The organism is Wolbachia endosymbiont of Oedothorax gibbosus (assembly GCF_936270435.1).
In the GTDB taxonomy this organism is placed as follows: domain Bacteria; phylum Pseudomonadota; class Alphaproteobacteria; order Rickettsiales; family Anaplasmataceae; genus Wolbachia.
In genome coordinates this window covers 1,243,316-1,358,658 of record NZ_OW370567.1, presented here as the reverse complement: position 1 = coordinate 1,358,658, position 115,343 = coordinate 1,243,316, and the positions used below count along the sequence as shown (strand labels likewise).

Annotated in this window: 92 protein-coding genes, 3 tRNA genes and 20 pseudogenes (2 of these 115 running past the window's edge); 65 read left to right on the top strand and 50 right to left on the bottom strand. The window is 35.3% G+C overall.

Translation table 11 applies throughout. From position 1 onward, the window contains the following. From NBW39_RS06890 to rsmD, 3 genes are all read left to right on the top strand, one after another. Window positions 1-2,745, top strand: the 3' portion of a protein-coding gene (locus NBW39_RS06890) for a type IV secretion system protein (RefSeq protein WP_250295006.1). 942 nt of this gene lie to the left of the window's left edge; only the last 2,745 of its 3,687 coding nucleotides appear in the window; its start codon lies off the left edge, out of view; the stop codon is at window positions 2,743-2,745. Beyond that, window positions 2,735-3,364 (top strand): WD_0853 family protein, encoded by a 630-nt coding sequence (locus tag NBW39_RS06885; RefSeq protein ID WP_250295005.1) that lies wholly within the window; start codon window positions 2,735-2,737, stop codon window positions 3,362-3,364. Before NBW39_RS06890 ends, NBW39_RS06885 begins: the two co-directional genes overlap by 11 nt. Before the next feature lie 123 nt (window positions 3,365-3,487). Next, window positions 3,488-4,036, top strand: a complete 549-nt coding sequence (gene rsmD, locus NBW39_RS06880; RefSeq protein ID WP_250295004.1) for a 16S rRNA (guanine(966)-N(2))-methyltransferase RsmD — start codon at window positions 3,488-3,490, stop codon at window positions 4,034-4,036. Window positions 4,037-4,833: 797 nt separating this feature from the next. Here the strand turns inward: rsmD and NBW39_RS06875 are convergent. After that, a tRNA-Gly gene (locus tag NBW39_RS06875) sits at window positions 4,834-4,906 on the bottom strand. Window positions 4,907-5,086: 180 nt separating this feature from the next. On the opposite strand from NBW39_RS06875, the gene NBW39_RS06870 reads away from it, so the two are divergent. From NBW39_RS06870 to NBW39_RS06830, 9 genes are all read left to right on the top strand, one after another. Continuing rightward, window positions 5,087-5,707, top strand: coding sequence for a ribonuclease D (locus NBW39_RS06870; protein WP_250295003.1), 621 nt, complete (start codon window positions 5,087-5,089; stop codon window positions 5,705-5,707). A 125-nt stretch (window positions 5,708-5,832) separates the two neighbouring features. Beyond that, window positions 5,833-6,156, top strand: coding sequence for a thioredoxin (trxA, locus tag NBW39_RS06865; protein WP_064125104.1), 324 nt, complete (start codon window positions 5,833-5,835; stop codon window positions 6,154-6,156). Window positions 6,157-6,198: 42 nt separating this feature from the next. Next, window positions 6,199-6,275, top strand: a tRNA-Ile gene (locus NBW39_RS06860). A 70-nt stretch (window positions 6,276-6,345) separates the two neighbouring features. Next, window positions 6,346-7,002 (top strand): CADD family putative folate metabolism protein, encoded by a 657-nt coding sequence (locus tag NBW39_RS06855; protein ID WP_250295780.1) that lies wholly within the window; start codon window positions 6,346-6,348, stop codon window positions 7,000-7,002. 47 nt (window positions 7,003-7,049) lie between these two features. Next, window positions 7,050-7,439 (top strand): dihydroneopterin aldolase, encoded by a 390-nt coding sequence (locus NBW39_RS06850; RefSeq protein WP_250295002.1) that lies wholly within the window; start codon window positions 7,050-7,052, stop codon window positions 7,437-7,439. Further along, complete coding sequence (gene folP / locus NBW39_RS06845; RefSeq protein ID WP_250295001.1) at window positions 7,439-8,719, top strand: dihydropteroate synthase; 1,281 nt, start codon at window positions 7,439-7,441, stop codon at window positions 8,717-8,719. The genes NBW39_RS06850 and folP overlap by 1 nt, the downstream gene beginning before the upstream one ends. Beyond that, on the top strand, window positions 8,716-9,186 hold the full coding sequence (locus NBW39_RS06840) for a dihydrofolate reductase (protein ID WP_250295000.1): 471 nt from the start codon (window positions 8,716-8,718) through the stop codon (window positions 9,184-9,186). The genes folP and NBW39_RS06840 overlap by 4 nt, the downstream gene beginning before the upstream one ends. A 1-nt stretch (window position 9,187) precedes the next feature. Continuing rightward, the gene (locus NBW39_RS06835) at window positions 9,188-9,916 is read left to right on the top strand and encodes a putative folate metabolism gamma-glutamate ligase (RefSeq protein ID WP_250294999.1); all 729 of its coding nucleotides are present in this window, start codon (window positions 9,188-9,190) and stop codon (window positions 9,914-9,916) included. Window positions 9,917-10,906: 990 nt separating this feature from the next. Further along, window positions 10,907-11,779 (top strand): IS982 family transposase, encoded by an 873-nt coding sequence (locus tag NBW39_RS06830; RefSeq protein WP_250294632.1) that lies wholly within the window; start codon window positions 10,907-10,909, stop codon window positions 11,777-11,779. On the opposite strand, the gene NBW39_RS06825 is transcribed toward NBW39_RS06830, so the two are convergent. Next, window positions 11,776-12,577, bottom strand: a protein-coding gene (locus NBW39_RS06825; RefSeq protein WP_250294998.1) for an IS5 family transposase whose coding sequence is annotated in 2 segments (ribosomal slippage) — window positions 11,776-12,312 and window positions 12,314-12,577 — 801 coding nt in all. Because the reading frame shifts where the segments join, the coding sequence is not laid out codon by codon here. The two genes, NBW39_RS06830 and NBW39_RS06825, sit on opposite strands and share 4 nt — an antisense overlap. 159 nt (window positions 12,578-12,736) lie before the next feature. On the opposite strand from NBW39_RS06825, the gene dnaE reads away from it, so the two are divergent. The 6 genes from dnaE (at window position 12,737) to NBW39_RS06795 (ending at window position 19,317) form a co-directional block, all read left to right on the top strand. Continuing rightward, window positions 12,737-16,057, top strand: coding sequence for a DNA polymerase III subunit alpha (gene dnaE, locus NBW39_RS06820; protein WP_250294997.1), 3,321 nt, complete (start codon window positions 12,737-12,739; stop codon window positions 16,055-16,057). A 48-nt stretch (window positions 16,058-16,105) separates the two neighbouring features. Continuing rightward, the gene (gene rpsF / locus NBW39_RS06815) at window positions 16,106-16,879 is read left to right on the top strand and encodes a 30S ribosomal protein S6 (protein WP_250294996.1); all 774 of its coding nucleotides are present in this window, start codon (window positions 16,106-16,108) and stop codon (window positions 16,877-16,879) included. Then, window positions 16,879-17,154 carry a 30S ribosomal protein S18 gene (gene rpsR, locus NBW39_RS06810; RefSeq protein WP_250294995.1) on the top strand — a complete coding sequence of 92 codons (276 nt, stop codon included), beginning with the start codon at window positions 16,879-16,881 and terminating at the stop codon, window positions 17,152-17,154. The genes rpsF and rpsR overlap by 1 nt, the downstream gene beginning before the upstream one ends. 7 nt (window positions 17,155-17,161) lie before the next feature. After that, the gene (rplI, locus tag NBW39_RS06805; protein WP_250294994.1) at window positions 17,162-17,716 is read left to right on the top strand and encodes a 50S ribosomal protein L9; all 555 of its coding nucleotides are present in this window, start codon (window positions 17,162-17,164) and stop codon (window positions 17,714-17,716) included. Window positions 17,717-17,952: 236 nt separating this feature from the next. Continuing rightward, a complete protein-coding gene (purB, locus tag NBW39_RS06800) occupies window positions 17,953-19,245 on the top strand; it encodes an adenylosuccinate lyase (RefSeq protein WP_250294993.1) in 1,293 nt (430 codons plus the stop codon). Continuing rightward, window positions 19,245-19,317, top strand: a tRNA-Met gene (locus NBW39_RS06795). Before purB ends, NBW39_RS06795 begins: the two co-directional genes overlap by 1 nt. 111 nt (window positions 19,318-19,428) lie before the next feature. Here NBW39_RS06795 and NBW39_RS09035 read toward each other — a convergent pair. Beyond that, a pseudogene (locus NBW39_RS09035) lies at window positions 19,429-19,585 on the bottom strand (IS66 family transposase); the annotation flags it as partial. A gap of 334 nt (window positions 19,586-19,919) precedes the next feature. On the opposite strand from NBW39_RS09035, the pseudogene NBW39_RS06790 reads away from it, so the two are divergent. Together NBW39_RS06790 and NBW39_RS06785 are read left to right on the top strand one after the other, a co-directional pair. Then, window positions 19,920-20,685: pseudogene (locus NBW39_RS06790) on the top strand (IS630 family transposase); the annotation flags it as partial. A gap of 58 nt (window positions 20,686-20,743) precedes the next feature. Then, window positions 20,744-21,795, top strand: a pseudogene (locus NBW39_RS06785) (IS481 family transposase). Window positions 21,796-21,851: 56 nt separating this feature from the next. On the opposite strand, the gene NBW39_RS06780 reads toward NBW39_RS06785, so the two are convergent. Together NBW39_RS06780 and NBW39_RS06775 are read right to left on the bottom strand one after the other, a co-directional pair. Then, window positions 21,852-23,090 (bottom strand): IS256 family transposase, encoded by a 1,239-nt coding sequence (locus tag NBW39_RS06780; RefSeq protein WP_250295731.1) that lies wholly within the window; start codon window positions 23,088-23,090, stop codon window positions 21,852-21,854. 81 nt (window positions 23,091-23,171) lie between these two features. Continuing rightward, the gene (locus NBW39_RS06775) at window positions 23,172-24,188 is read right to left on the bottom strand and encodes an IS110 family RNA-guided transposase (RefSeq protein ID WP_250294992.1); all 1,017 of its coding nucleotides are present in this window, start codon (window positions 24,186-24,188) and stop codon (window positions 23,172-23,174) included. Between the two features lie 452 nt (window positions 24,189-24,640). Here NBW39_RS06775 and NBW39_RS06770 point away from each other — a divergent pair. The 3 genes and pseudogenes from NBW39_RS06770 to NBW39_RS06760 form a co-directional block, all read left to right on the top strand. Beyond that, window positions 24,641-25,227: pseudogene (locus NBW39_RS06770) on the top strand (IS110 family transposase); the annotation flags it as partial. 89 nt (window positions 25,228-25,316) lie between these two features. Continuing rightward, the gene (locus NBW39_RS06765) at window positions 25,317-26,189 is read left to right on the top strand and encodes an IS982 family transposase (RefSeq protein ID WP_250294632.1); all 873 of its coding nucleotides are present in this window, start codon (window positions 25,317-25,319) and stop codon (window positions 26,187-26,189) included. Between the two features lie 32 nt (window positions 26,190-26,221). Then, window positions 26,222-26,543: pseudogene (locus NBW39_RS06760) on the top strand (transposase); the annotation flags it as partial. A gap of 470 nt (window positions 26,544-27,013) precedes the next feature. Here NBW39_RS06760 and mlaD read toward each other — a convergent pair. Continuing rightward, complete coding sequence (mlaD, locus tag NBW39_RS06755) at window positions 27,014-27,469, bottom strand: outer membrane lipid asymmetry maintenance protein MlaD (RefSeq protein ID WP_250294991.1); 456 nt, start codon at window positions 27,467-27,469, stop codon at window positions 27,014-27,016. Between the two features lie 2 nt (window positions 27,470-27,471). After that, complete coding sequence (locus tag NBW39_RS06750) at window positions 27,472-27,783, bottom strand: NADH-ubiquinone oxidoreductase subunit NDUFA12 family protein (RefSeq protein ID WP_250294990.1); 312 nt, start codon at window positions 27,781-27,783, stop codon at window positions 27,472-27,474. Window positions 27,784-27,847: 64 nt separating this feature from the next. On the opposite strand from NBW39_RS06750, the gene NBW39_RS06745 reads away from it, so the two are divergent. From NBW39_RS06745 to purF, 3 genes are read left to right on the top strand one after another with little or no spacing between them, the layout of a single operon-like run. Then, entirely contained in the window at window positions 27,848-29,314 is a 1,467-nt protein-coding gene (locus NBW39_RS06745) for a proton-conducting transporter transmembrane domain-containing protein (protein WP_250294989.1), read from the top strand. 45 nt (window positions 29,315-29,359) lie between these two features. After that, on the top strand, window positions 29,360-30,463 hold the full coding sequence (gene rodA / locus NBW39_RS06740) for a rod shape-determining protein RodA (RefSeq protein WP_370273780.1): 1,104 nt from the start codon (window positions 29,360-29,362) through the stop codon (window positions 30,461-30,463). Between the two features lie 26 nt (window positions 30,464-30,489). Continuing rightward, window positions 30,490-31,875: an amidophosphoribosyltransferase gene (gene purF, locus NBW39_RS06735; RefSeq protein ID WP_250294987.1), complete on the top strand. Its 1,386-nt coding sequence runs from the start codon at window positions 30,490-30,492 to the stop codon at window positions 31,873-31,875. A 12-nt stretch (window positions 31,876-31,887) separates the two neighbouring features. Here purF and NBW39_RS06730 read toward each other — a convergent pair. The 8 genes and pseudogenes from NBW39_RS06730 to NBW39_RS06695 all read right to left on the bottom strand — a co-directional run. Further along, window positions 31,888-32,115 (bottom strand): annotated as a pseudogene (locus NBW39_RS06730) (DNA-3-methyladenine glycosylase); the annotation flags it as partial. A gap of 13 nt (window positions 32,116-32,128) precedes the next feature. Continuing rightward, a complete protein-coding gene (locus NBW39_RS06725; RefSeq protein WP_250294632.1) occupies window positions 32,129-33,001 on the bottom strand; it encodes an IS982 family transposase in 873 nt (290 codons plus the stop codon). 94 nt (window positions 33,002-33,095) lie between these two features. Then, window positions 33,096-33,383: pseudogene (locus NBW39_RS06720) on the bottom strand (DNA-3-methyladenine glycosylase); the annotation flags it as partial. Between the two features lie 56 nt (window positions 33,384-33,439). Beyond that, the gene (locus tag NBW39_RS06715) at window positions 33,440-34,240 is read right to left on the bottom strand and encodes a hypothetical protein (RefSeq protein ID WP_250294986.1); all 801 of its coding nucleotides are present in this window, start codon (window positions 34,238-34,240) and stop codon (window positions 33,440-33,442) included. A gap of 145 nt (window positions 34,241-34,385) precedes the next feature. Further along, a complete protein-coding gene (gene ruvB / locus NBW39_RS06710; protein ID WP_250294985.1) occupies window positions 34,386-35,360 on the bottom strand; it encodes a Holliday junction branch migration DNA helicase RuvB in 975 nt (324 codons plus the stop codon). Further along, entirely contained in the window at window positions 35,357-35,929 is a 573-nt protein-coding gene (gene ruvA / locus NBW39_RS06705; protein WP_250294984.1) for a Holliday junction branch migration protein RuvA, read from the bottom strand. Before ruvA ends, ruvB begins: the two co-directional genes overlap by 4 nt. Window positions 35,930-36,417: 488 nt before the next feature. Further along, window positions 36,418-37,244, bottom strand: a protein-coding gene (locus tag NBW39_RS06700) for an IS5 family transposase (protein WP_250294694.1) whose coding sequence is annotated in 2 segments (ribosomal slippage) — window positions 36,418-36,857 and window positions 36,857-37,244 — 828 coding nt in all. Because the reading frame shifts where the segments join, the coding sequence is not laid out codon by codon here. 252 nt (window positions 37,245-37,496) lie between these two features. Then, window positions 37,497-37,994: a Smr/MutS family protein gene (locus NBW39_RS06695; RefSeq protein WP_250294983.1), complete on the bottom strand. Its 498-nt coding sequence runs from the start codon at window positions 37,992-37,994 to the stop codon at window positions 37,497-37,499. A 92-nt stretch (window positions 37,995-38,086) separates the two neighbouring features. Here NBW39_RS06695 and rlmB point away from each other — a divergent pair, with 92 nt between their 5' ends. From rlmB to NBW39_RS06680, 3 genes are all read left to right on the top strand, one after another. Continuing rightward, window positions 38,087-38,851 carry a 23S rRNA (guanosine(2251)-2'-O)-methyltransferase RlmB gene (gene rlmB / locus NBW39_RS06690; RefSeq protein WP_250294982.1) on the top strand — a complete coding sequence of 255 codons (765 nt, stop codon included), beginning with the start codon at window positions 38,087-38,089 and terminating at the stop codon, window positions 38,849-38,851. A gap of 79 nt (window positions 38,852-38,930) precedes the next feature. Then, window positions 38,931-39,653: a Bax inhibitor-1/YccA family protein gene (locus tag NBW39_RS06685; protein ID WP_010962942.1), complete on the top strand. Its 723-nt coding sequence runs from the start codon at window positions 38,931-38,933 to the stop codon at window positions 39,651-39,653. After that, on the top strand, window positions 39,654-40,190 hold the full coding sequence (locus tag NBW39_RS06680; protein WP_250294981.1) for a cytochrome c oxidase assembly protein: 537 nt from the start codon (window positions 39,654-39,656) through the stop codon (window positions 40,188-40,190). It begins immediately after the preceding gene. A gap of 353 nt (window positions 40,191-40,543) precedes the next feature. Here the strand turns inward: NBW39_RS06680 and NBW39_RS06675 are convergent, their stop codons facing one another. From NBW39_RS06675 to truB, 5 genes are all read right to left on the bottom strand, one after another. Continuing rightward, window positions 40,544-40,693, bottom strand: a complete 150-nt coding sequence (locus tag NBW39_RS06675; protein WP_250294980.1) for a hypothetical protein — start codon at window positions 40,691-40,693, stop codon at window positions 40,544-40,546. A gap of 21 nt (window positions 40,694-40,714) precedes the next feature. Beyond that, on the bottom strand, window positions 40,715-40,783 hold the full coding sequence (locus NBW39_RS06670; protein WP_250295779.1) for an Rpn family recombination-promoting nuclease/putative transposase: 69 nt from the start codon (window positions 40,781-40,783) through the stop codon (window positions 40,715-40,717). A gap of 279 nt (window positions 40,784-41,062) precedes the next feature. Beyond that, the gene (pnp, locus tag NBW39_RS06665) at window positions 41,063-43,336 is read right to left on the bottom strand and encodes a polyribonucleotide nucleotidyltransferase (RefSeq protein ID WP_250294979.1); all 2,274 of its coding nucleotides are present in this window, start codon (window positions 43,334-43,336) and stop codon (window positions 41,063-41,065) included. 14 nt (window positions 43,337-43,350) lie between these two features. Then, on the bottom strand, window positions 43,351-43,623 hold the full coding sequence (gene rpsO, locus NBW39_RS06660) for a 30S ribosomal protein S15 (RefSeq protein WP_006279944.1): 273 nt from the start codon (window positions 43,621-43,623) through the stop codon (window positions 43,351-43,353). Between the two features lie 12 nt (window positions 43,624-43,635). Then, the gene (gene truB, locus NBW39_RS06655) at window positions 43,636-44,574 is read right to left on the bottom strand and encodes a tRNA pseudouridine(55) synthase TruB (protein ID WP_250294978.1); all 939 of its coding nucleotides are present in this window, start codon (window positions 44,572-44,574) and stop codon (window positions 43,636-43,638) included. Window positions 44,575-44,700: 126 nt separating this feature from the next. On the opposite strand from truB, the gene NBW39_RS06650 reads away from it, so the two are divergent. Continuing rightward, window positions 44,701-45,156, top strand: coding sequence for a collagen-like triple helix repeat-containing protein (locus NBW39_RS06650; protein WP_250295808.1), 456 nt, complete (start codon window positions 44,701-44,703; stop codon window positions 45,154-45,156). 62 nt (window positions 45,157-45,218) lie between these two features. Here the strand turns inward: NBW39_RS06650 and ribD are convergent, their stop codons facing one another. Both ribD and NBW39_RS06640 read right to left on the bottom strand, forming a co-directional pair. Beyond that, window positions 45,219-46,427 (bottom strand): bifunctional diaminohydroxyphosphoribosylaminopyrimidine deaminase/5-amino-6-(5-phosphoribosylamino)uracil reductase RibD, encoded by a 1,209-nt coding sequence (ribD, locus tag NBW39_RS06645; protein WP_250294977.1) that lies wholly within the window; start codon window positions 46,425-46,427, stop codon window positions 45,219-45,221. Beyond that, the gene (locus NBW39_RS06640) at window positions 46,427-47,608 is read right to left on the bottom strand and encodes a deoxyguanosinetriphosphate triphosphohydrolase (protein ID WP_250294976.1); all 1,182 of its coding nucleotides are present in this window, start codon (window positions 47,606-47,608) and stop codon (window positions 46,427-46,429) included. Before NBW39_RS06640 ends, ribD begins: the two co-directional genes overlap by 1 nt. Window positions 47,609-47,655: 47 nt before the next feature. On the opposite strand from NBW39_RS06640, the gene NBW39_RS06635 reads away from it, so the two are divergent. Beyond that, entirely contained in the window at window positions 47,656-48,117 is a 462-nt protein-coding gene (locus NBW39_RS06635) for a HesB/IscA family protein (RefSeq protein ID WP_250294975.1), read from the top strand. Window positions 48,118-48,396: 279 nt separating this feature from the next. Continuing rightward, window positions 48,397-49,071: an ABC transporter ATP-binding protein gene (locus tag NBW39_RS06630; RefSeq protein ID WP_250294974.1), complete on the top strand. Its 675-nt coding sequence runs from the start codon at window positions 48,397-48,399 to the stop codon at window positions 49,069-49,071. 238 nt (window positions 49,072-49,309) lie between these two features. Here the strand turns inward: NBW39_RS06630 and NBW39_RS06620 are convergent, their stop codons facing one another. Next, complete coding sequence (locus tag NBW39_RS06620; RefSeq protein WP_250294972.1) at window positions 49,310-50,008, bottom strand: alpha/beta hydrolase; 699 nt, start codon at window positions 50,006-50,008, stop codon at window positions 49,310-49,312. Between the two features lie 144 nt (window positions 50,009-50,152). On the opposite strand from NBW39_RS06620, the gene NBW39_RS06615 reads away from it, so the two are divergent. The 3 genes and pseudogenes from NBW39_RS06615 to NBW39_RS06605 all read left to right on the top strand — a co-directional run bounded on the left by NBW39_RS06615 (window position 50,153) and on the right by NBW39_RS06605 (window position 53,303). After that, the gene (locus NBW39_RS06615; protein ID WP_250294971.1) at window positions 50,153-51,289 is read left to right on the top strand and encodes a cysteine desulfurase family protein; all 1,137 of its coding nucleotides are present in this window, start codon (window positions 50,153-50,155) and stop codon (window positions 51,287-51,289) included. A gap of 497 nt (window positions 51,290-51,786) precedes the next feature. Further along, window positions 51,787-51,945: a hypothetical protein gene (locus tag NBW39_RS06610; RefSeq protein ID WP_250294970.1), complete on the top strand. Its 159-nt coding sequence runs from the start codon at window positions 51,787-51,789 to the stop codon at window positions 51,943-51,945. A 306-nt stretch (window positions 51,946-52,251) separates the two neighbouring features. After that, window positions 52,252-53,303 (top strand): annotated as a pseudogene (locus tag NBW39_RS06605) (IS481 family transposase). A 126-nt stretch (window positions 53,304-53,429) separates the two neighbouring features. Here the strand turns inward: NBW39_RS06605 and NBW39_RS06600 are convergent. The 3 genes from NBW39_RS06600 to mnmG form a co-directional block, all read right to left on the bottom strand. Further along, a complete protein-coding gene (locus NBW39_RS06600; protein WP_250294969.1) occupies window positions 53,430-53,795 on the bottom strand; it encodes a hypothetical protein in 366 nt (121 codons plus the stop codon). A 119-nt stretch (window positions 53,796-53,914) separates the two neighbouring features. Further along, a complete protein-coding gene (locus NBW39_RS06595) occupies window positions 53,915-55,582 on the bottom strand; it encodes an aminopeptidase P family protein (RefSeq protein WP_250294968.1) in 1,668 nt (555 codons plus the stop codon). A 124-nt stretch (window positions 55,583-55,706) separates the two neighbouring features. After that, a complete protein-coding gene (mnmG, locus tag NBW39_RS06590) occupies window positions 55,707-57,605 on the bottom strand; it encodes a tRNA uridine-5-carboxymethylaminomethyl(34) synthesis enzyme MnmG (RefSeq protein ID WP_250295778.1) in 1,899 nt (632 codons plus the stop codon). A 209-nt stretch (window positions 57,606-57,814) separates the two neighbouring features. Between mnmG and NBW39_RS06585 the strand changes: the two are divergent. Beyond that, a pseudogene (locus NBW39_RS06585) lies at window positions 57,815-58,186 on the top strand (transposase); the annotation flags it as partial. A 685-nt stretch (window positions 58,187-58,871) separates the two neighbouring features. On the opposite strand, the gene NBW39_RS06580 reads toward NBW39_RS06585, so the two are convergent. Further along, on the bottom strand, window positions 58,872-59,744 hold the full coding sequence (locus NBW39_RS06580; RefSeq protein ID WP_250294632.1) for an IS982 family transposase: 873 nt from the start codon (window positions 59,742-59,744) through the stop codon (window positions 58,872-58,874). Between the two features lie 93 nt (window positions 59,745-59,837). After that, entirely contained in the window at window positions 59,838-61,544 is a 1,707-nt protein-coding gene (locus NBW39_RS06575) for a recombinase family protein (protein ID WP_250294966.1), read from the bottom strand. Between the two features lie 299 nt (window positions 61,545-61,843). On the opposite strand from NBW39_RS06575, the gene NBW39_RS06570 reads away from it, so the two are divergent. The 3 genes and pseudogenes from NBW39_RS06570 to NBW39_RS06560 form a co-directional block, all read left to right on the top strand. Continuing rightward, window positions 61,844-62,539, top strand: coding sequence for a reverse transcriptase domain-containing protein (locus NBW39_RS06570; protein WP_370273777.1), 696 nt, complete (start codon window positions 61,844-61,846; stop codon window positions 62,537-62,539). Window positions 62,540-62,682: 143 nt separating this feature from the next. Then, window positions 62,683-64,125 (top strand): annotated as a pseudogene (locus tag NBW39_RS06565) (IS4 family transposase). Window positions 64,126-64,183: 58 nt separating this feature from the next. Beyond that, a pseudogene (locus NBW39_RS06560) lies at window positions 64,184-65,222 on the top strand (IS256 family transposase); the annotation flags it as partial. Here the strand turns inward: NBW39_RS06560 and NBW39_RS06555 are convergent. Beyond that, window positions 65,205-66,077 carry an IS982 family transposase gene (locus NBW39_RS06555; RefSeq protein ID WP_250294632.1) on the bottom strand — a complete coding sequence of 291 codons (873 nt, stop codon included), beginning with the start codon at window positions 66,075-66,077 and terminating at the stop codon, window positions 65,205-65,207. The pseudogene NBW39_RS06560 and the gene NBW39_RS06555 sit on opposite strands and share 18 nt — an antisense overlap. 86 nt (window positions 66,078-66,163) lie before the next feature. Between NBW39_RS06555 and NBW39_RS09085 the strand changes: the two are divergent. Further along, a pseudogene (locus tag NBW39_RS09085) lies at window positions 66,164-66,357 on the top strand (IS256 family transposase); the annotation flags it as partial. Window positions 66,358-66,445: 88 nt separating this feature from the next. Here the strand turns inward: NBW39_RS09085 and NBW39_RS06545 are convergent. The 6 genes from NBW39_RS06545 to NBW39_RS06520 all read right to left on the bottom strand — a co-directional run bounded on the left by NBW39_RS06545 (window position 66,446) and on the right by NBW39_RS06520 (window position 72,169). Then, the gene (locus NBW39_RS06545) at window positions 66,446-66,994 is read right to left on the bottom strand and encodes an outer membrane beta-barrel protein (protein ID WP_250294964.1); all 549 of its coding nucleotides are present in this window, start codon (window positions 66,992-66,994) and stop codon (window positions 66,446-66,448) included. A 127-nt stretch (window positions 66,995-67,121) separates the two neighbouring features. Continuing rightward, window positions 67,122-69,632, bottom strand: coding sequence for a leucine--tRNA ligase (leuS, locus tag NBW39_RS06540; RefSeq protein ID WP_250294963.1), 2,511 nt, complete (start codon window positions 69,630-69,632; stop codon window positions 67,122-67,124). A 12-nt stretch (window positions 69,633-69,644) separates the two neighbouring features. Continuing rightward, the gene (locus NBW39_RS06535) at window positions 69,645-70,259 is read right to left on the bottom strand and encodes a murein hydrolase activator EnvC family protein (protein WP_250295777.1); all 615 of its coding nucleotides are present in this window, start codon (window positions 70,257-70,259) and stop codon (window positions 69,645-69,647) included. A gap of 36 nt (window positions 70,260-70,295) precedes the next feature. Beyond that, window positions 70,296-70,631, bottom strand: coding sequence for a MerR family transcriptional regulator (locus NBW39_RS06530; protein ID WP_250294962.1), 336 nt, complete (start codon window positions 70,629-70,631; stop codon window positions 70,296-70,298). Beyond that, window positions 70,628-70,936, bottom strand: coding sequence for an integration host factor subunit alpha (locus NBW39_RS06525; protein ID WP_250294961.1), 309 nt, complete (start codon window positions 70,934-70,936; stop codon window positions 70,628-70,630). Before NBW39_RS06525 ends, NBW39_RS06530 begins: the two co-directional genes overlap by 4 nt. A 60-nt stretch (window positions 70,937-70,996) precedes the next feature. Then, the gene (locus NBW39_RS06520) at window positions 70,997-72,169 is read right to left on the bottom strand and encodes an MFS transporter (RefSeq protein ID WP_250294960.1); all 1,173 of its coding nucleotides are present in this window, start codon (window positions 72,167-72,169) and stop codon (window positions 70,997-70,999) included. Between the two features lie 140 nt (window positions 72,170-72,309). On the opposite strand from NBW39_RS06520, the gene NBW39_RS06515 reads away from it, so the two are divergent. The 3 genes and pseudogenes from NBW39_RS06515 to NBW39_RS06505 all read left to right on the top strand — a co-directional run. Further along, on the top strand, window positions 72,310-73,665 hold the full coding sequence (locus tag NBW39_RS06515; protein WP_250294959.1) for an ankyrin repeat domain-containing protein: 1,356 nt from the start codon (window positions 72,310-72,312) through the stop codon (window positions 73,663-73,665). Between the two features lie 190 nt (window positions 73,666-73,855). Then, window positions 73,856-75,199: a DNA repair protein RadA gene (gene radA, locus NBW39_RS06510; protein ID WP_250294958.1), complete on the top strand. Its 1,344-nt coding sequence runs from the start codon at window positions 73,856-73,858 to the stop codon at window positions 75,197-75,199. A 559-nt stretch (window positions 75,200-75,758) separates the two neighbouring features. Further along, window positions 75,759-76,650: pseudogene (locus NBW39_RS06505) on the top strand (IS66 family transposase); the annotation flags it as partial. A gap of 29 nt (window positions 76,651-76,679) precedes the next feature. Here the strand turns inward: NBW39_RS06505 and NBW39_RS06500 are convergent. Further along, window positions 76,680-77,918: an IS256 family transposase gene (locus NBW39_RS06500; protein WP_250295731.1), complete on the bottom strand. Its 1,239-nt coding sequence runs from the start codon at window positions 77,916-77,918 to the stop codon at window positions 76,680-76,682. Between the two features lie 133 nt (window positions 77,919-78,051). On the opposite strand from NBW39_RS06500, the pseudogene NBW39_RS06495 reads away from it, so the two are divergent. After that, window positions 78,052-78,446, top strand: a pseudogene (locus NBW39_RS06495) (IS66 family transposase); the annotation flags it as partial. Window positions 78,447-78,561: 115 nt separating this feature from the next. On the opposite strand, the gene NBW39_RS06490 reads toward NBW39_RS06495, so the two are convergent. Together NBW39_RS06490 and NBW39_RS06485 are read right to left on the bottom strand one after the other, a co-directional pair. After that, window positions 78,562-79,446, bottom strand: a complete 885-nt coding sequence (locus NBW39_RS06490) for a hypothetical protein (protein ID WP_250294957.1) — start codon at window positions 79,444-79,446, stop codon at window positions 78,562-78,564. Between the two features lie 54 nt (window positions 79,447-79,500). Next, window positions 79,501-80,293 (bottom strand): IS5 family transposase gene (locus NBW39_RS06485; RefSeq protein ID WP_250294670.1). Its coding sequence is split into 2 segments (ribosomal slippage): window positions 79,501-80,028 and window positions 80,030-80,293, totalling 792 coding nucleotides; the frame shifts between segments, so codons are not numbered across the junction. Window positions 80,294-80,453: 160 nt separating this feature from the next. Between NBW39_RS06485 and NBW39_RS06480 the strand changes: the two genes are divergently transcribed. Then, window positions 80,454-81,326: an IS982 family transposase gene (locus tag NBW39_RS06480; protein ID WP_250294632.1), complete on the top strand. Its 873-nt coding sequence runs from the start codon at window positions 80,454-80,456 to the stop codon at window positions 81,324-81,326. On the opposite strand, the gene NBW39_RS06475 is transcribed toward NBW39_RS06480, so the two are convergent. The 3 genes and pseudogenes from NBW39_RS06475 to NBW39_RS06465 all read right to left on the bottom strand — a co-directional run bounded on the left by NBW39_RS06475 (window position 81,276) and on the right by NBW39_RS06465 (window position 84,362). Beyond that, window positions 81,276-82,112, bottom strand: coding sequence for an ankyrin repeat domain-containing protein (locus NBW39_RS06475; RefSeq protein ID WP_250294956.1), 837 nt, complete (start codon window positions 82,110-82,112; stop codon window positions 81,276-81,278). The two genes, NBW39_RS06480 and NBW39_RS06475, sit on opposite strands and share 51 nt — an antisense overlap. 607 nt (window positions 82,113-82,719) lie before the next feature. Continuing rightward, window positions 82,720-83,376 (bottom strand): annotated as a pseudogene (locus tag NBW39_RS06470) (IS5 family transposase); the annotation flags it as partial. Window positions 83,377-83,585: 209 nt separating this feature from the next. Continuing rightward, window positions 83,586-84,362 (bottom strand): annotated as a pseudogene (locus NBW39_RS06465) (Rpn family recombination-promoting nuclease/putative transposase). Between NBW39_RS06465 and NBW39_RS06460 the strand changes: the two are divergent. Further along, window positions 84,268-84,462 (top strand): hypothetical protein, encoded by a 195-nt coding sequence (locus NBW39_RS06460; RefSeq protein ID WP_250294955.1) that lies wholly within the window; start codon window positions 84,268-84,270, stop codon window positions 84,460-84,462. The pseudogene NBW39_RS06465 and the gene NBW39_RS06460 overlap by 95 nt on opposite strands. Window positions 84,463-84,677: 215 nt before the next feature. Further along, window positions 84,678-85,013 (top strand): transposase, encoded by a 336-nt coding sequence (locus tag NBW39_RS06450; protein ID WP_370273776.1) that lies wholly within the window; start codon window positions 84,678-84,680, stop codon window positions 85,011-85,013. A 114-nt stretch (window positions 85,014-85,127) separates the two neighbouring features. Here NBW39_RS06450 and NBW39_RS06445 read toward each other — a convergent pair. From NBW39_RS06445 to NBW39_RS06430, 4 genes and pseudogenes are all read right to left on the bottom strand, one after another. Then, window positions 85,128-85,558: pseudogene (locus NBW39_RS06445) on the bottom strand (transposase); the annotation flags it as partial. Between the two features lie 227 nt (window positions 85,559-85,785). Further along, a pseudogene (locus tag NBW39_RS06440) lies at window positions 85,786-86,145 on the bottom strand (IS4 family transposase); the annotation flags it as partial. 114 nt (window positions 86,146-86,259) lie between these two features. Beyond that, window positions 86,260-87,663 (bottom strand): transcription termination factor Rho, encoded by a 1,404-nt coding sequence (gene rho, locus NBW39_RS06435; protein ID WP_250294953.1) that lies wholly within the window; start codon window positions 87,661-87,663, stop codon window positions 86,260-86,262. 190 nt (window positions 87,664-87,853) lie between these two features. Beyond that, window positions 87,854-88,462, bottom strand: a complete 609-nt coding sequence (locus tag NBW39_RS06430; protein ID WP_250294952.1) for a cell cycle transcriptional regulator TrcR — start codon at window positions 88,460-88,462, stop codon at window positions 87,854-87,856. Between the two features lie 314 nt (window positions 88,463-88,776). Here NBW39_RS06430 and NBW39_RS06425 point away from each other — a divergent pair. The 5 genes and pseudogenes from NBW39_RS06425 to trpS form a co-directional block, all read left to right on the top strand. Then, a pseudogene (locus NBW39_RS06425) lies at window positions 88,777-90,561 on the top strand (peptidylprolyl isomerase); the annotation flags it as partial. 443 nt (window positions 90,562-91,004) lie between these two features. After that, window positions 91,005-91,325, top strand: coding sequence for a 30S ribosomal protein S16 (rpsP, locus tag NBW39_RS06420; RefSeq protein WP_250294950.1), 321 nt, complete (start codon window positions 91,005-91,007; stop codon window positions 91,323-91,325). Between the two features lie 10 nt (window positions 91,326-91,335). Next, the gene (locus NBW39_RS06415) at window positions 91,336-92,322 is read left to right on the top strand and encodes a polyprenyl synthetase family protein (protein WP_250294949.1); all 987 of its coding nucleotides are present in this window, start codon (window positions 91,336-91,338) and stop codon (window positions 92,320-92,322) included. A 61-nt stretch (window positions 92,323-92,383) separates the two neighbouring features. Further along, window positions 92,384-92,953 carry a nucleotide exchange factor GrpE gene (locus NBW39_RS06410; RefSeq protein ID WP_250294948.1) on the top strand — a complete coding sequence of 190 codons (570 nt, stop codon included), beginning with the start codon at window positions 92,384-92,386 and terminating at the stop codon, window positions 92,951-92,953. Window positions 92,954-92,970: 17 nt separating this feature from the next. Then, window positions 92,971-93,963: a tryptophan--tRNA ligase gene (gene trpS / locus NBW39_RS06405; RefSeq protein WP_250294947.1), complete on the top strand. Its 993-nt coding sequence runs from the start codon at window positions 92,971-92,973 to the stop codon at window positions 93,961-93,963. A 125-nt stretch (window positions 93,964-94,088) separates the two neighbouring features. On the opposite strand, the gene NBW39_RS06400 is transcribed toward trpS, so the two are convergent. Both NBW39_RS06400 and NBW39_RS06395 read right to left on the bottom strand, forming a co-directional pair. Beyond that, window positions 94,089-94,565 (bottom strand): RDD family protein, encoded by a 477-nt coding sequence (locus tag NBW39_RS06400; RefSeq protein ID WP_250294946.1) that lies wholly within the window; start codon window positions 94,563-94,565, stop codon window positions 94,089-94,091. Window positions 94,566-94,586: 21 nt separating this feature from the next. Beyond that, on the bottom strand, window positions 94,587-95,084 hold the full coding sequence (locus tag NBW39_RS06395; protein ID WP_250294945.1) for an RDD family protein: 498 nt from the start codon (window positions 95,082-95,084) through the stop codon (window positions 94,587-94,589). Window positions 95,085-95,229: 145 nt separating this feature from the next. Here NBW39_RS06395 and icd point away from each other — a divergent pair, with 145 nt between their 5' ends. Together icd and NBW39_RS06385 are read left to right on the top strand one after the other, a co-directional pair. Further along, window positions 95,230-96,657 carry an isocitrate dehydrogenase gene (gene icd, locus NBW39_RS06390; RefSeq protein ID WP_250294944.1) on the top strand — a complete coding sequence of 476 codons (1,428 nt, stop codon included), beginning with the start codon at window positions 95,230-95,232 and terminating at the stop codon, window positions 96,655-96,657. 83 nt (window positions 96,658-96,740) lie between these two features. After that, a pseudogene (locus tag NBW39_RS06385) lies at window positions 96,741-96,980 on the top strand (DnaJ domain-containing protein); the annotation flags it as partial. Window positions 96,981-96,987: 7 nt separating this feature from the next. Here the strand turns inward: NBW39_RS06385 and NBW39_RS06380 are convergent. Next, a protein-coding gene (locus NBW39_RS06380) for an IS5 family transposase (RefSeq protein WP_250294694.1) occupies window positions 96,988-97,814 on the bottom strand; the annotation gives its coding sequence in 2 pieces (ribosomal slippage) (window positions 96,988-97,427 and window positions 97,427-97,814; 828 coding nt in all). A 171-nt stretch (window positions 97,815-97,985) separates the two neighbouring features. On the opposite strand from NBW39_RS06380, the gene NBW39_RS06375 reads away from it, so the two are divergent. The 5 genes from NBW39_RS06375 (at window position 97,986) to NBW39_RS06355 (ending at window position 108,428) form a co-directional block, all read left to right on the top strand. Beyond that, window positions 97,986-98,984, top strand: coding sequence for a molecular chaperone DnaJ (locus tag NBW39_RS06375; RefSeq protein ID WP_250294942.1), 999 nt, complete (start codon window positions 97,986-97,988; stop codon window positions 98,982-98,984). Window positions 98,985-99,021: 37 nt separating this feature from the next. Continuing rightward, entirely contained in the window at window positions 99,022-99,660 is a 639-nt protein-coding gene (nth, locus tag NBW39_RS06370) for an endonuclease III (protein WP_250294941.1), read from the top strand. 989 nt (window positions 99,661-100,649) lie between these two features. Continuing rightward, a complete protein-coding gene (miaB, locus tag NBW39_RS06365) occupies window positions 100,650-101,966 on the top strand; it encodes a tRNA (N6-isopentenyl adenosine(37)-C2)-methylthiotransferase MiaB (protein ID WP_250294940.1) in 1,317 nt (438 codons plus the stop codon). Window positions 101,967-102,305: 339 nt separating this feature from the next. Next, window positions 102,306-105,668: a class I tRNA ligase family protein gene (locus tag NBW39_RS06360; protein ID WP_250294939.1), complete on the top strand. Its 3,363-nt coding sequence runs from the start codon at window positions 102,306-102,308 to the stop codon at window positions 105,666-105,668. A gap of 54 nt (window positions 105,669-105,722) precedes the next feature. Further along, a complete protein-coding gene (locus tag NBW39_RS06355) occupies window positions 105,723-108,428 on the top strand; it encodes a hypothetical protein (protein WP_250294938.1) in 2,706 nt (901 codons plus the stop codon). Here the strand turns inward: NBW39_RS06355 and pheT are convergent. Then, the gene (gene pheT, locus NBW39_RS06350) at window positions 108,425-110,764 is read right to left on the bottom strand and encodes a phenylalanine--tRNA ligase subunit beta (protein WP_250294937.1); all 2,340 of its coding nucleotides are present in this window, start codon (window positions 110,762-110,764) and stop codon (window positions 108,425-108,427) included. The two genes, NBW39_RS06355 and pheT, sit on opposite strands and share 4 nt — an antisense overlap. 120 nt (window positions 110,765-110,884) lie before the next feature. Next, window positions 110,885-111,172 carry a hypothetical protein gene (locus NBW39_RS06345; protein ID WP_250294936.1) on the bottom strand — a complete coding sequence of 96 codons (288 nt, stop codon included), beginning with the start codon at window positions 111,170-111,172 and terminating at the stop codon, window positions 110,885-110,887. 234 nt (window positions 111,173-111,406) lie between these two features. Between NBW39_RS06345 and NBW39_RS06340 the strand changes: the two genes are divergently transcribed. The 6 genes in view from NBW39_RS06340 to NBW39_RS06315 are tightly spaced (at most 59 nt apart) and all read left to right on the top strand, a layout consistent with a single transcriptional unit that may run on beyond the window. Beyond that, window positions 111,407-112,132 (top strand): F0F1 ATP synthase subunit A, encoded by a 726-nt coding sequence (locus NBW39_RS06340; protein WP_250294935.1) that lies wholly within the window; start codon window positions 111,407-111,409, stop codon window positions 112,130-112,132. A 59-nt stretch (window positions 112,133-112,191) separates the two neighbouring features. After that, window positions 112,192-112,419, top strand: a complete 228-nt coding sequence (locus tag NBW39_RS06335; protein ID WP_250294934.1) for a F0F1 ATP synthase subunit C — start codon at window positions 112,192-112,194, stop codon at window positions 112,417-112,419. Between the two features lie 3 nt (window positions 112,420-112,422). Continuing rightward, window positions 112,423-112,902 (top strand): F0F1 ATP synthase subunit B family protein, encoded by a 480-nt coding sequence (locus NBW39_RS06330; RefSeq protein WP_250294933.1) that lies wholly within the window; start codon window positions 112,423-112,425, stop codon window positions 112,900-112,902. An 8-nt stretch (window positions 112,903-112,910) separates the two neighbouring features. Beyond that, entirely contained in the window at window positions 112,911-113,387 is a 477-nt protein-coding gene (locus NBW39_RS06325; RefSeq protein WP_250294932.1) for a F0F1 ATP synthase subunit B family protein, read from the top strand. A 5-nt stretch (window positions 113,388-113,392) separates the two neighbouring features. Next, complete coding sequence (locus tag NBW39_RS06320; protein ID WP_250294931.1) at window positions 113,393-114,982, top strand: glycosyltransferase family 2 protein; 1,590 nt, start codon at window positions 113,393-113,395, stop codon at window positions 114,980-114,982. After that, window positions 114,964-115,343, top strand: the 5' portion of a protein-coding gene (locus NBW39_RS06315; RefSeq protein ID WP_250294930.1) for a COX15/CtaA family protein. It continues 862 nt past the right edge of the window; 380 of the gene's 1,242 nt are visible here — the first part of the coding sequence; it begins with the start codon at window positions 114,964-114,966; its stop codon lies off the right edge, out of view. Before NBW39_RS06320 ends, NBW39_RS06315 begins: the two co-directional genes overlap by 19 nt.

Sequence of the window (115,343 nt, the reverse complement as noted above, 5' to 3'; positions counted from 1 at the left end):
AAAGATTGTAAAGGTAGTGAGTGTGCGGCTGCGCAAACTATGTTTGAGAATATAGTTAAAAAAGGTTCAAGTTTTCACAATTTTGTTCTTTCCTTGCTTGTTCTATTTGTAATGATTTCATCGCTTCTTTATCTTTTTGGCATGATACGAGAAACTAAGCATGATATGCTCATCAGAATGATGAAAATCACTCTAGTAATAGTGCTTATATCTCCTGGAAGCTTTAGATTTTTCTATGATCATTTTCTTGTTTTATTCGTTAAAGGTCTTGAACAATTGATAAGCATAATTATTAATTTTGCTCCCAACATGAACAACGGAAGTATTGCTCAAGGAGATGAAGCTAAGTTGTTTAGCTTCATGGAGGACATGTTCAACAAGTTTTTTGCTTATTCTGTTTGGAAGAAGTTTGCAGCGTTTTTACATTACCAAATGTGGGCAAGCTTACTTATGATACCGGCAATTTTTATAGGGATAGTTTTATATTTCTTGCTGTGCTTATATGCTTACATAATATTCCTCTCTGGCTTTATGGGCATAGCTTTTCTTATAGCTATCATGCCACTGTTCCTGATCTCTATTTTATTTTCACCGCTGAAAAGTCTATTTGAAGGTTGGATAAAATTCTGCATCAGCTTTTGTTTACAGTCGATTATGATATTTGCTCTCTTGTCATTGTTGGCTTCAATGATAATGAACACCTTTTATAGGCAGTTAGGTTTTACTGTATGCTACAATAAATGGTTTGAGGTAAGGTTGTGTGCTCCAAAATGGGTGTTTGGCGGTTTTTGCATCATTGATAAGCAGTACTTTGGTTGGACCCCAGGGCAAATTTTTGTACCTTACACTCTTGGAGAAGCTTCTTCACTTAACATAGACAAAAGCATAGAAGGTATAGAAAAGATAAGCAGAGAAGGTGGTACAATAAAATTTACTGGCGGTGCTGGATATATCCCTCTTCCACCTGATTACCCTAAAGATAAAAATGGTGAACATATAAAAGGTTTTCGTTATATAGATTATCCTTTCTTTAATCCAATTCCTGGAACTAAAGATAATCCAGCAGACCACTATATTGCGGAAAGTGATATGGTAGTTAGTAATGGCTGTAGTGCAAAAGATCTAGTACGCTTAACAAATAGTTTATCTCATGCATCAGAGAGGGCTGACATTATATTACTGATCAACAATATAGACAAAAAGATAGGTGGTATGAATAGTAAAATAACAGAGCTTTACTGTCAATCTCAGCAAGATGAAGAAAAATGTAAAAATTATAGGGAAATAGTGGATGACTACAGAAAAGGTACCATAAGACCAGATCTCAAAAGAGAGATAAAGTCTTTGGTGCAAAGAATAGTAGAACAACAAGGTTGTAGAATACTGAAACTTCATGATTTATATAAGGATCCCAATAGTGAATACTGTCAGAAATGTAAAGATTGTGAGGATTGCAAAAATTATCAAGAAAATAGTGATTACCAAAGGGTGCAAGACATACAGAGAGGTTATTTAATCAATGCAGGGGAAATCTTTGTATTATTCCTGCTTTCATTTTTAATGTTCTCTTTACGCGAGTTCGTACAACAAATGGGCTCAAGTATTGCCGGTGGTGGATTCAGCTTTTACAATATATCCAGGATGTACGAAGCATCTCCTTTAGTTGGCATGGCGGAAGGATTAAAACAGCAGTGGCAAAATTTTGCTGGTGGAAAACTAGAGTCTTTAGGCAATTGGGCTACTCATTTACCGGATAGATTAGCCGGAGGTGCAGCTAATTTACTGGGCAGGGTACCAAGAGTTGGAGGAGTGCTGAAATACGCTATTGATGTGCCACGTAAATTTGTAGGTGCTACTATTGAAGCAACGAAGTTTGCAACATCGCCTGAAAATGATGTTGATAAGCTCGAGGAAAAAATTTACAGGGCATTTGGAGTTGATAAGGAAGACATTACACACAGAAGAATTGGTAAATATTTAGAATATTACAAAGGATATGTAGGATCACATTTGGGCTATACAATAGAAGATGCTATGAAGTTTACTTGGGAGCATGGCCTTGATTCTATAGGAAAGCATGGCTATGATCATAATCTGCTCTATAGAGCAAAATCGCATAGGCGAGATTTCTTGGATAAGCTTCATGATTACACTATAGGACGCAAGAGAGAACCAGAAAAAGACAAGCTTGATCAACCACAAGGAGAAGATAAGTCTGATCAGGTAGTACGAAAACTAGGCACAGAACAAGAAGACAAGCCTAATCTACTACAAGGGGGAGGTAAGTTTAATCAGCCAAATAAAGTAGCACGAGAGTTAGGCACGGAACTAGTAAGAGATAACCATAATCAGCCACTAGAAGAAGACGACCCTCTTCGACTACGAGGGGGAGGTCAGCCAGATAAGGTAGTACGAGAACTAGGTACAGAAAGATACATTGGAAAACATGCTGAGGAAAAAGAAAAAAGAGATCTAGAAGGAGTTTATAATCTTAAGCCTTTATTTAAAGAACCAAAAGATCCAGAAGAATACGTTAAGGCACTTTTTGAAATGAATACCAAGGAAGCTGTAGAAAAAAGTGCTGAAAGAGCTAGAAGAAAAAAAGAAAGAAAAGATCGAGAAGGTGAAGTTTATAATCTTAAGCCTTTATTTAAAGAACCAAAAAATCCAGAAAGGAAATTACCGGAACCAATGAGGAAACCAGATGCAAAAGGAGATGAGAAGAGGATTGAAGATGAAGACTAATAAAAATTTCAAAGGCCTTGATTATTATAAATTGCAGCAAGACAATGATGGCAATATAAAGTTAAATGACTATGATGACATTTTAAATGCGCGTAGGGCAAGAGTGGATCTACTGTTAGATAACACACCAGAAGATAATGTCGACCTTGCTAAATTAAATAAAGCTTTGGGTAAAAAATTCACAGATAATCATGAATTATTATCCGAATTTGATAAGGAAGATCAAGAAATCACGCAAGAAAGGCTTAAGGTGTTTAGTATTTTAGAAAGCCTTGAAGACCTTAAAAGCGTGAAAAGTGAAGATCTGTTGGAAGTTAGTTTATTGCTATCAGATCTTAGCTTCGTAGAGAGAAATGTTGTACTAAATACCGATCAGAATTCTGATCTTGCAGAGTTTAAAAGTCTATTTATCGAAAAAAAGGCATCTGGTGAAGAGTATAGTGAAGAAGAATGTAGAGGCTTTCTTGATAATATAGATAAAATCAATACTATAATTAAGTTAGAATTAGAAAACAGAATTGAAGGGATCAATCACGATGAAAGAAATGATTATGGTGGGTTACAAGATGAGATTGGTCAAGCAATAAATGCAGCAGGCAAATCAAAGAAAAACAACTGATGGTCTTGTGTTTGTATTCTTCTTGTAAGTAACTCTGGTAGCTTCTTTCTATTAAACTGCTAAAAGCCATATTGACATTAATCTTATAGTATAAATAATTAATTATTTTGGAGCTTATTTAATATGCTACGCATTATTGCAGGCAAATATCGCGGAAGAAAAATAACTACAGGCAAGCACTTAGCTGCACGACCAACTATGAGTATTGTTCGAGAAGCAATATTTAGCATGCTTTCCTCAAGAAAACCTATTTATAATTTGAATGTACTTGATTTGTTCTGTGGTAGTGGCTCTTTTTCATTTGAAGCGCTTTCTCGCGGTGCTAAACATGCGTTCATGGTGGATTCAGATTATTACAATTTGCAACTGCCTAAAAAAACAGCAGAAGATTTTGGAATTACGGACAATGTTACGCTAATTTGTTGCAGTGCTAACGGATTACCAAAACCTATTTCAAAGTGCAACATAGTTTTTATAGACCCACCTTATAATAGTAATTTAGTTGAATCAACGTTGAATGGATTAGCTCACTCAGGCTGGTTAAGTGATGATGCATTGATAATTCTAGAGATTAGGAAAAACGAAGGTTTTGAGTGCAATAAAAACTTTAGTATAATCTTGGAACGTACCTACGGTATAGCAAAAATAATTTTTCTTTCTCTATCAACTTAAATGTGTCCGTTCAGAGGAGTGGCAAAATAGGTAAACGAGAAAAGACAACTATAGGAACAAATGGGTGTCATCAAAGTAGCTTGACTACTTGGATCCAGAAGAAAGAATGGTGTCATCAAAGTAGCTTGACTACTTGGATCCAGAAGACTTAATTTTAACCAAATAATAAAGACTAGATCCAAGTAGCCCTTTCTTGTCATCCCAGTCTGGGATCCAGGAATTTTATTAAGTATAAAAGTAGCCATTTTATGCTAAAATACAACGTTTTGATGATTATGAAAAGGCTGGATACCAGACTGGCCTCCTAGTAGAGATCGCTTTTGTAATTGCAACATTCATGCAGTCTTTAGCCACAAATATTAAGAAATTTACCAAACGAAAAAAAAGGCAAAAGAAACCCTGGTCATTGTTTATTTTCAGTATTTGGCGTTTTTTAAGTCTTAAACACTGCAATTTAGCTGCTTTTAAGTGCAACTAAGCTTAGCTAAAATATTTAAGAAATTTACTAAGCAGAAAAAAAGGCAAAAGAAATCCCGTGGTAATTAGTGTTCACTCTCTAATCCTGCAAATTGGCGTACTATACTGTCTTAAACAGCGCGTTTCAGCTTATATAGCTAGAAATACTGTGAAGACATAAGGTGCACATAGTGCAAAAAATTAAAAATAAGACGCCAACTACGTTGTTTTCTTGCTGTTTAATCTGCACAGATGAAGATAACTGAATACCTTCACTATCATGATAAGGGGCTGGCGGAGTTTGTCAAGGGATTTTTGACGAAATGATTTTGAAAGTAAAGAGCGGGAGAAGGGGTTCGAACCCTCGACCTCAACCTTGGCAAGGTTGCGCTCTACCAACTGAGCTACTCCCGCAAGTAAATTAACCTAAATTTACTTAATTATAGGCATACACAACGATTTGTAAACCCCGTGTACACGAAAAATGTGAGAGCCCATAAACTTGCTTGGTTCCTTCTATGATCTTTTCGTATACTTAAGGCTCATTTTTGATTATCATAGGTTTTCAATTGTGCCAAAAAATGTATTAATTTTATGGGAATATTTTTATATAAAGACGACTTGCCAGCTAGTTCAATACCAGATGATGTAAGGTCTATAGCTGTTGATACCGAGGCAATGGGGCTACTTCATAGCAGAGATAGATTATGCCTTGTGCAGCTCTCTTTCAATGATGGCAATGCTCACTTGGTTCAACTCAAGAACGATTATACAGCGCCAAATTTGAGAAAAATATTAGAGGATAAAAATATAACTAAAATATTTCACTTCGCGCGATTTGATCTGAGCATAATACGTTATTACTTGAAAACTTGGGCACTTCCGTGCTATTGCACAAAAATAGCTTCACGGTTGGTTCGCACCTACACAGATAATCATAGCTTAAAAGAGTTATGTTTAGAGCTACTTGATACCAAACTAAATAAGCAGCAGCAATCTTCTGATTGGGGAAACGAAAATTTAACAGACAAACAAAAAAGTTATGCTGCATCTGATGTTTTGTATCTCCATAGGATAAAGGAAAAGCTAGACTTAATGCTGGAACGTGAAAATAGAAAAGAATTGGCTCAAAAGTGCTTTGAATTTCTTCCGACTCGTATTGAGTTAGACTTAATGGGTTGGGAAAACGTGGATATCTTTAATCATCAGATGTAATCATTTGTGAGAAGTTTTTTGTTTGTGCAAAACACTTTAGGGCAATTTTTTAGAAAAATTTAGTTGATTAACTGCTAATTGATGTGCTATATTTTACAAACAATCGTTTTAAATTTAGGTATTTTATGAGTGATGACATTATATCAGTAAATGATCAAAATTTCAAATCTGAAGTCACTGACTATAAAGGGTTTGTTCTGATAGACTTTTGGGCAGAATGGTGTGGGCCATGTAAAAGTCTAATGCCACGTATAGAACAATTGGCTAAAGATAGAAAAGGCAAGATTAAGATCTGCAAGTTCGACATAGATGAAGGGACTGAAGTGCCAAGTAAGTATGGAGTGCAATCTATACCCACTTTAATCATATTTCAAGATGGTAAGGAAATTGCACGCAAAATTGGTGCAACAAATGATTTGCCAAGTTGGGTTGATAGTGAAATAAGCTAATAGACAAATTTGCTTTTGTGTGTATTATAAATCTTGATAAAAGGGATTGTAGCTCAGTCGGTTAGAGCAGTTCGCTCATAACGAATTGGTCGTAGGTTCGAGTCCTACCAATCCCACCATTGTTAGCATGATCGTAACAATGAGAAAACTATAGTATATGAACTATATATTAATGTAATGGGGGAAATGATGGAGTTTATTAAATCTCTAAACAATAAATTAGATGAGTTGCACTTACTAAATCATCCATTCTACCAATCATGGAATACAGGAAGCTTAAGCTTGCAAGCTTTACAAACCTACGCTAAAGAATATTATCATCATGTTGCAGCATTTCCTCGTTATATCAGCGGTATACATTCCTTGTGCCCAAACCTAAAGATGCGGCAAGTTTTGCTTGGCAATTTGATAGAAGAAGAACAAGGTGATGAAAATCATCCAGAATTATGGAAGCGTTTTGCTGAAGGACTTGGCATAACACGGTCTGATCTTCATAAAGATGCACAGATTAAAGAGACACAGGAGTTAGTTGATGGTTACTTTGATATTGTAAGATCAGGTTTTGCGGCAGGTCTTGGAGCCTTGTACGCTTACGAACGTCAAACTCCAGAGGTTTCTAAGTCTAAAATTGAAGGTTTAAAAAAGCACTATTCAATAAGTGATGAGCGTTCTCTTCAATTTTTTACGGTTCATATGCATGCTGATGAATGGCATTCTGAGGAGTGTGCAAATCTTATTGAAGATCTAGATGAAAAAGAGCAAGATAAAGTTATGCAGGGTGCTCAAAAGGGAGCAAAGCTCTTGTGGGATTTTCTTGATGGAATGATGAATGCTAGCGTGTGTTAGTAGTTATAAGTAGCTTAAGAATTAAAACTCAGTGATGTTGGGATGCAATGTCTGCATGTAATCTTCTTATATCTGACTTACGGCTTTGGGTTCATTTAGGCTATAGTGCAGAAGAGAAGTATCATTCCCAATTAGTTAGTATTAATGTTGATTTTATTTTTAAATCTCCTCCTTTAGGGCTTATGACTGACCGGCTTGAGGATACTGTCTGCTATCTAGAGATAGTACAAAATATTCAATCTCTTGTTCAGAGCAAGCAATTCAATTTAATTGAGCACTTAACCCATGATATATACAGAGCCATTAATAATCTTTTGGTGCAAAAAAAACATAGTATTTCTTCCATAAGAGTGACTACTCACAAAGTTGCACCACCCGTTCCTAATGTGCATGGAGGTGTTTTCTTTACTTACTGTAGTGCATTGCAAGAACAGTAATGATCTATATTTCTATTGGCTCAAACATAGGAAATCGCCTTTCCCATTTACAAAAGGCTGCTCAGTTACTAAAGGAACGCTATTTTAAAGATTTAAAGTCTTCGATCATTCTAGAAACTAAGGCCATTTTACCAAACGGTGCTCCACCTGAATGGGATAGGCCATTTTTCAACATGATTGTCTATGGAAGTTGTTCTTCTTCTCCCGAAGAGCTATTAAAAGGCCTAAAACAAATTGAGTGTGATATTGGCCGCCTGCAGGTCTATGAAAAATGGGCACCTCGCGTTATTGATTTGGATATTTTGTTATGGGATGATCTAACGCTCGATACACCCTACCTTAGAATTCCTCACCCAGAATTGATAAACAGACCATTTTTGCTTCACTTGATGGCAATGCTGAGTCCCATGGCAGTAGTTAACAAAACGTTTGGTACTATTAACCCTAACATTAAGGATTGCTTTTTAAGGAGTTTTACGCTTTCACCAGAGCTTGTAGGTATTGTTAATATTACTCCTGATTCATTTTCAGATGGCGGTCTTTATTATGATGCAGATCAAGCAACCAAGCAGGCACTGCGGCTGTTATCAGATGGTGCAAGCATAGTTGAACTTGGTGCTCAATCAACAAGACCTGGCTCCTCAATACAAACTCCAAAAGCAGAATATGCACGCTTAAAACCAGTGCTTGATGACCTTAATCAATATATGAAAGTTGGTGACATTAAAGTCAGCATTGATAGTTTCTGGCCAGATGTTATTTTGAATGTTTTGGAGCACTACAACATTGCCTGGGTAAACGATCAGAAGGGAGATCTAGATGATAATACCTTAAAAGCGATTGCTAGCAGTGGATGTAGTATCGTTATTATGCATTCACTCTCCATACCACCACATAGTGACAACATTATCCCAAGTGACATTGATCCAATTGATACCATAAATAATTGGGCAGAAAGGAACATTAATAGATTACTAGCTCTAGGTTTTGATCAAAGCTCGATCATTATTGATCCTGGTATTTGTTTTGGCAAATCTCTATATCAGAATATCTGGCTTTTACGCAATATAGAAGCATTACAAAGTTTTGGCTGCAAGGTTTTAGTTGGTCATTCTAGAAAGTCATTTATTTCTTCTTTTTCCACAGAACTTGCCTTTAATCGAGATTTAGAAACAATTGCTTTATCATCTGCATTGCACAACAAAGTTGATTTCCTTCGAGTGCATAATGTGCGTGATCATATGCGATTTTTTGTAGCTCAAGCTGCTTTACAGGGATGATAGTTATCGGAATTATGGCTGTTGATCCCAAGGGAGTAATTGGAATAAATAATAGATTGCCCTGGCATTATCCAAGTGAGTTAGATCATTTTCGTCAGGTGACTGACAAACAAGTTATTGTGATGGGAAGAAAAACATTTGAAACAATACCACAAAACATATTAAAGCCTATTGTTTTTTCTCGTAACAAATTAAATCCTTGTTTTAATAAAGGCATAGAATGCACTATTGTTTCTTCTATGCAAGAGTTTTTGTCAATCCAAAGTAGTTCTAAAGTCTTCATGATTGGTGGAGCACAAATAGCACACCTTTTTTTGGAGTATGATCTAATTTCAGAGTTTATCGTAACAGAAATTCACAGACCTTATGAAGGTGATGTATATTTCAACTTAACACTTCTTGATAGATGGAATAAAACTATTCTTACCAAAACAAAAGACTATACTATATGCAAGCTAACACGTTAATATGCATATTGAAGCAATTTATACCCACCGCATTGAATGTGGAGAAGCATTAGAGCAAGTTCTTGATTGCTATGTTTCAAAGTTGCTAAAAGAGGAAGTTGTTCTTGCTATCACATCGAAAATCATTTCCATTTGTCAAAAACAAGTGGTTTGCAAAACTGCTTGTTCTAAAGAAGAGCTAATCAAAAGAGAAGCTGATGCAATTGTTGATGTGGCTCACAGTATCTGTTTAACGATTAAAGATAATATCTTAATTCCATCTGCTGGTATTGATGAATCAAATGGTAATGAAATGTATATTTTATATCCAAAAGATGTTCAGAAAACAGCTCTGTCAATATGGAACTATCTCAAGACAAAACACTGCATAGAATATCTTGGTATCCTGATCACGGATAGTAACATCACACCTATGCGTCGTGGGGTTACAGGCATTGCTCTTGGTTGGTGTGGATTTGAGCCACTTTATTCTTATATAGGCAAACCAGATCTTTATAGCGAGCCACTTAAAGTAACACAAGTCAATCTTCTTGATGCACTGGCAACATCTGCTGTTTTAGTTATGGGAGAAGGGGCGGAGCAAACACCAATAGCAATAATTAGTGATGCACCAAAGGTTCACTTTCTTACTCGTCCGCCAACTGTAGAAGAAGAAAAAAGTGTTAAGATATCTATGAAAAAAGATCTTTACTCTCCTCTTCTCATGGGAGCCCGTTGGTTGAAGAATTAAAGAGAAACTTAAAAAATTTGCTATTAGACTTCTTGCATAACCATATAACAAATTTTTATTGGAAATAGAAACGAAAAAACTTCCTTGACACCCTCCGCCAGCCCACTTATCATGAAACTGAAGCTATTTATTTATCTTCGCAATCTCTGCAGTGGATTAATGACAAAAAAACTTAATGTATTTCGCGTAAATCATGCTTAATTTTTTGCACTATGTGCACCTCATGTCTTTATAAAACTTTTAGGTTTCTACCTATACAAGCCGAAACGCGCTGTTTAAGACAGTAAAAGACGTCAAATAGACAAGGGAGAATTTGAATACTAGCTACCCTAGGGTTTCTTTGCCTTTTTTCCACTTAGTAAATTTCTTAACGTTTATAATTTAGGTTAGTTGCGGCTTAAAAGCAACTGAATCGCGGTTATTAAACGTTTAGAATAAAAAAACGCCATACTTGAAAGTATAATGTAAGTAATTAGCCAACCACGCGGCTTCTTTTGCCTTTTTTTTATTTGGTAAATTTCTTAAATATTTATGGCTAAAAGAGCCCAAGAGAAGTGTCATGCCAGTGCTCCTTTTTTTGTCATCCGAGTAGCCCCTATGATGTCATTCCAGTCTGGAATCCAGTTTTCCATATAATCTCATTGAAAACGTTGTAACCACTTTCTGTGCTAGTTTGCTTGCTTACAAGCAACCTTTTCTGGATCCCAGTGTCTGGGCACTGGGATGACACCTTTGTGTTTGCATAGCTGTACGAACCATACGCGTCAAGTTAAGGAAAAGTAGTATAAGAAAAAAAGGGAAATGGTAAAAACTATTTTAGATAGTAAGCAATAAAGCTAATAATTTATAGATTTTTCTGAAAAATTTATTTCATTTTAAATCAAAACTTCCTTGAAACCTCAGTTATGGATTAGAAAATAGATAAAAGTATAACTAAGAAGAGGGAAACAGGGTAAACTCGAGTATTTTAGTAATAATAAGAGGTTACACATGAAGAAAGATATTACAGAACTGTACTGTTGCGTCGAGGATTTTTGTCGTGCGGTAGATGATAATTTTGCAAATAGGTTCTTATCAAACGGCAAAAAACCAACCAGAGTACCAGAAATAGCGCACTCAGAAATTCTAACCATAATCCTATTATACCATAAATCACCATGTAAAAACTTCAAGGCTTTTTATCTTTGTTATCTTCAGTTATTCTATAGATCAGAGTTTTCAAAGCTGCCTTCATATCACAGATTTATTGCCTTAAAGCCGCGAGTTTTGTGGTATTTAGCATTACTTTTGCAATGGTTTTGTGAACAAGCAAAAATGACCGGGATTTCCTACATAGATTCTACTTCAATAGCAGTATGCCATCGAAAAAGAATCTCAAGAAATAAGGTTTTCAAAGGATTAGCAGAGTTAGGAAAGAATACTTACGGCTGGTTTTTTGGTTTTAAATTACATGTAGTAATCAATGAAATAGGTGAAATTCAAGGTGTTACGCTAACCAGAGGTAACGTCGATGACAGAAAACCTGTACCAACTCTAACCAAAAAACTAACTGGACTTTTGTTTGGAGATAAGGGCTATATAAAGAAAGAGCTCTTTGAGAAACTATTCGATAGAGGTCTAAAACTCGTCACTAAAGTGAAAAAAGGTATGAAAAATGCACTGATTTCGCTGAAAGAGAAGATTTTACTAGGGAAAAGATCGATTGTTGAAACGGTTTTTGGCTGCCTAAAAAACAAATTTGAACTTGAGCACACTCGGCATAGATCCACAGTAAATTTCTTGGTACATATTTTTTCTACCCTCATTTCTTATTCAATGCAATCGAAAAAGCCCTGTATTTCTCAGCTTTACTTCGTTGGTTAATCCATAACTGGGGTTTTAAGGAGTAAAGAAGTGAAAGCAAGAACGACCATTTGTAAGCTAGTGTTGAGTTTCCGCTCGCAATTTTTCCACAAACGCCTACATTTTTCCAACCAAGCAAAAGAGCGCTCAACAACCCATCTCTTTGGCAGTACAACAAAGGTGTGTAATTCACTTCGCTTTATTACTTCGACCGTCGAACCAATAGTTGCTTTTATTTGTGTTGCAAAATTTTCTCCAGTGTAGCCTGCATCAACAAGTATATTTTTAACTTCAGAGAGTTTTTCTTTAGCATTTTCGACCATTTTCATGGCACTGCTGCGGTCGGTTGCTTCTGCCGTTGTTACATAAATCGCGTGTGGTAAACCTTGTGTATCTACTGCAATATGGAGCTTTATTCCTGAAATTTTTTTACCTGCATCGTAGCCCTTATTTTCAGCAGTATCTGCATTTTTTACGCTCTGAGCATCAATTATACAAAAACTAGTTCTTTCTTTCCGACCATTGCTGATACGTGTCTCTCCAACTAATTTTTTTTAATACACGCTCCAAAGTACTTTCTGTATCTTCGCTTGGTTTTTCACTCCATTTTTTAAAATATTCGTAACAACTTCGCCATTTTGGAAAATCTTTTGGCAGCATTCTCCACTGACAGGCACTTTTTAGGACGTACAGCACTGCACAAAATACATCATACAAATCAAGTTTTCTTGGTTTTGTTTTCTTCCTACTACTCTCCAGAATTGATCTGATTTTTTCAAATTGTTCTCGACTTATGTCACTTGGGTATAAATTTCTCATATATCCTTATTCATATACATCATCTCATAGTTTATCACTTTTTTGAGATTATGAACAGGTTCTTAGATTTGAGAAATCTTATAGGCTTTTGTTCTCATGAAAATTATGTTCTCATGAGTAAATTAATGTTATCCTTTTTTGTTGATCTAAAGTTTGTTTATGTTCATACACTTGCGTGTTCATAGTGTTTATTCGCTGCTTGAAAGCTCGGTTAAAATTGAGGAGCTGATAGGCCTTTGTTTGCGAAATAAAATGCCAGCGGTTGCAATTACTGATTCAGGCAACTTGTTTGGCTCGCTCGAATTTTCAGAATATGCAGCAAGTAGGGGAATACAGCTAATAATAGGATGCAATATTGTAGTTAAACATTCAGAACAAAATTTACCTATATTATTGCTTGCAAAAAATGAGCAAGGGTACACTAATTTAGTCACTTTGGTAAGTGAGTCTTTTAAAAAGCGCAAGAATAACAGCGATATTCCTTACGTTGATTTTGATGAGCTATTGAATTTAAGTACGGGTCTGATCGCTTTAACCGGTGGATGTTTGGCTCAACTATTGTTGGGGCAAGATAAAGAAACGGTTGAAAAACTGCTTTCAGCATTCAATGGTCATTTATATGTTGAATTGCAGCGTCATGGGCTGAGCAAGGAGCTAGAGCTTGAAGAAGCTTTGATAGACTTTGCTTATCAGCGCAATGTACCACTCGTTGCAACAAATGATGTATTCTTTACAAATAGGTCTGACTATGAGGCTTATGATATATTAACGTGTATATCAGAGGGGAGTTATGCACTGGAGAATAACAGGAAGAAGTTAACTACCGAGCATTATTTTAAATCTGTGGCAGAAATGGAGGAACTGTTCAGCGACATTCCCGAAGCAATTCATAACACTTTAGTGATAGCTAAGCGGTGCTCTTACATGCCAAGAAGCAGGCAGCCTATCTTGCCTAAATTTCCTTGTCGAGAAAATAAAACTGAGAATGAAGAACTGAGGGAGCAGGCAGTTGCAGGATTAGAACTGCGTATTGCAAACGGAACAGATATAGACCGTAAACAATACTACGATCGGCTAAATTACGAACTAAGCGTAATAACCTCGATGAATTATTCCGGTTATTTTCTAATAGTTTCCGACTTTATCCGCTGGAGCAAAGCAAATGGCATTCCAGTTGGTCCAGGAAGAGGCTCTGGTGCTGGATCAATTGTTGCTTGGAGCTTACAGATTACAGACCTTGATCCAATAAAGTTTGGCCTAATATTTGAAAGATTTTTGAACCCTGATCGTGTATCGATGCCTGACTTTGATATTGATTTTTGCCAGGAAAAAAGAGACCTGGTTATTGATTATGTTCAGAAAAAGTACGGTTATGTTGCTCAAATAATCACTTTTGGAAAATTGCAAGCAAGGGCAGTATTGCGTGATGTTGGTAGAGTATTGCAAATGCCTTACTCTCAAGTGGATAAAATATCTAAAATGGTTCCATTTAATCCAGTAAATCCTGTAACTTTATCACAAGCGATAGAGTTTGATCAAAACCTGCAGAAAGAACGGGATAGTGATGAGGTAATTGCAAAGCTTCTTGATATATCTCTTAAGCTTGAAGGAATATATCGTCACGTTTCAACTCATGCTGCTGGAATTGTAATATGCGATCAAAAATTAGAAAATTTTGTTCCCGTCTATTATGATCCAAATTCGGCTCTGCCAATCACTCAATACAGCATGAAATATGTGGAAAAAGCTGGGCTAATAAAATTTGATTTTCTTGGACTTGGTACGCTAACGCTAATAGATCATGTGTGTCGTTTAATTAATCGTGATGGAGAAAAGATTGATATTTCTTCAGTTCCTTTGAATGACCAAAAAACTTATGAGATACTCTCAAGCGGTGATTCAATTGGAGTGTTCCAGCTTGAAAGTTCGGGAATGAGAGAAGCTTTAATCAAGTTAAAACCAGACTGCATTGAAGATATTATCGCTTTAATTTCCCTTTATCGTCCAGGACCTATGGATAACATTCCAACTTATGTTGCAAGAAAGCATGGACTTGAAAAGCCAGATTATATTCATCTGTTACTTGAGGGAGTGTTAAAAGAGACATTTGGGGTAATAATCTACCAGGAGCAGGTGATGGAAATAGCACGTATTCTTTCTGGATATAGCCTCGCAGAAGCAGATTTGCTGAGGCGTGCTATGGGTAAGAAAATCAAGGAAGAGATGGATAAACAACGTGCGCTTTTCATCCAAGGGGCAACAAAAAATGGCGTTGATTATGACAGGGCAAGTTATATCTTTGACCTTGTTGCAAAATTTGCTGGTTATGGATTTAATAAATCTCACGCAGCTGCATATGCGGTTATATCTTATCAAACGGCTTACCTTAAAGCTAATTATCCATTAGAATTTTTTACAGCACTAATGAATCTAAATATTGATGATAGAGATAAACTGAATTTATTTTATCATGCAGCAAAGTTTAGTGGCGTTACCGTTCTTCCACCTGATATAAACAAGTCTCAAGCTGAATTCTCAATAGAGGATGAACGCATACGTTATGGTATTGCTGCCTTAAGGAATGTTGGTTTTTCTATAGCGGAGGGAATAGTGAACGTACGTTCAAGCGCTATATGGGAATTTATTCAAAATTCAGGTCATATAATAAATAAGAGAGCGCTAGAAAGCCTGATTAAATCCGGAGCATTCGATAGCATGCATAAGAACAGGAAGCAGCTATATGAGTCAATGGACACGCTGATTTACTTTGCAAATAAAAACAAACAGGATAGAGAATCAAGTCAAGCTGCTTTGTTTTGTAGTCTTGATGTCCTCAAACCGAAACTTGAGAATGTGGAAGATTTTGATGAAGAGGAAAAATTAGAGCATGAGTTATTTTCACTAGGATTTTATTTAACTAATCATCCACTTGAAAAATTTAGAACTCTTCTGGAAAAGTTAAATATTGGGTTTATCGGAAAAAATAGAACAGCAAAAACTGCTGGGGTAATATTAAATGCACGTATGAGAACTTCAGAGCGTGGAAGGTTTGTTATACTCACGCTTTCTGATCCCCATAACGTTTCTGAAATAGCATTCTATAATAATGAAATAATAGAAGAAAAAAGAGATTTATTTTCACCAGGAACATTTGTGATAATTGATCTTGAAGCTTCGGAAAATACGACAAGATTAGCAGGCAAGGATATATCTGAGTTTACAAAAAGAATCACTTCTACAATAAAGGAATTAGTTCTCACCACTGAGTGCACGGATTCGCAAAAAGCCGCTATGGAGTTAAACACAATATTGAAAGATGAAGGCAGAACCAAAATAATGCTAAAACTTCTTCTCGAGAAACATAAAGTGAGCATCCTATTACCAGGTGCATACTCAATTGCTCCTCAAGTTATTTATGAAATATCTAACTTAAGCTGGATTAAAGGCGTAGAAATTAATACAAATAACTTGCTTATATAAAAAAGCTTTATATAATGAAATATTTAATCGGTATTAAAGGAAGATATAGTGAATCTTTATGAATTTACTTTTATAGCACAACAAGGATTGTTACAGCAAGAAGTAGAGGAGATGGTCCAAGAGCTAGCTGTTTCATTGAAAAATATTAAAGCGGATGTTATTTTCCAGAAGATCAAGAGTCTTATGGAAAGGCAAAATAGTACGCTTACAAAACAAGAGTTAGAAACGCGTGCTGAAAACATTAAAGAAGGTCTAGTTGCTTACTCTGATTTCTTGGAAGATCTTACAAAAATTTTATGGGTTGAATTGGAAGAAGATCTTTCAAATTTGAAAGAAGTGAAGTCAAAAATCGATAAAGAGTTGAAAGATGACCTAAAAGATTTAGGAATAACGCAGGATTTTACAAAATTTCTAGGAGGCAGTACTAAAAGTGCGTTTATCTATAATGCAGTAAATGCTTTGAAGAGAAACATTTCAGAACATCTAATAAAGATTTTTCAAGATATTTTGAAAGATTTTAGAATAAACGGTCCAACTCAATCGAGCAAAGCATTGGAGATGCTTTTGGAAAACATTGAAGCATCGGGATTAATCAAGTATGAACATTGGGGTCTTTTGGATTTTGCATATCCAATAAATAAGATGAAGAGCGGTCATTATTGTATAATGTGTATAAGTTCTACTGCAAGCATTCTGGATGAATTTGTGCGTAGAATGAAACTTAATGAGAACGTTATTCGCCACTTGTCTGTGCAGGTTGATAAATTTTTTGAAGGTAAATCTTATATGATGAATAAACAAATTGAGGAGCAAAACGCATAATGATGAAAAGACGAAATAGTTTTAATAATTCTTACGTATCTGTAAATAATAGGACTGGCTTTAGGCGTTCTAAAGTTTGCCCTCTTGCTGCGTCTAAAGATGAAGACATAGATTATAAGAATACAGATTTATTATCCAAGTTTACCTCTGACTATGGTAGGATATTACCTAGAAGATTAACAGGTGTATGTGCAAAAAAACAAAGGAAGTTACGCTTAGCGGTCATAAGGGCACGTTTTTTAGCTCTTGTTCCTTACTGTACTAAAAAAGTTTAGGTAATTTATGTTGATAATTTTAAAGGAAAATATAAGGACTTTAGGTAGGCTTGGTGAAGTTGTCAAAGTTAAACCAGGTTATGCACGTAATTTTCTTTTTCCACAAAGAAAAGCGGTGAAAGCTACCAAGGAGAATTTAGCAAAACTAGAGGAGCAACGTTTATTACTGGAAGAAGAGAATATAAAAAGATTAAATGTAGCAAAAGAGCTTGCATTGTCACTACATGATAAGTTTGTGGTATTGATAAAGCAAGCTTCAGAGGATGGTAAAATTTTTGGTTCTGTAACAACACGTGAAATTGCGAAAGTTTTACTACAAGAAGGACATGTGATAGATCACCGTAGTTTATCTTTTGGTGGAATAAGCATCAAAAACTTGGGTGAATACCAAGTAAACGTAGAATTACATAGTGAAGTAGTAGTACCAATTACTATATACGTCGTGAAATCCGAAACAGATGCAAATGAGCTAAGGCAAGTAAAATTGCAAAATCAGAAGTCTGAGCAACAAGAGGCAGAGCAAGATGCGAATAAAGAAGCTACTGATGGTGATGATAGCTGATCAAAGATGATCCCTTGTTATAGTCGTAAAGAAATGTCTGCCATGGCTAAGCTGGTGTCATCCCAGTGCTCCCCTCCTGTCATCCCAGTGCGTGACACTGGAATCCAGTTTATTTCATCATGGACATTATTTTATGCTTCTAGAATCCGTTGTCCATTGAATAATTTGCAAATACTTTTATATCTGGATTCCAGTGTCACGCACTGGAATGACACCATTATTGGAATAAATCAAAAATGATTCCCCGCTATAGCAGAAAAGAAATGTCTTCCATTTGGGAGGAAAATAATAAATTTAATATATGGCTTAAAATAGAAAAATTAGCGTGTGAAGCTCAAGCAGAGTTAGGAGTGATTCCAAATAGTGTTGCTCAGAAGCTTTCTGGTGCTATTGAATTTGATGTTGAATGTATCAACGAAATTGAATCCATTGTAAAACATGATGTTATAGCTTTTTTGACATACATTGCTGAAAAAGCGGGAGTTGATGTTCGTTATCTTCATTATGGAATGACAAGTTCTGATGTTTTAGATACATGCCTTGCGGTGCAGTTGAAAGAGTCATGTGATATTTTACTCGAGAATCTAAAAAATATACTTGCAGTATTGAAAAAAAAAGCTGAGGATTATAAAGATGTTGCATGTATTGGGCGCAGTCATGGAATGCATGCAGAACCAACAACTCTTGGATTAAAATTTGCTAGATTTTATGCTGAATTTAAACGCAATTATCAAAGATTAATTAGCGCGCAAAAAGAAATCTCAATTTGTAAAATATCAGGTGCAGTAGGTAATTTTGCAAATGTTGATCCGTTTGTTGAAGAGTATGTAGCGAAAGAAATGGGACTCATACCTGAAACCATATCGTCTCAAGTCATTCCTCGTGATAGACATGCCATGTTCTTTTCAGTTTTGGGAGTGATTGCAAGCTCAATAGAAAATATTGCAATTGAAATTCGTCATTTGCAAAGAACTGAAATCGGCGAAATTTCTGAGCATTTTTCCACTGGACAGAAGGGAAGCTCTGCTATGCCACACAAATGTAATCCTATTTTAAGTGAAAATTTAACCGGACTCTCACGCTTAATACGCAGCTATGTGTTTCCTGCGTTAGAAAATGTTGCATTGTGGCACGAACGTGATATATCACACTCGTCTGTGGAAAGATGCATTGCTCCTGATGCTTGTATAACAATGGATTTTGCTTTAGTGCGATTAACAGATTTGATAGATAAATTGGTGATCAACAAGGAAAACATTGAAAAGAACTTAAATTCTTCGAAAGGTTTAGTTTTCTCACAGCGTGTATTGCTTGAGTTAGTAAATAGTGGTTTGGCGAGGGAAGAGGCGTATAAAATTGTTCAGAGCAATGCAATGAAAGTGAAACAAGACAATAGTGATTTTTTGGCCGAATTGAAACAAGATAAATCCTTACTTGAAGTTATTAACTCTAAAAAACTTGAATCTTTGTTTGATTTGAAATATTATATGAAACATATAGATCATGTGTATAATAAGGTTTTTAATTAGGCTGAGTAGCTCAGTTGGTAGAGCAGGAGGATCATAATCTCTTGGTCGGGGGTTCAAGTCCCTCCTCAGCCATTCGAACTAAACTATGTTTAGGTATCCGTTCAGGCAGTGGCGTCAACTTAAGAGCATACATTAGCAAACTCTCCTATGGATTCTCTGAAAGTACCCGTTCAGCAGAGTGGTTTAAGAAACAATAGATAGGAGATTTTGGAAAGCCCCTTTGTTTCCATGTTAAGTATAATGAAATTATCCGTTCGAGGAATGTGTTTCCTCGCTGTGATTGTGTAAAATATGAGTTTTTACGGTAAACGACATAGTGTCGTATCTGTTGTTCAGCATGTCAATGGAATGTTTTCTGGTATCCGTTCAGCAGAGTGGTTTAAGAAACAATAGATAGGAGATTTTGGAAAGGGTTTAGCCCCTTTTGTTTCCATGTTAAGTATAATGAAATTATCCGTTCGAGGAATGTGTTTCCTCGCTGTGATTGTGTAATACCAATTCTCAATAATAATGATACAAATGAAAAAGAGTGCTTTCCGCCTATAACTGGAGGTTTAAGTGAATTTATCGTATATTCTATTTGTCTTCTCATACCAATTCCTATTACATAACAAACAAATAGACAATAGAAGTGAGAAGGTTATACTAAGGCAGTATAATGATGGAGTTTTGGAATGGCATTGGTATCAAAATTATTAGACGAAAAAGTTGTGGATTTAGCAAAGGAAATGTTGAAAAAAGTAAGGAATAATGCATATGTTTCAAAGAAATTACAAGCCGTAATAGCAGCCAAAAAGCACAGTATATCGGAGGTAGCAAGAGTGTGTAAAATCTCGAGAACCGCATTGACTGAATGACCTAAAATTTGGAAGGATAGAAAAACTGTTTGCGCCGCCTGAGCGCCGTAGAAAAAGTATACTAAATCAGAGTCAACGCGGGCAAATTGAGATGTGGATAGAAGAAAATCCGAACATTACTATTAAAGAAGTAAAAGTGAAGATATTAGAAGAATTTGGCTTAAATATCAGCAAATCTACAGTTCACAGCGAGATGCAAAAGATCTACATAACACCACGACCAATGCACCATAAACAAGATCCAAAAAAACAGGAAGAATTCAAAAAAAAATCTCAATGAGAAAGTAAATTCATATCCTCAAAAAGAGGTATTTTTCTTCGATGAATCTCGATTTGGAACGCATTCAAAAGTTGGACATGGATGGTTTAAAAAAGGTATGAGAACGCAGGTAAAGGTGAAAATAGGTAGAGAAAATTTCTATCTTTATAGTGCTGTAAACCCAGAAGTGGAGAAGATTTCAGCCTATTTGCACCAAACGTAAACACTGATTGTATGAACATATTTTTGGAGCAAATGTCGAAAGATTTGGAGTCTCAAGAGGCCTTTTTAATTATGGATTGTGCTAGTTGGAAAAAGCTTAAAATGTAATAGTTTAGACTTGATCTGACAGGCAAACAAAGTAAGATAAAAATATGAACAAATTTTAAAGGAGTGTCAGGCAACACAAGAAAAAATACTAAAACCAAAGTTGGGATTGCTAGAACTTGCAAAGCAATTAGGAAATGTATCACAGGCGTGTAAGGTAATGGGATATTCAAGGGATACATTTTACCGCTTCAAAGAACTGTATGAAACAGGAGGAGAAGAGCGAAAAGCAAGCCATTATATGCAAATAGAGTATCGGAGGATATAGAAAAAGCAGTAATTGAAATAGCAATAGAATTTCCAGCATATGGACAAGAAAGAGCAGCAAACGAAGAGAGGAATTCTCATCTCTGCAAGTGGAATAAGATCAGTGTGGCAAAGAAACAATCTTGAAAATTTCAAAAAGAGGTTAAAGGCATTAGAAGCAAAAGTAGCTCAGCATTTTAACAGAAGAGCAGATAACAGCTCTAGAGAAGGCTAAGGAAGAAAAAGAGGCCCATGGAGAAATTGAAACAGAGCATCCAGGATACTTGGGTAGCCAAGACAGTTATTATGTGGGTAATATCAAAGGTATTGGAAGAATTTACCAGCAAACCTTTGTTGATACCTATTCTAGAGTTGCTTTTGCTAAGCTTTACACAGAAAGGACTGCTATCACAGGTGCAGATCTTCTTAATGATAGGGTAATACCGTTTTTTGATGAACAGAAAGTATCATTACTACGCGTTTTGACGGATCGTGGTACAGAGTATTGTGGCAGACCGGAAAATCACGCTTACCAGCTGTATTTGGGGGTAGAAAATATTGATCATTCTCGAACCAAAGCTCGTTCTCCACAGACTAATGGCATATGTGAAAGGTTCCACAGAACTATGCAAGATCAATATTATCTTTAGAAAGAAAATTTACACCTCTTTGGCAGAACTTCAGTTAGATGTAGACCATTGGGTGCATTCTTACAATAGATCTAGACCGCATTCAGGTAAATATTGCTATCCTATGCAAACCTTTTTTGATAGTATGCATATTGCTTATCAGAAAAATATTGATAGCATTAAACAGGATGCTGATTTTGGTTTTGACTTTGTCAATTCTTCTGTCAGTTAATTCACGCCTGTCAGATCAAGTCGGGAATGTTCAAAAAAGTGTGTCAAACCGCATTTTTAATTCAACTCAATTTTCAATCTACCAGGAAAGAAAATATCAAGTTGAGATATAGTTAAAGCCCAATTAGGTATAGCCATAATCCAATTTTGCTCTGCCTTTTTTATAGCACAATATACCTGTTTGTACAAGGCATTTGTACTAGTAAATGAGCCCTTAGTTTTAGTGAATTTTCTAATCTGTCTATGCAACCCCTCAATAGGATTGGTGGTATAAATCAGCTTTCTAACTGGCCCAGAATACTTAAAATAACCAGATAAATTTTCCCAATTATTTTGCCACGATTTTATAACCAAAGGATATTTTTCACCCCATTTTTCTTCCAGCTCAAGCAAATAATTCTCAGCGATTTCTTTACTTGAAGCACGATATATTTTCTTCAAATCGTTCATGAAAACTTTCACATCTTTGCTGGATACATATTTCAATGAATTCCTTATCTGATGCACTATACATAGCTGTACTTCTGCTTTAGGAAACACACTATTTATTGCTGCAGGAAAACTTTTTAGACCATCGACGCAGGCAATCAGAATATCCTCTACTCCTCTCTCTTTTAGGTCATTTAATACCCCTAACCAGAAGTTGGCTCCCTCACTTTCGGCTAAATAAAAGCCTAGTACCTCTTTTCTGCCATTTTGATCTACGCCTAATATATTATACATGCATTTACTTACGCAATGCCCGTCCTCCTTAACTTTGAAAAACATGCCATCCATGAACACTATTGGGTACACAGACTGCAATGGGCGACTACGCCATTCGTTGATTACCGGTAGCAATTTGTCGGTAATACTTGATATCTCTGCCGCCGATATTTTGTGATCATAAATTTCCTCAACGTGTGACGCTATATCTCTATAACTCATACCACTGGCAAATGTGCTCAAGATCTTCGTTTCAAGCTCTGGATGTAAGTTTGTTTGCCTTTTTTTGACTATTTGCGGCTCAAAACTTCCTTCTCTATCCCTTGGCGTCAAAAGTTCAAATGAACCGGCACTTGTCCTTAAAGTCTTTCCATTTCTCCCATTTCTTCGATTATTTTCTTCGCTTTCAGCCAACAAGTGATTTTCTATTTCACCTTCCAAACTTGCCTCCAGCAGCTTTTTTATCAATGGTGTTAATACTCCGTCCCTTCCCGTCAGCGGCCTTCCTTCTCGTATAGACGACAGGATATTTGTTTCTAATTCTTTATAATCTACCAATCCAGTAGTTTTATTTGCTATTCTTTGATTCATATGTGAAACCTCCATTTTTTTTATATCAATTTATTACTTTTTTTTCGGTTTGACACACTTTTTTGAACATTCCCATCAAGTCTAAACTATTACATAACAAAACTCTGTTTTGCTAACCAACATCCGATGCATAATTACAGCTAATTTTCTTGCTACTGCTACAATTGCTTTTTTCATCCCTTTTTTCTTCGCAACCCAGCTTCTCAACTTAAAATTTTTCCGACTGATTGTAAGTAAGACTTGTGCTGCTTCGTACAACACATTCCTACATTCTACTGGTCCCATTTTTGATATACTTCCATGCCGATCAATCTCTCCAGAAGCATACTGTCTTGGGCTCAATCCCATATAGGCTCCAACTGCATAAGATGTTTCAAACCTATATGCATCATCTATTGCAGCTTTGTATGTCATTGCTACTATAATACCAACTCCTGGAACAGTAGTTAACAATTTGCAATCTTCATCTTTTTTGCCTTGTTCTGAAAGTATTTTGTCAAGCTTCCTTATTGACTCTTCTATTGCTTCCAAACTGCAAACTAATGCTTCTATTGAACTCCTACTGATTTCATCCAAATTATTTATTGCCTCTTGTATTCTTAAAGCAAAAGTTTCAAATTTTGATCCTTTACCAAGCTTTATTCCATGTATCTTCAATAACCCTCTTATTGTTCCGACAATTTGCTGTTTGCTGCATATTAACTGCCTTCTACTTCCAAGTACTACTTTTATTTGACAAGATTCATCTGATTTTACTAACACTTCTTTGTATAGCCCAACTCTCATCATTTGAGCTATACCTCTTGCGTCATTTTTATCATTCTTATTGATTCTTGCAGACAACGCTGCTGCCATATGCCTTGCATCCACACAAATTACTGGCAATCCAAAACTCCTTAGTTCTTTGCACATTGATATTGACAACTGTCCACTTTCTATTCCTATGGCTTCATATTTTTTGTCTTGGCCAAGTAGACATTTAGCTATTGCGCCACTTTCGCTTGCAACAACTTCTTCTTTAACAACTTTTCCTTTCTCATCAACGATACTAATAAAAGTTTCTTTGAGTGAGACATCTAATCCGCTATAATATTTCATGACCTACTGTAAAAGTTTAAATTATTTTTGAAGAACTTATTCTACTGAATTCGTTACTTCGTGCCAAAATAATGGAGTATGTCTCTCCATCATTCAACAGCAATTACAGTATGTCTTTCTACGATACCGTCCAGCCTTTACTTTTGAGAAGGGAACTCTTACCTATTGAACAAATTTTATATCTAAGGGATTTTTCAGAGTTCTTCCCTTCTCCATCTAATGCTCAAGCTTAAAACATTGTAAGTTAAAAATATGTTATAAAAGAAACAAGAGGGAAGATAACCCTACTCACTATAGGAATAGCGGGCGTGTGCGACCGATAAAACATTGGTATTACAACCGTTCTAATCAAGGTACACTAGCCCCATCTCTCGATACGTTTGAATAGTTGTTTGGGACATATGTATGCACCCGTTTACAATCTTAAATTAATTGAAACTATCGAGGTTATTATGGTTACATCTTACCAAAATTTTATTGGCATTGACATCGGAAAATTTAAAAATGTTGTTGCGGTTCACGAACAGAAGAACTCTGTGGAATTTGACAACAATATTTACGGTTGGCAACAACTGTTTCAAAAATTTTCAGATGTTCTACCTAATTCTTTAGTGACTTTAGAAAACACAGGGAAATATGAGCTTGGCTTATCACATTTTCTTATTAACAAAAATATTGCAGTGCATCGAGCTAATAATCGTAAAGTAAAAAGCTTCATCTTGTCTCACGGAACTTTAGCAAAGTCTAGACGCAAGGGCTCTTGCTCAATATGCGCCATAGAACTCTCTCTCTATTTGTACCTACCTCTAAAAAACAAACAACTTTGATCGCACTTTGTCAACGTCGTGATGATATGACGCAAATGAGAGCTCAAGAAAAATGCAGACTAGAAGCACCGGAAAATGATCATATAAAGGAAAGTTGTCAAAAAACTATAGAATTCTTTAATAGTCAAATAGATGAACTCAATAATACTATACAAAAAATTATTGATGAAAGCCGTGAGTTACAACAACGTCAAAAAATCCTTAAAAACCTCAGTTATGGATTAGAAAATAGATAAAAGTATAACTAAGAAGAGGGAAACAGGGTAAACTCGAGTATTTTAGTAATAATAAGAGGTTACCCATGAAGAAAGATATTACAGAACTGTACTGTTGCGTCGAGGATTTTTGTCGTGCGGTAGATGATAATTTTGCAAATAGGTTCTTATCAAACGGCAAAAAACCAACCAGAGTACCAGAAATAGCGCACTCAGAAATTCTAACCATAATCCTATTATACCATAAATCACCATGTAAAAACTTCAAGGCTTTTTATCTTTGTTATCTTCAGTTATTCTATAGATCAGAGTTTTCAAAGCTGCCTTCATATCACAGATTTATTGCCTTAAAGCCGCGAGTTTTGTGGTATTTAGCATTACTTTTGCAATGGTTTTGTGAACAAGCAAAAATGACCGGGATTTCCTACATAGATTCTACTTCAATAGCAGTATGCCATCGAAAAAGAATCTCAAGAAATAAGGTTTTCAAAGGATTAGCAGAGTTAGGAAAGAATACTTACGGCTGGTTTTTTGGTTTTAAATTACATGTAGTAATCAATGAAATAGGTGAAATTCAAGGTGTTACGCTAACCAGAGGTAACGTCGATGACAGAAAACCTGTACCAACTCTAACCAAAAAACTAACTGGACTTTTGTTTGGAGATAAGGGCTATATAAAGAAAGAGCTCTTTGAGAAACTATTCGATAGAGGTCTAAAACTCGTCACTAAAGTGAAAAAAGGTATGAAAAATGCACTGATTTCGCTGAAAGAGAAGATTTTACTAGGGAAAAGATCGATTGTTGAAACGGTTTTTGGCTGCCTAAAAAACAAATTTGAACTTGAGCACACTCGGCATAGATCCACAGTAAATTTCTTGGTACATATTTTTTCTACCCTCATTTCTTATTCAATGCAATCGAAAAAGCCCTGTATTTCTCAGCTTTACTTCGTTGGTTAATCCATAACTGGGGTTTAAAACAGTTCCTGGCAAAGTTATCTCAAGATTTTCTGTGTTTAATGCCAGAGCTTGGTTATTTAGGCAGAAGAGAAGTAGCAAGTCTTGCCGGCTCATCCTAAGGAAAGTGGTAAAGCTGTTGGTTACCGAAGGATTATAGGCGGTAGAAGTAATATTCGTTCAAAGCTCTTTACAGCCGCCATGTCTGCTGCAAGGTCCAAATCTGTACTTGGTGCCTTTTATTCCAAGCTTGTTGAAAGTGGTAAGAAGAAAATGGTAGCTATAACAGCTCTAATGCGAAAAATTATAGTGATTGCTAATGCAAGACTTAAAGAAGCAGTCAATGTGAATATTTAAAAATTTACATAGTAGTAACTGAAATGAGTTAATGAATATTGTGAATAAGTACGTCCACACAGACTTAAAGTACTTATTCACATATTCATTGGCTTAAGCAGGAATTGTTGTAGTAGCTGTTTGATATAAATTCTATTTCTATGACAAACGGGTTTTTATTGCCTATATGAAGTTGCAAAATTGTACAATAAAAAATTTTTAAAAAACATAGTTGATTAGATGCTTTTTTCAAGATACAAGGTCAATATTTCATTAGATGGTATTTATCTACCAAATGGGAAAAATATTCATTTTGAAGGAATTGTAGTATAAAGATGCAGCAGCCTAACATTATTGAGCCACTGAACTTCGAAAAGATTTTTTCTCGGATGAAAGAAGTCTATTCTCACAATTCGTGAACGGTTACTGGTCAGACTCATTAATTACGGTAATGCACATAGGCTGCGTGCCTATGTGCAAAGCTGCCATTTTCACTTCGTAAACATACCAAGAATTCTGTCCATTATTCCACCCATATTTGCTTCAGCTTGAGTATACTCTATTTTACCACCATGCAAGATTAGTTTAATATCTGATCCAGGTGATATATTAATAAATTTACTGCCAACAACTCCACTGCTAGTGATCAGAGCTGAACTATCAATTGGCAATTTTATGTCTTTGCTTATACACATATCGATTCGTGCTACGTAGGTAGCTTTGTCAAGTGATACACCAGTTATGCTTCCAACATCTACACCAGAGATCTTGACACTATCACCAACTCCTATACCGTTAGCGTTAGCAAAAAGACCATATATTTTATAGCAATCCTTATAGTTTTTCTTTATGTAAGATAGCTTATCAATAGCAAAGAAAATCAGAAAAATAGTAAAAATTAATACAAATAATCCAGCGGTTATTTCAAGTATATTTGACCTTCGCATCTTTAGTTATCAGGACTCCAGCTTTTATAGTAATTTTTCACTTTTTGGTTTGGATAGTATGCATCTTTTGTACCCGTTAAATTAGGAGTATGTTTTACTTTTCTTTTATTATTAACTGGTACTACATTATCAGTATAGTGAAGCCATATATGCCATTCCGGAGGCACTGTTGTAGGCTCAGAAACACTGCTATACATAACCCACCTTTTTCCTTTACTTGATTCATAGTAAGAATTTCCATTTTCATCTCTTCCTACAAATTTATCTTCTCTTCGTAATAGGCGTTTTATTGCATTACAAATTTTAGATAACATAAGGGTATTAAAACAAAAAGTATTATATATACTAATACTTTAACGATATATTAACAACAATTTAATGCAATTACCAATTTTACAAGTTATTATCCCAATAATTGCATCAATGTTTTGCTTTCTTGCCAAGAAACACAAGGTATCTTGGTTTATTTCTTTTATTGCAACAACAATCACTCTTATCATTTCATCAATACTACTCATTAAAACATATAAAGGCGAAATTATAACTTATCACCTTGGGGATTGGGCTCCCCCGTACGGCATAGAGTTAAGAATCGACGTGTTGAACTCCTTGATTCTAACTTTGGTGAATTTTATAGCGCTGATTAGCGTGCTTTATAGCTTTTATATTAACGAAAAAGAAATTAGCAAAAACAAAATCACTGGTTTTTACTCTCTATTTCTACTGTGCTTAAGCGGACTGTTCGGGATTCTAGTAACAAACGACATATTTAACCTTTACGTTTTCTTGGAAATTTCATCTCTTTCTTCTTATGTATTAGTTTCAATGGGAAGGGATAAAAAAGCCTTGGTTGCAGCATTTGAATATCTAATTAGTGGCACTATAGGGGCAACGTTTTACTTGTTTGGCATCGGGCTCTTGTATTCAATGACTGGAACACTCAATATGTCTGACATGGCTGAAAGAATAGTTCCATTATACGATAACAACATCATAAAACTTGGCACATTGTTCATTTTTGTTGGTCTCTCAATTAAAATGGCACTGTTTCCATTAAGCAGGTGGCTGGTTAATGCATATAGTGAGGCGCCAAGTTTCATTAGCATATTCTTTTCAGGCACAGTAACTAAAGTGATGATATATGTTTTCATCAGAATCTTTTATACTGTTTTTCATCAAAATTTTTTCTTATTTAAGCCGCTACTGGACAATGTGATAATTATCCTCGCACTTTGCGCTATTGTATTTGGGTCGATATTTGCAATAACTGCAAAAGACATAAAAAGACTGTTTGCTCACTCTAGTATTAGCCAAATTGGTTATATAATTTTAGCACTGAGTTTTAACTCAAAAACAGGTGTATTTGCAGCAATTCTTCACATAGTAAACCACAGCATAATAAAAACATCTTTATTCATGGCTGCAGGATGTATTTCTTACAAATTTGATACAACAAAAATAGAGAATTTATCGGGACTCAAGAAATCAATGCCTTATACAGCACTTGCGTTCACTCTACTAAGTTGTGCATTAATCGGTGTGCCTTTAACAAATGGCTTTGTAAGCAAGTGGTATATAATGAAAGCAATTATCGAATCTCATGCGTGGATTTCCCTTGTAACATTTGCTGCTGGCTCTTTCCTTGCATTGATATATATGTGGAAGATGGTAGAAAAAATGTATTTTGAAAATAGTGCAGCATCAAGCGCTGGAATGACACTAGGCAAAATTAACGATGTGCCATTTCCTATGCTTTTCTGTCTATTGTTTATGGCAGCTTTAACAGTAGTAACTGGAATATATAGCACTCCAATTCGGTTAGTAGTTGAGAAGTTGGTTTTTTGATTTTTATCTTTGTTTCATATTTTACTATACTTTAAGGTTATAAGTGTGGATAGGCTGAAGAAGATTCATTGGTTATTAATCATTAACGTGATAGCGCTGTTTTGCGTTGGCATTGCTGTTCAATACTCTTCTGCTGGAGGAAAGTGGGTGCCATTTGCGATTCACCAACTGGTCATATTCTCCTTCTTTTTCCTACTCGCTATAGCTATGCCATTCATAGAGCTAGATTTTTATTTGAAGCACGCCTACTTTTTTTATATAGCAGCAGTGATTTCGCTGTTAGTGGTGAATTTTTTTGGCTCACACATAATGGGTGCAACAAGGTGGATAAGAATTGGATCAATTAGTTTGCAACCATCAGAATTTGCGAAAGTGGGTTTAATACTTGCGCTTGCTCGCTATTTTGATAAGCAGAGTGTGTATAAAATGATGGAATTTAAAAGATTGCTTATGGCACTTATAATTATTTTCTTACCCGTGTTCTTGGTGTTAAAGCAACCTAATTTAGGCACAGCTATGATAATGTTATTTATAGGGATGTCAATTATATTCACAGCAATAATAAAAAGATCTCATTCGATAATATGTGGAACGCTTGGCATTTTTGCAGTACCAGCTATTTGGCCTTTTTTACGTCCTTATCACAAGCAAAGGATATTGTCGTTTTTGGATTCATCAGTGGATCCACTTGGGATAGGTTATAATGCACAGCAATCTCAAATAGCTATTGGTTCAGGAGGTTTGCTTGGTAAGGGCTTTGTTAACGGAAGTCAAACTCAACTTGGATTTTTGCCGGAAAAGCGTACAGATTTTGCTTTTGCAGTGCTGAGTGAGGAATGGGGATTTTTAGGTAGCATGGCTTTAATTTTACTCTATACTACATTGCTTGCTATAATGCTCTCTATTGCTTATAGGTCAAAAAATTATTTTTCTAAGTCGTTATCTATCGGCATTTTCGCCTTTTTTAGTGCTCATTTCTTTATAAACATCGGAATGACAATGGGCCTCTTACCTGTGATAGGTGACCCATTGCCATTTCTGTCCTATGGAGGAAGTACAACTGCTGCAAGCTTAATATGTATAGGGCTATTGCTGGCAATAAAAGCAGATGAACAACAAAATGCTTGTATTTCACCTATGCTAAAGTAAAATTAAACTTTAACTTAATAGTTGTTATGCTAGGTGGAATGCACGAAGAATGTGGAGTATTTGGTATAAGCTGCAATAACGATGCTGCATTTAACTCTATACTTGCTCTCCACGCTTTGCAGCATAGAGGTCAAGAGTCTTTTGGCGTAGTAACCAGTAACAACGATAAGCTGCACTCTTATCACTTTCAAGGTCAAGTGAGCAGCGTATTTGATGATATAGATGAAATAAAGAAATCCTTACCTGGAGATTGTGCAATAGGTCACGTTCGATACTCAACAAGTGGTAATAAGTTTGGAGTGCAGCCCATGCTTGGCAAAAGTGGCAAATTTGGGGATTTTGCCATAGCACATAATGGTAATTTAATTAATATTTCTCCGATACGCGAACAATTAATTAAACAAGAGTGCGTTTTTCAGTCAGATATTGATACAGAAGTAGTAGTGCATCTGACAGCAAGCGGTGAAAAAGATAGCTTCTTAGAGAGTTTTATATATGCATTAAAGCAAATACAAGGTGCTTATTCTTTTGTGGCAATCAATCAAGAAGTAGTTATTGGAGTACGTGATCCATCTGGAATCAGGCCTCTTGTTTTAGGAAAGTTAAACGGTTCTTACGTTCTTGCATCTGAAACTTGTGCTCTTGATATAATAAATGCAGAGTTTGTTAAAGAAATAGAACCAGGCGAATTAGTTACCATCAGTTCGGGTAGTAAGCTAGTCTCAATGTTTCCTTTCCCACAGCAAAAATCAAGTTTTTGTATTTTTGAATACGTTTATTTTTCAAGACCAGACAGCATAATGGAGAATAGGTCTATATACGATACAAGAAAAGAAATAGGAAGAATACTTGCGAAGGAAAGTCCACCAAAAAACAATGTAGATATGGTTGTACCAATACCTGATTCTGGAATACCTGCAGCTATTGGATATGCAAAGCATTCAGGATTACCTATGGAACTGGGAATAATTCGTAATCATTACATAGGAAGAACTTTTATACAACCAACCGCTGAAGTACGTAAAGTTAGAATAAAATTAAAATTCAATGCTAATAAGCACACTTTGAAAGGTAAAAACATAATTTTAATAGATGATAGTATAGTGCGTGGTAGTACGTTAACAAATATAATAGTTATGTTAAAGGATGCAGGAGTAAAAGAAATTCACCTCAAAATTTCAAGCCCACCAATTAAGCATTCTTGTTTTTATGGAATAGATACGCCAGAGTGCAAAGATTTAATTGCTGCAAATAAATCTGTAGAGGAAATTAAGGAAGTTATAGGAGTAGATAGCCTAGCCTTCTTGAGCATTGATGGACTATATCAGGCTGTTAAAGGAGAGGTGCGTAACAATGCTACACCACAATATTGTGATGCTTGTTTCACTGGTGATTATCCAATTGGCAAATAGTCTACGCAAGGTTTAGAAAATCTTAAACCGCCAAAATTTCTCTTGGCCTTTACTAATTCCGATTCTCGGAGTGCAAATATAATCTGGTTTAAGGTGAGATTCATAAACACAAAATTCGTGGCTTATAGTAAGGTCTTGCTTATTATGTTCTTTTGTAATGTTTAATCTTTTGCACAATATTCCTGGTCCGCCTAAGTTTGCCTCAAGCGGTTCAATGAGCTTTAATCCCCGTATTAACAACCCCAGTTATGGATTAACCAACGAAGTAAAGCTGAGAAATACAGGGCTTTTTCGATTGCATTGAATAAGAAATGAGGGTAGAAAAAATATGTACCAAGAAATTTACTGTGGATCTATGCCGAGTGTGCTCAAGTTCAAATTTGTTTTTTAGGCAGCCAAAAACCGTTTCAACAATCGATCTTTTCCCTAGTAAAATCTTCTCTTTCAGCGAAATCAGTGCATTTTTCATACCTTTTTTCACTTTAGTGACGAGTTTTAGACCTCTATCGAATAGTTTCTCAAAGAGCTCTTTCTTTATATAGCCCTTATCTCCAAACAAAAGTCCAGTTAGTTTTTTGGTTAGAGTTGGTACAGGTTTTCTGTCATCGACGTTACCTCTGGTTAGCGTAACACCTTGAATTTCACCTATTTCATTGATTACTACATGTAATTTAAAACCAAAAAACCAGCCGTAAGTATTCTTTCCTAACTCTGCTAATCCTTTGAAAACCTTATTTCTTGAGATTCTTTTTCGATGGCATACTGCTATTGAAGTAGAATCTATGTAGGAAATCCCGGTCATTTTTGCTTGTTCACAAAACCATTGCAAAAGTAATGCTAAATACCACAAAACTCGCGGCTTTAAGGCAATAAATCTGTGATATGAAGGCAGCTTTGAAAACTCTGATCTATAGAATAACTGAAGATAACAAAGATAAAAAGCCTTGAAGTTTTTACATGGTGATTTATGGTATAATAGGATTATGGTTAGAATTTCTGAGTGCGCTATTTCTGGTACTCTGGTTGGTTTTTTGCCGTTTGATAAGAACCTATTTGCAAAATTATCATCTACCGCACGACAAAAATCCTCGACGCAACAGTACAGTTCTGTAATATCTTTCTTCATGGGTAACCTCTTATTATTACTAAAATACTCGAGTTTACCCTGTTTCCCTCTTCTTAGTTATACTTTTATCTATTTTCTAATCCATAACTGAGGTTAACACTGCTGCTGGGAACCCTTCTGCTTCTGTTACAATATTTAAACAGTAATACATCCCATATATAAAGTACACATATGAAAACCCCGGCATACCAAACATTACTGAGGTTCGATTAGTATAGCCTCTTGCTGCATGACAAGCTGGGTCACTCATTCCTATATAGGCTTCAACTTCGGTTATTATTCCACTAAAGTTAGAAAATTTGAGGACTTTTCCCAATAACTCTCCAGCTACAGTTAAGGTCGGCCGCTCGTAGAAATTTCTTGGTAGTATTATGTTGCTCATTATAAGAGTATAAGTTGCTTGCATTTGCAAGCAACTTATACTGAATTTTCACTACTTTACCTATTTTGAGCAGCAGAAGCTTGATGCTTTTGTGGTGCGCCGCTCAAGTCTTCTACATTTGTTGAAGGCTGCTCCAAAAATTTTACTTCTTCAGAGCTTTGTTGTAATTGTGTTTGTGGCAATTGTGATGCTAATGCTTCATGTAAAGACTTTGGTTCACGTCTCTTGCCTACTTTTACTTCTTTGTTTGCACGTAACTGTTCTTCAGTAACACCATTGCTTTCAAGGAGCTTTACACCATTCTTATCGTCAATATTAATTTTAATTTTACATTCTTTTCCATCAACATACCACTTTAAAGTCATTTCATATAATCCACTAATTATTTCATAAACTCTTTCCCCTTTATCATTAATATAGCAACATGCCCCTCTCTTTTTTTCCTGATTAGAATGACAAAATGTCATTGTTTTTACATTGTACTTTTTACATATATTACCACTCAAAAGTTTAGCTATATCTACTCCTTCTTTACTAACATTCAACACAACTCTCACGGAAGGGTAAACAACATTCCCTTCCCTTTTGCCTTCTTTTATCATTATGGCCCCTATGGTATTATTTTTCATACCTTCAGATATCTCTGATTTAATTTGGTCAGCAATTTTGCCTACAATCTCTTTGCCGTGATACTGAGATTCTCCTTTCTTTGGAGAAAAAGGTTTTTGGTTTGTGGTATTGGTAGAAGGGTTGTTCTGTAATGCAAAGAACTTATTCCATTCTTCATCGCTTTCTAACTCGACATATTTACGCTTATTCTTGTCTGGTGTTGATTTAGGTATATCCTGAGTGCTCAAATCGCTAGGAAGTCCTTTTGTTTTATCAGAATTACCACTCTCCTTTGCTTTACATATATCCCTCCATTATCGTTAACACATAATGCTAGCATACGAGCATTATATCAATTGGTCAATTATAATTACAGCAACAAAATTTTTTATATTAAAGGCTCAAATACTCCTTTGCCTGATCAGTTAGAACGCGTCCTCTTGGTGTGCGCTTTACAAAACTAATTTTGATTAAATAAGGTTCTACTGTTTCTTCAATATTGCCAACATCCTCAGATAGTGCAATAGATATAGTGTCAATTCCAACAGGTCCTGAGGTGTTGAATAAAAATCTTAGATAATTCATATCAAGTTTATTAAGTCCCATTTTGTCTACACCCAATTTTAGCAATACAGAATCAGCAACTTCATAAGTGATTTTTTTATCATCTTTCACTTCAACAAAATCCCTTATTCTCCTCAGTAATCTCAAAGCAATTCTTGGAGTGCCGCGCGCACGGCAGGCAATTTCCCGTGCTGCATTTTCTTCAATTTCAGTAGAAAGAACTCTTGCGCCTCTTTTTATAATATTAACCAGTTCTTCAAAAGAATAAAACTCAAGGTGCAAAGGAATGCCAAAACGATCTCTGAGTGGCGCAGAAAGTAATCCAAGTCGCGTTGTTGCACCAATCAACGTAAATGGCGGCAAATCTATCCTTAAAGTGCGAGTAGATGGACCTTCACCTACTAATATGTCCAGGCAAAAATCTTCCATAGCGGTATATAAAACTTCTTCAATGCTGCGATTTAATCTATGGATTTCGTCGATAAATAGAACATCTTTTGCACTTAAAGTGGTAAGCACTGCGGCCAAGTCCCCAGCTTTGCTAAGTAAAGGACCAGAAGTTGCGCGAAAGCTGACCCTTAATTCTTTAGAAACAATTTGTGCTAAAGTTGTTTTACCAAGTCCTGGAGGACCATACAATAAGACGTGATCTAAGGCTTCAGTTCTCGTCTGTGCAGCGTTTATGAACACTTTTAAATTTTGTATTAAGTCTTTTTGCCCGACAAAATCGTCAAGTTGTTCAGGTCTGATGTTGATATTGCGCACATCTTCAGTATATTCTTTATCGCACGATATTGATTTCATAATGTTTTAAGCGCCATGCGAATAATATCCTTAGTGTCCAAATTTGGCGATTCGTCTTGTATTTTTTTTATCGTATCATAAGCTTTCATTTTTTCATACCCAAGATTGATCAATGCTGAAAGGGCATCTTCATTGATTGGATGAAAATTATTGTTATTTATTTCTAATTTACTCACTTTGCCACTTAATTCAGTGATGATTCGATTTATGAGTTTCAGGCCAAGTCCACTCATCTTGAGTGCTACTTTATCCTCATTCATAATTGCCAAAAACATCTGTTCTGGAGTTAATTTACTCAAAATTGACATTGCAGTTTTATAGCTAACGCCGCTTACTTTAACAAGCAATCTCAAGCACTGCTGTTCTTCTTTGCTTATGAAACCATATAGCTGAGCAGTGTTTTCTCTGTTATTTGCATAGGTTTCGATAAGTAATTTGATTCTGCTTCCGGTGGAACATGCATTTAAAGTTTTGGCTGAAAGATACACTATATAGCCAATATCATTCACATTCAGGATTATGTGATCACTGCGCACTTCATCAACTATCCCGCTTAGATTTCCTATCATTTTCAGCACTGTATAGGATTCAGTTTAAATACTCTCAGATCTTAGGTCAAGCAAACGAACATTATAATAGGGAAACGTGGCTAAAAACTTCCTTGACAAACCTCGCCAGCCCCCTTATCATAAAACTGAAGCTATATTATTTAACTTCCCAATCTGTGCAGATTAAAATGACAAGAAGACTTGTATTTGGCGTACTATTGTTTAATTTTTGCACTATGTGCATCCTATGTCTTTATAAAAATTTTGGGTTTTTACCCACATAAGCTGAAACGCGCTTATAAAGCGTTCAAGACATCACCCAACGTCAAATTTTAAAATAAAGAGTGGAATAACTAGCTACTCCGGGGATTCTTTGTCTTTTTTTTCTGCTGGTAAATTTCTTAAACATTTATAGCTTAAGTTAGTTGCGTTTAAAAGCAGCTAAATTGCAGTGTTTAAGACTTAAAGAACGCCGATACTGAAAATAGACAATAGACCTCTTTCAAAATTCACATCATCAACTCTAGATTGTAAATTCCAGCTATCAAATTGAATCTCAATCCAAAACGTTTTCGCCGATTGCGATATTTATCTGCAATAATTTTAAATCTTTTAAGCAAACCGATTACATTCTCAACCACAACTCTTTTGCTTGCAAGCTCTTGATTTTCTTGCTTTTGTTTCTTAGTCAATGGGTGCTTTTTCGTTTTTCTATGTGGCAATTCAACATTTGCGTGAATTTTTTGTAGACCTCTGTAACCGCTATCTGCTAGGACTTTGATACTTGGTAGTATGTGCACTTTTGACTCCTTAAAAAGCCGAAAATCATGTTTCCTACCATTTGAAAAAGACGTGCAAATGATCTTTTTGCTTTCTTTTTCCGAAATAATCTGTGTTTTTATACTGTGCTTTTTCTTTTTTCCTGAATAAAATCTTTTTTGCTTTTTTTGGGTCTTTCCACAGGAGTTTCTGTTGCATCTATCACTAAAACCTCATATTCTATATCACTTTTTAGAACCTCTTTTCGCCCTGGCAATGCAAAATCCGGATGTTTTACCAATGTATTTTCAATCCACTTTATGATTTTATAGGTCGTACTTTCGCTCATACCATAACTTCGACCAATGTGGAAATATGTCCGATATTCACGAAGATATTCCAATGCCATAAGTAGCCTGTCTTCTATACAGAGCTTGCTTTTACGCCCACTTTTTGCTTTTTTCCTTCTATCTTCTTCATCTAAAATTTCTACCATCCTGTTGAAAGTTGCCTTCTTTACTCCTGTCAGACGACGAAACTTCTCTTCATCTAACTCCTTAGTTTCTTCATATCTCATACTTTTAAATGTATGATTTTATACTAATTTTTTGCTCTTTTCCAATTTTGAAAGAAGTCTAATGACCAGGGCTTCTTTTGCCTTTTTTTTATTTGGTGAGTTTCTTAATATTTATGGCTAAAAGAGCCCAAGAGAGGTGTCATTCCAGCGCGTGACGCTGGAATCCAAAAAAAAGGATGATGTCATCCCAGTGTCAGCTACTTGGATGACACCGTCATAAAGGAACCAGTGTCAGCTACTTTCATGACACCATCATATAAGGTCTTTATTCCTTCTTAATAAAACATAAAAAGCCCCTTTACCACCATGTTTTTTCGTAGCTTGCTGGTAGTATAGAACCATATGCCGGATTTTAGTGTCATTTAACCATTTATTTAAGTTACTCTTTATAGTGTCTGTTTTATTTGTTGCACTGCCGTATCCCGTAATTACCAATAAACATCTATTTCCTGCTCGATAATTTTTGATAATAAAATCTGTCAATTTACAGTAAGCATCCTCTATATTATAGCCATGCAAATCGAGCTTATCACTTATAAAATATTTACCCCTATCAATCTTTGATTTTGTGTTGTAGTCAAGACAAAATGATGAGTTACCATTATTGGTATTAAGAAAATTCCCTTGTAAGTCGGAGGTACCTTTATCAACCATAGATTTTATATTTACTTTATGATCAACTTTCAAAGTAACTTTTCCACATTCTATTGGCTTAACATTTTTTTGCCAATCCAACTCATCGTCCGACATAAACGCATTAATCGAATTGTATAATTTTACAACAATATCCAAACATAGTAAAATGTTGCTTATTCTATAAAAACCCGATTTTCAATAATACGATGAAATCGTCAAAAACTAATGAGAATTTTTGGCTGTATGGAAAGCACACCTGCATGTCAGCACTGAAGAATAAAAATAGGCGGTGTATAGAACTGTTAGCAACAGAAAATTTCTATAGAGAACACGAAAAAGAAATTAGGCAATGTGTAGACAGTAAGGGCATTAAAGTTCGATTAGTAGAAAACAAAATACTTAATGACGTTTTACCCAAAGGTGCTAACCATCAGGGAATTGCTTTAAATGTTGCCCCTATTCTTTATAACTCAAGCATTGAAGAAATAGCTGAAAGCTCGAACGATAGCTCTACTATAGTCATTTTAGATCAAGTCACTGACACGCACAATATTGGGTCGATTTTAAGAACTTCAGCTTGTTTTAATGTCAACGCATTGGTTTTACCACATAACCATTCACCGAGTGAAAATGCATCTATTGCAAAAGCAGCAAGTGGGGCTTTAGATATTGTTCCGCTAATATACGTTACAAATATAGTAAAAACTATGCAGTATTTAAAAAAGGTCGGCTACTGGTGTTACGGGTTTGATTGCAATGCTAAAGAAAATATAGATGAAATAAAGAGTTTTGGAGAAAAAAGAGTGATCATTTTTGGTTCTGAAGAGAAAGGAATGCGGAGGTTAGTTAAAGAAAATTGTGATTATCTTTTAAAAATCCCAATGTCAAACGTAATTGACAGCTTAAATGTTTCAAATGCAGCAGCAATAGGCCTATATTCTATTTATATTAAAACAAATGCCAGCGCATAGCTGTTTATAATAAAAACACTTGATAAAAATGTGGTTTTATATTATAATGTGTTAAATAATGGACAAAAGGAGTTATATTATGTCTTATATGAGAAATGAACAGGATATTCGCTCTCAAGGCGTTTACTATAGCGCTGGGCTTAGAAGTTACCTAACTAAAGTATACAATTACATGGCTTTAGCTTTGGGCGTCACAGGGCTTGTTGCATTTTTAACAGTATTTTCTGGTCTTTTTCAAGTAATTTATTCTAATCCCGTTCTATCGCTTGTGGTAATGTTATCTCCGGTTGCATTGGTGTTCTACATGTCTTATAGAATTCAACACCTAAGTGCTCAGTCTGCCGTTACTATATTTTTCTCGTTCTCAGTGTTAATGGGGCTTTCCTTATCTTATGTTTTTATAGTTTATACTGCAGAAAATATAGCAAGGGCGTTTTTCATTACATCAATCATGTTTGGCTCTATGGCTTTATATGGCAATACTACAAAAAGAGATCTTACAAGTATGGGCTCTTTCTTGATTATGGGAGTTTGGGGGTTAATCATTGCGTCTATAGTAAATTTATTTCTTGGAAGTAGTCCTCTCCACTTTGCAATATCGTTCATATCAGTAATAGTCTTTACCTTAATGACTGCGTATGATGCTCAAAGAATCAAAGACGTTTATTATAAACATAATGACGGATCAGAAGTTGCTACTACTAAATTGGCAATACTCGGTGCAACTAATCTTTATTTTGACTTTATTAATATATTTCTCAATCTACTCAGGTTACTTAACTTGTTCAACAATAGGGATTAGATGTTTTCCTTTTTAAGGAAAGGCAGTAACAATTCTATAGTTTTCTTTTTAGTATCTTTAGTTGTGTTGATGTTATGTCTTGCATATGCATCGGTACCGTTATATAGCATTTTTTGTAAAGCTACTGGATATGGTGGCACAACAAGAAAAGTAACTAATGCAACAATAAGTGCAATTGACCAAAAAATCAGGGTCCACTTCAATGCTGATATAATGTCCGATCTACCTTGGGAATTTAAATCAGAAACTAACTACGTTGATGTAAACATAGGAGAACAAAGTTTAGCGTTTTATTACGCAAAAAATCTATCTGATCAGCCTTCATTTGGAATGGCGGTGTATAACGTTACGCCTTTCAAAGCAGGTAAGTATTTCAATAAAGTTGCATGCTTTTGTTTTGAAGAGCAAATGTTGCTACCAAAACAAAAAGCAGCTATGCCCGTATCCTTCTACATAGATCCTGAGATAATGCTTGATAACAACACAAAAGATTTAAGTGAAATAACATTATCATACACGTTTTTTAAGCTTAAGTAATAAACTTTTTCCTATTGTCCACCCAAGCAGCGTGAGCTTACTATTACCCACAAATATGAATTAATGTAACATAATAAGTTTATAATGCAGCTGCTTTTGAAAAAATATTTTTAGCAAAAACATCATGCCCATTAGCACCACAAAAATTTTAATTATTTACTCCTTCCAAAACCGAAAAAGTACGTACCTTTGTGAGAACAATTTAAATAAAAGCGGCGTTGTAAAAATAAAAACGTAAAATTGTTGCAACGAAGTTAGGTAAATTAGTTCATATCTAAATGTGGCCAAAGTAGGCTAATATAGCTGATTTTACGATATAGTAGAATTATTATAAATGGTGTCATTTCTTCCTGTCAACGATCTTCCTTCTCGTATAGACGACAGGTTTCTAATTCTTTATAATCTACCAAAGTTCTGTTTACTACTTTCTGACTCATGTCAAACCTCCATTTTTTTATATCAATTATTACTTTTTTTTCGGTTTGACACACTTTTTTGAACATTCTCGATTTTTCTGGGTAAGGTCAATTGTTTAAAAAATGGATAAGAATATTCTTATTTTTTTCCGTTCCAAAGATTTTTTTGAAACACAAATCATTGCGAGAAATTTTGAAAGAGCCATAATGCTTGGAAAATATGAATAATTATACACACAATTATTCAACCATATTTTTGAAGATAGCTAGTTTCTGTATTTATTTTAAATTGAAGAAAGCTCAAATGAAAGATCGTGTTTTTCACAGAATGCAGCCTAACAATACGCAGATACGGTGGAAAGCTCACTGGAATCTAATTTTCGTTATACAATCAAGTTTTATAGACCCCAGTGTCTAGATAATGGGATGACGAGAGGCAACGCAAGAAGTTTACTCTTAATAAAAACCTGATGATGAATCATTATTACCAAATTTCGGCCTGTTTCTGTTGCTGAAACCAGAACGAGGACGAGGAGGCCTCTTATGGTGACTTCCTCCAGGTTTTCTATTAAATGAATTATTGTAATAATTATCCCTGTCATTTGGACCATCTTTCCTTTCCTCGTTGTAAAGCTCACCTTCAAAAAACTCTCCCGTCTCTTGATCAACCCGACGTCTTGACAACTTTGGACATCCACCTTTTTCAAAGTCAATTACTAGTGCTTTGAAAGTATCATCTTGTTTAAGTATGCTCTCTATAGAATCTATGTGTTCATTAGCTATTTCACTTATGTGCATTTTTCCTTTTCTGCCATTAAGAAATTCAAGCTCTACAATAGACTTCTCTATTCTTACAACCTTGACATCAACTATAGAACCTTGTTCTAGTTCTGTTATTGAATCAATCATCATACTCTTTGCAATTTCAGCTTCAGTGCCACTTGTGGCAAAAACAGAAACTTTACCATCATCTCCTATTTCAATTTTTGCATTACTTCTTTCACACACACTGCGTATATTTTTTCCTTTAGCACCAATAGCTGCAGAAATTTTATCTTTATCTATGTAAAATGATAACATTCTTGGTGCATGGTCTTTGACATCATCACTGTGTTCTGAAATCACTGCATTCATTTTTTCTAAAATATGTAATCTTCCAGCTTTTGCCTGTTCTAAAGATTTTTCAACAATTGCAAAGCTTATACCAGGAATTTTCATGTCCATTTGTAGCGCCGTAACCCCTTCACTAGTTCCTGCTACTTTAAAATCCATGTCACCAAGATAATCTTCATCACCCAATATATCGGAAAGTATTATATATTCGTCTTTATCTTTAATGAGGCCCATAGCAATTCCAGCAACAGGGGCCTTTATTGGTACACCTGTATCCATTAAAGCAAGAGAAGTCCCACAAACTGTTGCCATAGAAGAAGAACCATCAGACTCCAAAATTTCGGACACTACTCTTATTGTATAAGGAAATTCAGACTTATCGGGTAAAACAGGATGAATTGCTTTCCAAGCAAGTTTGCCATGACCGATTTCTCTTCTTCCTGGTGCACGTGCAGCAGAAGTTTCTCCAACAGCAAATGAGGGAAAGTTATAATGCAACATGAAATGCTCACGTCTATCACCTTCAATATCATCCACAATTTGCTCATCTTGAGTAGTGCCAAGAGCAGTAACAACCAGTGCCTGAGTATTGCCTCTTGTAAATAGTGCAGAACCGTGAGTTCTGGACAGAATATCAACTTCAACTTCTATCTGACGTATCTCATCATGCTTACGACCATCTATCCTTACACCTTTCTTCCTAATTATTTCACGTACTAAAGATCTTTCAAAGTTTTTTACTGCATACGCAATTAACTTTTCGTCTTTTCCAGCCTCTTTAAGAGTATTCAATATATTCTCTCTGACCGCTTCTAGAGCTTGAACTCGCTCTTGTTTTACTGTTTGCGAATATGCTTTTTCAAAATCTTTACTGTGCTTTTCGAGATCTTGCATTATATCTGATATGTCGATAGGAGGAAAGTTCTCAGGTTTATTGCCAATTGTATCAGCAAACTCTTTTATGAGCTTAATGACAGGTTTAAGGTGTTCATGGCCAAATTTTATTGCATTAAAAACATTTTCTTCAGAGAGCTCTTTCACTTCTGATTCAACCATTAAAATTGAATTTTCATCACCAGACAAAAACAGATCCAAGCTGCTTGCTTTCATCTCCTGAACAGAAGGGTTGAGTATATAGTTATTATTTTCATCACAACCAACCATCACTCCAGCTATAGTAAAGTGAAAAGGAACACCAGAAATTGCAAGAGCTGCAACAGTACCAATCAATGCTGGCACTTCAGGAGGATTGACTGTATCATAAGTTAATAGATTGCACACCACACTAACTTCATCATTAAATCCTTCTGGAAAGAGTGGTCTTACACTTCTATCTATTACTCTTGAGATTAAAGTTTCTCTATCAGATGGCTTGCCTTCTCTTTTAAAAAAGCCGCCAGGGATCTTACCCATGGCATAGCTTTTTGCAATAAACTGCACATTTAAAGGTAGGAAATCAACATTTTCTTCCTTCTTCTTACTTACAACGGTTACTAAAACAGAAGTATCACCGTAATTTACAACTACTGAACCATGAGCTTGGCGTGCTATTTTTCCTGTTTCTAAAGATAAGGTACGACCACCCCACTCTATAGATTTTTTTATAATTTTAAACATACTAAATTCCTCGATTATTTTCTAATGCCTAACTTCTCTATTAATTCCTGATAGGCTTCATTACCAAATTTACGCTTTATATAATTTAAGTGCTTGCGTCTTCTACCTATCAATATAAGTAAACCACGCTTAGAGTGATGGTCATGCTTGTGCACTTTAAAATGCTCAGTTAAATTACTGATCCTCTCGGTCAAAATTGCACATTGTACAAAAGATGAACCTGTATCATCTTCTTTAATTGCATATATATTTATCAAACTCTTTTTCTTTTCGGATGTTATCGACATCTAAACCTCATTTTAAATATTAAAAACACGAATAGGTTTCACACAACCATAAATAAAACTGCACATTGCAATAGGTATACTACCCACTATCACACAACAAGTATCATAATTCTTTAAATTACGCAAGTTATTTAATACAATTTCCTGACCTTTTCTGATTTTCCCCGCTTCTTCTAGGGAAATTTCAATTTTGAACATCGATTTTAAAGCCGATTCAATGGGAATGATGAAACTTTTTGCATTACTCCCTGTACCTTCTATTACTCCAGTATCACCTTTTGTCATCGGAGAGTAAGTTATTGTGTTTCTTTCAGCGAGCTGTTCAATTGTCACTGATTCGTTTTCTCTAAAGTCACCTACCATAGTTCTTCTTAATTTTGTAATATGTCCAAAACAATTTAATGCAATGCCAAGATCCCGAGCAATTGACCTTACATATACACCACTACCGCACATCATAGAAAAATTTGCACTATTATTTATGGTGTTCACAGATATCAATTTTAGTTCATGTATTTTAATTTGTCGGGGTTTTATATTCACCTTTTGCCCACTTCTTGCCAATTTATACGCCCTTGCTCCTTTGATTTTTATTGCTGAAAATTGAGGAGGAGTCTGCTTGATCTCACCAATAAAATTTTCAATTGCACAATTTATTTGATTATATTGAGGTTCTATAGTGCTAGTTCTAATAATATCACCACCCAAATCATCCGTGGTTTTTTGTTCGCCCCATTTTATTGTAAAATCGTATGCCTTTAAGTCACAAGATAAATACGGTATAGTTTTTGTTGCCTCGCCAAGAGCAATTGGCAACACACCTGAAGCCAAAGGATCAAGTGTTCCCAGATGACCAGCTTTCTTAATTCCAAAAATCTTTTTAACTTGGGTTACAGCTTGTGCAGAACTAATTCCTATTGATTTATCAAGATTCAGCCAACCATGTTTCATAGTTAATTATATACAACTGATAACAGTTTAGCTTGAAATATATACTTTATGTGAAAAACAGCTTGACTAACATGCATTATTAACATATACTTAATCTTTTTATTAGCCTTGTTTAAGGAGACTATTATGACTATAAAAAACATATTGAAGTGGGAAAACACTGCACATATAACAAAAATGGGTATTGAAGGTACAGTTGCACTTGCATCTTTAGCGGGAGCAATAACAACAATATTAATTGCTACTAAAGTAATTGCTGGACCTGCATCTTTAGCACTTGTTGCTAGCCCTGCTGGAATTGCAGTTCTATTTATTGCCGCTGTATATTTTGCTGCACAAGCTTATTCTTCATATCAGCAAATGAATGCAATAGAAAATGTTAAGGGTGAAAAAGGCGATAAGGGCGAACAAGGACTTCAGGGTGAGAAAGGTGAACAAGGACCTCAAGGTGAGAAAGGCCCACAAGGTGAGAAAGGTGAACAAGGACCTCAAGGTGAAATTGATGAAGGAGTGCTTAAAACTATGTTGCAAAATACTGAAGTTATGAAAATATTTGAAGATAAGTTTCAACAAAAAGCATAATAACAAATTGTATAGGAGGTAGATTTTCTACCTCTTTTTTTTCCATTATTTAGGTACGTAAGTTATGGTAATCTATCCCACACCTCAACTACATCCTCACTAAACTCTATTATCTCTGCTTTTTTGAACCGATAACATTCATTGATGGATTGAATCCCTAAATCTCCTACAAAAGGAGTGGCATCATTGCCTAAAATTTTACCACTGCGGCAGATTATTAACCTGTCGATTAAGTTATGTTTTAATAATTCTGTGATTAACACTCCTCCACCTTCAACTAATAACCTTGTTATACCGATTTCTGAAACAAGTTTTGATGCCATGTCTTTGAGGCAGACTTTGCCAGCATTGTTTGAATTAACTATCAAATAATTAATGTTTTTTATTTTTTTCTCTATTTCTCTGTTTGTAATCACCCAAGTTGAACCTCTTGTCATCCCAGTGCGTGACACTGGGATCCATTCTTCTTCTTTTTTTCTAGATTCCAGCGTCACGCGCTGGAATGACATCGAGGGGTGTGCTGTTGGCTCTTTGCTTAAATCATGGTTATATAAGGTACCTGCAGTCTTTGCAATGTTATGCTCTTCCTTTAATTTCCCTTGGCTATCTATAATTAGCCTTATTGGCGATCTATTTTCAAGCCCTGGTAATCTGCAAGTTAAGAGTGGATCGTCATTAATAAGAGTATTGCTGCCAATCATAATTGCATCATATTTTGTTCTAAGCTCGTGTACCCAATTTCTTGTGCTTTCACTTGTTATCCATTTGCTATCGCCTGTAAATGTTGCGATTTTCCCGTCAAGAGTTGTTGCGATTTTGCAAGCTATAAATGGTCTATGAAATTCTTTAGTGGTGAAAAAACCGACATTCAGTTCTTCTGCATCTTTTTGCATAATACCTTGCTCAACCTCAATTCCTGCTTCTTTCAGAGCTTTAATGCCTCCACCTGAAACTCTACTATCTGGGTCAATAGTTGCAATTACTACCCTTTTTATTCCGGCTCTTATGATCTCTGCAGTGCAAGGTTCTGTAACTCCAAAGTGGCAACATGGCTCGAGCGTGATATACATAGTTGCATCTTGAATTGAACCTTTCGCGTTTTGCAAAGCGACCATCTCCGCATGCGGACGCCCACCGATCCCTGTATATCCCTCACTAATAATTGTATCATCCTTTACAATAACACACCCGACAGCAGGGTTTGGTGCAACATTTCCAAGATTTTTTTCTGCAAGCCTTAATGCAATTGACATGAAGTGATCATCTGTCATTAGAAAGAAGTCATTTCGTATGAGGTATCAAAAATTCTTCTGTGCTCATGTATAGCAAATCTATCTGTCATACCCGAGATATAGTCACATATTATTACTGAACGCTGAGATTCACAAGCGAGTTTGCTCCACTCTGTGGGAAGTAATCCTGGGTTTTCATAAAAACATTGAAAAAGTTCCTGTATTATGCGTTTTGCTTTGTTCATCGTTCTACTCAGTTTATAGCTTCTGTATATTTTCTCCATGTTGAATCTTTTCATTTCTTTTGTAGCATTTGCAACTTCTGGTGAAAATGTGACTAGCATTTTACTTAGACTTCTTACGTCTTCTACGCTTTTTATTTTGTGATCTTCAATATTTCTTTCAGTCTGAGAAACAACATCACTTATCATAATTCCTATAGTTCCACTCAGTGATTCATGTATGAGTTTGCTCTGAGGCAATTCTGAATATCCGCTCCTTACGTCTTTAAACATTTTTCCAATTAAAGGGACATTCAGCAAATCTTCGATGGTTACTAAATTTGCTCTGAGTGCATCATCAAGATCGTGAACACTGTAAGCAATATCATCGGCAATTGAAGCAACTTGCGCTTCAATGCTTGAAAATTCCTCAAGTTTTAGATCATATTTTTCATTATATTCTAATAACAGCTGATTATTTGTAGAAGACTCCGCGTTTTGACCAAGCAAGGGACCATTATGTTTTGCAACCCCTTCAATCACCTCCCAACTTAGATTCATACCATCAAAATCAGCATGTTTTTGCTCAAGATAAGTTAAAATCCTTATAGCTTGAACATTATGATCAAACTCATACTTCTCATTATTAACTTGAACTAGAGCATTCTCACCTGTGTGACCAAATGGGGGATGACCAAGGTCATGTGCAAGCGCTATGCATTCAGTGATATCCTCATTTAAGCCAAGTCTACGCGCAATGGACCTTGCAATTTGTGCAACTTCAAGGCTATGAGTCAGCCGAGTGCGATAGTAATCGTGCTCGTAATTGATAAAAACTTGCGTTTTGTACCCCAATTTCCTAAACGCATTAGAGTGAACAATGCGATCCCTATCACGCTGAAAGCAACTGCGATTCTCATCTTCTGGCTCTTTGAAGTATCTCCCTTTTGTTTTGCTTGGAAAGCATGCATAATTTAATAGAAAATTATTGTTTGACATGTAAAATTTTTACTATAATAAGTTATCAATAATAAAGGGTGGTTACTATGTCAACAAATTACAACATCAACTTAACTGATAATGCACTAAAAAAAATCTACTCTCTTGCAGAGCAGGAAGGGGATAAGAGTTCCGTTTTGCGAGTTGCAGTTTCAGGTGGTGGATGTTCTGGCTTCAAATACAATTTTCTTATGGATCAAATGAATAAAAATCTATCTTTGGATGATGAAGATGATGATTACGATGATGAGTTTGATGACGAAGACGAAGATGATGATTATGAAGAAAGCGAGGACTATAGAAGCCATTCCAGTTTTAGCGAAAAAGGTAAAGATATAGTAATTAATGATGAAAATGGCAATCCTGTATTAATGGTTGATAATTGTTCAGCAAAATTTTTAAATAACTCAGTTATAGATTATACTGAGGATCTCAGTGGTTCTGGTTTTCAAATAAAGAATGCCTTTGCTAAGTCTCAATGTGGTTGTGGTAACAGTTTCTCGGTTTAGTCAAAAATTTGATGTCATTTCAGTGCTTGACATATAACTGTTCGGATGTTGTAATGTGACACGATGTTACATAGTAAATGATAGTGCGTGACACTGGAATCCAGCCTTTTACGCAATTCCATCACAAACGTTATGTTTTAACATAGGATTAGCTACTTTTATGCTCACCAACTTAGTGTCCAATCGAAATTCCTGGATCCCAGTGTCAAGCACTGGGATGACAAAAATAATGAAAGGTTTTGAAAGCACGATGTTTGTACGGTTGTAGGCTTTTTAAACATGGGTGGTAATGTAGCACTAGAACTAACTTCTGTAGATAAAAGCTTCAAGGACAATTCTGCTGTTGTAAAAGATATTAACCTAAGTGTTACAAGAGGGCAAGTAGTAGCGCTGATTGGCAATTCAGGTGCAGGAAAAACAACTATATTGCAAATCGCAGGTTTGTTGGACAAGCCAACTTCAGGTATAGTTACGATAGATGGAATAAATTGCACACAAGCCAGTAATAAGCATAAAACCCACGTAAGAAGAAATTTTCTTAGTTTTGTTTATCAATTTCACTATTTGTTACAAGAGTTATCGGTGTTGGAAAATATTATGCTTCCTCAACTCATTGCAGGAAAAAGCAAAGCTGAAGCAAAAAAAAGTTCGCAAGCAACATTGGAAAAATTTGGTCTAGAAAACAAAGCAAGTAGTATGATATCTGAAGTTTCGGGTGGGGAAAGGCAGAGAGTTGCAATTGCAAGAAGCATTGTAAATTCTCCAAAGCTTTTGCTTGCAGACGAGCCAACAGGAAATTTAGATCCAACAAATTCTTTGAATGTATTTTTACTGTTACATTCGTACGTAAAGGAAAATAACAGCTCTATGCTTATAGTAACGCATAATCATCTCCTTGCAGAAAAGGCAGACTGCATTTTCCAATTGAGAGATCGATCATTAGTGAAGTTGTAAATAGGAAAAATAGCACAATTTCTATGCCTTATACTTATCTAACCAATGATCATTAACAGAGTACAACTCGCATGAAATGCTTTCATTGCTTTTTATACACGGACTTCTTAACTTACGCTGTTTACTTAGGGAACACCCCGATAACATAAACACAGCTAAAACAAAAAATAATAGCTTTTTAAACATAACAAAACCTTTTTATTTATATTACTACACTCATTTCTCTTATTTGTAAAGATTAGGCATATTCTTTTACCCTTACCTCTTTTTTGACCTTTTGAGAAGAAATAGCTGCACTATTCAAGCGCAGTTTTATATAATCGTCTACGATTTGAGCCACTTTCTCTTCTTTATCCCTTAGAAAGTGATTAGTATCATCTATTATATGATATTTCATGTGATCACTTTTTACTGAATTTATCAACCTTTTTGCTAATTCTGTTACATCGCTTTCTTCTGAAATGGTATCATCACTGCTTTGTATTATAAGCCCAGAAGCTGGACAGGGAGAAAGAAAAGAAAAATCGTACTTAGTTACCGGAAGAGAAAGAGCAATAAAACCCACTATCTCAGGGCGGCGCATTGTTAGCTGCATAGCCACCCATGCTCCAAAAGAAAAACCAGCGATCCAAATTGGAACGTTGCTAGGATTATGTTCCTGAAGCCAATCAATGGCTACCGCAGCGTCAGTCAATTCTCCTATACCCTTATCAAAAGTTCCGGTAGATTTTCCCACACCACGAAAATTAATTTTCAATGCAGAAAAATTGTTATCGATAAAAGACGTATATACACTATGTACAATTTTACTATCCATATTACCACCATATTGAGGGTGATGATGTAAAATCAGCACAACCGGCGCGTTGACATCTTTGCTTTGGTGGTATTCACCTTCTATCTTTCTTGTTGCATTATTCAAAAAAACTTCTACCATGGTAACTCCTAATAAGAACCCGCTTGACAGGTATTTATGACGTGAATTATTAATTATGTATTAATTTCGCTGTTTTTGCAATAAATTTTTTATCGTGTTAAACATAGTTGATTATAGTTAATGGTAAACTTATTTAAGTGACAGATGAGTCCATTCTCTTTAGAAAATAGTGGTTGCGTATATGCTGATTACAATGCAACTGCTCCAATTAGTGAAAATGTAAAAAAAAGTATATTTGAGGTCTTGTTAAAACAAACGCTTAATCCATCATCGCTACATAAAAGAGGACAAGAAGCGAGGAAGATTCTTCAGGATGCAAGAGATAACGTACGTGGTGCTATTGGCGTCTCAAGTGATAAAGAAATAGTTTTTACGTCTGGTGCAACTGAAGCGAATAACCTTGTTATGAGAGGAATAGCAGGCTACCTGCATGTAATTTCAGCTATAGAGCATCCTTCAATTCTTAATTCTGCATGTAATCCATACATAATACCCGTTAATCAGGAGGGCATTGTTGACTTTTTAGAGCTAGAGAAAATTCTAAGCGAACTTAAAGGAAACAAAGCAATAGTTTCAGTTATGATGGCAAATAACGAAACCGGAGTTATTCAACCTATTGAGGAGATAGCTGAAATAGCACACAAATTTGGAGCAATGTGCCACACTGACACTGCTCAAAGTGTTGGGAAAATTAAAGTTAATATGGAAGATTTAGGAGTGGATTTACTTACTTTGTCTGCCCATAAATTTGGCGGTGTAGCAGGCAGTGGAGTTTTAATATTCAATAAAGAACTTGTGATAGAACCTATTATAATAGGTGGTGGACAAGAGAAGGGATTTCGTGGTGGTACGGAAAATATTGTTGCAATTGCAGGCCTTTCTGCTGCACTGCAAAATATTCCAGATCTTCTATCCAAAATGGATGAAGTAAAGGAGCTACGTGATCAATTAGAGTGTGAATTATTAAATCTTGCCAGTGATATAAGAATCTTCGGTAAAAACTCTAAGAGGCTGCCAAACACAAGTTTTATTTATATGCCAGGAGTAAAGAGTGATGTGCAGCTCATGCATTTTGACTTGAATCATATTGCAGTTAGTAATGGCTCTGCATGTTCTTCTGGAAAAGTTGAGCCTTCCCATGTTTTGCTTGCAATGGGAACAACAAAAGAGCAAGCAGAGTGTTCAATTAGAATCAGTATAGGTCCAGAAACTAAACCACAAGACATAAAAAAAATAGTGGATTGTTGGTATAATATCTACAAGAAAAACACCTTGATATAGATAATATGTGGTATCATGCAGGGAGCTATAAATTAATGTAAAAAATTACTTCCGCCAGCCCCCTTATCATGAAACTGAAGCTAATTATTTATCTTCGCAATCTCTGCAGTGGATTAATGACAAAAAAACTTAATGTATTTGGCGTAAGTCATGATGTGCACCTTATGTCTTTATCAAATTTCTAGGTTTTCAAGCTGAAATACGCTTATAAAGCATTTAAAACATCAAAAAACGCCAACTTAAAAAATGGATAGTGAATAACTAGCTACCCTAGGGTTTCTTTTGCTTTTTTTTTCTATTTAGTAAATTTCTTAATGTTTATGGCTAAAAGAGCCCAAGAGAGGTGTAATTCCAGTGCTCCTTTTTTTGTCATCCCAGTGCTTGACACTGGGATCCAGTTTTCCATATAATCTCATCGAAAATGTTGTAACCACTTTCTGTGCTAGTTTGCTTGCTTACAAGCAAACTTTCCTGGATCCCAGTGTCTGGGCACTGGGATGACAGAAGAAGGAGGCACTGGGATGACAGAAGAAGGAAGCACTGGGATGACAGGAGAAGGAAGCACTGGGATAACAGAAGAAGGAAGCACTGGGATGACAGGAGAGGGCACTGCCGTCATAAAGGAACCAGTGTCAGCTACTTGGATGACACCTTGACGATTCGTCATCCCGCTGCTTGTTAGCGGGATCTGAGATACCGCGGCGGTATGACGGTCCGTAGTGGTATGACGGTTAAGTAGGGTGTCATCCCAGTGCCCCCTATGGTGTCATCCCAGTGCTTGACACTGGGATCTAGTCTTTATTATGCAGCCACTTATTTAAAGTTAAGTTTTCTGGATCCCAGTGTCACGCACTGGGATGACAGAAGAGGGGCTACTTGGATGACAGGAGAAGGAAGCACTGGGATGTAATAGTTTAGACTTGATCTGACAGGCAAACAAAGTAAGATAAAAATATGAACAAATTTTAAAGGAGTGTCAGGCAACACAAGAAAAAATACTAAAACCAAAGTTGGGATTGCTAGAACTTGCAAAGCAATTAGGAAATGTATCACAGGCGTGTAAGGTAATGGGATATTCAAGGGATACATTTTACCGCTTCAAAGAACTGTATGAAACAGGAGGAGAAGAGCGAAAAGCAAGCCATTATATGCAAATAGAGTATCGGAGGATATAGAAAAAGCAGTAATTGAAATAGCAATAGAATTTCCAGCATATGGACAAGAAAGAGCAGCAAACGAAGAGAGGAATTCTCATCTCTGCAAGTGGAATAAGATCAGTGTGGCAAAGAAACAATCTTGAAAATTTCAAAAAGAGGTTAAAGGCATTAGAAGCAAAAGTAGCTCAGCATTTTAACAGAAGAGCAGATAACAGCTCTAGAGAAGGCTAAGGAAGAAAAAGAGGCCCATGGAGAAATTGAAACAGAGCATCCAGGATACTTGGGTAGCCAAGACAGTTATTATGTGGGTAATATCAAAGGTATTGGAAGAATTTACCAGCAAACCTTTGTTGATACCTATTCTAGAGTTGCTTTTGCTAAGCTTTACACAGAAAGGACTGCTATCACAGGTGCAGATCTTCTTAATGATAGGGTAATACCGTTTTTTGATGAACAGAAAGTATCATTACTACGCGTTTTGACGGATCGTGGTACAGAGTATTGTGGCAGACCGGAAAATCACGCTTACCAGCTGTATTTGGGGGTAGAAAATATTGATCATTCTCGAACCAAAGCTCGTTCTCCACAGACTAATGGCATATGTGAAAGGTTCCACAGAACTATGCAAGATCAATATTATCTTTAGAAAGAAAATTTACACCTCTTTGGCAGAACTTCAGTTAGATGTAGACCATTGGGTGCATTCTTACAATAGATCTAGACCGCATTCAGGTAAATATTGCTATCCTATGCAAACCTTTTTTGATAGTATGCATATTGCTTATCAGAAAAATATTGATAGCATTAAACAGGATGCTGATTTTGGTTTTGACTTTGTCAATTCTTCTGTCAGTTAATTCACGCCTGTCAGATCAAGTCTAAACTATTACAAATAATGTCATGCAAGCAGCCACACTACTTGCATGACATCAGTTCGACTTACCGTCCAACTAGAAAGCTGTACATAGAATGCCAGATGTTGTTTATTTACTTTCGATCTTTTCTATCAATTTTTTAACTAAACCTCTTAGCTTTTTACTGGATTCATCGAGCTCTTGAATCTGCGAGCTGCGCTCTTTCATTAGTTGCTTATAGTTACCTTTTATGTAGTCAATCATTTCCTTCATCTGAGCAATCATCTTGTTGATATCCATACTACCCAAATCAGGTATCATGTTAGGCATAGCACCTTCTAACATACCGCCAGCCATAAGCTGCTGAGACATTTGCATAAATGGTTTTAAAGTCTGATTAAGCAATTCAGGATCCTTGGCTAATTTTTCTATTTGCTCTTTGCAAGTATCCATATACTGCTTCATAAATTCATCTTCTTGCCCTTTGTCTATCATAATTATAACCTACCTAAAAATACGTGTTCTCTATTATATATCGTTTTAAAATTAAAAACAATACACAAAATACCTATTGGTAACCCTATTAATACTTTATTAAACAACAAACAATTTGTTTATAGAGGGTCACATACCTTCTTTAACCATTCCTTATCTTTTACGCTATTTTCTAAGTTTTTATAGACAAATTGATGGTAGCCATTTATCCATTCAATTTCATCTTTAGTAAGCATTTGCACATCTATTAGCCTTCTATCATATGGAATGGAGGTCAGTTGTTTGAAATGTAAAAAGCTGTTTTCTTGTCTGTCGACATACATCAGATTTTCAATTCTTATTCCATACTTTTCTGGAATGTAATAGCCAGGTTCGTTAGAAAGTATCATTCCTGGCGTGAGTTTCACTTTATTTCCCTTTGATATTGCTTGTGGCCCTTCGTGTACTGATAGGTAACTTCCTACTCCATGCCCTGTACCATGCATATAGTCCATTCCAAATTTCCATAAATGCGTACGTGCCAATATATCCAATTCTCCACCAGTAGTGCCAGGAGGAAAGATGACGCTTGCTACAGCAATGTGAGCTTTGAGTACTATTGTATAGTGGGTTATTTGCTCATTGGTCGGATTACCAACTACTACAGTTCTTGTCACATCAGTTGTGCCATTAAGGTATTGGCCACCAGAATCAATCAAATATAGTCCATCTTTCTGAATTACTTTATTCGTCTTACTGCTTGCACGATAGTGAATTATTGCACCATTTTCATTAAATGCGGAAATTGTTGGAAAGCTCAATTGTTTAAACAAATCCTGCTCTTTTCTGTATTCTAAAATTTTTTCTTCGGCTTCAAGTTCTGTACCAACATTACTTTCAAGCCAATGTAGAAAGTTTGTAACTGCCACTCCATCTCTGATGTGCGCATTTATAGCCCCAGCTATTTCAGTTTGATTTTTCACTGCTTTATAAATTAAACAAGGATCTTCTCTTTTAACTACCTGTTTATCTTTTATTACAGCCATGATGCTCATAGGAGTTGTGTTTGGATCTATAATTATTGAATTTAGCTTGTGCAGCGAATTTTCTAGCTCACTAATATCAAAAATATTTATATGATTGCCTAAATTTGCTTCTATAGTTGAATGTTCTTTATCTTGAATAAACAAATCAACATTACCGCTTTTATACAATATAGCACGGCCAAATATACATGGAGTATATTTGGCATTTTCATTTCTTAAATTTAATAGCCATGAAATTGAATTTGGATCAGTTAAAAGCACTGCTTCAGCTTCTTTATCTATGCTTTTAGCGACTTTTTCACATTTATTCTTGCTAATTTCACCGGAATACTCAGTTGCATGTGGAACTATCGTTTGTTTTCTACAATTATTTTCTTTTCTAATTGAGTAGGGTGCTAATTTACAAATATCTTCATACTTTCTTATATCTTCTATGGTAAAATATTGCAAATAATAACCTAGTGAGGCAGTCGATGTTAAGTTTGCTTTTATCCATTCGTGTGGATCCTCTTCTTGTATATTATATACTTGAAAATTGCCCTGATCGAGCTGATTGTGAGCTTGTGTGATGTAGCGTCCATCAGTAAAAAATGGGCATTTGTTGTTTTTCGTGACAATGAGTAGCCCATTTGTTCCTGTAAAGCCACATAATTCTGTTAACTCTTTTGAATATTCATTTAAATACTCATCTTTAGTATGCAACATAAATGCGTCAACATTTGTTTCACACATAAAAGAACGAAATTCTTCGATTTTTGACATGATATTACCTCTAGACTTGAAAAATATTTGAAATTTTTTATGAATCTCTGTTTAGGAAAACTGTGGTAACACAGCTACTATAAGTTATGGTAATTAACAAAGCTACTTTTGTCAAGCAAAATTTTCAATTAGCAATTTTTCTATTTCTCAAATACACCAGTATGCTAACTATTGCTGCAGGAGTGATGCCTTGTATTTGCTTTGCAATGCCAATTGTTGCTGGTTTTATCGTCTGCAACTTTTCTATTACTTCACTTGACAGGCCTTTAATCTGTGAGTAGTTGAAATTAGTTGGAATTTGAGTGCTAACTTCCTCTTGTAGAAACTTCATATCCGCTTCTTGTCTTATTAGATAAGGTTTGTATTTTGCTTCAATTTCAACAGCTTCGTATATTTCATTCTTAGTTATGCTACCCATTGCGGCGTCATTCCAGCGCGTTAACTCCAGCCATATTTCTTGTAATTTATTCCAGTCGATATTTGGGTAGCTAAGTAAATCTAGTGCCGTTTTTCTTATCCCATCATAAGATATTTTAATGCCATAAGACCTAAGCTGCTCAGGAGTAATCGTCAGACTCCCTAACTTCTCTTCAAGCTGCTTAATGGATTCAAGTTTATTCTGTAAAACAGAGTATCTCTCATGCGACACAAGGGAAATATCATAACCTTTTTGTGTTAATCTTCTATCTGCATTATCTGACCTGATAGCTAGTCTATATTCTGCACGTGAAGTAAATAATCTATAAGGCTCGATCACCCCTTTGGTGACTAGATCATCTATCATTACGCCGATATACGAATCTGTGCGGTGAAGAACAAAACTTTCTTTTTTTTCAGATGCAGAAAGTGCTGCGTTAATTCCAGCGATAATTCCTTGCCCTGCTGCTTCTTCATATCCAGTAGTGCCATTAATTTGGCCAGCAAAATATAGGCCTTTAATTTTCTTAGTTTCAAGAGTATGGCTTAGTTCTCGTGGATCAATATAGTCATACTCAACTGCATATCCAGGTCTTAGTATTTCTGCATTTTCAAGTCCCTTGATACTCTTTATCATTTCACACTGCACTTCAATAGGCAATGAATTTGAAATTCCGTTCGGGTATATAGTATCATCATTCAAGCCCTCTGGTTCTAAAAATATTTGATGACTACTTTTTTCTGCGAATTTTTTAACCTTAGTTTCAATGGATGGGCAGTATCTTGGTGCAACAATGTCATCTAAATATGAAGAAGCTGACCTATGAAGATTTTCTCTAATTATTTTATGCGTGTTTTCATTAGTATGGGTAATAAAGCATGATACCTGAGGTTGGTTAATTTTTTCTGTGAGATAAGAAAACGGCACAGGTGGATTATCACCCACTTGTTCTTGCAATATTGACCAGTTTATAGTGCCACGATCAAGCCTTGGCGGAGTTCCGGTACGCAATCTACCTAATTTAAAATTATATTTCTTCAACGTATTTGCAAGTTCTACGGCAGGCTTATCTCCCATTCTCCCTGAAGGAGTTACCTGCTCTCCTATATGAATCACACCCCGCAGAAAAGTCCCTGTAGTTAGAACGACTTTACTTGTCAGTATATGCTCCCCTGAGCTTGTTATTACAGCTTTAATGCACAATTCTCCATTGTTATTACTCTCTATAAGAAAATCGTCAACCGACTCTTCTTTTACCGTCAAATTATTATAATTTAGAATAATTTCCTGTATTGCTTGCTTGTATAATTTTCGGTCTGCCTGTGCACGCGGGCCCCATACTGCTGCACCTCTGCTGCTATTTAAAATGACTGAGTGTATACTTGCTTGATCGATTGCTCTTCCCATTATTCCATCAAGAGCGTCAACTTCCCTGACTACAACGCCCTTTGCAACTCCTCCGATTGCTGGATTGCAGGACATTTCCCCTATAGTTGAAATTTTATGAGTTATAAGCAGCGTGTTTGCACCAAGGCGAACTGCAGCAGCAGCAGCTTCGCACCCTGCATGACCACCACCTACTACTACTACGTCATATTTATGCATGCCTTCTTGAGTAACTCTTACTCTACTAATATTCCGACTATTAGCGGTTAATGTCAAATTTTACAGTAAATTCATTACTTTTTCTGTCATCCCAGTACCTTCTCCTATCATCCCAGTCTGGGATGGCTTTGTTGCATAGCAACCGAAAAAATCTGGTAGCTACTGACAAAATTCATTATAAATAACCATTTAACTGTTGAAGAAAAAATATGCCACAGAAAATGAAAGTCAGTAACCAAAACGAATATAACAAATTCCTTGAAAAAAGAGGAAATATTTTTCGTTACATAGATGAAGCTATCGAAAATTGGTATGAAAATAGTCCAAAAATGCAAGGCGGCAACTATATTTATAGTGATAAAGTTGTAATTTTGGTGCATATAATCGTCAATCTCTTTAGAATTGGTTTAAGACAAACGGTAGGGTTTATAAAAGGATATTTGCAACAAATAGGAAAAAATTTGGCAGTTATCAGCTATTCACAAGTATCAAGAAGGTTTAAAAAACTTAATATTAAGATAAATGATTGCAGGGTTGATAAAAGCAACATGGAAAATATAGATAGCACAAGTATCAGCATTGACTCCTGCAACAATGTTGCAATAAACTTTGGTCCGCTTTTCCACTGTGTGTGAAAGAGTCTGGCAGCTCTTTTACTCGAAACACGATATGCACGTCTTCATGGTTAATCTCAATTCGCTTAACTAATGTTCTAATGATATCACAGCCAATCTGCGTTATCAAGACTTGAGTTAACGCTAGAAGGGGAGTGTTAAATAAACCATACGCGTCAAGTTAAGGAAAAGTAGTATAAGAAAAAAAGGGAAATGGTAAAAACTATTTTAGATAGTAAGCAATAAAGCTAATAGTTTATAGATTTTTCTGAAAAATTTATTTCATTTTAAATCAAAACTTCCTTGAAAAGTAAACGTAACAAACAAGATACCCCTTTTAAATGTTGCTATATTGGGCAATATTTCCTTAACTTGACGCGTATGGTTAAATAAACTGTGTCAAACCGAAAAAAAAGTAATAAATTGATATAAAAAAAAATGGAGGTTTGACATGAGTGCGTCAAGGGAAGCGTTTAGAAAACAGTTGGTGAAAATCCAACCTAGGCAAAGTCTAGCCAACAGCCTAGAACAGACCATTATGCTGTGTAAGGTAACGAGCGTAGTAAAGCTAATGGAATGGACAATACAGGGTGCAACGAAAGTAAAGGTATTGAGTTCCGAAATTGCCAACATTATAGACCCCAGTTATGGATTAACCAACGAAGTAAAGCTGAGAAATACAGGGCTTTTTCGATTGCATTGAATAAGAAATGAGGGTAGAAAAAATATGTACCAAGAAATTTACTGTGGATCTATGCCGAGTGTGCTCAAGTTCAAATTTGTTTTTTAGGCAGCCAAAAACCGTTTCAACAATCGATCTTTTCCCTAGTAAAATCTTCTCTTTCAGCGAAATCAGTGCATTTTTCATACCTTTTTTCACTTTAGTGACGAGTTTTAGACCTCTATCGAATAGTTTCTCAAAGAGCTCTTTCTTTATATAGCCCTTATCTCCAAACAAAAGTCCAGTTAGTTTTTTGGTTAGAGTTGGTACAGGTTTTCTGTCATCGACGTTACCTCTGGTTAGCGTAACACCTTGAATTTCACCTATTTCATTGATTACTACATGTAATTTAAAACCAAAAAACCAGCCGTAAGTATTCTTTCCTAACTCTGCTAATCCTTTGAAAACCTTATTTCTTGAGATTCTTTTTCGATGGCATACTGCTATTGAAGTAGAATCTATGTAGGAAATCCCGGTCATTTTTGCTTGTTCACAAAACCATTGCAAAAGTAATGCTAAATACCACAAAACTCGCGGCTTTAAGGCAATAAATCTGTGATATGAAGGCAGCTTTGAAAACTCTGATCTATAGAATAACTGAAGATAACAAAGATAAAAAGCCTTGAAGTTTTTACATGGTGATTTATGGTATAATAGGATTATGGTTAGAATTTCTGAGTGCGCTATTTCTGGTACTCTGGTTGGTTTTTTGCCGTTTGATAAGAACCTATTTGCAAAATTATCATCTACCGCACGACAAAAATCCTCGACGCAACAGTACAGTTCTGTAATATCTTTCTTCATGGGTAACCTCTTATTATTACTAAAATACTCGAGTTTACCCTGTTTCCCTCTTCTTAGTTATACTTTTATCTATTTTCTAATCCATAACTGAGGTTATAGAGGTCGACACTGTTCATGTGGTGGAAGACAGCATGAGGGGTAACGATAAGGCAAGTTATTACTCCGCCAACAATGTTGCAAATTTTTCTTTTCTTCTCCATTATGTCCAGGAAAGTTTGATAGTTCTTTTACACGAAACACCACGTTTACGTCTTCAAGGTCAACTTCAATTCTCTTAACCAATGTTCTAATAATACCGCGTTTAGTTAGCCAGTCTGCGCTATCAAGGTTTGATGTAATATTGGAAGAAAAGTCTTCTAAATTGGTCACGACCAGAGTTACTTCCTGTTCTAATTTCTTTTGATCAAATATCCTCTTCTTCTCCTCTTCAATTGTTTTTAAGCTTTGTTTCATCGCTTTGATTCGTGGTTCAAATTCTTCTTGATTAATATATTCTTGGGCATAACTATCAATAAGTCTAGCAATGCCTCGTTTTAATTTATTTTCTTGCTTTTCAAGCAAATCGCTTTTTTTATCCCACGATGATTTTTTAAGCTCTAAAAGTCTACGTTTGTATTCTTCTAAAATTCTATTTGGATTTTTCAATAAATGCTTAACTTCTTCCCACACAGCTGTTTCTAATGCATCTGTACGAATGTGTTTATTATCACAAATTTTGTTACCACCAAAACGGTAAGAATCTCTACCAATACAACGATAATATGCATAATGCTCAACTTTTTCTCCTCGTTTATTTCTTACAGGACTTCCATAATATGCATAACGACAACGCTTACATACGACTAAACCTTGTAATAAATACTTTGCTCCTCTTTCTCTTGTCCTGGCTATTTTTCTGTTCTCAGCTAACTGTTCTTGAACCATATCAAATATATCTTCATCCACTATATTTGGCACTTTAACATAAACCCAATTCGCTTTTTCGACAGGATAAATGGAGTAATTATCTTTTGGCTGTTCACAAGAATGTTTTTGTGGTCTTATCTGTTGTAACCTTACACCTACCTTTGTTTTACCAAAAGCTGCTTGTCCTTTGTAAGCGGGGTTTTTTAACATACCCCAAATTACACTTCTATCCCAGCACTTTTTTCCTGTTCGTGTCATAATGGACATAGTATTTAGCCGACGACATACTTCCCCAATACTTGCCCTTTCTCTGCCTATCCACAAAAATACTTTGCGAACAACATCAGCTTCTTCTTCGTTAATTTCAAATAAAGCTTGTCCTCCTCCCATATACTTATCTATATAACGATAACCGTATGGAGCTCCTCCCATTACACTTACACAACCTTTATTAGCCGCATAAATCTTTCCACGACGACTTCGTTCCATAATTTTTGCACGTTCATATTCTGCTATCATACCTTGCATTTGTAACAGCAATTGGGATTCTGGGTTATCGTTAATCTCATAATTTAAAAAAACCGCTTCTGCTCCTGCTTTCTGAAATTCTTCAAGCAATATCATTTGATATGCATATTTTCTAGATAAACGATCAGGAGAATGAATGTAAATTTTATCAATTTCACCTTCTATTACTTTATCACGTAATTTTTCTAGACCAGGACAGACTAAATTAGATCCACTGTAGCCATTATCAATAAATTCATGCTCTCTCAATAATCTGTACCCATCCATGCTAATCTGCTTCTCTATAGCTGCAACTTGGCTTGCTATTGTATTTTCTTGTGCTTGTTTCCCCGAAGAAACTCTTGCATATAAACTCACTGTTACCATTTGATCCCCCTTGAATCGCACTTTTATGTTTTAAGCTTTTTTGACTTACTTGCTTTGATGCTGCTCTTTCATAAGCATCTAACAAATACTTTTCTGACAACCGATTAGGCTCATAGCTACAGCTAATCCGTACAGCCGATCTCTTATTCCCCATGAACTTTCCTTGAAATAATATGTTCATATCATTCATTGAAGCTGATGGTTAATTGATTATTGGTGCTATAAATAAATAGCTCTCTTGGTTTTGGACACAGAAGTTTTCGAGAAATGCTTTTCTCTAATTTTACGTTTTTTGCAACATTGTTGGCGGAGTAATAAGCCCTGTATTGGCAAATATATATTTACACTATGTACTAGATCTATGGTTTGAAAAGAAAGTAAAACAAGAATCTAAGGGGTATATGGAGCTAGTCAGGTACGCAGATGACCTTCTGGTGTGCTGTGAAAGTGAGGAAGACGCTAAAGAATTTCTAGAATCATTGAAACAAAGATTAGCCAAGTTTGGTTTGGAAATATCTGAAAATAAAACAAAAATAGTAAAGTTTGGTAAGAAAGAATGGTATCAAGCAGAAAGAGAGAAACGAAAGACGGAAAGCTTTAATTTTCTGGGATTTACACATTATTGTGGGAAAAGTCGAAATGGCAGACTTATGATGAAGCAGAAAACTTCAAAAATAAGCCTAGCCAGAAAGATTAAAGAAATCAAAGAGTGGTTGAAAGCGGTTCGGAATCTTATTCGTCTCAAAGACTGGTGGCAAATACTCAAAGCCAAACTAAGAGGACACTATAACTACTTCGGGATTAGCGGAAATTATCGATGGCTCAATAAGTTTAATTGGGCAGTAAAGAAGCTAACGTTTAAGTGGATAAACCGACGTAGCCAGAAAAAGAGCATGAATTGGGAACAATTTATGCATTATACACAAGTCAATCCACCACCAAAACCAAAAATATGTTTTTCCTTATATACACAGGAGGTATGTCGTGAACGCTAATATTGTGGAGCCGTGTGCGGGAAAGCTGCATGCACGGTTCTTGTGCTTACTATTACCCATAAATCTATAAATGGTGAAAAAGCTGCTATTTTACTAATGCAACTTTCTATTATAAATAGATCTATGGTCTAAAAATGGAATATATGATGGAAAGAAATATAAATACCTCAACTGGCGAATGGGCAGAAAGTGAATTTGGAATTGTTAATTTTGGTGATATAAGATTAAGTAAGAGGCTTTTAAAAATAGTTAATAGTTTTGCTGAATCACCTGAGCGTTCAATAAATCAAGCTTGTGAAGATTGGCATCAAAGTAAAGCAGCTTATAGATTTTTCCAAAACGATGCCATTTCTGAAAGAAAGATATTAGACAGTCATATAATTAAAACTGTTGAAAGAGCTAAGGAACACTCAACCATCTTAGCTATCCAAGACACGAGTTATATTTCATATAAAAATCATAAAAAGACCGAAGGATTAGGGATTATAGCAGCAAGATTAACATCTAAAACAACTAATTTTAAAACCCATGGATTAGTGATGCATACAACGTTTGCAGTTACAACAGAAGGGCTACCTATAGGATTATTAGATCAAAAAATTAGTACTAGACCTTCCTTAGCTGAAGACCTAAAGGAGTTGAAAAGAAGAAGCCATAATACTGCTCTTCCCATAGAAGAGGAAGAAAGCATACGGTGCACTTAAAGATTCTACTCACCATCCTGGATTAAAGAACGTTAAGGTAGTTACCGTTTGCGATAGAGAAGCAGATATTTATGATTTATTTGAAGTCGCTTCCACTAATCAATCTCTTTTTGTAGTAAGAGGAAATCAAAACAGAACAGTAAATAAGAAGTCGACTTATTCTGAAAAAGGTGGTGAAAGGTTGTGGGATTTGCATGTCTTGTCAAGGAGAAATACAAGTCTGCTCGCAATGATAAACCTCAAAGAACAACAGTTTTAGAAGTAAAGTTTAGTAACTTTGTGATGAATGCATCAAAAAATAATGCTAGACGTAAAACCCAAAAACTTCCTAATTTAAGTTTAAATGCTGTCTATGTTATAGAAAAACACCCCCCATTTGGCGAAGAGCCTATGAACTGGGTTTTGTTGACAAATATAAATATTAATAATTTTGAAGAAGCAGTAGAAAAAATACAATGGTATTGCTTAAGATGGAGAATAGAGGTTTTTCATAAAATTTTGAAATCCGGTCTTAAAGTTGAAGAATGTAGGCTCCAAACAGCAGATAGATTAATCCGCTTTCTTACAATTATGAGTATAATTGCATGGAGAATATTTTTTATCACATTGGTAGCTAGAACAAATCCGAATCTTTCTTGCACTGTCATACTGACTGATGACGAATGGAAGGTTTTATATACCAAAATGCTTAAGACAAAAAACTATCCTGAGACTCCACCACCTATAAGAGAAATTGTGAGGTGGGTGGGCAAGTTAGGAGGGTTTTTAGCTCGCAAAAATGACTTAGAACCAGGCCCTATAGCTTTGTGGAAGGGATGGAAACGTCTCTTTGATTTAGCAGAAGGATGGAGACTTGCTCATGAATTCTATACTTGTGGGTAATAGTAAGGTTCTTGTGGGGGAGTTATAGAAGCAAAACTCAATCAAGGGGGATAGGACTATGACTTCTACCGAACGTCAAAAAATAGTAAACAGAACTTTGGTAGATTATAAAGAATTAGAAACAAATATCTTGTCATCTATACGAGAAGGAAGACCGTTGACAGGTAGGGATGGTGCGCTAACACCATTGATAAAAAAGCTGTTGGAGGCGAGTTTGGAAGGTGAAATAGAAAATCACTTATTAGCTAAAAGTGAAGAGAATAATCGAAGAAATGGGAGAAATGGAAAGACTTTGCGGACAAGTGCTGGTTCATTTGAGCTGTTAACACCAAGAGATAGGGAGGGAACCACAAATAGTCAAAAAAAGGCAAACAAACTTACATCCAGAGCTTGAAACGAAGATTTTGAGCACATTTGCCAGTGGTATGGGCTATAGAGATATAGCGTCACATATTGAGGAAATTTATGATCACAAAATATCGGCAGCAGAGATATCAAGTATTACTGACAAATTGCTACCGGTAATCAACGAATGGCGTAGTCGTCCGCTGCAATCTGTATATCCGATAGTGTTTATGGTTTTTTAAGGTCAAAGAGGATGGACATTGTGTAAGTAAATGTATGTACAATATATTAACAAAATGGCAGAAAAGAAGTATTAGTTGGCTGAAAGTGAAGTTCTGGTTGGGAGTACTAAATGATCTCAAAGAAAGAGGAGTAGAAGATATCCTGATTGCCTGTGTGGATGGGCTAAAAAGCTTTCCTGCAGCGATAAATAGTGCGTTTCCTAAAGCAGAAGTACAGCTATGTATAGTACATCAGATAAGAAATTCTCTAAAATATGTATCCAGCAAAGATGTGAAAGTTTTCATGAATGATCTGAAAAAAATATATCGTGCTGCAAGCAGAGAAATTGCCGAGAATTACTTACTTGAGCTAGAAGAAAATGGGGCGAAAAGTATCCGTTAGTTGTGAAATCTTGGCAAAATAATTGGGAAAATTTGTCCGGTTATTTCAAGTATTCTGGCCCAGTCAGGAGGATAATTTATACTACCAATCCTATTGACCCCAGTTATGGATTAACCAACGAAGTAAAGCTGAGAAATACAGGGCTTTTTCGATTGCATTGAATAAGAAATGAGGGTAGAAAAAATATGTACCAAGAAATTTACTGTGGATCTATGCCGAGTGTGCTCAAGTTCAAATTTGTTTTTTAGGCAGCCAAAAACCGTTTCAACAATCGATCTTTTCCCTAGTAAAATCTTCTCTTTCAGCGAAATCAGTGCATTTTTCATACCTTTTTTCACTTTAGTGACGAGTTTTAGACCTCTATCGAATAGTTTCTCAAAGAGCTCTTTCTTTATATAGCCCTTATCTCCAAACAAAAGTCCAGTTAGTTTTTTGGTTAGAGTTGGTACAGGTTTTCTGTCATCGACGTTACCTCTGGTTAGCGTAACACCTTGAATTTCACCTATTTCATTGATTACTACATGTAATTTAAAACCAAAAAACCAGCCGTAAGTATTCTTTCCTAACTCTGCTAATCCTTTGAAAACCTTATTTCTTGAGATTCTTTTTCGATGGCATACTGCTATTGAAGTAGAATCTATGTAGGAAATCCCGGTCATTTTTGCTTGTTCACAAAACCATTGCAAAAGTAATGCTAAATACCACAAAACTCGCGGCTTTAAGGCAATAAATCTGTGATATGAAGGCAGCTTTGAAAACTCTGATCTATAGAATAACTGAAGATAACAAAGATAAAAAGCCTTGAAGTTTTTACATGGTGATTTATGGTATAATAGGATTATGGTTAGAATTTCTGAGTGCGCTATTTCTGGTACTCTGGTTGGTTTTTTGCCGTTTGATAAGAACCTATTTGCAAAATTATCATCTACCGCACGACAAAAATCCTCGACGCAACAGTACAGTTCTGTAATATCTTTCTTCATGTGTAACCTCTTATTATTACTAAAATACTCGAGTTTACCCTGTTTCCCTCTTCTTAGTTATACTTTTATCTATTTTCTAATCCATAACTGAGGTTATTGAGGGGCTGCATAGACAGATCAGAAAATTTACTAAAACTAAGGGCTCATTTACTAGCTTGTACAAGCAAGTATATTGTGCTATAAAAAAGGTAGAGCAAAATTGGACTATCCTAATTGGGCTTTAACTATATCTCAACTTGATATTTTCTTTCCTGGTAGATTGAAAATTGAGTTAAACTAAAAATGCGGTTTGACACAGTTTATTTAACACTCCCGCTGTTTATTTCATCATCAACATTGTCTCTACCTTTATGAACTAAGTAGCAGCATTAAAAATTATAACGTACTCCTACCTCCAGAGTTGCATCTGGTATTTGTTTTGTTTTTATACCACTTAGTTGCCCGCCTGCAGCAATACCAGCTGTACCAACTATCTGTGGAGCAATTTCATAATCAACACCAACCTTTAGTTTATAGGAAATAGCACCCAGTACTTTATCTAGTACTTCATTGCCAGCAATAAGAAAAGGATATACTTGTAGATGTCCTCCTAAACCTCCGCTAACATATAGCTTAACGGGATCAATATCAAGGTCAGGGTAATAACGATAATTGGCTAATAAGCTAGCCCCCATTGTCTTTGTTGTACCAAACATATCACTTATGTCAGTGAGAACCTCAAGTTCAAACTTAGAGCTTTTGTCATAATGATAGCCAAAAACAACGCTAGGTTTTATTTTTAAGCCACTACCCCATCCAGCACCAAAGTTTAAACCTGCATAGTACTGATCTTCTGACTTACTTGCACTATTGCTAGCTGCACCTGCTAGAGATGAAGTAAGTAACACAGCTAAAGCACACAATCTCTTTATTTTCATATAACTCCTCATACAAAAAAATATATAATGCACAAGTATATATGCTTTGTATTAAAAAAGATATAACTATATGTCAGAAAAGTATGGCCATAAAATCAGATTATATAAAACGTACTACTCAAATTTTTTATATAACTATGTTTACTACCTTATTTGGTACAGCATATACAGTGCGAACTTTGTTTTGATCGATCTTACTGGACACAGAGTTTATTGCTATTTTCTTCAATTCTTCTTGAGGTAAGTTAATTGCCAGCTTTATTGTTGTACGTAATTTTCCATTGATTTGCACTGCTATAGTTACCGTATCGTCAACTAATAATGATTCATCAGCTTTTGGCCAAGGTTGACCTCCTATTTCTTGCCATAGGCTTTCAGCCAGATGTGGCATGAATGGCTCGATTACTCTGATTAATATACATATGCCTTCATCAATGAGAGATTTTCCAACTTTTACGTCTATTTCAGCTATTAAATTCGTCATCTCACGAAATTTTGCCACTACACAGTTTAATCTGCAGTTTTCCAAGTCATCTGTAAGTCCATGTAAGAGTTTATGAATTTTTTTTCTGTACTCTAGAAGTCCACCCGTAACACTCTCATTATCATAGTGTATATTTACAGGTCTAAGCTGCATGACCATACGCCACAATTTGTTTACATAACGAGAACAACCTTCCACGCCATCATCGGACCATTCCATATCTTTTTCTGGAGGAGTGTCGGACAACACGAACAAGCGGGCAGTATCAGCACCGTACTTTTCTATGATAAAATTTGGATCAACTGTGTTCTTTTTCGATTTGCTCATCTTCTCGACTTTCCCAACTTGAACCTTAACACCCTGTGCCATCAATTCTTTTGCTTCTTCAGGAAACAACCATTTGCCATTTTCGTCTTTATAAGTTGCATGGCAGACCATTCCTTGAGTGATTAAAGTAGAGAAAGGCTCTTTAATAGCAAAATAGCCACATTTGGTTAAAGCACGGCAGAAAAATCTTGAATAAAGCAAATGCAGAATTGCATGTTCTATCCCACCTATGTAATAATCAACAGGCATAAAACGATTACAAGCATCTTTATCTATTGATTTATCTTCACTACAGAATGCAGCAAAATACCAAGAGGATTCAAAAAAGGTGTCAAACGTATCAGTTTCACGCTCTGCTTGCTTTCCACACTTTGGACAATCAACAAATTTCCAAATTGGGTGCTTATCCAGTGGATTACCACCACTTGTAAATTCTACATCTATTGGTAGAACCACAGGAAGGTTTTTTTCTGGCACTGGAACGGTTCCACAGTCTTTGCAATATATGATAGGTATAGGGCATCCCCAATAACGTTGCCTTGAAATCCCCCAATCGTGCAAACGATAGTTTATTGTTTTCTTACCTATCCCTTTTTCTTTGAGCTTTTTAATGGTTACTTCCTTTGCTTTGCTGACCGTTAATCCGTTTAAAAACTCTGAGTTAAACATCACTCCGTTGTCAGTATGCACCTCTTTCATCATCGGACGCTGGATCTCAGTGCCCTGGATTCCAGCTTCACACGTTGGAATGGCACCCAAGTCGGCTAAAGAAATAACGGGAATTATCGGCAAATTATATTTCTGCGCAAATTCAAAATCACGCTGATCATGTGCAGGGCAACCAAAAATCGCGCCTTCCCCATATTCCATCAACACAAAATTCGCTATGTAAAGTGGCAATTCCTTATCAAGAAATGGATGTTTGACGTTTAATCCGGTGTAAATTCCAAATTTTTCGTCACTCTCTCTTTTCGATTTTATTTCCTGGATCCCAGTGTCAAGCACTGGGATGACAACAGAAGAACCATCTTTTAAATCCTGCACAATAGGGTGCTCTGCTGCCACTGCACAAAAAGAAGCTCCAAACAAAGTGTGAGGAGAAGTTGTAAAAACCTTCAATTTCTTATTTAAGCCAACGATTTCAAACTCTATAGTTGCCCCTTCAGATTTCCCAATCCAGCGCTCTTGCATTGTTTTGACTTTTTCCGGCCAATTTTTTAAACTTTGCAAGCACTTGAGTAAATCTTCAGCAAAATCAGTAATCTTTAAAAACCATTGGGATAACTTACGTTTCTCAACAACTGCACCTGACCGCCACCCTTTTCCATCGACTACCTGCTCATTTGCAAGCACTGTTTGGTCCACTGGATCCCAGTTAACCCACGATTCTTTTCGATAGGCAAGTCCATGCTTTAAAAAATCCAGGAAAAATTTTTGTTCGTGTTTGTAATAATCAGGCTCACATGTGGAGAGTTCACGCTCCCAATTATAAGAAAGACCTATAGATTTCAACTGTGTACGCATATTATCTATATTCTCTTTTGTCCATGTTTCGGGGCTAATATTGTTGTCCCTTGCTGCATTCTCGGCTGGTAATCCAAACGCATCCCAGCCAATTGGGTGCAAAACCTCAAATCCACGAGCTCTCTTGTAACGCGCTATCACATCCCCTATTGCATAGTTACGTAAGTGTCCCATATGAATTTTACCAGATGGATATGGAAACATCTCCAATACGTAACATTTCTCTTGTTTACTATCTTTGTTTACAGAAAAATCCCATTTATCTTGACAAAACCTTTCGACGTTTTTAAAATCATATTTCATATAAATCCAAATTCAATCACAGTTCATATGCATCAAAGGATCAACCGCTTGGCCATTATGCCGTATTGTGAAGCACATCTGCGGATCTTTATCTTGTGTGCTTGATTTACCTGCAGATCCAATTACTTGACCTTGTTTTACTTTATCACCAATTTCAACGTGTATATTTTTTAAATAGGAGTACACAGTCATGTAATTATCTTTGTGTTCCACTATAATTAAATTTCCATACCATCTCAACCCTTTGCCTACATATATCACTTTGCCGGACGCAGAGGCAACTACATTCGTTCCATTTTGAGCAGAAATTTTTATGCCATCCTTACACGTTTCATCAGAAGAGGTAGCTGTACCTTTAACTGGCATTACAAATTTACAATTTATTCCATTAATTTCCACGTTTTGTGCATTATTGTTATCTTTGTATATCCTATTTATGATGGCTTTTCTATTTTCTTTTTTTATTGAAAGATCAACGTCTTCCCTAATTAAATGGTACTCTCTTGTATATTCCAGGTCTCTTTTTCCGTAAAATTCTTCGCCTTTAAGCAGCACAGGTGCAGGTTTTTGCAGGCCACAGCCTATTAATATTGCTAATAACATAAGAAATGAGGCTATACGCCACATTTTAGATATATCAATTTTCACAAAACCTGTAGTGTTTCATGTCTGCTTGTTGCTTTCCTCATTATTTATTTTACTAGTTAAATAGTCTCTTAAATCGGTAAGTTCTTGCAACAAATTCTGTGGATCATGATTGACTTTTATATCATTACCAAATTCTTTTTGCACTCCTTTTATTGTATATCCTTTATCATATAACATGTATTTCACTTTCTTTATGGCCTCTATACACTTACGATCATATAGCCTTCTTCCTTTACGCTTTGTAGGCTTAATTTGATGAAATTGACCTTCCCAAAATCTTAAAACATGCTGTTCCAAACGTAGCTCTTCAGCTACTTCCCCAATTGTGTAAAATAATTTTACCTTATTCATCGATTATTTATTGATTTTTTTATAGTTTTTGAAGGCCTGAAAGAAACTGAGTTTCTTGCTTGAATCACCACTTTCTCTGATGTATTTGGTATATTTCCTGGCCTTTCCTTCTTTTTTTTGACCAAGAATGTTCCAAATGATGATATTTTCACCATTCCATCCTTTGCCAAGCTTGTCTTTATTTCGTCCAATATATCATCTATTATCGAAGTAGAGTCTTCCTTTGATAACCCTATTTCTTGGTTTATATTTTCAGCTATTGTTGCCTTAGTTACTGTTGTATCTTTTGTTGTAACGTGATCCATTATTGATAAATATTACAATACGTAAATATAATATAGCAATCGACTCAAGATTCAGCTACTTTATTTTTTAGGGTATGTCTCTTTTATGGCATAATTTAAAATACTAGCAGTTACCAACATTGCAAATATTGCAAAAAGCGCCATTTTATGATCTGTAAAAAGGGCTAACATTGACACTATAACTCCACTGCCAATAAACATAAACCCATTAATAATGGATGATGATGTGCTAATGTATTTTCGTTTCACAATCTCGCTACCGACAGTAAAATTAAGCATATGTCCTCCCGCAAAAAACCCGAACATTAACATACAAAAGTGGACTGTTAAATGGCTGCATAGTAAAATAATAATTGAGGCGCCTTGCAATAGAGCAAAAGCAGAGATTACATGCCTTCTATTTTTAAATAGGGTTGAGATTCGATCTGCAACTGGAGCACCAATTGCAAGACCAAGCCATAGTATTGCAGTTGCTATACCCGATTGCGTTGCATCGAGTTCTGAGTTGCTCAGTAACCTTGGAGCCCACAAGGTATTCAGTGCTAAAAATGTTCCAAAAGTAATAGCACCCACTATTGAAGTTATCCAGATATCTCTTAATTTCAGCACTGTGAGTACAGAGCACATTACTGTTCTTATAGAGTTTTGTATTGTGCGCTTTTCTGAGCTGCTTTCCGAAAGCGTGTTTGGACAAAAAAGCGTAAGTACAAATATCAACACACCAAATAGTATTATGCATACAATCAGATTCTTCCAATCTGCACCTTCGGCAAGCAAGCTAGAGAACAATATTTGAATTACCAATGCAGAAAGACTTGAAATTGTCTGCACTAGTGAAAACATAAGTCCAAATTGGGCAACGGGAAAACAGATGCTACTTATATGAGCAGCACCAATAAAACCAAATGATGCTCCAGTTGCAATCAATAATTGTGATAAAATCAAATGAGCAAAATTGTCGCTATTAATAAGGACAAAGAACCCAAAAATCATAGTTAATAATGAGAAAAAATAAATTTTTTTACTGGAAAAAACATTAAACGTTGCCCCACTAAAAAATTGTAAGATGGCGAAAGTCCAAGTATATGCTGAATTAGCCAGTGCAACTTGCGCGATTGTAAGTCCAAGTTCCCTTTCAAGATTCACACTTATAAAGGCATAAATTATCTGCATATTGCTGAATATAACAACCAAGTTACTAATCAGCCAAATGAACCAAGCTCTGTTTTTCATAAGATTTATTTTTATAAGTAATCTATTAGAAATTTAACACTAAGTCTCTTTTTAAGCTATTGTTTCCTGAATAAGTGCTGGACTTGACTTCCTTTAGCTTTGTTGTACAATTAAATAATTTTATTCTAGAGGTTGGTAATATGGCACCACAAGATAAATCTCAATTCAAAAAGTTTGACAATATATTAGCAAGAATAAGTGACACCATTGATTCTGTTAAGGGTGATTCTATTGAGATTTATGATGAAATAAAAAATCAGCTGAGAGAAGAACTTAATAATGTATATGAAGAATGGAAAAGTAGTGAATTTAATCCAAATTTCAGGTTTAAGTTAGATGATGATGGTGAAGCTATAGAAACAACACTACTGCACATTGCCATTCAATGCAGGAAAAGTGCTGCATGTGTACCACTAATCCAATGCTTGTTAGATCAGGGAGCTGATCCCAACGTACAAGATAGTCCTTATAGTAGCACTCCGCTACATAAGGCTGCTTGTACTAAAGAAGATGAAAATAAGGAAGTGGTAAAGCTTTTGCTAGCAAGAAAAGCAAATCCAAACATAGTAGATTTTCGTGAAAGAACCCCATTATATATAGCTTGTATGTTTTATGGCATTGAGGGTTTTAACGTAGAGATAATAGAACTTCTACTCACAAGAGTAGAAGTTAATCAAGGAGATAATGAAGGGAATACTCCTTTGCATCAACTTATTAAGACATCTCTTGGATTACACAAATCACCAATCCTCGAAAAACAAAGCTTAGAATTAGTCAGGACTTTTGTAGAATACCATGCATCTGTTAGAGCTGAGAACAAAAATCACAAAACTCCCAAAGGCCTCATTGAAGAGAGTATCAGCTCTTCTTCATCGATTAATTACAAGTTAGCAAATTCTATAAAAAAACTCCTGGAAATGAAGGAAAAAATTATAGCTCATCTTGTAGAACGATTAAATGAACATTCACGTAAGTTAAAAGAACAAAATCCTAACCCACGCATTTTTCAGGGCGAAGACTCAAAAAAATCATCAGAAGATAAAGGTTCATTATTACAGCAAGCAGATTCAGAACAGTCAAAAGATCTCGGGATTAGAGATGAAGATAATCAGATAGAATATAACACTAGTAGTACATCTAAAGATCCTTCAAGGATACAGGATTATGTTGAAGTGCTAGGCCCAGAAAAACCTCAAATTAATAATACGCTTAAAGATCCAATAGATCCAAAGTGGGATTACGCTATAGTGCTAGACCCAAAAGAACCTCTAGGAGGGGGGAAAGTTCCACCTCCTAACGGACAAAAACCTGCGGTTGCAATTGCTATTGGTGTTGTTGCTGCACTAGCAACAGCTTTGGTCTGTTATTCAGTCGAACTACCTGTCTTAGCAATAGCTATATCCGCGTTAATAGCCGGGGTTGGTGCCTACATGATATCAAGCAAGCTCTACGAAGTTGTTGTCTGTAACGGTACTAGCCAACAGCCTGGACTTTAGAGTCAACCATTTGCTTTTACAACAAATGGTGTCATCTAAGTCTTACACTTTCCCTGGAGGGAGATTTCTCAAATCATAGCGTTTATTGTGCATACTTATATCTTAGCACCAAAACGTTTGTGAGACTCAGCATTTTCTCGCCTATTTTGCTAATTTTTGTTACGATTACAACAAAATAATTTTAGCTTTGATGAAAACTGTATATGTATGTCAATCCTGTGGTCATAGCACTGGTAGGTGGGTAGGAAAGTGCATTGCATGTGACAATTGGGATACAGTTGTTGAAGAAATAGCAGTAAAAACGAGCAAAAGAAGTATATCTGCGCCAATTTTAATGAAGACGTTATCGGGTGGCGAAATTATCACTCCAAGTCGTTTTCTAACAGGAATAGAAGAATTAGATAGAGTTTTTGGTGGGGGTATCGTTCAAGGTGCTAGCATTTTGATTGGTGGTGAACCTGGAATTGGAAAATCTACCCTTTTGCTTAGAATTGCAGCTAATGTTGTGCAACTTTCCTCTTTTGAATGTCTTTATGTATCCGGCGAGGAATCTTTAGAGCAGGTGAGTTTAAGAGCAAAGCGTCTTAAGATAAATGAACCTAAAATTAAGCTTTTATCTACAGTGTCTTTAACTGATGTAGTAGCAACAATAAAGGAAAATAAAAGTATTAAATTCTTAGTAATTGACTCTATACAAACAATGTATGATAGCAGAATTACATCAGCACCAGGAACTGTAACTCAGGTTCGTACTTGTGCCCATGAATTAACCATTCTTGCGAAACAATATGGTGTTTCTCTTTTAATAGTTGGTCATATAACTAAGGATGGACAAATAGCTGGACCTAAAACTTTGGAGCATATGGTGGATACGGTATTATATTTTGAAGGTGAAAATAGCAATCAATACCGCATTTTACGCACTATTAAAAATAGATTTGGCCCTGCAAATGAAATTGGTGTTTTTGAGATGTCTGAAGCAGGACTTGTGCCTGTTGATAATCCATCATCATTGTTTCTGATGGCTCATGACAGAGAAGTAGTTGGCAGCGCCGTATTTGCAGGAATTGAAGGTTCAAGACCAATTTTAATGGAAGTTCAAGCGTTAATAGCAGGGACTAATATGGCAACCCCAAGAAGGGCAGTAGTTGGATGGGATATTAATCGATTGGCTATGATCATCGCGGTGCTAAATGCTCGCTGTAAAATGTTTTTGCATGATAAAGAAGTATACCTAAACATTGCAGGGGGACTCAAAATACAGGAACCATCGGCTGATCTTGCTGTTGCTGCTTCTCTTATTTCAAGTGTAGTAAATTTACCGCTGCCAACTTCTTCGATAATCTGCGGTGAAGTTGCACTTTCAGGAGAAATTAGGAATGTCTCGCATGCTGATCTCAGACTAAAAGAAGCACAAAAGTTAGGATTTAAAAAAGCGATTATGCCTAAAAATGGTAACTACTCTTCTCATGATATTGAGATAATTAAGCTTGGTCACGTAAGGGAATTAAAGGAGATCTTTAATCACAGCTAAAGTACCTGTTTAGGAGCATGGCTAATGTGTAAATATTGAAACAAAAATCCCAGTGCTTCCTTTCTTGTCATCCAAACCGGTTCACCTTATGACGCAACCTCCCCTGTCATCCAAGTAGCCACCTTTCTTATCATCCAAGTAGCCACCTTTCTTGTCATCCAAGTAGCCCTCTTCTTGTCATCCCAGTGCGTGACACTGGGATCTCATTTTACTTTATGACGGTGTCATCCTAATACCTTCCCCTGTCATCCGAGTAGCTGACACTTGGATCCAGAAGAAAGAATGGTGTCATCCCAGTACTGGGATCCAGAAAAGTTTGCTTGTAAACTAGCATAGAAAAACGTTTTCGATGAGATTATATGGAAAACTGGATTCCAGCGTCACGCGCTGACCTTTTATGGGCTCTTAAATTGCAACTATAAATACTTAAAAAATTTACCAAACGCAAAAAAAGGCAAAAGAAGCCCTGGTCATTTTCTATTTTCAGGTATCCGTTCAGCGGAGCGGTAAAATAAAAAGTAGACAAGGAGTGCTAAAAACATAATATCGCAAGTAGTATGTGTGGTCTGATCTACTAGCTAGTCTTCTCAAGCACTGTGAAAGCTTTCAAATAGAGATAGAGCAACTAAAAGCAGAGATAAAGAGGTTAGAGATAGAAAACGAAAATTTTAGATCTGAGAACAAGGCTTTAAAGATAGAGAACGCTGAATTAAAGCAGAGGCTTGGTTTAAACTCGAAAAATTCATCTCTACCAAGCTCTAGAGAGTTGTACAAAATAAAAAAGGACAAGCCAAAGAGCGACAGAAACGTCGGTGGTCAGGTTGGTCATAAAGGAAGTTTTCGCGCCAAAATGGATGCAGATGAGGTGATAAAAGTAAAGTTGTCATCTACTTGTGAATGCGGAGGAGAGATTGCAATATGCAAGGGACCGTACATTCATCAAAAAGTTGATCTTCCGGAAATTAGGCTTATGTAGTGGAATATCAATGGTCGTTGCCGGAGATGCGGGAAAAGAAGAAGCAGTAAGTTACCAGAAGGTGTTACATCAGATACATTTGGACCAAGGGTTAAGTCAATAATTGCAGCGTTCAGCGGGTTTTACAAAAATTCAAAACGCGAAATAGCGAGTGTCGTAAATGATATCTTCAATTTGAACATAAGCGTCGGTAGCATATCAAATAGTGAACATAGAGTTGCTTCAAAATGCAAAAAAATGTATGAGCAGATCGAACAAGAGATAAGTAGGAGTAAGGTTCTACATATTGACGAAACCAGTCACTATAATAAAGGTAAACTCGGTTGGTGTTGGATGTTTGCTAGCAATGAAGCTAGTTTTATAAAATTCAAGAGGAATGAAAGTTTTAAAAAATAGTGCGTTTTGCAATCGTAATAGTTTGATAGTAACTGACAGGTATGCAGCATACAATTACTTTGCTGATAAAAACAGGGAATGTTCAAAAAAGTGTGTCAAACCGCATTTTTAATTCAACTCAATTTTCAATCTACCAGGAAAGAAAATATCAAGTTGAGATATAGTTAAAGCCCAATTAGGTATAGCCATAATCCAATTTTGCTCTGCCTTTTTTATAGCACAATATACCTGTTTGTACAAGGCATTTGTACTAGTAAATGAGCCCTTAGTTTTAGTGAATTTTCTAATCTGTCTATGCAACCCCTCAATAGGATTGGTGGTATAAATCAGCTTTCTAACTGGCCCAGAATACTTAAAATAACCAGATAAATTTTCCCAATTATTTTGCCACGATTTTATAACCAAAGGATATTTTTCACCCCATTTTTCTTCCAGCTCAAGCAAATAATTCTCAGCGATTTCTTTACTTGAAGCACGATATATTTTCTTCAAATCGTTCATGAAAACTTTCACATCTTTGCTGGATACATATTTCAATGAATTCCTTATCTGATGCACTATACATAGCTGTACTTCTGCTTTAGGAAACACACTATTTATTGCTGCAGGAAAACTTTTTAGACCATCGACGCAGGCAATCAGAATATCCTCTACTCCTCTCTCTTTTAGGTCATTTAATACCCCTAACCAGAAGTTGGCTCCCTCACTTTCGGCTAAATAAAAGCCTAGTACCTCTTTTCTGCCATTTTGATCTACGCCTAATATATTATACATGCATTTACTTACGCAATGCCCGTCCTCCTTAACTTTGAAAAACATGCCATCCATGAACACTATTGGGTACACAGACTGCAATGGGCGACTACGCCATTCGTTGATTACCGGTAGCAATTTGTCGGTAATACTTGATATCTCTGCCGCCGATATTTTGTGATCATAAATTTCCTCAACGTGTGACGCTATATCTCTATAACTCATACCACTGGCAAATGTGCTCAAGATCTTCGTTTCAAGCTCTGGATGTAAGTTTGTTTGCCTTTTTTTGACTATTTGCGGCTCAAAACTTCCTTCTCTATCCCTTGGCGTCAAAAGTTCAAATGAACCGGCACTTGTCCTTAAAGTCTTTCCATTTCTCCCATTTCTTCGATTATTTTCTTCGCTTTCAGCCAACAAGTGATTTTCTATTTCACCTTCCAAACTTGCCTCCAGCAGCTTTTTTATCAATGGTGTTAATACTCCGTCCCTTCCCGTCAGCGGCCTTCCTTCTCGTATAGACGACAGGATATTTGTTTCTAATTCTTTATAATCTACCAATCCAGTAGTTTTATTTGCTATTCTTTGATTCATATGTGAAACCTCCATTTTTTTTATATCAATTTATTACTTTTTTTTCGGTTTGACACACTTTTTTGAACATTCCCTAAAAACAGGCAAATCTGTTGGATCAAGAGATTTTGAAACATAGTTGAAGTCAAAGTTCTGGTTAAGAAATGTTGCTGCTGAGTTGTTTGCACTGAAAAAAGCTCTGTTAAAAAATGAGATAGATGTTTTTAGATTTGCCAGACGTGCCAGAAAATTGCGAAAACGTACAAGGTATTACTTGAAGGAGATATTTTACCTACCTGAAGCAATAGGAGCTTCTCGAGTTGCAAAAAATATTTTGAAATCTGAAAGAATGATGTGGAATTTTTTGAATGATTCAGAAAACATTCCATTGACATGCTGAACAGCAGATACGGCATTATGTCGTTTACCGTAAAAACTCATATTTTACACAATCACAGCGAGGAAACACATTCCTCGAACGGATAATTTCATTATACTTAACATGGAAACAAAAGGGCTTTCCAAAATCTCCTATCTATTGTTTCTTAAACCACTCTGCTGAACGGATACAAATATTGTACCGTACTATCTACTTGATCATCATAACGGGCTTCTGGAAACATTAAAATCTCATACTCAAAATCATTTAGCCATACCGCTACAACTAATTTCTTAAAATCTTAACTGAATGACTTATGCCTCCTAGAGGTATTTTCTTTCTCACGCCGCAAATCAACTTGCGTAAGATTAGTAAATGGATCACCTTAGTAGTCTCGGTTGACTCTGTAAACACACTACCATTTTTCTTAAAACCTTTATCTTCTATAGCTTCCAGAACACTTTTTCCTCCCAAAAGACAGTTTTCTCCTAAACTTTTCTTCTCAGCCTTTAACTTGTTAAGCCTTGCTTCGCTCTCTTTATCAATCTCTACCTCTATTTTATTACTATCTTTCTCACTAGGATGTAGGTAAATACTAATCTCTCCTGCCTCAGTGGTAAAAGACATTTTAATGCTACCTAAGATATCTGTATAATTTCTTTTTCCGTTCACTCTTTCAACTCTCACTATACTTTCCACAATTTTAAGTGTGCAGACTTTTAATTTTAATTCTTTAGCTTTTTCATTGTTTAAGATTTTCACAGGTTCAATAATACTATCTTGTGGATATTCTATACAAAAGTGTCCGTTATCTATTCCTACTTCTAATCCATCTTGAGTTTGTGTACTCTTTTTTACAATACTTTCATATGCTATACCCTTTAGCTTGCTTTTAATTTCTTTATATTTCTTATCGAGATCATTGAAATCATTAGAGCTATACCTTTGTGCTAGATTATTGCGGAAAAATTCTTTTGCCTTCCCACCTGCTAACAATAAATCACTTATGATGTCTGAAGCTTTATCGTTCCCTATATACTCTTTGGTTCCATTGCGTGGTTTCATACGATCATCAAGAACATCTTTTATTTCTTCAAATATTAAATTTGTTACAGTTTTTTTATCACCTTTGTCATTATAATTTGAATTTAACCTTATGCCTTTATTCAAGTAGTTATTTACTATTTTCTCAATACTTTCTAGAATACTTTCTTTAGAACCTGTTCATAATCTTTTAAGGAGTAAAGAAGTGAAAGCAAGAACGACCATTTGTAAGCTAGTGTTGAGTTTCCGCTCGCAATTTTTCCACAAACGCCTACATTTTTCCAACCAAGCAAAAGAGCGCTCAACAACCCATCTCTTTGGCAGTACAACAAAGGTGTGTAATTCACTTCGCTTTATTACTTCGACCGTCGAACCAATAGTTGCTTTTATTTGTGTTGCAAAATTTTCTCCAGTGTAGCCTGCATCAACAAGTATATTTTTAACTTCAGAGAGTTTTTCTTTAGCATTTTCGACCATTTTCATGGCACTGCTGCGGTCGGTTGCTTCTGCCGTTGTTACATAAATCGCGTGTGGTAAACCTTGTGTATCTACTGCAATATGGCGCTTTATTCCTGAAATTTTTTTACCTGCATCGTAGCCCTTATTTTCAGCAGTATCTGCATTTTTTACGCTCTGAGCATCAATTATACAAAAACTAGTTCTTTCTTTCCGACCATTGCTGATACGTGTCTCTCCAACTAATTTTTTTTAATACACGCTCCAAAGTACTTTCTGTATCTTCGCTTGGTTTTTCACTCCATTTTTTAAAATATTCGTAACAACTTCGCCATTTTGGAAAATCTTTTGGCAGCATTCTCCACTGACAGGCACTTTTTAGGACGTACAGCACTGCACAAAATACATCATACAAATCAAGTTTTCTTGGTTTTGTTTTCTTCCTACTACTCTCCAGAATTGATCTGATTTTTTCAAATTGTTCTCGACTTATGTCACTTGGGTATAAATTTCTCATATATCCTTATTCATATACATCATCTCATAGTTTATCACTTTTTTGAGATTATGAACAGGTTCTTAGACCTCAGTTATGGATTAGAAAATAGATAAAAGTATAACTAAGAAGAGGGAAACAGGGTAAACTCGAGTATTTTAGTAATAATAAGAGGTTACCCATGAAGAAAGATATTACAGAACTGTACTGTTGCGTCGAGGATTTTTGTCGTGCGGTAGATGATAATTTTGCAAATAGGTTCTTATCAAACGGCAAAAAACCAACCAGAGTACCAGAAATAGCGCACTCAGAAATTCTAACCATAATCCTATTATACCATAAATCACCATGTAAAAACTTCAAGGCTTTTTATCTTTGTTATCTTCAGTTATTCTATAGATCAGAGTTTTCAAAGCTGCCTTCATATCACAGATTTATTGCCTTAAAGCCGCGAGTTTTGTGGTATTTAGCATTACTTTTGCAATGGTTTTGTGAACAAGCAAAAATGACCGGGATTTCCTACATAGATTCTACTTCAATAGCAGTATGCCATCGAAAAAGAATCTCAAGAAATAAGGTTTTCAAAGGATTAGCAGAGTTAGGAAAGAATACTTACGGCTGGTTTTTTGGTTTTAAATTACATGTAGTAATCAATGAAATAGGTGAAATTCAAGGTGTTACGCTAACCAGAGGTAACGTCGATGACAGAAAACCTGTACCAACTCTAACCAAAAAACTAACTGGACTTTTGTTTGGAGATAAGGGCTATATAAAGAAAGAGCTCTTTGAGAAACTATTCGATAGAGGTCTAAAACTCGTCACTAAAGTGAAAAAAGGTATGAAAAATGCACTGATTTCGCTGAAAGAGAAGATTTTACTAGGGAAAAGATCGATTGTTGAAACGGTTTTTGGCTGCCTAAAAAACAAATTTGAACTTGAGCACACTCGGCATAGATCCACAGTAAATTTCTTGGTACATATTTTTTCTACCCTCATTTCTTATTCAATGCAATCGAAAAAGCCCTGTATTTCTCAGCTTTACTTCGTTGGTTAATCCATAACTGGGGTCTTTAGGTTCTTTTTTATTTATACCGCTTATCTCCTCACAAAACTTATCAGTTAGCTTCTGTTCATCTGTAGTTAATGGTATTTTTAGCTTCGCCAACAGTGAGTCTTCTAGAAAAAGATAATTACTTGAACTACAGCTTGAATCCTCGTCGTGTTTATTAGGATCATTACTAAAATCATTTGTTAAATTCCCTTTATCTGTTGGATCATTGCCACCGGAGACATGCCTTTCATCTGTCGCATTCTCTTGATTTTCATGAGGATCATCTGAACTATGGCTCGAACCCTTGTACTCATCTTCAGTAGCATATTCAAATAGAGTCTCTCCACTTTGATCTTGCGCATTTAGATCAGCTCCTTTTTCTAAAAGAAGTTTTTCTGACGAATTATTAACTTCACTCTCTTCATTTTTACGAGAATCATCTGAATCATGGTCCTGATCATCTTCTGTGTTACAATCACTCAATTCAGCAGGCTTTGCCTTACTATCATCGCCAGAGCTGTTTGAATAATCGTTTCTTTCACCTACCGAACTATCAGGTGTTGTCAGATTCCTTTTATTTTCAATAGCTTGACGGCACTCATTTTCAGTAGCATATTCAGATGGAGTCTTTTCACTTTGATCTTGCACATTTGAATCAAAACCCATTTCTAAAAGAAACTTTATATCTTTAGTATCGTTATGTTCAGCAGCTTCATGTAACAGAGTTTTTCCAGCTTGTTTTTGTATATTTTGATCAGCTTCTGCTCCTAAACTTGCTACCTCAACCATATTTTATAACCATTACTCACTAATTCTTTAGTGATTACCATAGTACATAGACAAGTCAATAAAAAAATACACCTTTCCTTCTTCAGTTCTAAAACATTGTCAAAAGTCTCAAAAAGGTGAATTAAAAAGAGTTCTGCTTCCAACTTTTTTACTGTAAATTTTTGCAAAATTTTAAAACTCACATCTACTCTATTGTGGTATTCTTGGCAACTAATTTTATGTCAACATTAAAAATCTTACTATTACCCACAAATAAAGACATGGTATTGTATTTACTCAAATAATTTAATTTTATTAACTTGAAAGATTATTAGATTAAAATTATTAAATTAAGAGTTATAATTTTAGCAACTAAAAGCTGTAAATTGCACCATATAAACAGTTATTTCAAGCAAAAGTTATACCATTAAGAGCTATGCAACAAACGTTCATATTTGTGGGTAATAGTAAGGGGAAAGTTATAGAAATGACACTCAATCGCGAGGACTATGACTTCTACCAACCAGACTTTTCGTATAGCTTCTAGGTTCAAGCTTTCAATTTGCCTTTGAGCGCAGAAATTCCCTAGGCTCTGTGAACAAAATTTTAGAGTAACCATATGAGTAAAATTCAAAAAACCCATAAAGACCTCAGCAGTCTTATCAAAACGGGAGAAAATTCGTCTGAAATTTTTGATTTTCCCGAAGAAGCACTCAATCAGATGCCGCTCTTTATAAATATGCTCATCATAATGTCTCTGTACTTTGCGATTACGCTTTGGTGACAGTGCACCCTTTGCTTTCAAGACAGGCAATAAAAGCATTAGCCCTTATCGGCCACTACAGTGGAGCTAGAGACATTTTTAGTCAGCTGAGTAATTTCGTTCCTTTGGCCTGGGGTCAAAATAAATTTGAGTGGGTTTTCCAGTGTGTCAACAAGTGCATGAATTTTAGTCGTAAATCCACCTTTACTGCGCCCTAAGGCCTCTTGAGCCTGAGAATCTTTCTGCTGAACATGTTGATGATTGTTCCATCAATTATGCAAATCTGGATCTTGTTGCACATACTTGAGTAATTTTGCTAAAATTCCCTTTTCGCACCACTTTTTAAACCTCCTATGTATACTCCTGTAATTGCCTCGGTAAGAGCCGCCATTGACAGCCACTTCGCCATACTGCTTCCATAAATATTCTCAACTTCTCTTCATTTTTACTGTGTATTCCTTTTGTGCTCTTTAAAAATGCAAAAATTTGCTTCCAATTTTCCTTTTTTATGTGATATTTCATACGGTAACTTCTCTATATTTATAGTCATTAGGTTAAGTTACCGCTTTTTTCTCCATTTTCATACTTCCTCCCCTCAATTAATTTGATCCGCTAAAATTTTGTTCACAGAGCCTAGGTGTTGAAAAGGCCAGAGCCGAGATTGGAGGAGGAAAGGTTGGAGGAAGAATTGAAGGTAGTTTATGGTTTACCAAATAAGTAGAAAGGAGATGTTATTCTTGTAATTCTTTAATTTCATCTACCGGAAGGCCGGTGATTTCAGCTATGACATCTATAGAGACATCGGCCTTAAGTGAATTCTTTGCCACTGCTATTTTAGCCTGTTTTTAGCCCTCTTCTCTGCCTTTTTCATGTCCGATTAGGATGCCTTCTTCTTTGCCTATGAGGATGCCTTCATGAAGTTTTTCTTCAAGGGTAGATAAATAATCATCGGTACGTTTCTTAGCTTGATCATATGCAAGACGTTCTTCTTTACTCCAATTATATTGGTTTAACTCATCATAAGCCCTACCAATAATTACATCACTTCCTATTATTTTTTTTAGATCCTCTTCGCTCGTTTCATCTGCGTGCTTAAAAAAATAGATCCATTTTTCAACAATATTTTCTAATTGATCTTCTTTTGTCTTATTAAACTTTGGTAGCTCTATGAAAGTGAAACTAAAGTCTTTGAGATTATGTTCAAAGGTCATCTTATCAAAAGTCACGTGATCAGACTTATAAGCCAGCTTATTAGGAAATAGGATAAAATCAGCAATAGCAATAAAGATAACCCCTTTAAGATTATGATACTGGTCACCTACATCAGCTTGACTTGAATAAGCTTTGGCAGCGTAGTATTGGGCACGTTTTTCAAAGCCCATTGTTTTAGCGACTTGCATCCCAATTATGGTTTTGACCCCTATAGAATCAACACAGAGAACATCAACAATTGTAGAAAGTTTTTTCTCGCGACTGAAACAAACATTCGGGTTTAATTTTCGGAACAAATCTGAGGTTAATCGTGAGAAGGAACTGCGACTCAAATGTTATTTGCTCAATAAATTCACTGACATTGGTATGCGAAATGGCTACATGAATTTATCGTAAATTACTACCAGTATAAGGTGCGATGCAACAAAGCCGAACGGAGCCATGAAGATAGGCAGAAATTTATCGAAAAAATCGCTAAAATAGACTGTTCTAGCATTGTTTACATAGATGAAACAGGAGTTGACAATAGGCTATATCGGGAATATGGAAGAGCTCTGCGAGGAGAGAAAATTTATGCCTGGTAAAAAACGAGAGAGAATCAGCATGGGTGGATTCAGAAGAAATTCATTGCACCAATGACCTTTACTGGAGGGTGCGATAAAGATGTATTCAATGCGTGGCTGGAGCAGATATTACTGCCTGAACTGCCTGCTGGTACAACTATAGTTATGGATAATGCTGCTTTCCATAAAACTGCTAAGACAAGAGAGTTAATAGAAGGTGCGGGCTGCCATTTGCTTTATCTTTCCGCGTACTCACCAGATCTCAATCCGATTGAGCACTGTTGGCATACCATTAAAAGCTGGCTCAGACCTCGCATTTATCAACAAGATAACCTCTTCCTTCTTGTTGGTAAGGCTATTACGGAAGTTTATCATTTAGTTTAGGAAGTACTATATAACTTGGTCGCGATTTTCATTAAAAGACAAGTACAGAAAAACTAGAGTATCTACCTTAACTTCCCTGAATTTGCTTACAATCTCTTAACTTGACGCGTATGGTTCTTCAGTTAGTTTCTGACATATAATTCTTACTCTAATTTTTGCTTCTTTTCCTAACAATACCTCGTTTTCTAAAAATAACTTATCCTCTAAACATTCTAATAACTCCATTTTTTGATTTGTTTCTACATCATATATGTTGGTATCAACGACTTATGAAATAAGCTCCTATTTCATTGATTTGTTTAAAAGAATTTGGCACAAAATAACCCAAATCAGATATTAGTAAATCGTTGCTCGATATATTGCTTAAATGGCTTCTATAACCCTCTTATTCCCTCAGTTATATTAAGCTGGTCTAATGTCTGGTTTAGGTAGTCAAAAACTAATTGTAACTTTATTCCAGACTTAGTATTGCTTTCATAACCACTGTAGCTGGTACCATAACCTTTATACATGTCTTCCATACTGTTAGGTAGAGTAATATAGCTACCATACGCGTCAAGTTAAGGAAAAGTAGTATAAGAAAAAAAGGGAAATGGTAAAAACTATTTTAGATAGTAAGCAATAAAGCTAATAGTTTATAGATTTTTCTGAAAAATTTATTTCATTTTAAATCAAAACTTCCTTGAAAAGTAAACGTAACAAACAAGATACCCCTTTTAAATGTTGCTATATTGGGCAATATTTCCTTAACTTGACGCGTATGAATATAGCTACTGTCCAATAATTTAACACTATTAAATTGCTGTAAGATTTTGCAATCAACTTGCAAGATATTTTTAAAGAGAACCACAGATTCATTATACATCCTTTTCATAAATTCCACTGCTTCTTCAGTAAATCTAAAATCCAAACCTTGTTTTGTTATATCTATCGAGTCCTCGTTTAGTAATTGACACATTGTTTCTACGCTACAATTATCAACCCCTATATTACCCAAGACTATGGCTTTTACGAACGGTGAGCCTTTTAGCTTTCTCTTTCTTTTTATAAACCTTGTTGTAATTGAGATTTTGTCTGCTTTTTCATTAAAAAATTCTTTGAGCTTTTTTGATAAGCAAGTTATTTTATTCATTGGTTCTCTCACTAAAAGTACATCTGGGAGAACTTATACCTTATTATTCTATCTCTTTCATACCTTTATTTCCTTTACTTTTTGCTCAGCATATCCATCATAACTGGCTTACTTTTAGTGATTCATGGAGTTAAAAAAGTCAGCATTGCTCTTTGTTAAAAGTAGTTTGTCACGTAAAAATTCCATTGCTTCAACAGGTCCCATAGGATTAAGTATTCTACGCAACACCCATATTTTATTTAGTATAGCCTTATCAATTAATAGCTCTTCCTTCCTTGTTCCGGATTTTGTAATATCAATAGCTGGAAATATACGTTTATCAGAAAGTTTTCTATCAAGTATGATCTCAGCATTTCCTGTACCTTTAAACTCTTCAAAAATAACATCATCCATTTTTGAGCCAGTCTCTATAAGAGCTGTGGCGATTATAGTTAAAGAACCCCCATTCTCAATATTACGAGCTGCTCCAAAAAAGCGTTTTGGTCTCTGCAGTGCGTTTGAATCTACACCACCGGTTAGAACTTTCCCAGACGAAGGAATAACAGCGTTATAAGCACGTGCAAGTCTAGTAATATTGTCAAGTAGAATTACCACATCTTTTTTATGCTCAACCATTCTTTTAGCTTTTTCTATTACTATTTCAGCAAGCTGTACGTGACGGTAAGCAGGCTCATCAAACGTAGAACTTACTACCTCACCTTTTACAGAACGTATCATATCTGTTACTTCTTCAGGTCTTTCATCTATAAGTAACACTATTAATTCTATTTCAGGGTGATTTATAGCTATAGAGTTAGCCATTTGCTGAAGCAATATAGTTTTTCCTGTGCGAGGTGGAGCAACTACTAACGCTCTTTGCCCTTTTCCAAGAGGAGCTACTATATCTATAGCACGCATGCTTAAGCCTTTTTTATCATCACCATTATTACACTCAAGTACTATGCTTCCCTCAGGATAAAGAGGAAGCAAATTATCAAAGTGGACGTATTTTCTTAATTCACTGACTTCAGTAGAGTTTATACTTTGAACCTTAGTTAAAGTAAAATATCTTTCTTTATCACCAGGTGGCCTTATTTCTCCACATGCCATATCTCCTGTACGTAGATTAAACTTCTTTATTTGCCCATTAGAAATATAAACATCATCGGTACTTGGAGCATAATTTGCACTTGCTGAACGTAAGAAACCGAAACCATCAGGCAATATTTCCACTATCCCACTCCCTGTGGTTATGCCTCCTTCTTCACTCATTTTCTTCATTAAGCTGAATATTATTTCCTGCTTTAGCATCCTACCATTGCTTTTACCGTTAGTTGAAATTTTTCTTTCTTCAGCTAACTCTAACAATTCTTCTGCTGTTTTTCCTTTTAATTCGCTTAGATCTAATGTTTTTCTGTTTTTTTCAGTACCTTCATTGACCATCTGTTTTACTGTATCGTTATTGTGAATTTGCTCACTTTTTTCAGGTTGAGCTGTAACCTTTCCTTTTGCCAAAACATCTTCATTGATTGTTGTCATAATCCTCCAAAAATTTTAATTGATGCTTACTAACCTAAAATGTGACTACAAGATAATAAATTAGGCTGAGCTAGTTTTAGTGCGTATTAAGCTTAATTATTATTAAACCCCGTACTTTATTTATTATACTAATAAATACTAGCAAGTCAAGTTAATTTAATGTTAACAAAGCACAAAAATTTGAGGATCCTCAATAGCTATTCTTTATATTTTTTAACCTTTCTTGCTTTTCTTCTTCTACTTTCGCTTTTTCCACTTCTGCTTCTAAATTTTCTTGACTACATAAGCCGAGTAGTACAGGATCTTGGGGTTTTATATTTTGCATATTATGATGAGATCCATCTCTTACCTGCTCAACTGTGTAATTTGTTGTACTAATTAATTTAGCTATAACGTTATTGTCCAAGATAGGAAATTTTTTTACTAAATAATAAATCGCATCAGGTTTATCTCTACGTCTTGCCGTAGAGGCAAAGCCAAGAATGTTACCAATTGCTTTACTCCTTTTTTTTATATTTTTTACAATCAAGTTTGGTACACGGTTTGGATTTTTTTTGCAATCATCGATTTCTTTTTCAGTAATTATCCCAGAAATAATAGGGTTATATTTTTCAACTTCTATTTCCTCATCAGCTATGTCTTGTACTTCTTCAGGAGCTAACCTGCAGCATTGTGCTATTTGATTAAAAGTTAAACCAGTGTTGTCTACTAACCAAGCAGCTATTTGCATTAGAAGCTGTTTATTTCTATCGTTATTGCCCTTAGAAGATTCCATTGACATCAAAAAAGCATCTCCCATTTAAAGTATCCCTTACTGTTATACAGAGCTAAAATATAAGCTATTAAAACTAAAAAAGCATTAATTTTGTTATTCAATGGCTTTTTGTTTGTCACTTCCCACCTCTTAAGTTAATTAAATGCGCTTTTAAGCATATTTCAAACAAAATATTTCCCCTTCTTAAGGTATAGTATAACTCAGTTAAACATATGTTTCTATTTAAGAAGAGGGTCAAATTTTAAGTTAATATATTATATATATTAGCTAATAAAGCAACAGGTTTACAAGAATTAAATTATCACTATTCTATAATTAACCATTAATTAACTGAGTTTAAAATGAATGTTAAAAATTTTTTCACTAAAGTAACCGTTGTCCTTTTAGCTTGCTTGTTAATCTTCATGGGAATTGGCAATCTTTTATCAGGTGATGATGAAAAAGAAGAGGTAGCTAGGGTTGGAAAAGAAGTTATAACGTCAGATGAGTATAAATCGCTATATCAAAATCATGGAAAGCAAATCTCTGGATCTGATGCGAGTAGAGAATATGATTTGCTTAAGACACTTATAGAGCAAAAACTATTGTTTAACCTAATTAGTGAGCTGGGGTTGACAGTTGGAGAAGAGTCTATAAAAAACCATATTAAAAATACCAAATACTTTCAAAATGATAAAGGCGAATTTGACAAAAATAAATTCCATGAAACGCTAAATGACCTGCATATGACAGAGAAAGAGTATATAGCAAAGCTAGAGAAAGTTCTGCCTGCAATGATGTTCATGACTTCGTTATTTAAAGATAATTATCCGGTAACTTTTGGAGAGAGAGTTGATGAGCAGATATACAAAAGTCGCTACCAAACTAGAGTGATTGATATTGTTAAAATAACTGAAGATGCAGTTACAAACATTCCTGAACCAGATGATCAAGCCTTACTTGATTTGTACGAAAGAAATAAATCCCATTTTTATTATCCTGAGTATCGAACTGCGCAATACATTTCCCTAGGCCAAAAGTATTTTGAAGATCAAATCAAGATCTCAGATGAAGAAGTTGATGGTATAATAGAACAACAGGAACTTAAAGATCAAAAAGATATATTCAATGTAATATTTTCTACCAAAGAAGAAGCTGAGACAGCAAGAAGAGTATTTGAGGAGGGTAAAACAAGCTTTGAACAGATAGTAGAAGAGTTTGGCAAAGCAAAACTTGAGGAAACTAGAGTAAATAATATAACTAAGGATTTTTTACCAGAAGACGTGAGGGAAAAGGTATTTGCTCTCAAAGTAGGTGAAGTAAGTGAAGTTTTAGCAAGCAGTTTTGGTTGGCACATAATAAAAGTGGAAAGTGCGCATCAAATCTCCGATGAAGACTTAGTTGATTTAAAAAAAGATATAAAGTCAGTTTTAACTAACCAAAAGTCTTTTGAAAGAGTCAATGATTTCATAAACCAAGTAAACTATAAGATATACAATGGTTCAGCAATTGAAGAAATATTGAGTGAATATAATTTATCTATACAAACTATTGGTCCAGTAGATGCGAGTGGAAAAGATCAACTCGGTAATAACGTAGGAGATTCTGGTGATTTGATTTCTTTCATTTTTTCGCGAGAAAAGGACCAGAAAGGTTATTTTAAGGGCGTTGGAGACGCTGTTGTTAGTGTAAAAATCGTCGATATCATTCCACCTAAATTACAAAGTTTTGAAGAAGGTAGGGCATCAGCAGTAGAGCTTTGGCGTAGTGAGTTTATAAAAGAAAGAATGTTTAAAATTGGGCAAGAGGTTGAAGTTCAACTAAGAGAAAAAACAGATTTGGAAGAAATTCAAGGTGTGGAATTAGTTAAAGGTCAGCAGATGCACCGCAATGAACAAAACTACCCCTTTTCTTTTGTAGAAGAGATTTTCAATATGAAAACAACTGGTTTAGTGACAGACCCTATTCAATATAATAATGAAATTATAATAGGTGTTCTAAAAGAAATGCATTCATCAAATGGAAAATTAAACACGCTTGACACCGGAAAACGTGTGATGATGTCGCTAAAAGAGCAATTAATTAGCTATCTGGAATCAAAGTATAAAGTCGAAGTTAATCACGCTATACTTGATGATATATAGCCAGATAAGATTTATCAGAACCTGTTTTACCTCAAACGCATCCAGTGTTTCGAACTGGGACCCAGAAACTTACTAAGTGGTTGCATGATGCAAACTAGATTCCAGCGCCCGGTGCACAACTGTACGAACATTGCGATTTGAGAGCAATCTTCACTAGGAAGAATGTCATCCCAGTGCCCAGACACTGGGATCCAGGAATTTTATTAAGTTGGTAAGCATAAAAGTAGCCGTTTTATGTTAAAATACAACGTTTTAATGATTATGAAAAGGCTGGATTTCAGTGTCAGCTACTTGCATGACACCCATTTGTTCCTATAGTTGTCTTTTCTCGTCTACCTTATTTTACCACTTTGCTGAACAAATACTGCAAAAGTTGTATAATTCATTTGACTTAAAACGGCTCATTGTATAAAATTGTGACTAATATATGAATAAAGGTTAACATGGCAGTTAAAATAAGGTTGGCGAGGTTTGGCGCAAAGAAACGCCCTTTTTATAGGATAGTTGTAGCTGATTCACGAGCACCAAGAGATGGGCGTTTTATTGAGAAAATAGGACAATATGATCCAATGTTACCAAAAGACAATAAAAATCGTGTTGTGGTGAAAGCTGATAGATTAAAACATTGGCTAAGCGTAGGCGCGCAAGCAACTGAAAGAGTACTGTGGTTTATCAAAAAAGGCATAGTAACTTTAGAAACAGAACCAAAGAAAACAGAAAAAAAGAAAGCAGAGAACGAGAAAGCACAAGCGCAAGAGGCATAAGTCTCTTAAAATGCTAAATACTGATTTAACAAACAGCGATAAATTAGATGATGTCGTATCTTCTGATTTATCAGCTATGAATGACTTTATCTTCAAAAATGTCAATGATGAAGATGCTAAGCTTGCTACTGATATTATATCTCATCTTGTTAGTTCAGGTGGAAAAAAAATAAGGCCTAAACTAGTTTTTATTATATGTAAAATGCTAAACTATTCTGGAGAGAATAGGATCAACGTTGCTGCATCGGTAGAGTTTATACACAATGCTACTTTACTTCATGATGATGTGCTCGATGAAAGTGAGACACGCCATGGAGTTAAAACAGCGAATAAAATTTGGGGAAATAAATCAAGTATTTTAGTTGGTGATCTATTGTTGACACTAGCATTTAGATGGCTTATAGAGTGTGGAAATTTAAATATTCTCTCTATTTTATCTAAAGCATCGTATTTACTTGTGAAGGGTGAAATAAAGCAGATGACAACACGTTTTGACTCCCACACAATCAGGGAAAATTATTTTGATATAATTGGAGAAAAGACGGCATCTTTATTTTCTGCATGCTGTGAAGCTGCATCTACAGTATCTGGTGCAACAAATGACGAAACAGAGAGGCTAAAGAATTTTGGTTTTAATTTTGGTATGGCATTTCAAATAGTTGATGATATGCTCGATTATACTGCTAGTCAAGGCACTTCTGGAAAGCAAGTCGGAAAAGACTTTTTCGAAGGTAAAGTCACCTTACCTGCCATTATAGCATATGAAAAGGGCAGTCCAGCAGAGCAAAAATTCTGGGAAAAATGCTTTTCTTCAGCTAGACACAATTTTGACCAAGCATTACACTATATTAATCGCCATAATGCCATTCAGCTTTCTATGGAAAAAGCTAGGCACTACATTAATATGGCGCTAAATGATATTAGTACTTTTTCTGATTCTTTTTATAAAACTACTTTAATTGACTTTTTAAATGCGAGCATAGAAAGACAAATGTAGCTAGCGCTTGATATTTTCGAATTAATTGCTATATATTTATTAGATTCTTAAGGATAATTATATGTCAGACAGCAGTAAGGAGAAAAAGAAAAAGTTTGCTGATATGGTAAATAGGCAAAAAGGTGACGACCAACAAAGTGATAACCATAAGCAAACAGATGATTTAAATGAAGATCTCAATACATTAAAAGAACGTGCAGCCCAGCTTGAAGATCATTTACGCCGCGCTGTTGCAGATAATGAAAACGTCAAACGTATAATGCAAAAGCAAATTAGCGATGCAAGTGACTACGCAGTCACAAAATTTGCACGTGATATGATCGACTCATGCGACAATTTAAAAAAAGTAATGGAAATTTTGAAAGACGGTGATCCTGTTCATGAAGGAATCAAAGTAGCTTATCAAAAAATTATAAATGATCTAAAAAAACATGAAATAGAGGAAGTAGACCCACTTGGTGAGCTTTTTGATAGTAATTTACACCAAGCTGTTGTGGAAAGAGAAGACAATGAAAAAGAGCCTGGCACCATTGTAGAGGTACTACAAACTGGTTATACTATCAAAAATAGGTTGCTCCGTCCTGCAATGGTTATTATTTCTAAGAAATCTGCTGATTGTGGAAGCGATTAGCATGAGGTAAATGTATAATGACAAGTATTGTCTTTTCAGGTATCCAGCCAAGTGGCGTACTACATTTAGGTAATTATCTTGGTGCAATCAAACAGTGGATAGGCTTACAGGATAAATACAAATCTCTTTTTTGTATTGTCGACCTACATGCAATCACAGCAAATAAGCTTCCCGCAAGTGAATTGAAAAGTAATATTTTCAAAACAGCAGCAGCTTATATTGCATGTGGAATAGATCCAGAAAAGTCCATTATTTTTAATCAGTCCACAGTTAGTGGTCATGCAGAACTGGGCTGGCTGCTTGGGTGCTATACACCAATTGGTTGGCTTAATCGTATGACTCAATTTAAAGATAAAGCTGGTAGCGATAAACAAAAATCCTCTCTTGGGTTATATAGTTATCCAGTACTTATGGCTGCAGATATATTGCTGTATCAAACTAAATACGTTCCTGTTGGTGATGATCAAAAACAGCATTTAGAGCTTGCACGTGATATTGCATCAGCTTTTAACAATCATTATAAGCTGGATCATTTCATCGTACCTGAAATCTTAACTTTGGATTGCACATCAAGGATAATGAGCTTAAGAGATGGTACAAGCAAGATGAGTAAATCTGACCCTTCAGAACATTCGTGCGTTAACCTTGATGATACGGATGATTTAATTGTCAAAAAAATAGAAAAAGCAAAAACAGATTCAATTCTAGGCTTTGCTACTTTAGAGTGCCGACCAGAGATAAGAAATTTGATAAACATTTATTCAGTGCTTAGTAATGTAAATGTGGAAAAAGTGTGTGAAGAAGTGAACAAATATGATATGAAACACTTCAAAAAGGAGTTAGCTGATTTAATTATTGGTGTTATATCACCCATACGTGAGGGGATGAATGATCTTTTAAAAGACCAATTCCATTTACATGAAATATTAAAAAAAGGCACAGAGAAAGCAGCAGAAATTGCAAACTATAATATAAAAGAAATCAAGAATATTATTGGATTTGCTCAATAAATTAAGGGATTTTGTTCACTGTTGCAGATAGTAATTTGAGTATTTTGAGTCTCTTTAGCATAACATAACGTAAGAGTCACGTTACTTATATGACACCTTTGATGACAGACAACTAAAGAAAAATATCAACTAGGTTTATAGTCTATTACTACCGTGTTTGCAATTTTGTCGTGAAAAGCTTGTTTATGTTCATCACCTACTGCACATACTAAAACTAAGATTAGTATAGCTAAAAGTAAAATAGGATTATGAAGTGATATATAGTAGATTATGAAAAGAGCTATGGTCCTTTTTATTGCTTGCACTGGAGTGATTGGCTCAAGTGTATCTTTGTCTTTTACACGCATGCTAAATAACAAGTGTCCTGGAGTGCCGCCAAATTTTACTAGCATGAATATATGAAATATACATGGTATCATTAAAAATAAAGAAAATACAATAGTGGTGATTACAATTATTGCACCCATGATCCCCTGTATTGCGTGTGTAAGTGAGAAACCCACCGCTATTAAACCAAATGGTATTGCGATAAATAAAATACAATCAACTATAAACGCTAGAACACGTCTTGTCATTGTTGAGTAATTTACTTTTTTATCCATGTACTACCATAAAGAAAAATATTAACTAGGTTTATAATCTATCACTACCGTGTTTGCAACTTTGTCATAAAAAGTCTGCTTGCGTTGGTCGAATATCGCAAGTATTAAAACCAAAATTGGTAAAATTACAAACCACCGAGAAACATAATCAATCAGCAAAAGAGAAATAATTGAGAAAACTGTCTCAGAAATACACCTTATTGCTGCTTGCATAAGAGTAGTATTTTTAAATGTGTCTGCATCTTTGATATACATACCACACAACAGTTGTCCTGGCGTACCTCCCAGTCTTGTTATCATTAATATTTCTAATACTGTACACAGCACTGATGTAAAGATTGTATAAGGAGATGTTAACTGTTCAATTTCGTCAAGAAAATTATTAACCTCATTATTGCCCAACAATGCAATGTATAAGATGAATGAAGGAAAGAAAAATATTATTTGGTCAAGTATTGCTGTTACAGTACGCCTTGTAAACCCTACATAATTTATTTTAACATTTATTTCAGTATTCATAACCCCACCTATATTTCATAATATCATCATATAATATAAAAGCACGTTGTTAAATAACCGTAAATATACTAATTTTGGTAATACTAGCTGCTTGTGCCATTCTATTATTTGAATTAACATTAAATTATTTGTAGTTAGGAAAGTTATGTCAACACCAATCACAGTTGCGTATGGTGATGGTATCGGACCAGAAATTATGGAAGCGGTGCTGTCAATATTGCGCGAAGCGGAAGCGAAAATCTCAATAGATATTATTGAAATAGGGGAGCTTATTTATAACAAGGAATGGTCTCACGGAATTTCTCCAAGTGGTTGGGAATCTATCGAAAGGACAAAGATATTACTCAAATCTCCAACAACAACTCCTCAAGGCAAAGGACACAAAAGCTTAAATGTTGCACTGAGAAAAAATCTAGGGTTGTATGCAAATATCAGACCATGTATTTCATATCATCCTATCATAGAAAATAAATTCGATAAGTTTGACATTGTGATAATACGCGAAAATGAAGAGGATGTTTACACAGGAATAGAGCACAGGCTTACTGGTGATGCTTACCAATGCACTAAAATTATTACTAGATCTGGCTCAGAGAAAATATGCAGATACGCTTTTGAATACGCAGAAAGACACAATAGAAAGAAAGTAACTTGTCTTACTAAAGATAACATAATGAAAATGACTGACGGAACTTTCCATGCAGCGTTTGATCTTATTGCAAAGGAATACCAGGACATAAGAGCAGAACATTATATAGTTGATATTGGAATGGCACGTGTTGCAACAGAACCGGAGAATTTTGATGTTATAGTAACTGAGAACTTATATGGCGACATATTATCAGATATAGTGGCACAAACCTCTGGATCTGTGGGACTCGCTGGAAGTAGCAATATAGGTAATGAATACGCAATGTTTGAAGCAGTGCACGGTTCTGCTCATGATATTGCAGGAAAAAATATAGCTAATCCTTCTGGTCTTTTAAATGCTGCAGTGCATATGCTAATTTACATAGGTCAAGTGGGTACTGCAAAACTAGTTTATGATGCGTGGCTGAAGACTTTGGAGGATGGGATACACACCGCCGATTTGTATAAGGAAGAGAAGAGCAAACAAAAAGTTGGTACAAAAGAATTTGCAGAAGCTGTTATAGAGAATCTAGGAAAGAAGCCTGCAATATTATCTGAGTTTACAGTCGGTGGCAGTACAAATAGCAAAATAAGTGAAATACAAAATAGCTACGAACAGGACTATAAAGTTAAAAAGCTAGTGGGTAGTGATATAACCCTCGCTTGGGACAAATCCAGCAATTTTGATCAAATAGTAGGATTATTTGAATCGAGTAATCTGCAAATGATAGCAATATACTCAAAAGGACTGGCAATTTGGCCAGGAAGTTCAAAATCTTCAAGTGACCAAATAACCTGTAGGTTTATCGCAAATAGTGAAAAGCAAGCTATTACAAATAGTGATGTAAATAACTTGCTAATCAAACTTGAAGAAAACAGCTTTGACGTGGTGAGAATGGACAAATTGTATTTGTATGATGGGAAAGAGGGGTTTTTCTCTTAATGATTGTTTGATATTCTAATCCTTGCATAAAGCATTTTAATATGTTATACTAAAAGTGTGATGTATTTATGTGAGGTGTAGTAATGAATAAACATTTTAAGTTAACTGGTCAGGAGTTTTGTGATAATAATGATCTGTTTAACGTACTAGAGATAAAAGCTGAACAAATTGTAGGTAAGGATTATCAAGCTCTTAGCAAGTTTCTGAAAAAACAATATAATAAATTGATACTTGTAAATCATCCTGACAAAGGTGGAGATAAAAATAGGTTCGATCAAATTTATAAAGCTTATCAAGAGCTAAAAAAATACATTAGACCTCTTTCAAAATTCACATCATCAACTCTAGATTGTAAATTCCAGCTATCAAATTGAATCTCAATCCAAAACGTTTTCGCCGATTGCGATATTTATCTGCAATAATTTTAAATCTTTTAAGCAAACCGATTACATTCTCAACCACAACTCTTTTGCTTGCAAGCTCTTGATTTTCTTGCTTTTGTTTCTTAGTCAATGGGTGCTTTTTCGTTTTTCTATGTGGCAATTCAACATTTGCGTGAATTTTTTGTAGACCTCTGTAACCGCTATCTGCTAGGACTTTGATACTTGGTAGTATGTGCACTTTTGACTCCTTAAAAAGCCGAAAATCATGTTTCCTACCATTTGAAAAAGACGTGCAAATGATCTTTTTGCTTTCTTTTTCCGAAATAATCTGTGTTTTTATACTGTGCTTTTTCTTTTTTCCTGAATAAAATCTTTTTTGCTTTTTTTGGGTCTTTCCACAGGAGTTTCTGTTGCATCTATCACTAAAACCTCATATTCTATATCACTTTTTAGAACCTCTTTTCGCCCTGGCAATGCAAAATCCGGATGTTTTACCAATGTATTTTCAATCCACTTTATGATTTTATAGGTCGTACTTTCGCTCATACCATAACTTCGACCAATGTGGAAATATGTCCGATATTCACGAAGATATTCCAATGCCATAAGTAGCCTGTCTTCTATACAGAGCTTGCTTTTACGCCCACTTTTTGCTTTTTTCCTTCTATCTTCTTCATCTAAAATTTCTACCATCCTGTTGAAAGTTGCCTTCTTTACTCCTGTCAGACGACGAAACTTCTCTTCATCTAACTCCTTAGTTTCTTCATATCTCATACTTTTAAATGTATGATTTTATACTAATTTTTTGCTCTTTTCCAATTTTGAAAGAAGTCTATTGAACCTTTAGAGTCAGGAAATCCTTGTGTTGAAATCAATGTTGATGCTGAAAGTGATGGGCGTTTAACAGAAAGGGAGTTTCATTATAGGAAAAAGTTATTTGAAAATTTGAATATCATTGAAGAAGAAGTTAAAGGAAAGAATTTTGTTGAGCTTTACTCTATACTTAGAAAAAAAAGCAGCTCACTAGAGGAAGACTTGAAACACAAAAATAAATTAATTGATGATATAAATTATTGGACAAGATATGGCTCACTTTGCGATGATAAAGTCAAAGAGCTGAGAAATGAGCTTGACGAACACTTGCTTAAACCTAACATACAATTATTGAGTTATATCGCCCCTTTAACAAAGAATGGAAGTCTAATAAGGGAAGACAAACAAGCGCTAGTGCAACAGTTTATAAAGCGTAGAGACGATTTGCTATCTAATCTTTTTAAGACCAAGGCATATACTTTACTTTTTTTAGCCTTTGCTGAAGCAACTTATTGCTATATTTTCTTACCTACTTGGTTAATTGCCAGTAATACCTTGATGTGTTTATGCTTGCCACTAGTAGCATTAAATCTTATTATGACAAAGATTTTATCTGCTTTAACACAACATTACGAAAAAAAATACAAAAACTCTGAAATTTCTACTGATCAATACATAAGTAGAATGAATTATATTAACTTATGCTGTAAGCTTTTTGTTTTTTACCCTTTGCCTGTCTTTTTTACTTCTTTAATGATAGAGGGTTTTATCTCTGGCAGTTTTTATGTTGATGTGACAATATTTGGTACTTTGTCATTGTTAGCACTGCTAGCTACTGAGATATTTAGTCCTACATTTTCAAAAGGCTGTGAAATATACACTGAAAAACACATGAAAGATTTACTTGAGGAAGATCCAAGGGATAGAGTGCAAAAGGAAACTGATCTGTTAGGACGGTATGATCCACGAAGGCTATTAATGCCGATAATTATGCCTCTTGTTAGAAAGTGTTTTGCAGAGGTGGCAAGCGAATTTGCTGAGAGGAATTTCGATGAAGTGGACACTAATGTGTCTAATGTTAACGTTAAACAGCCATCTGGAACTCAACAAGCAAATTCTCTTGCACAATAAGGAGTTGGCAGTATAGTATAAGCTTTTAGCTCTATGGATGGACTCAAAAAAAGTAGAATTGATATTTGAAAAGTTTCAACAATCAAATCCTGCGCCAAAAATAGAGCTAAATTACACCAATCATTTTACGTTACTGATTGCGATAGTTTTATCAGCACGGACAACTGATGTAAGCGTTAACAAAATTACAAGAGAACTATTTGACATTGCTGATACGCCAGAAAAGATGCTGAGTTTTGGGCAAAATGAGCTGAGAAAATGCATAAGCAGTATTGGTTTATATAACTCCAAAGCAAAAAACATAATCGGGCTCAGCAAAATATTGATTGAGCGGTACAATAGCAAAGTGCCTACTGATTTCGATGATTTGGTATCTTTACCAGGGGTTGGGAGAAAGAGCGCTAATGTGTTCTTAAATTCAGGACTTGGTATTCCAACATTGGCAGTTGATACTCATGTTTTTAGAGTAAGCAATAGACTTGGACTTGTGAAAGAAAAAGATGTGTTTAAAACAGAGCAATCTCTTTTAAATGTGGTTTCCAAAAAATACCTGCTTTATGCTCATCATTGGCTAGTTTTGCATGGTAGATATGTTTGCAAAGCACAGAAACCTTCGTGTGAAACGTGCATAATTCATGATTTGTGTGAGTTTGAATGCAAAAGGTATAAAGTCTAGTATTTCTTCTTTTGTCATCCAGGTAGCCCGCAGAAACGAAAAAATTACTTGACAAACTCCGCCAACCCCCTTATCATGAAAGTGAAGCTATATTATTTAACTTCCCAATCTGTGCAGATTAAAATGACAAGAAGACTTGTATTTGGCGTACTATTGTTTAATTTTTGCACTATGTGCATACTATGTCTTTATAAAAATTTTGGGTTTTTACCCACATAAGCTGAAACGCGCTTATAAAGCGTTCAAGACATCACCCAACGTCAAATTTTAAAATAAAGAGTGGAATAACTAGCTACTCCGGGGATTCTTTGTCTTTTTTTTCTGCTGGTAAATTTCTTAAACATTTATAGCTTAAGTTAGTTGCGTTTAAAAGCAGCTAAATTGCAGTGTTTAAGACTTAAAGAACGCCAATACTGAAAATAGACGATGACCAGGGCTTCTTTTGCCTTTTTTTTTATTTGGTAAATTTTTTAATATTTATAGCAACATGAACTGGGCAGGAAGGTAGCGCGTGACGCTGGAATCCAGGAATTTTATTAAGTATAAAAGTTATGTTAAAATGCACCATTTATGGAAAACTAGATCCCAGACTGGGATGACAAGAAGAGGGCACTGCCGTCTTGCCAGTGTTGGCTACTTGGATGACAGGGGAAGTTGGATGACACCCTGACAACCGTCATCCCGCTACGTGTTAGCGGGATCTATGCTTTGAGATACTGCGGCGGTATGACGGTTAAGTAGGGTGTCACTCCAGTGCTTGACATTGGAATCCGGTTTTTCGTATAATTTTATCTATGTGAACTTTGCAGCAAAAATGATGTTATGCAAGTAGCTGATACTGGAGTCCTAGTTTTCATTATATAACCGACTACCAGTGTCAGCTACTCGGATGACACCCATTTTAGTAGCTTAAATAACAATGCTTGTGCACCGCCACTGCAATGATAAATATGTACTAATTTACGAGAAGCGTGAATAAATCTCTAAATATGAAAGGCCTATATATTAAAACTTACGGCTGTCAGATGAACGTTTATGACTCCGTTTTAATGGAAAATATAATTAAACCTTTGGGGTTCAACGTTGTTAGTGATGCAGGGAAAGCCGATTTAGTGATACTGAATACTTGTCACATTAGAGAGAAGGCAGCAGAAAAACTTTACTCAGAGCTTGGGAAGATTCATTCGTTACGAAAAGAAATGACTATAGTGGTGGCTGGGTGTGTAGCGCAAGCAGAGGGAGAAGAAGTGTTCAGAAGGGCTCCTTTTGTTGATATTGTTGTTGGTCCGCAGAGTATCGCTACCTTACCGGAGCTGATAGTCAAAGCAAGCAGAAGTAAAGGTCATGTAATAAACACTGATTTTCCTGAAGTTGCAAAGTTTGATAAATTGCCAGATGAATGCTATGGCAATAGCCAGGGGTCTTCTGCGTTTCTTGCCATACAAGAGGGTTGTGATAAATTTTGTACGTTTTGTGTAGTGCCCTATACTCGTGGAGCTGAGTATTCACGGCCAGTGAATGAAATATTTCGTGAAGCATTGAAATTAGTTGCAAATGGGGCAAATGAGATCAATTTGCTTGGTCAGAACGTCAATGCTTACCATGGGGAGTGCGAAGGGGAAGTGTGGGATTTAGGAAAATTAATTAGTCATATTGCTAAAATTGAAAAGCTAGAGAGGATTCGTTATACAACTTCTCATCCAAGAGATATGCATGAATCTCTCTACTTGGCACATGCGGAAGAGCCAAAACTCATGCCGTTTGTTCACCTGCCTGTGCAGTCAGGTTCGAATAAAATATTGCGCGCGATGAATAGGAAGCACACTGCAGAGGAGTATTTGGAAATAATAGACAGATTTCGCAAATTGAAACCTGAAATCGAATTTTCTTCTGATTTTATCGTTGGTTTTCCTGGAGAAACCGAAAAAGACTTTGAAGAAACTATGAAATTAGTAGAAAAAGTAAAATACGCTCAGGCTTATAGTTTTAAATACAGCCCAAGACCAGGCACACCAGGAGCAGAAAGAAAAGATCAAGTACCAGAAGAGGTTAAAACAGAGCGCCTTCTTCGTTTGCAGAAGTTAATTAGTAAGCAACAACTTGAGTTTAACCAGAGTATGGTAGGCAAAACTATACCTGTTCTATTTAGCGATAAAAAAGGTAAACACCAAAACCAAATTATTGGTAAAAGCCCATATATGCAATCAGTGTGCATTGATGATCCTGACGGTAAATACAGAGACAAAATAGTAAACGTGAAAGTGTTGGAAGCTCGGCAGAATAGTTTGTTGGGGTGTGGGCTTTAAAAATAGACTTGTTGGGCATCTATCACAACTGTACGAACATTGTAATATGGTACAATGTTACAACGATGTCATTCCAGTGCTTGACACTGGAATCCAGAAAAGTTTGCTTGTGAGCAAGCAAACCAGCATGGAAAGTAGCTGATCTTATACTAAATGAATGTTTTTGATGAGGTTGCATAGAAGCTGGATCACAGTGCCTTGACTACTTGGATTCAGAACATACTAAATTATAAAAATTTATCATTTAGTATGAAGAATACTATATAGGAGTAAATATGTTTCTTTTTGAATTTGTAATTTTTCAGAAAGCCCTATATTCTTTAGTTTTACATAGCGAACATGAAGTCAAAGCATTATCCTGATACAGTAAGTAGTCCTGATTTTTCGTCGTTAGAAAAAGAAATCATAAAATTTTGGCAGGAAAATAAAGTTTTTGAGCGGTCAGTTGAAGAACGTTCCAAGGATAATTGTTTTGTCTTTTACGATGGGCCTCCGTTTGCAAATGGACTTCCCCATTATGGGCATTTACTTACTGGTTTTATCAAAGACGCGTTTGCAAGATATCAAACTATGCTGCAAAAAAGGGTTGAACGTAGATTTGGCTGGGATTGCCATGGATTGCCGGCTGAGATGGGAGCAGAAAAGGAACTTGGAATATCTGGTAGAACTGAGATAGAAAAATTCGGGATTGAGAAATTCAATAACCATTGCCGTACTTCTGTGATGAAATTTTCGTCAGAATGGGAGAAGTATGTAAATAGGCAAGCAAGATGGGTAGATTTTCACAACGACTATAAGACCATGGATAAATCATTCATGGAGTCGGTCATGTGGGCATTTAAACAGCTTTATGATAAGGGTCTGGTGTATGAATCAGTACGCGTTGTTCCCTATAGCTGGGCGTGCGAAACTCCGTTATCCAATTTTGAAACAAGGCTTGATAACGCGTATAGAGAAAAGACTAGCAAAGCTGTAACTGTTGCATTTGAGCTTTTAGAAAACCCACAGCAGTTTAAAAGTGTATGTAAATTACTTGCTTGGACTACAACTCCTTGGACGTTGCCGAGCAACTTGGCTTTGGCGATAGGGAAAGATATTGAGTATTGCGCAGTATTAGTAAAGCACTCTTTGGCAGTGTATGATGCTGGAATCGAGAAAAAAAGAAACGTGGATCCAAGTAGTCAAGCTACTGGAATGACAACAGAGGGCACTGGGATGACAGGGGATAACGCAAAAGATCTAGTCAATGATGAAATATACATTTTTGCTGAAAGCTACCTAGAGAAATTTATCAGCCACTCTGAACAAAACAATATTCCATATGAAAACTGCAATATAAAACTTAAAGCGAATGATCTTGCAGGTCTTTCTTATAAACCGCTGTTTGATTACTTTAAGGATACAAAAAATGCATTTCGCGTTTTCATCGCTGATTACGTTACAGGAGAAGATGGTACTGGCGTTGTGCATACTGCTCCTGGATTTGGTGAAGAAGATTTTTACCTTTGCCAAAGCCACGATATCCCGGCTGTTTGTCCAATTGATAACAGTGGAAAATTTACTGCTGAAGTTTCAGATTTGGCAGGGGTTCATGTTTTTGATACCAATGATATAGTAATAAAAAAATTGAAAGAACAAGGAAACTGGTTCAAAACTGAACAATATATTCACAATTATCCACACTGCTGGAGAACTGATACTCCTTTGATCTATCGCACTATGCCTTCTTGGTACGTTGCCGTTACAAAATTCAAAAGCAGAATGGTAGAGCTAAATAAGAGAGTTAATTGGATACCAAACCACATTAGAGATGGTCAATTTGGAAAATGGCTTGAAGGGGCACACGACTGGTCAATTTCACGCAATCGATTCTGGGGTACGCCAATCCCTGTATGGAAATCAGACGATGCGAGATATCCAAGAGTAGATGTATATGGTTCAATAGAAGAACTGGAGAGAGATTTTAATGTTAAAATAGACGACTTGCACAGACCATTTATCGATACTTTAACAAGACCAAATCCTGATGACCCGACAGGAAGATCAATCATGCGTCGTGTGCCTGATGTGTTTGACTGTTGGTTTGAATCTGGCTCGATGCCATTTGCGCAAGTCCACTATCCGTTTGAAAATAAGGAGTGGTTTGAAACTGCAGATTTTATCACTGAATACATAGCGCAAACCAGGGGGTGGTTTTATACGCTCTTTGTATTGTCCACTGCTTTGTTTGATAGGGAACCATTTAAGAACTGCATATGCCACGGTGTTGTTTTGGATGTAAAAGGGCAAAAATTGTCCAAACGTTTGAATAACTATGCAGATCCAATGGAGGTTTTTGATAGATACGGTTCTGATGCACTGCGTTTTCTTATGCTTTCTGGATCTATTGTTTGTGGTGGTAATTTGCTACTCGATAAAGAAGGAAACTCAATACGAGATGTTCTGAAAAACGTAATAAAACCTATTTGGAACAGTTATCACTTTTTTACTATGTATGCAAATGCAGATGGAATTAAAGCTGAAGTTTGTAAGGATTATCAAAGTACTATTGATCGCTACATGATTTCCAAATGTTTTGAAGCTATAGAAAGTATCCAAGCTTCTATGAACAGCTATAACTCCCAAGAGGCTTGCAAAATTTTAATGAACTTTTTTGAAGTGCTAAATAATTGGTATATTCGTCGCAGTCGCGAGCGTTTTTGGAAAAGTGATTTGGATCAGGATAAAACTGATGCTTATAATGTTCTATATACGGTTTTTTATTACATACTAAGAGCTGCAGCTCCTTTGTTGCCACTTATAACAGAGAATATATGGCAAGGGCTTAAGTATGAAGAAACATCTGTTCATTTGGCTAATTTTCCACAATTAGAGAAGTTTGATAGTCAGCTCATTGCCAAGATGGATCTAGTGAGAAAGGTGTGCAACTCTGCACTTTCGATCAGAAACACTTTTAATATACGTATCAGACAGCCGCTTGGCAGTATGATCATTTATCATCAGTCTTCCTGTAGTTTTCTTGAAGGTGAACCGCTTTCTGTCATCCCAGAGTTCTCTCCTGTTATCCAAGTAGCTGACACTGGGATCCAGTGTGCTGCAGATTCAAATGAGTACCAGGAGATGATAAAAGATGAGGTGAATGTAAAAAGCTTGGAATTAGTAAACAGACTTGAAGGTATTGCATCACTAGAGTTAAGGCTAAATTTCCCACTGCTTGGGAAAAGAATTCCAGACAAAATCAAGAAGCTAGTTCAATATGTCAAAGAGGGAAAATGGAAGCAAGTTGAAAATGAGCAAGTTTTTTTAGGTAATGAGTCAGAAAATTACATCATAGAAAAAGGCGAATATGAACTATTGTTAAAAGCAAATAGTGAATATTCTGCTGTGTTTGATAATAACAAAGGGGTTGTTATTTTAAACACTGAACTAAATGATGAATTAATTCTAGAAGGGTTAGCGAGAGATGTCGTGAGGCTCATTCAAGAAACCAGAAAACAAGCCGACTTTCATGTATCAGATAGAATCAGAGTAATAATCAAAACAGAGGATGAGGAAATTAAGAAAGCAATAAATACATGGGGTGAATACATAAAAGAGCAGACTCTTTCCTTATCTTTAGAAATTAATACAGAAATTGGAACTAACTTTTATTCTAAGGAATATCAGGATTTAAGTGTTGATATTAAGTTAGATTGTCAGTAGTTGAAAATCGTCAGTGTTTGTGCTATACTTAAAGTACTTGGATAAGGTTATGGTATGAATGCTGTTGCAGATGATTATGAAGAAGTTGTTAACAATAGTGGTGATTTAGGTAAAGTAGAATCTACTTCCAATGTTACTTTGGAAGAGGAAGAAGAGTTTTTTGATGCTTTAGAGGAACAAGATTGGTTAATTAGTAATATCACACAGAAATCTACTGACACTTCGGAAGGACAAGAGCCGTTAGCTAATTTTAACGTTCCACTCAGTATATTTCATTATAAAGATTATAACTCTGATTTTTTTACTTCTTGGTATAACGTATCAAGTAGAATATTTAAAGAGATAAACCAAGCTTGCCCGGAGAAAAAAGTATTAAATTTAGCACTATCGGTTTTAATGTTTCCTTATATAGTTTTTACTGCGTTAGGATTAGCAGTATATAATAAATTAAAAACAAATGATAAGACACAAATCAGCTCAGAGGAAAATAAAACAAAAAAAGTAAGTGAAAGTACAACAAAAAGATTAGCATATGGTGTTCTTGCTGCAGTAGCGATTCTTGTTAGTATACCTATACTTCTACTCTTGCTTATTCCTGCAACACCCGCCTTAGCTACTTTTTATCTTTTAAATAGAAAATTATCTCATTCTTTGATTGATGTTCTTAAAGTGAGTAGTGGGTCATATCAGAAAAAACACCAAAATATTGAGGTATCTTTTCGTGAAATAGATGCTGGTAAGTCAGACATTAAGTGGGACATGGAGATTAAGTTTCCACCGCAATTTGAACAATTACTTAGAGATTTATATGAAGATAAAGATGGTAGTTGGTTTAATGTTGCACGTGATTCAGAACATAATACCATACTGAAATTATCAGCTAAAATCAATTTAAAAAATGGTCTTAAGCCTTTGCGTAATGAGATCAATAATGTGCTTGCAACTTCTATTCAAGAATTTGCAAAAGCTATGGAAGAGCTGATGAAGCTAGAAAAGAAAGACATTACATATGATAAGCTGAAGGAATTGTTGAACGAGTTTAGAGTGAAAGTAGTAAATAGTATAGGTCCTAAATTGACAAGTCACTTAATACAAAATGCTTATCGAGTTGCTTTTATACAAGCAATTAAATTTGCACAAAAAAGAAGAGAGGAAAAGGAAGATTTTTCATTAGAAAAAAGACTGAAAGAGGTATTAGTGGAGCAAGAACTGAGAAGCCAAGGTAAGGAATTGCCAAGTAAAAAAGAAATTATAATAGAAGATTTGAAAAACGTAGGAATAGAAGTACCAAGTGACTCAAAAGATGATGAATTTTCTGTACATGAGGCGGAATGGAAAGAGCTTAAAGAGCTTAAAGAGGGAGAGAGAAGGAAAATAGTTGAAAGAAAAGCAATTGATATTTATAAAAATAATCATCTCCAAGCAACAGAGGAAGCCTTGGAAAATGCGAAAAAAGAGATTGAACGTTTAAGAGGAATAGGTCAAATAAGGTATAACAATAGACATAAGGAATTAAAAGAAATACATGGAAACAGTAGCTTAACAGATGGCACCTTAAAAAGGAGGTTAGAAGACCTTTTTAAATTTGAATATGATGATCAAGAGGTTGAGCGCAGGCTGATAAAATCAGTAATAAAAAAAGCTCAAGGTGAGTTAAGTCAATCAGGTATACCGGATAAGGAGAAGCAAAGCCTAAGGAAGCAGCTTGAAGATTTAGAAAAAAAAGTATCGGATAAGGAAGCTTCAGCTAAAATAAATGACTTCATAGAAGAGGCGTATTTAGAAATAAAAAAATATAAAGTACAAAGGTTGCTTAAAGAACAAAAAGAGGGTGTTTTAGGTTTATGCGGGACATTAAAAAGGTATGATGAATCAGATCTAGCAAAAATAATTGAAGCTTTTCGTGTACAAGATGAAGGACATTTAGAAAAATCTATATTGGAACAAACACTCAAAGATCAAAATGAGCGTTTACAAGCTAAACAAAGGGAAAAAGGGCATCCAATTACAAAGTCAATAGAAGTCCTTCTAGAAAGGAATGAAGCGATTCTAGAAACATTAGAACAATTGGAGTTGAAAAAAGAGGGATTATTGATAAATGGAGAAACAAAGAATAATTATAGGGAAGAATTAATGTCTCGTGAAAAAATAAAATTTGCAATAATAGAAGATAAGTTACTGAATGCATTCAATGATAAACCTTTTAATGGGGAAAAAATTAGGGAGTTATTAGAAAAAGCAGAACTGGAGTACTGTTTAGCAGAAAAATGCATAAAAGGTCCTGTAATTAAAACAAAAGATAATATCAAGCATTTTTGCCAGGATTTATTATCTCCTTTGATAGACAATTTGGTGAAAAAGATAATAAATTATGTACCAAAGGATAATGGGAATAATGCGTGGAGTCTGGCAAATTTGTGTAAACGTGCTTGTATTGTTATTAATTATAATAGGGTTGGGTGGTCATCTATAGGCGACAGTAGCACAGAAGGAAAGGTGTTAAAAGTTGCACATGATACTCACAAGGAAGTAGAGACATTTCTTCAACATTTCGAATCAAGTTATGAGGAAGTAGGGGCTTTTTTAGGTGATTTATTTTCTGATGATGGAGAAACATTTAAGGATGATGTATGGCCTAAAATAGAAGAGCATTTGCATGGAGTGTGGGATAGATTTTTTAAGGATATTGAATTCAAGGTGGGAAGTAGATTAGATGAGGTAAGCACACAGCAACAGCAGGAAACTGTGATTACGGTTTAATGACTAGTTCTCAAAATTCCTCCGGTATTTTCACACACTAAATTGACTATAGCACTTGATTCTTTTTGGATCTCTTTTTCAGTTAAAGTGTGGATTGGAGAGCAGAAAGTAACTGACAATGCTATAGACATCTTATTCGGTTCTATATTGTTTCCATGGTATACGTCAAATACTAAAACTTCTGTGATGAGCTCTGAGCTTTTTTTTACCACATTGATTATGTTACCTACTTCCACATCCTTATTTACAATAAATGCGAAATCACGTTTTACACTTTGGTATTTATAATCAATAAAATTTTTCCTACTTATAGGTAAATTTCCAATGTTTTCTAGCATCACTTCAAAGGCTACAATTTTTTGTTTGATATCAAACAAATCCAGTATACTTGGATGCAGTTCCCCAAAATAACCAACTATTTTACTTCTAAAAGATAAGGTGCCTGACTTTCCTGGATGATAATATTCTTTTTTTGCTCTCTCTATCGTTAAATTATCACAATTGATGTTAAAGAATTCCAAAGCCGTTATGAGGTCAGCCTTTGCGTCAAAAACATCTACTTTCCTATCAGTATTATAATGGTTTCTCGGCAAATTATTTCCTGTTCTTATTCCACTTAAAACATGTTTAGACTGAGCTTCACCATTGTAAATTGGCCCAATTTCAAAAATTGCAAGATCAGATGTTCCATGGGCAATATTATCAGCAGTTACTTGCAACAAGTTTGGTATGATACTTGGTCTCATTATATTAAAGTTATTATTAAACGGATTATCGATGATAAATAACTTATTCGAGTAACCAAATCTTTCAGCTGTTGATTCACTCATAAATGACCAGGTTAGCACTTCATGAAACCCTCTGTTTGTCATCAAAATACGCAAATTGTCGTATGTACTATCTACTTCTTCAACATTATTTGGTAGTGGTTCTTCTTTTATTTTGTCATAGCCGTATATCCTTGTTACTTCTTCAATTAGGTCAGCAGGTATTGTCACGTCCGGTCTCCAGCTTGGTACTTGTACATTCCAATTACCTTCGGTTTTTTTATCAATACTAAACCCTAGTTTCGTTAAGATATCGAACATCTCATCAGGTGATACAGATACACTTCCTAACTTGTTTACATCCTGATAATTAAAGTTCACCTTGGTGTCAGCCCTATCTAAGCTGCCAGCAGACACTACGCTTGAGGTTTCTCCACCACATAAGTCCAAAATCATTTTAGCTGCAAGATTGAGTCCATCAAGGGTAAATCCAGGATCGACTGAACGTGCAAATCTGTAACTAGCGTCTGTGGAGATGCTGAGCTGCCTTGCAGATTTAGCGATAGAGATTGGATCGAGCAAAGCTAATTCCAAAAAAATATTGGTGGTTTCAAGAGTACATTCACTGCACTTTCCACCTATAATTCCAGCAACTCCATGAATATTTTTACTATCAGAATAAATGTTTATATTATTGTCCAGCAAATATTCCTTACCATTTAAAGCAAAGAAGCTTTCTCCATCATTTGCTTTTCTTATTGTAAGTTTGCCATCTACTTTGTTTGCATCAAACGCATGCATTGGACGATTAAAAGATATCATAATATAGTTAGTAATGTCAACTATTGTAGAAATGGAGCGCATTCCTATCGATTCCAATTTATCTTTTAGCCACTTTGGGCTTTCTTGATTTTTTACATTGGCAATGTATATTCCACTAATAAAACTTTCCCCGTCACTCACTTCAACACCAATTGGTGAACTTATAGAGCTGGTAAGTTGTGGAATGCTTAAAGTCTTTAATGTCCCAATTCCAGTTGCAGCAAGGTCGCGAGCTATTCCATAAATGCCTAAGCAGTCTCCACGGTTTGGAGTAACATTTATATCAATTACATGGTCACAATTGAAAAATTTGTCCCCTACTTTATAATCATCAGAAAGCTCGATTATTCCTTCACTTTCCTCTTGAACTAGCGCAAGTTCAGAAGCAGAGCAGAGCATCCCTTCACTTAGCACTCCTCGTATTTTTGTGGACTTAATTGTGAAATCACTTTCTGGCAATGTGCTACCAAGAGATGCAAGTACAGTTTTCATACCTTCTCTAACATTGTTTGCTCCGCAAACTATTTGTAGAATTTTACTCCCATCATTTACTTTACATAATTTTAATTTATCGGCATTTGGATGAGGTGCAACTTCTAATACTTTTGCAACAATAAAACCAGCTAATTTGGTATTGTCGATCACATCTTCTACTTCTAACCCTATGTGAGTTAATTTATCGGTAATTTCTTCTAAACTAGCATTGGTTTCTAAGTGCTCTAATAACCAAGATAATGTGAATTTCATGAATCTTTAAAGAAATAAAAAAGTCATTGTAATATAAAATGTGGTGCTTTTAAAGTTTGTTGTAATGGAATAAAAGGTAACTTCTACATCATTGTTTATGATGTAGAAGCTTTTGTAACTTTATATCTTCTTGTGAAGAGAATTTATCTTCTTTATATCACCTTTTAAATCCATTTCCATAGAGAATTTAAGATTCATATTGTGGTTATCTGCATAGGCATCATAAATGTAACCATCAATAGTTAAGTTTCCTATCATATTATGGCTTTCATCTAGTATTTCGCTTCCTATTTGACAATGGCCAGTATATTCGTTAAAGGAACCATCTGTCAATTTGATGTATCCGTTACCAAATTCCTGCTCTAAATTTAAAGGATGATTAGTGTTAATAAAATCTATTTCGTTCATTATATACCTCACTAAAAATTAAATTATAATTAAAATAAGATGTTAAGTCAAGATATTGAATAATTTAATAAGATTAGTAAATTTTAAAATACAGAGCTGACTGTAATTAACACTCTAATTACATATTTTGTTAATGTATCAATGTTATAATAGTACAAGATCTAGTATAATCTTAACTCTTGACTTTGTCCTATAAAATTCATACTTTATTTACTGTTAATAGTTCAGATTAAAATGGCATTAAATCCGCTAGAACAGTTTAAAATATATACAATAATAGAGTTACCTAGGTTATTTGGGTATGACGTAAGCTTTACCAATTCATCTCTTTTCACGATGATTTCGGTAATATTGACGGTACTATTTTTGCTTCTTGGAATAAGGAAAAGAGCAGTAATACCAGGGTATTTGCAAGCCGCAGTTGAGTATGTATATGATTTTGTTATTTCAATAATAGAAAGTAACACTGGAAGCAAAGGCTTGCAGCACATTTCTTTGATATTTACAGTGTTTATTTTCATTTTATCATGTAATTTGGTTGGCGTTCTTCCTTATAGTTTCACGGTCACAAGTCATGTGATAGTCACCTTCGCTTTATCGATGGTGGTTTTTATTTATATAACGATTGTTGGGTTTAAGGAAATGGGAGTAGAATTTTTACGCATATTGCTACCAAAAGGAACTCCTTCATGGCTTGCACCTATAATAATTATTATTAAGTTGTTTGCTTACTTAGTAAGACCAATTAGCCTATCAATAAGGCTCGCAGCAAATATGATTGCGGGTCATACAATCATCAAAGTGATAGCAGGGTTTGTCGTAAATATGAACGTATTTCTCACTCCTGCGCCGTTTTTGTTCATAATTGCATTAATAGGGTTTGAAGTATTTGTTGCAGTTTTACAAGCTTATATATTTACTATATTAACATGTGTATATTTGTCAGATGCAGTAAAGTAATTGACTTCCTTGCAGAATATTTTACAATTATATTATAAGGAAACAGTTAAAGGTAATATATGGATTTAGTAGCTTTAAAGTTTATAGCAATTGGTTTAGTTGCATTTGGAATGCTCGGTGCTGGTTTAGGTATAGCTAATATCTTTTCTGCTATGCTAAATGGGATTGCGAGGAACCCTGAATCGGAAGGTAAAATGAAAACTTATGTTTATATTGGTGCTGCTATGGTTGAAATCATGGGATTGCTTGCGTTTTTACTTGCAGTATTGTTAATATTTGTTGCTTAACATATGCCGCAGCTTGATGTTTCAACTTTCTTTTCTCAAGTTTTTTGGTTTTTAATTTTTTTCTCTTCACTTTTTTTCGTAGTAAGTTGTTTATTTTTACCAAAGTTGGATGAAATAATAAGCACTAGAAGTAAAGAAGTATTGGGTTCTTTTAATAGTTCTGTTCATCTTTTAAGACTCACGGAAGATCAGATTGCCAAGTATAATGCCGCTTTAAGCCAAGCTGGAATACAGGCAAAAAAAATCATAGATGATGCACTTGCTCAGGTAGAAGAAATGAGAGCTAATGTTAAGAATATATTAGAAGAGGAAGACAAAAAAATGAGCAAGCTTATTGAAGAAAAAGTAGCAAAATTTAAATTTGAGTACACTAGTGAGTTAAAACAAATGGCTACTAGTATTGCTTTAATTTATTATACTAAATTGACCAATTCTGAAATAGAAGAGGAATTTGTTGCTAACTTGGTGTCTAAAGAGTTTTAGGAGTTTTTATGTCTGCATCACTGATTATCGGTCTTGCTTTCTTGGTAGGTTTTGTTCTTTCGTATAAATTGCTGAAGAAAGTGATAAAAAATGCGCTTAACAATAAGCGTAACAAAAGCAAATTTTCAAGTGAAGAAACTGAAAAATTCAGGAAAGATATGTTGGAGTATTACAAAAAATCTTCTGAAAAATACAAAAAATTAGATGCAGAAGTTAATCAAATGATGAATGAAGCACTTGATAAGGCTAATAGTATCATTAAGCACAATAGACAGCAGTTAGATCAGACATTAGATGACAATGCCCATTCTAACTTGAAGAAAGTCACTGACCAAGTTGAAAAAGCTCTTGGAGATTTACAAGCTAACACAGCGAGTATAGCTGCTGATGCTGTAAAAAAAATAATGCATGAACGTAAAGATGATAAGCGTAGTAGCGAGGTCATATCTTCATTTTCACGTGACTTAAATAAAAAATTGCATTAGGTTTAATGCCTATACTTCAAGCTGATAATGTAGAAAAAATTAAGTTTGATTCTAGTTTGTGCAAAGAGCAAGAGAAACTTTTTTACTATAAATTTAATATAATTCCTTGGCAAAAATTAAATGATACTACTTTTTTTATGGTTGAAGACATAAGCCAAGATGTCAACCGTTGGGTCGAAGCTCATTACGGTATTGACTATGTATTAATAAAAGTGGATAGCGAACAGATTTTAAATCTTCTTAACTCGCACTTTGGTATTTCAGAATTTGCAAGCAACTACTTATATTACAAGAATCCTAATTTTTCAGCCAAAAGCATTAAACTAAGCTCAATATTTTTTGCTTCTTTCTTTATTGTAACTTCAATTTTAACACTAACAGAGAAATATACATATTTTGCTTTGATGTTGATATTTATAATCGGATGTTCTAGTTATTTATTCAAGTTTTTAGCTACAGTTTTTAGCTTATGTGAAACCTCTAATCAAAAAGTGGATTATAGTAAGCTGAATGAACCTATATATACTATTTTACTGCCTGTATTTGAAGAAAGTGCAGTAATAGGGCAATTAATTGAAAGCGTTAAAAGTTTGGATTATCCAAAGTCGAAATTAGATGTAAAGCTTCTGGTAGAAAGTGATGACCAAGAAACGCTGGCAGCTATAGAAAAGTATACTTTACCGCAGTATTTTGAAGTAATAAAAGTGCCTCACTCTTTGCCTAAAACAAAAGCCAAGTCATGCAATTATGCTATAAGCTTTGCTAGAGGAAAGTATGCAGTAATATATGATGCAGATGACAAGCCTGATCCATTGCAGTTAAAAAAAGCACTAATTGAATTTAATAAGGGCGACGATAAGCTTGCCTGTGTACAAGCGAAATTAAATTACTATAATTGTGATTATAATTTTCTCACAAAATCCTTTTCTCTGGAGTATATGAACTGGTTTCAATACTTATTGCCTGGATTCCAAAAAATGAACATGCCGATACCTTTAGGTGGTAGCAGTAATCATTTTTCAGTAAAAATTCTAAGAAAAATGTTTTTCTGGGATGCTTATAGTGTTACCGAAGATGCTGATCTCGGCTTGAGACTTGCGCAAATGGGATATAAAACTAGAATTATTGATTCAGAAACGTTGGAAGAGTCACCAATTACTGTGCTTGCTTGGATTAAGCAAAGAGCGCGTTGGATCAAAGGCTATATGCAAACTTATATTGTTCATTTAAAAAATATAAAGTCACTTTATAAACACACTGGATTTAAGGGAATTTTGCTATTGAATCTTTTTGTTGGCTCTGCAGCTTTTATATTTTTTACTACTCCATTTTTACTGCTTTCATTGATATTAACTAAAGTTTTAAATGAATTATTTTTGTACTACTTTGTAGTGGTATACATTATTAACTTGATTCTTTTGATGATAGCTGTCAAACAGCAAAAGATGCCTTTTTATTTTTATATAGTATCGATATTTTTTCCGATCTATAGTCTGCTACATAGTGTTGCAGCTTTTCTTGCCTTGTGGGAATTTATTCTTTACCCTGAGCGATGGAACAAAACTAAACATGGTTTATGGAAGCAAAACCTGTAGCTATTTGGCTTTTTCTCTGCTCGGTCATGGTAATTCTCATGGTGGGGATTGGTGGATTTACCAGACTTACAAGAGCGGGATTGTCAATCACAGAGTGGAAACCCATCACTGGAACACTACCACCACTGAGTGGACAAGATTGGCTACAAGAAAAATTAAAATATGAAGCTACACCTGAGTATAAAGCATTCAACTATGGTATGGGTATGGAGGAATTTCAGGCTATATACTTAATAGAATATGTACATAGATTGGTTGCAAGGCTGACAGGTTTAGTTTTTATCCTGCCATTTATATATTTTACATTAAGAAGAAAAATATCTAAAAAGGTAGCAATAAGGCTATTTATAGCATTATTATT

What these genes read in the sequence shown, in the direction of transcription:
- NBW39_RS06355 (WP_250294938.1), top strand. Translation starts at nt 105,723, where the DNA reads ATGAATGCTGTTGCAGATGATTATGAAGAAGTTGTTAACAATAGTGGT.
- nth (WP_250294941.1), top strand. Translation starts at nt 99,022, where the DNA reads ATGGACTCAAAAAAAGTAGAATTGATATTTGAAAAGTTTCAACAATCA.
- NBW39_RS06870 (WP_250295003.1), top strand. Translation starts at nt 5,087, where the DNA reads ATGGGAATATTTTTATATAAAGACGACTTGCCAGCTAGTTCAATACCA.
- mlaD (WP_250294991.1), bottom strand. Translation starts at nt 27,469, where the DNA reads ATGCGAAGGTCAAATATACTTGAAATAACCGCTGGATTATTTGTATTA.
- NBW39_RS06835 (WP_250294999.1), top strand. Translation starts at nt 9,188, where the DNA reads ATGCATATTGAAGCAATTTATACCCACCGCATTGAATGTGGAGAAGCA.
- rsmD (WP_250295004.1), top strand. Translation starts at nt 3,488, where the DNA reads ATGCTACGCATTATTGCAGGCAAATATCGCGGAAGAAAAATAACTACA.
- NBW39_RS06530 (WP_250294962.1), bottom strand. Translation starts at nt 70,631, where the DNA reads ATGAATAAGGTAAAATTATTTTACACAATTGGGGAAGTAGCTGAAGAG.
- NBW39_RS06430 (WP_250294952.1), bottom strand. Translation starts at nt 88,462, where the DNA reads ATGGGAGATGCTTTTTTGATGTCAATGGAATCTTCTAAGGGCAATAAC.
- rpsO (WP_006279944.1), bottom strand. Translation starts at nt 43,623, where the DNA reads ATGTCGATAACATCCGAAAAGAAAAAGAGTTTGATAAATATATATGCA.
- NBW39_RS06335 (WP_250294934.1), top strand. Translation starts at nt 112,192, where the DNA reads ATGGATTTAGTAGCTTTAAAGTTTATAGCAATTGGTTTAGTTGCATTT.
- NBW39_RS06400 (WP_250294946.1), bottom strand. Translation starts at nt 94,565, where the DNA reads ATGGATAAAAAAGTAAATTACTCAACAATGACAAGACGTGTTCTAGCG.
- mnmG (WP_250295778.1), bottom strand. Translation starts at nt 57,605, where the DNA reads ATGCATAAATATGACGTAGTAGTAGTAGGTGGTGGTCATGCAGGGTGC.
- NBW39_RS06345 (WP_250294936.1), bottom strand. Translation starts at nt 111,172, where the DNA reads ATGAACGAAATAGATTTTATTAACACTAATCATCCTTTAAATTTAGAG.
- leuS (WP_250294963.1), bottom strand. Translation starts at nt 69,632, where the DNA reads ATGAAATATGATTTTAAAAACGTCGAAAGGTTTTGTCAAGATAAATGG.
- ruvB (WP_250294985.1), bottom strand. Translation starts at nt 35,360, where the DNA reads ATGAAATCAATATCGTGCGATAAAGAATATACTGAAGATGTGCGCAAT.
- NBW39_RS06555 (WP_250294632.1), bottom strand. Translation starts at nt 66,077, where the DNA reads ATGAAGAAAGATATTACAGAACTGTACTGTTGCGTCGAGGATTTTTGT.
- ruvA (WP_250294984.1), bottom strand. Translation starts at nt 35,929, where the DNA reads ATGATAGGAAATCTAAGCGGGATAGTTGATGAAGTGCGCAGTGATCAC.
- rpsR (WP_250294995.1), top strand. Translation starts at nt 16,879, where the DNA reads ATGATGAAAAGACGAAATAGTTTTAATAATTCTTACGTATCTGTAAAT.
- NBW39_RS06545 (WP_250294964.1), bottom strand. Translation starts at nt 66,994, where the DNA reads ATGAAAATAAAGAGATTGTGTGCTTTAGCTGTGTTACTTACTTCATCT.
- NBW39_RS06600 (WP_250294969.1), bottom strand. Translation starts at nt 53,795, where the DNA reads ATGATAGACAAAGGGCAAGAAGATGAATTTATGAAGCAGTATATGGAT.
- NBW39_RS06635 (WP_250294975.1), top strand. Translation starts at nt 47,656, where the DNA reads ATGTCAACAAATTACAACATCAACTTAACTGATAATGCACTAAAAAAA.
- NBW39_RS06500 (WP_250295731.1), bottom strand. Translation starts at nt 77,918, where the DNA reads ATGAATCAAAGAATAGCAAATAAAACTACTGGATTGGTAGATTATAAA.
- NBW39_RS06330 (WP_250294933.1), top strand. Translation starts at nt 112,423, where the DNA reads ATGCCGCAGCTTGATGTTTCAACTTTCTTTTCTCAAGTTTTTTGGTTT.
- NBW39_RS06520 (WP_250294960.1), bottom strand. Translation starts at nt 72,169, where the DNA reads ATGAAAAACAGAGCTTGGTTCATTTGGCTGATTAGTAACTTGGTTGTT.
- NBW39_RS06535 (WP_250295777.1), bottom strand. Translation starts at nt 70,259, where the DNA reads ATGTGGCGTATAGCCTCATTTCTTATGTTATTAGCAATATTAATAGGC.
- NBW39_RS06325 (WP_250294932.1), top strand. Translation starts at nt 112,911, where the DNA reads ATGTCTGCATCACTGATTATCGGTCTTGCTTTCTTGGTAGGTTTTGTT.
- NBW39_RS06395 (WP_250294945.1), bottom strand. Translation starts at nt 95,084, where the DNA reads ATGAATACTGAAATAAATGTTAAAATAAATTATGTAGGGTTTACAAGG.
- NBW39_RS06750 (WP_250294990.1), bottom strand. Translation starts at nt 27,783, where the DNA reads ATGTTATCTAAAATTTGTAATGCAATAAAACGCCTATTACGAAGAGAA.
- NBW39_RS06480 (WP_250294632.1), top strand. Translation starts at nt 80,454, where the DNA reads ATGAAGAAAGATATTACAGAACTGTACTGTTGCGTCGAGGATTTTTGT.
- NBW39_RS06650 (WP_250295808.1), top strand. Translation starts at nt 44,701, where the DNA reads ATGACTATAAAAAACATATTGAAGTGGGAAAACACTGCACATATAACA.
- icd (WP_250294944.1), top strand. Translation starts at nt 95,230, where the DNA reads ATGTCAACACCAATCACAGTTGCGTATGGTGATGGTATCGGACCAGAA.
- rho (WP_250294953.1), bottom strand. Translation starts at nt 87,663, where the DNA reads ATGACAACAATCAATGAAGATGTTTTGGCAAAAGGAAAGGTTACAGCT.
- NBW39_RS06615 (WP_250294971.1), top strand. Translation starts at nt 50,153, where the DNA reads ATGAGTCCATTCTCTTTAGAAAATAGTGGTTGCGTATATGCTGATTAC.
- rpsP (WP_250294950.1), top strand. Translation starts at nt 91,005, where the DNA reads ATGGCAGTTAAAATAAGGTTGGCGAGGTTTGGCGCAAAGAAACGCCCT.
- NBW39_RS06855 (WP_250295780.1), top strand. Translation starts at nt 6,346, where the DNA reads ATGGAGTTTATTAAATCTCTAAACAATAAATTAGATGAGTTGCACTTA.
- NBW39_RS06320 (WP_250294931.1), top strand. Translation starts at nt 113,393, where the DNA reads ATGCCTATACTTCAAGCTGATAATGTAGAAAAAATTAAGTTTGATTCT.
- purF (WP_250294987.1), top strand. Translation starts at nt 30,490, where the DNA reads ATGCTAGGTGGAATGCACGAAGAATGTGGAGTATTTGGTATAAGCTGC.
- miaB (WP_250294940.1), top strand. Translation starts at nt 100,650, where the DNA reads ATGAAAGGCCTATATATTAAAACTTACGGCTGTCAGATGAACGTTTAT.
- NBW39_RS06850 (WP_250295002.1), top strand. Translation starts at nt 7,050, where the DNA reads ATGTCTGCATGTAATCTTCTTATATCTGACTTACGGCTTTGGGTTCAT.
- NBW39_RS06780 (WP_250295731.1), bottom strand. Translation starts at nt 23,090, where the DNA reads ATGAATCAAAGAATAGCAAATAAAACTACTGGATTGGTAGATTATAAA.
- dnaE (WP_250294997.1), top strand. Translation starts at nt 12,737, where the DNA reads ATGTTCATACACTTGCGTGTTCATAGTGTTTATTCGCTGCTTGAAAGC.
- NBW39_RS06885 (WP_250295005.1), top strand. Translation starts at nt 2,735, where the DNA reads ATGAAGACTAATAAAAATTTCAAAGGCCTTGATTATTATAAATTGCAG.
- NBW39_RS06610 (WP_250294970.1), top strand. Translation starts at nt 51,787, where the DNA reads ATGACAGAAGAAGGAGGCACTGGGATGACAGAAGAAGGAAGCACTGGG.
- NBW39_RS06415 (WP_250294949.1), top strand. Translation starts at nt 91,336, where the DNA reads ATGCTAAATACTGATTTAACAAACAGCGATAAATTAGATGATGTCGTA.
- NBW39_RS06765 (WP_250294632.1), top strand. Translation starts at nt 25,317, where the DNA reads ATGAAGAAAGATATTACAGAACTGTACTGTTGCGTCGAGGATTTTTGT.
- NBW39_RS06620 (WP_250294972.1), bottom strand. Translation starts at nt 50,008, where the DNA reads ATGGTAGAAGTTTTTTTGAATAATGCAACAAGAAAGATAGAAGGTGAA.
- trpS (WP_250294947.1), top strand. Translation starts at nt 92,971, where the DNA reads ATGACAAGTATTGTCTTTTCAGGTATCCAGCCAAGTGGCGTACTACAT.
- NBW39_RS06685 (WP_010962942.1), top strand. Translation starts at nt 38,931, where the DNA reads ATGTCTTATATGAGAAATGAACAGGATATTCGCTCTCAAGGCGTTTAC.
- NBW39_RS06515 (WP_250294959.1), top strand. Translation starts at nt 72,310, where the DNA reads ATGGCACCACAAGATAAATCTCAATTCAAAAAGTTTGACAATATATTA.
- NBW39_RS06630 (WP_250294974.1), top strand. Translation starts at nt 48,397, where the DNA reads ATGGGTGGTAATGTAGCACTAGAACTAACTTCTGTAGATAAAAGCTTC.
- NBW39_RS06830 (WP_250294632.1), top strand. Translation starts at nt 10,907, where the DNA reads ATGAAGAAAGATATTACAGAACTGTACTGTTGCGTCGAGGATTTTTGT.
- NBW39_RS06580 (WP_250294632.1), bottom strand. Translation starts at nt 59,744, where the DNA reads ATGAAGAAAGATATTACAGAACTGTACTGTTGCGTCGAGGATTTTTGT.
- rlmB (WP_250294982.1), top strand. Translation starts at nt 38,087, where the DNA reads ATGAAATCGTCAAAAACTAATGAGAATTTTTGGCTGTATGGAAAGCAC.
- truB (WP_250294978.1), bottom strand. Translation starts at nt 44,574, where the DNA reads ATGAAACATGGTTGGCTGAATCTTGATAAATCAATAGGAATTAGTTCT.
- NBW39_RS06725 (WP_250294632.1), bottom strand. Translation starts at nt 33,001, where the DNA reads ATGAAGAAAGATATTACAGAACTGTACTGTTGCGTCGAGGATTTTTGT.
- NBW39_RS06340 (WP_250294935.1), top strand. Translation starts at nt 111,407, where the DNA reads ATGGCATTAAATCCGCTAGAACAGTTTAAAATATATACAATAATAGAG.
- NBW39_RS06360 (WP_250294939.1), top strand. Translation starts at nt 102,306, where the DNA reads ATGAAGTCAAAGCATTATCCTGATACAGTAAGTAGTCCTGATTTTTCG.
- NBW39_RS06680 (WP_250294981.1), top strand. Translation starts at nt 39,654, where the DNA reads ATGTTTTCCTTTTTAAGGAAAGGCAGTAACAATTCTATAGTTTTCTTT.
- rplI (WP_250294994.1), top strand. Translation starts at nt 17,162, where the DNA reads ATGTTGATAATTTTAAAGGAAAATATAAGGACTTTAGGTAGGCTTGGT.
- ribD (WP_250294977.1), bottom strand. Translation starts at nt 46,427, where the DNA reads ATGACAGATGATCACTTCATGTCAATTGCATTAAGGCTTGCAGAAAAA.
- purB (WP_250294993.1), top strand. Translation starts at nt 17,953, where the DNA reads ATGATTCCCCGCTATAGCAGAAAAGAAATGTCTTCCATTTGGGAGGAA.
- NBW39_RS06840 (WP_250295000.1), top strand. Translation starts at nt 8,716, where the DNA reads ATGATAGTTATCGGAATTATGGCTGTTGATCCCAAGGGAGTAATTGGA.
- trxA (WP_064125104.1), top strand. Translation starts at nt 5,833, where the DNA reads ATGAGTGATGACATTATATCAGTAAATGATCAAAATTTCAAATCTGAA.
- NBW39_RS06775 (WP_250294992.1), bottom strand. Translation starts at nt 24,188, where the DNA reads ATGAAATATTATAGCGGATTAGATGTCTCACTCAAAGAAACTTTTATT.
- folP (WP_250295001.1), top strand. Translation starts at nt 7,439, where the DNA reads ATGATCTATATTTCTATTGGCTCAAACATAGGAAATCGCCTTTCCCAT.
- NBW39_RS06695 (WP_250294983.1), bottom strand. Translation starts at nt 37,994, where the DNA reads ATGTCGGACGATGAGTTGGATTGGCAAAAAAATGTTAAGCCAATAGAA.
- radA (WP_250294958.1), top strand. Translation starts at nt 73,856, where the DNA reads ATGAAAACTGTATATGTATGTCAATCCTGTGGTCATAGCACTGGTAGG.
- NBW39_RS06675 (WP_250294980.1), bottom strand. Translation starts at nt 40,693, where the DNA reads ATGTTCAAAAAAGTGTGTCAAACCGAAAAAAAAGTAATAATTGATATA.
- pheT (WP_250294937.1), bottom strand. Translation starts at nt 110,764, where the DNA reads ATGAAATTCACATTATCTTGGTTATTAGAGCACTTAGAAACCAATGCT.
- NBW39_RS06745 (WP_250294989.1), top strand. Translation starts at nt 27,848, where the DNA reads ATGCAATTACCAATTTTACAAGTTATTATCCCAATAATTGCATCAATG.
- NBW39_RS06640 (WP_250294976.1), bottom strand. Translation starts at nt 47,608, where the DNA reads ATGTCAAACAATAATTTTCTATTAAATTATGCATGCTTTCCAAGCAAA.
- NBW39_RS06595 (WP_250294968.1), bottom strand. Translation starts at nt 55,582, where the DNA reads ATGTCAAAAATCGAAGAATTTCGTTCTTTTATGTGTGAAACAAATGTT.
- NBW39_RS06410 (WP_250294948.1), top strand. Translation starts at nt 92,384, where the DNA reads ATGTCAGACAGCAGTAAGGAGAAAAAGAAAAAGTTTGCTGATATGGTA.
- NBW39_RS06575 (WP_250294966.1), bottom strand. Translation starts at nt 61,544, where the DNA reads ATGGTAACAGTGAGTTTATATGCAAGAGTTTCTTCGGGGAAACAAGCA.
- NBW39_RS06475 (WP_250294956.1), bottom strand. Translation starts at nt 82,112, where the DNA reads ATGGTTGAGGTAGCAAGTTTAGGAGCAGAAGCTGATCAAAATATACAA.
- pnp (WP_250294979.1), bottom strand. Translation starts at nt 43,336, where the DNA reads ATGTTTAAAATTATAAAAAAATCTATAGAGTGGGGTGGTCGTACCTTA.
- NBW39_RS06525 (WP_250294961.1), bottom strand. Translation starts at nt 70,936, where the DNA reads ATGGATCACGTTACAACAAAAGATACAACAGTAACTAAGGCAACAATA.